Origin of the sequence: Chitinophaga sp. RAB17 (assembly GCF_052114225.1) — a bacterium.
GTDB lineage: Bacteria > Bacteroidota > Bacteroidia > Chitinophagales > Chitinophagaceae > Chitinophaga.
The window spans coordinates 115,343-230,685 of the sequence record NZ_JBFREI010000001.1 but is presented as its reverse complement, the minus strand read 5'-3'; the positions used below and the strand labels follow the sequence as shown (position 1 = coordinate 230,685).

General features: G+C 44.4%; 93 protein-coding genes and 2 tRNA genes (2 of these 95 running past the window's edge). 54 read left to right on the top strand and 41 right to left on the bottom strand.

The window, feature by feature from the left end:
* Window positions 1-358, top strand: partial view of a CYTH domain-containing protein gene (locus AB4Z08_RS00885; protein WP_441571873.1) — the 3' portion only. It extends 116 nt beyond the left edge of the window; the window shows 358 of its 474 coding nt (coding positions 117-474); the start codon falls outside the window, past its left edge; its stop codon occupies window positions 356-358.
* A gap of 46 nt (window positions 359-404) precedes the next feature.
* On the opposite strand, the gene AB4Z08_RS00880 is transcribed toward AB4Z08_RS00885, so the two are convergent.
* Entirely contained in the window at window positions 405-1,835 is a 1,431-nt protein-coding gene (locus tag AB4Z08_RS00880; RefSeq protein WP_441571872.1) for an amino acid permease, read from the bottom strand.
* A gap of 178 nt (window positions 1,836-2,013) precedes the next feature.
* On the opposite strand from AB4Z08_RS00880, the gene AB4Z08_RS00875 reads away from it, so the two are divergent.
* Window positions 2,014-2,943: a hypothetical protein gene (locus AB4Z08_RS00875; RefSeq protein WP_441571871.1), complete on the top strand. Its 930-nt coding sequence runs from the start codon at window positions 2,014-2,016 to the stop codon at window positions 2,941-2,943.
* A gap of 159 nt (window positions 2,944-3,102) precedes the next feature.
* On the opposite strand, the gene AB4Z08_RS00870 is transcribed toward AB4Z08_RS00875, so the two are convergent.
* Together AB4Z08_RS00870 and AB4Z08_RS00865 are read right to left on the bottom strand one after the other, a co-directional pair.
* Window positions 3,103-4,308 carry an FAD-dependent oxidoreductase gene (locus AB4Z08_RS00870; protein ID WP_441571870.1) on the bottom strand — a complete coding sequence of 402 codons (1,206 nt, stop codon included), beginning with the start codon at window positions 4,306-4,308 and terminating at the stop codon, window positions 3,103-3,105.
* 108 nt (window positions 4,309-4,416) lie between these two features.
* Window positions 4,417-5,151, bottom strand: a complete 735-nt coding sequence (locus tag AB4Z08_RS00865; protein ID WP_441571869.1) for an NADPH-dependent F420 reductase — start codon at window positions 5,149-5,151, stop codon at window positions 4,417-4,419.
* Between the two features lie 160 nt (window positions 5,152-5,311).
* Here AB4Z08_RS00865 and AB4Z08_RS00860 point away from each other — a divergent pair, with 160 nt between their 5' ends.
* From AB4Z08_RS00860 to AB4Z08_RS00830, 7 genes are all read left to right on the top strand, one after another.
* Window positions 5,312-6,220 carry a helix-turn-helix domain-containing protein gene (locus AB4Z08_RS00860; protein ID WP_441571868.1) on the top strand — a complete coding sequence of 303 codons (909 nt, stop codon included), beginning with the start codon at window positions 5,312-5,314 and terminating at the stop codon, window positions 6,218-6,220.
* A gap of 70 nt (window positions 6,221-6,290) precedes the next feature.
* Entirely contained in the window at window positions 6,291-7,199 is a 909-nt protein-coding gene (locus AB4Z08_RS00855) for a DUF6268 family outer membrane beta-barrel protein (protein WP_441571867.1), read from the top strand.
* 353 nt (window positions 7,200-7,552) lie between these two features.
* Complete coding sequence (locus AB4Z08_RS00850; RefSeq protein WP_441571866.1) at window positions 7,553-8,578, top strand: hypothetical protein; 1,026 nt, start codon at window positions 7,553-7,555, stop codon at window positions 8,576-8,578.
* A gap of 116 nt (window positions 8,579-8,694) precedes the next feature.
* Window positions 8,695-11,475: a type I restriction endonuclease subunit R gene (locus AB4Z08_RS00845; protein WP_441571865.1), complete on the top strand. Its 2,781-nt coding sequence runs from the start codon at window positions 8,695-8,697 to the stop codon at window positions 11,473-11,475.
* A gap of 60 nt (window positions 11,476-11,535) precedes the next feature.
* Entirely contained in the window at window positions 11,536-12,783 is a 1,248-nt protein-coding gene (locus AB4Z08_RS00840) for a restriction endonuclease subunit S (protein WP_441571864.1), read from the top strand.
* A 10-nt stretch (window positions 12,784-12,793) separates the two neighbouring features.
* On the top strand, window positions 12,794-14,338 hold the full coding sequence (locus AB4Z08_RS00835) for an N-6 DNA methylase (RefSeq protein WP_441571863.1): 1,545 nt from the start codon (window positions 12,794-12,796) through the stop codon (window positions 14,336-14,338).
* Between the two features lie 206 nt (window positions 14,339-14,544).
* Window positions 14,545-17,748 carry a TonB-dependent receptor gene (locus tag AB4Z08_RS00830; protein WP_441571862.1) on the top strand — a complete coding sequence of 1,068 codons (3,204 nt, stop codon included), beginning with the start codon at window positions 14,545-14,547 and terminating at the stop codon, window positions 17,746-17,748.
* Window positions 17,749-17,825: 77 nt separating this feature from the next.
* Here the strand turns inward: AB4Z08_RS00830 and AB4Z08_RS00825 are convergent, their stop codons facing one another.
* Window positions 17,826-18,203, bottom strand: coding sequence for a 5-carboxymethyl-2-hydroxymuconate Delta-isomerase (locus AB4Z08_RS00825; protein WP_441571861.1), 378 nt, complete (start codon window positions 18,201-18,203; stop codon window positions 17,826-17,828).
* A 129-nt stretch (window positions 18,204-18,332) separates the two neighbouring features.
* On the opposite strand from AB4Z08_RS00825, the gene AB4Z08_RS00820 reads away from it, so the two are divergent.
* The 3 genes from AB4Z08_RS00820 to AB4Z08_RS00810 all read left to right on the top strand — a co-directional run bounded on the left by AB4Z08_RS00820 (window position 18,333) and on the right by AB4Z08_RS00810 (window position 21,147).
* On the top strand, window positions 18,333-19,118 hold the full coding sequence (locus AB4Z08_RS00820; RefSeq protein ID WP_441571860.1) for a glycerophosphodiester phosphodiesterase: 786 nt from the start codon (window positions 18,333-18,335) through the stop codon (window positions 19,116-19,118).
* Window positions 19,119-19,311: 193 nt separating this feature from the next.
* Window positions 19,312-20,211, top strand: a complete 900-nt coding sequence (locus tag AB4Z08_RS00815) for an NmrA family NAD(P)-binding protein (RefSeq protein ID WP_441571859.1) — start codon at window positions 19,312-19,314, stop codon at window positions 20,209-20,211.
* Window positions 20,212-20,223: 12 nt separating this feature from the next.
* Entirely contained in the window at window positions 20,224-21,147 is a 924-nt protein-coding gene (locus tag AB4Z08_RS00810; RefSeq protein WP_441571858.1) for a helix-turn-helix domain-containing protein, read from the top strand.
* Between the two features lie 4 nt (window positions 21,148-21,151).
* On the opposite strand, the gene AB4Z08_RS00805 is transcribed toward AB4Z08_RS00810, so the two are convergent.
* The gene (locus AB4Z08_RS00805; RefSeq protein ID WP_441571857.1) at window positions 21,152-21,868 is read right to left on the bottom strand and encodes a LytR/AlgR family response regulator transcription factor; all 717 of its coding nucleotides are present in this window, start codon (window positions 21,866-21,868) and stop codon (window positions 21,152-21,154) included.
* Between the two features lies 1 nt (window position 21,869).
* Window positions 21,870-22,904 (bottom strand): sensor histidine kinase, encoded by a 1,035-nt coding sequence (locus tag AB4Z08_RS00800; RefSeq protein WP_441571856.1) that lies wholly within the window; start codon window positions 22,902-22,904, stop codon window positions 21,870-21,872.
* 219 nt (window positions 22,905-23,123) lie between these two features.
* Between AB4Z08_RS00800 and AB4Z08_RS00795 the strand changes: the two genes are divergently transcribed.
* On the top strand, window positions 23,124-25,571 hold the full coding sequence (locus AB4Z08_RS00795; RefSeq protein ID WP_441571855.1) for a TonB-dependent receptor domain-containing protein: 2,448 nt from the start codon (window positions 23,124-23,126) through the stop codon (window positions 25,569-25,571).
* Window positions 25,572-25,635: 64 nt separating this feature from the next.
* Here the strand turns inward: AB4Z08_RS00795 and AB4Z08_RS00790 are convergent, their stop codons facing one another.
* From AB4Z08_RS00790 to AB4Z08_RS00760, 7 genes are all read right to left on the bottom strand, one after another.
* Window positions 25,636-26,478: a glycoside hydrolase gene (locus AB4Z08_RS00790; protein WP_441571854.1), complete on the bottom strand. Its 843-nt coding sequence runs from the start codon at window positions 26,476-26,478 to the stop codon at window positions 25,636-25,638.
* A gap of 971 nt (window positions 26,479-27,449) precedes the next feature.
* Entirely contained in the window at window positions 27,450-27,956 is a 507-nt protein-coding gene (locus tag AB4Z08_RS00785) for a hypothetical protein (RefSeq protein ID WP_441571853.1), read from the bottom strand.
* A 46-nt stretch (window positions 27,957-28,002) separates the two neighbouring features.
* Window positions 28,003-28,581 (bottom strand): hypothetical protein, encoded by a 579-nt coding sequence (locus AB4Z08_RS00780; protein ID WP_441571852.1) that lies wholly within the window; start codon window positions 28,579-28,581, stop codon window positions 28,003-28,005.
* Entirely contained in the window at window positions 28,578-29,291 is a 714-nt protein-coding gene (locus AB4Z08_RS00775) for a hypothetical protein (protein WP_441571851.1), read from the bottom strand. The genes AB4Z08_RS00780 and AB4Z08_RS00775 overlap by 4 nt, the downstream gene beginning before the upstream one ends.
* Window positions 29,292-29,915: 624 nt before the next feature.
* A tRNA-Leu gene (locus AB4Z08_RS00770) sits at window positions 29,916-30,001 on the bottom strand.
* A 17-nt stretch (window positions 30,002-30,018) separates the two neighbouring features.
* Window positions 30,019-30,091: transfer RNA gene (locus AB4Z08_RS00765), tRNA-Gly, on the bottom strand.
* Window positions 30,092-30,232: 141 nt separating this feature from the next.
* Window positions 30,233-31,072, bottom strand: coding sequence for a hypothetical protein (locus AB4Z08_RS00760; RefSeq protein ID WP_441571850.1), 840 nt, complete (start codon window positions 31,070-31,072; stop codon window positions 30,233-30,235).
* 148 nt (window positions 31,073-31,220) lie between these two features.
* On the opposite strand from AB4Z08_RS00760, the gene AB4Z08_RS00755 reads away from it, so the two are divergent.
* From AB4Z08_RS00755 to AB4Z08_RS00745, 3 genes are all read left to right on the top strand, one after another.
* Window positions 31,221-32,225: a DUF3667 domain-containing protein gene (locus tag AB4Z08_RS00755; RefSeq protein ID WP_441571849.1), complete on the top strand. Its 1,005-nt coding sequence runs from the start codon at window positions 31,221-31,223 to the stop codon at window positions 32,223-32,225.
* 8 nt (window positions 32,226-32,233) lie between these two features.
* On the top strand, window positions 32,234-33,013 hold the full coding sequence (locus AB4Z08_RS00750) for an enoyl-CoA hydratase-related protein (RefSeq protein ID WP_441571848.1): 780 nt from the start codon (window positions 32,234-32,236) through the stop codon (window positions 33,011-33,013).
* A 148-nt stretch (window positions 33,014-33,161) separates the two neighbouring features.
* A complete protein-coding gene (locus tag AB4Z08_RS00745; RefSeq protein WP_441571847.1) occupies window positions 33,162-33,686 on the top strand; it encodes a hypothetical protein in 525 nt (174 codons plus the stop codon).
* Between the two features lie 81 nt (window positions 33,687-33,767).
* Here AB4Z08_RS00745 and AB4Z08_RS00740 read toward each other — a convergent pair whose 3' ends face one another.
* Window positions 33,768-36,044, bottom strand: a complete 2,277-nt coding sequence (locus tag AB4Z08_RS00740; protein WP_441571846.1) for a Tex family protein — start codon at window positions 36,042-36,044, stop codon at window positions 33,768-33,770.
* 320 nt (window positions 36,045-36,364) lie between these two features.
* Between AB4Z08_RS00740 and mazG the strand changes: the two genes are divergently transcribed.
* Together mazG and AB4Z08_RS00730 are read left to right on the top strand one after the other, a co-directional pair.
* Window positions 36,365-37,135: a nucleoside triphosphate pyrophosphohydrolase gene (gene mazG, locus AB4Z08_RS00735; RefSeq protein ID WP_441571845.1), complete on the top strand. Its 771-nt coding sequence runs from the start codon at window positions 36,365-36,367 to the stop codon at window positions 37,133-37,135.
* 21 nt (window positions 37,136-37,156) lie between these two features.
* Entirely contained in the window at window positions 37,157-40,966 is a 3,810-nt protein-coding gene (locus AB4Z08_RS00730) for an ATP-binding protein (protein WP_441571844.1), read from the top strand.
* Window positions 40,967-41,210: 244 nt separating this feature from the next.
* Here AB4Z08_RS00730 and plsX read toward each other — a convergent pair whose 3' ends face one another.
* From plsX to AB4Z08_RS00715, 3 genes are read right to left on the bottom strand one after another with little or no spacing between them, the layout of a single operon-like run.
* The gene (gene plsX / locus AB4Z08_RS00725; protein ID WP_441571843.1) at window positions 41,211-42,164 is read right to left on the bottom strand and encodes a phosphate acyltransferase PlsX; all 954 of its coding nucleotides are present in this window, start codon (window positions 42,162-42,164) and stop codon (window positions 41,211-41,213) included.
* 47 nt (window positions 42,165-42,211) lie between these two features.
* Window positions 42,212-42,406, bottom strand: coding sequence for a 50S ribosomal protein L32 (gene rpmF, locus AB4Z08_RS00720; RefSeq protein ID WP_073079237.1), 195 nt, complete (start codon window positions 42,404-42,406; stop codon window positions 42,212-42,214).
* A gap of 12 nt (window positions 42,407-42,418) precedes the next feature.
* Window positions 42,419-42,961, bottom strand: a complete 543-nt coding sequence (locus AB4Z08_RS00715; RefSeq protein WP_441571842.1) for a YceD family protein — start codon at window positions 42,959-42,961, stop codon at window positions 42,419-42,421.
* Between the two features lie 246 nt (window positions 42,962-43,207).
* Between AB4Z08_RS00715 and AB4Z08_RS00710 the strand changes: the two genes are divergently transcribed.
* Complete coding sequence (locus tag AB4Z08_RS00710; protein WP_441571841.1) at window positions 43,208-45,625, top strand: PAS domain S-box protein; 2,418 nt, start codon at window positions 43,208-43,210, stop codon at window positions 45,623-45,625.
* Here AB4Z08_RS00710 and AB4Z08_RS00705 read toward each other — a convergent pair whose 3' ends face one another.
* On the bottom strand, window positions 45,626-46,504 hold the full coding sequence (locus AB4Z08_RS00705; RefSeq protein WP_441571840.1) for a fructosamine kinase family protein: 879 nt from the start codon (window positions 46,502-46,504) through the stop codon (window positions 45,626-45,628).
* Window positions 46,505-46,519: 15 nt separating this feature from the next.
* Here AB4Z08_RS00705 and AB4Z08_RS00700 point away from each other — a divergent pair, with 15 nt between their 5' ends.
* Complete coding sequence (locus AB4Z08_RS00700; protein WP_441571839.1) at window positions 46,520-47,605, top strand: DUF3810 domain-containing protein; 1,086 nt, start codon at window positions 46,520-46,522, stop codon at window positions 47,603-47,605.
* Between the two features lie 124 nt (window positions 47,606-47,729).
* Here AB4Z08_RS00700 and AB4Z08_RS00695 read toward each other — a convergent pair whose 3' ends face one another.
* Window positions 47,730-48,677, bottom strand: coding sequence for an arginase (locus AB4Z08_RS00695; protein ID WP_331961799.1), 948 nt, complete (start codon window positions 48,675-48,677; stop codon window positions 47,730-47,732).
* 235 nt (window positions 48,678-48,912) lie between these two features.
* Here AB4Z08_RS00695 and AB4Z08_RS00690 point away from each other — a divergent pair, with 235 nt between their 5' ends.
* The 4 genes from AB4Z08_RS00690 to AB4Z08_RS00675 all read left to right on the top strand — a co-directional run bounded on the left by AB4Z08_RS00690 (window position 48,913) and on the right by AB4Z08_RS00675 (window position 52,948).
* Window positions 48,913-50,052 carry an acyl-CoA dehydrogenase gene (locus tag AB4Z08_RS00690; protein WP_441571838.1) on the top strand — a complete coding sequence of 380 codons (1,140 nt, stop codon included), beginning with the start codon at window positions 48,913-48,915 and terminating at the stop codon, window positions 50,050-50,052.
* Window positions 50,053-50,171: 119 nt separating this feature from the next.
* Window positions 50,172-50,861, top strand: coding sequence for a YggS family pyridoxal phosphate-dependent enzyme (locus AB4Z08_RS00685; protein ID WP_441571837.1), 690 nt, complete (start codon window positions 50,172-50,174; stop codon window positions 50,859-50,861).
* Between the two features lie 4 nt (window positions 50,862-50,865).
* Window positions 50,866-52,116, top strand: a complete 1,251-nt coding sequence (locus AB4Z08_RS00680) for a TlpA disulfide reductase family protein (RefSeq protein WP_441571836.1) — start codon at window positions 50,866-50,868, stop codon at window positions 52,114-52,116.
* Window positions 52,117-52,645: 529 nt separating this feature from the next.
* The gene (locus AB4Z08_RS00675) at window positions 52,646-52,948 is read left to right on the top strand and encodes a YtxH domain-containing protein (protein WP_441571835.1); all 303 of its coding nucleotides are present in this window, start codon (window positions 52,646-52,648) and stop codon (window positions 52,946-52,948) included.
* A gap of 132 nt (window positions 52,949-53,080) precedes the next feature.
* Here the strand turns inward: AB4Z08_RS00675 and AB4Z08_RS00670 are convergent, their stop codons facing one another.
* A complete protein-coding gene (locus AB4Z08_RS00670) occupies window positions 53,081-53,812 on the bottom strand; it encodes an SRPBCC family protein (RefSeq protein ID WP_441571834.1) in 732 nt (243 codons plus the stop codon).
* Window positions 53,813-54,063: 251 nt separating this feature from the next.
* Between AB4Z08_RS00670 and AB4Z08_RS00665 the strand changes: the two genes are divergently transcribed.
* Together AB4Z08_RS00665 and AB4Z08_RS00660 are read left to right on the top strand one after the other, a co-directional pair.
* Window positions 54,064-54,918 carry a 3-keto-disaccharide hydrolase gene (locus tag AB4Z08_RS00665; protein WP_441571833.1) on the top strand — a complete coding sequence of 285 codons (855 nt, stop codon included), beginning with the start codon at window positions 54,064-54,066 and terminating at the stop codon, window positions 54,916-54,918.
* A gap of 239 nt (window positions 54,919-55,157) precedes the next feature.
* Window positions 55,158-56,378, top strand: coding sequence for a DUF4272 domain-containing protein (locus AB4Z08_RS00660; RefSeq protein ID WP_441571832.1), 1,221 nt, complete (start codon window positions 55,158-55,160; stop codon window positions 56,376-56,378).
* A gap of 152 nt (window positions 56,379-56,530) precedes the next feature.
* On the opposite strand, the gene AB4Z08_RS00655 is transcribed toward AB4Z08_RS00660, so the two are convergent.
* The gene (locus AB4Z08_RS00655; RefSeq protein ID WP_441571831.1) at window positions 56,531-58,282 is read right to left on the bottom strand and encodes a DUF885 domain-containing protein; all 1,752 of its coding nucleotides are present in this window, start codon (window positions 58,280-58,282) and stop codon (window positions 56,531-56,533) included.
* Window positions 58,283-58,480: 198 nt separating this feature from the next.
* Here AB4Z08_RS00655 and AB4Z08_RS00650 point away from each other — a divergent pair, with 198 nt between their 5' ends.
* Together AB4Z08_RS00650 and AB4Z08_RS00645 are read left to right on the top strand one after the other, a co-directional pair.
* The gene (locus AB4Z08_RS00650) at window positions 58,481-59,191 is read left to right on the top strand and encodes an RNA ligase family protein (protein ID WP_441571830.1); all 711 of its coding nucleotides are present in this window, start codon (window positions 58,481-58,483) and stop codon (window positions 59,189-59,191) included.
* Window positions 59,160-60,278, top strand: a complete 1,119-nt coding sequence (locus AB4Z08_RS00645) for an AAA family ATPase (protein WP_441571829.1) — start codon at window positions 59,160-59,162, stop codon at window positions 60,276-60,278. The genes AB4Z08_RS00650 and AB4Z08_RS00645 overlap by 32 nt, the downstream gene beginning before the upstream one ends.
* 128 nt (window positions 60,279-60,406) lie before the next feature.
* Here the strand turns inward: AB4Z08_RS00645 and dcd are convergent, their stop codons facing one another.
* A complete protein-coding gene (gene dcd, locus AB4Z08_RS00640; protein ID WP_133812153.1) occupies window positions 60,407-60,943 on the bottom strand; it encodes a dCTP deaminase in 537 nt (178 codons plus the stop codon).
* Window positions 60,944-61,113: 170 nt separating this feature from the next.
* Here dcd and AB4Z08_RS00635 point away from each other — a divergent pair, with 170 nt between their 5' ends.
* The 7 genes from AB4Z08_RS00635 to lpdA all read left to right on the top strand — a co-directional run bounded on the left by AB4Z08_RS00635 (window position 61,114) and on the right by lpdA (window position 69,196).
* Window positions 61,114-61,734 carry a 4'-phosphopantetheinyl transferase family protein gene (locus tag AB4Z08_RS00635; RefSeq protein ID WP_441571828.1) on the top strand — a complete coding sequence of 207 codons (621 nt, stop codon included), beginning with the start codon at window positions 61,114-61,116 and terminating at the stop codon, window positions 61,732-61,734.
* A 33-nt stretch (window positions 61,735-61,767) separates the two neighbouring features.
* The gene (locus tag AB4Z08_RS00630; protein ID WP_441571827.1) at window positions 61,768-62,262 is read left to right on the top strand and encodes a shikimate kinase; all 495 of its coding nucleotides are present in this window, start codon (window positions 61,768-61,770) and stop codon (window positions 62,260-62,262) included.
* A 1-nt stretch (window position 62,263) separates the two neighbouring features.
* Entirely contained in the window at window positions 62,264-62,656 is a 393-nt protein-coding gene (locus AB4Z08_RS00625; RefSeq protein ID WP_441571826.1) for a DUF423 domain-containing protein, read from the top strand.
* Between the two features lie 14 nt (window positions 62,657-62,670).
* Entirely contained in the window at window positions 62,671-64,083 is a 1,413-nt protein-coding gene (locus AB4Z08_RS00620; protein WP_441571825.1) for an alpha/beta hydrolase family protein, read from the top strand.
* 104 nt (window positions 64,084-64,187) lie between these two features.
* Entirely contained in the window at window positions 64,188-66,833 is a 2,646-nt protein-coding gene (locus AB4Z08_RS00615; RefSeq protein ID WP_441571824.1) for a DNA translocase FtsK, read from the top strand.
* A gap of 133 nt (window positions 66,834-66,966) precedes the next feature.
* Window positions 66,967-67,626, top strand: a complete 660-nt coding sequence (locus tag AB4Z08_RS00610) for a LolA family protein (RefSeq protein WP_441571823.1) — start codon at window positions 66,967-66,969, stop codon at window positions 67,624-67,626.
* 163 nt (window positions 67,627-67,789) lie between these two features.
* The gene (lpdA, locus tag AB4Z08_RS00605) at window positions 67,790-69,196 is read left to right on the top strand and encodes a dihydrolipoyl dehydrogenase (RefSeq protein WP_441571822.1); all 1,407 of its coding nucleotides are present in this window, start codon (window positions 67,790-67,792) and stop codon (window positions 69,194-69,196) included.
* Window positions 69,197-69,279: 83 nt separating this feature from the next.
* Here lpdA and AB4Z08_RS00600 read toward each other — a convergent pair whose 3' ends face one another.
* Together AB4Z08_RS00600 and AB4Z08_RS00595 are read right to left on the bottom strand one after the other, a co-directional pair.
* Window positions 69,280-71,493: a DUF6055 domain-containing protein gene (locus AB4Z08_RS00600; RefSeq protein ID WP_441571821.1), complete on the bottom strand. Its 2,214-nt coding sequence runs from the start codon at window positions 71,491-71,493 to the stop codon at window positions 69,280-69,282.
* A 367-nt stretch (window positions 71,494-71,860) separates the two neighbouring features.
* On the bottom strand, window positions 71,861-74,665 hold the full coding sequence (locus AB4Z08_RS00595) for a S8 family serine peptidase (protein WP_441571820.1): 2,805 nt from the start codon (window positions 74,663-74,665) through the stop codon (window positions 71,861-71,863).
* Between the two features lie 567 nt (window positions 74,666-75,232).
* On the opposite strand from AB4Z08_RS00595, the gene AB4Z08_RS00590 reads away from it, so the two are divergent.
* The 3 genes from AB4Z08_RS00590 to AB4Z08_RS00580 all read left to right on the top strand — a co-directional run bounded on the left by AB4Z08_RS00590 (window position 75,233) and on the right by AB4Z08_RS00580 (window position 77,503).
* Window positions 75,233-76,060 (top strand): M57 family metalloprotease, encoded by an 828-nt coding sequence (locus AB4Z08_RS00590; protein WP_441571819.1) that lies wholly within the window; start codon window positions 75,233-75,235, stop codon window positions 76,058-76,060.
* Between the two features lie 239 nt (window positions 76,061-76,299).
* The gene (locus AB4Z08_RS00585) at window positions 76,300-77,010 is read left to right on the top strand and encodes a dioxygenase family protein (protein WP_441571818.1); all 711 of its coding nucleotides are present in this window, start codon (window positions 76,300-76,302) and stop codon (window positions 77,008-77,010) included.
* 1 nt (window position 77,011) lies between these two features.
* Complete coding sequence (locus AB4Z08_RS00580; RefSeq protein ID WP_441571817.1) at window positions 77,012-77,503, top strand: hypothetical protein; 492 nt, start codon at window positions 77,012-77,014, stop codon at window positions 77,501-77,503.
* A gap of 9 nt (window positions 77,504-77,512) precedes the next feature.
* Here AB4Z08_RS00580 and AB4Z08_RS00575 read toward each other — a convergent pair whose 3' ends face one another.
* Both AB4Z08_RS00575 and AB4Z08_RS00570 read right to left on the bottom strand, forming a co-directional pair.
* On the bottom strand, window positions 77,513-78,205 hold the full coding sequence (locus AB4Z08_RS00575; RefSeq protein ID WP_441571816.1) for a LytR/AlgR family response regulator transcription factor: 693 nt from the start codon (window positions 78,203-78,205) through the stop codon (window positions 77,513-77,515).
* 3 nt (window positions 78,206-78,208) lie between these two features.
* Window positions 78,209-79,288 (bottom strand): sensor histidine kinase, encoded by a 1,080-nt coding sequence (locus tag AB4Z08_RS00570; RefSeq protein WP_441571815.1) that lies wholly within the window; start codon window positions 79,286-79,288, stop codon window positions 78,209-78,211.
* Window positions 79,289-79,456: 168 nt separating this feature from the next.
* Here AB4Z08_RS00570 and AB4Z08_RS00565 point away from each other — a divergent pair, with 168 nt between their 5' ends.
* Window positions 79,457-81,619: a S46 family peptidase gene (locus AB4Z08_RS00565; protein ID WP_441571814.1), complete on the top strand. Its 2,163-nt coding sequence runs from the start codon at window positions 79,457-79,459 to the stop codon at window positions 81,617-81,619.
* Window positions 81,620-81,726: 107 nt separating this feature from the next.
* Here the strand turns inward: AB4Z08_RS00565 and AB4Z08_RS00560 are convergent, their stop codons facing one another.
* Both AB4Z08_RS00560 and AB4Z08_RS00555 read right to left on the bottom strand, forming a co-directional pair.
* The gene (locus AB4Z08_RS00560; RefSeq protein ID WP_441571813.1) at window positions 81,727-82,620 is read right to left on the bottom strand and encodes a class I SAM-dependent methyltransferase; all 894 of its coding nucleotides are present in this window, start codon (window positions 82,618-82,620) and stop codon (window positions 81,727-81,729) included.
* Between the two features lie 25 nt (window positions 82,621-82,645).
* Window positions 82,646-84,193 (bottom strand): acyl-CoA mutase large subunit family protein, encoded by a 1,548-nt coding sequence (locus tag AB4Z08_RS00555; protein ID WP_441571812.1) that lies wholly within the window; start codon window positions 84,191-84,193, stop codon window positions 82,646-82,648.
* A gap of 96 nt (window positions 84,194-84,289) precedes the next feature.
* Between AB4Z08_RS00555 and AB4Z08_RS00550 the strand changes: the two genes are divergently transcribed.
* Window positions 84,290-85,198, top strand: a complete 909-nt coding sequence (locus tag AB4Z08_RS00550; protein ID WP_441571811.1) for a M23 family metallopeptidase — start codon at window positions 84,290-84,292, stop codon at window positions 85,196-85,198.
* Here the strand turns inward: AB4Z08_RS00550 and AB4Z08_RS00545 are convergent, their stop codons facing one another.
* From AB4Z08_RS00545 to AB4Z08_RS00530, 4 genes are all read right to left on the bottom strand, one after another.
* On the bottom strand, window positions 85,199-85,729 hold the full coding sequence (locus tag AB4Z08_RS00545) for a DUF7935 family protein (protein ID WP_441571810.1): 531 nt from the start codon (window positions 85,727-85,729) through the stop codon (window positions 85,199-85,201). It lies immediately after the preceding gene.
* Window positions 85,730-85,870: 141 nt separating this feature from the next.
* A complete protein-coding gene (locus AB4Z08_RS00540) occupies window positions 85,871-87,010 on the bottom strand; it encodes a pyridoxal phosphate-dependent aminotransferase (RefSeq protein WP_441571809.1) in 1,140 nt (379 codons plus the stop codon).
* Between the two features lie 195 nt (window positions 87,011-87,205).
* Window positions 87,206-87,946, bottom strand: coding sequence for a DUF4397 domain-containing protein (locus tag AB4Z08_RS00535; protein ID WP_441571808.1), 741 nt, complete (start codon window positions 87,944-87,946; stop codon window positions 87,206-87,208).
* A 25-nt stretch (window positions 87,947-87,971) separates the two neighbouring features.
* Window positions 87,972-89,189, bottom strand: a complete 1,218-nt coding sequence (locus tag AB4Z08_RS00530) for a serine hydrolase (protein WP_441571807.1) — start codon at window positions 89,187-89,189, stop codon at window positions 87,972-87,974.
* Between the two features lie 214 nt (window positions 89,190-89,403).
* Between AB4Z08_RS00530 and secDF the strand changes: the two genes are divergently transcribed.
* Window positions 89,404-92,559 (top strand): protein translocase subunit SecDF, encoded by a 3,156-nt coding sequence (gene secDF / locus AB4Z08_RS00525; protein ID WP_441571806.1) that lies wholly within the window; start codon window positions 89,404-89,406, stop codon window positions 92,557-92,559.
* Window positions 92,560-92,934: 375 nt separating this feature from the next.
* On the opposite strand, the gene AB4Z08_RS00520 is transcribed toward secDF, so the two are convergent.
* From AB4Z08_RS00520 to nusB, 5 genes are all read right to left on the bottom strand, one after another.
* Window positions 92,935-93,231, bottom strand: a complete 297-nt coding sequence (locus tag AB4Z08_RS00520) for a HesB/IscA family protein (protein WP_441571805.1) — start codon at window positions 93,229-93,231, stop codon at window positions 92,935-92,937.
* Window positions 93,232-93,300: 69 nt separating this feature from the next.
* Window positions 93,301-93,897 carry a dephospho-CoA kinase gene (gene coaE / locus AB4Z08_RS00515; RefSeq protein WP_441571804.1) on the bottom strand — a complete coding sequence of 199 codons (597 nt, stop codon included), beginning with the start codon at window positions 93,895-93,897 and terminating at the stop codon, window positions 93,301-93,303.
* 131 nt (window positions 93,898-94,028) lie between these two features.
* Entirely contained in the window at window positions 94,029-94,373 is a 345-nt protein-coding gene (gene yajC, locus AB4Z08_RS00510) for a preprotein translocase subunit YajC (RefSeq protein WP_441571803.1), read from the bottom strand.
* A 29-nt stretch (window positions 94,374-94,402) separates the two neighbouring features.
* The gene (locus AB4Z08_RS00505; RefSeq protein ID WP_441571802.1) at window positions 94,403-94,846 is read right to left on the bottom strand and encodes a DUF1573 domain-containing protein; all 444 of its coding nucleotides are present in this window, start codon (window positions 94,844-94,846) and stop codon (window positions 94,403-94,405) included.
* Window positions 94,847-94,884: 38 nt separating this feature from the next.
* On the bottom strand, window positions 94,885-95,814 hold the full coding sequence (gene nusB / locus AB4Z08_RS00500) for a transcription antitermination factor NusB (protein WP_441571801.1): 930 nt from the start codon (window positions 95,812-95,814) through the stop codon (window positions 94,885-94,887).
* A 446-nt stretch (window positions 95,815-96,260) separates the two neighbouring features.
* Here nusB and AB4Z08_RS00495 point away from each other — a divergent pair, with 446 nt between their 5' ends.
* The 6 genes from AB4Z08_RS00495 (at window position 96,261) to AB4Z08_RS00470 (ending at window position 103,890) form a co-directional block, all read left to right on the top strand.
* Window positions 96,261-96,542, top strand: a complete 282-nt coding sequence (locus tag AB4Z08_RS00495) for a co-chaperone GroES (RefSeq protein WP_079473337.1) — start codon at window positions 96,261-96,263, stop codon at window positions 96,540-96,542.
* A 52-nt stretch (window positions 96,543-96,594) separates the two neighbouring features.
* Window positions 96,595-98,232: a chaperonin GroEL gene (gene groL, locus AB4Z08_RS00490; RefSeq protein ID WP_441571800.1), complete on the top strand. Its 1,638-nt coding sequence runs from the start codon at window positions 96,595-96,597 to the stop codon at window positions 98,230-98,232.
* 129 nt (window positions 98,233-98,361) lie between these two features.
* Entirely contained in the window at window positions 98,362-98,844 is a 483-nt protein-coding gene (locus AB4Z08_RS00485) for an FKBP-type peptidyl-prolyl cis-trans isomerase (RefSeq protein ID WP_441571799.1), read from the top strand.
* A gap of 68 nt (window positions 98,845-98,912) precedes the next feature.
* Window positions 98,913-99,392 (top strand): FKBP-type peptidyl-prolyl cis-trans isomerase, encoded by a 480-nt coding sequence (locus AB4Z08_RS00480; RefSeq protein ID WP_441571798.1) that lies wholly within the window; start codon window positions 98,913-98,915, stop codon window positions 99,390-99,392.
* 109 nt (window positions 99,393-99,501) lie between these two features.
* Complete coding sequence (locus AB4Z08_RS00475) at window positions 99,502-100,929, top strand: L-serine ammonia-lyase (RefSeq protein WP_441571797.1); 1,428 nt, start codon at window positions 99,502-99,504, stop codon at window positions 100,927-100,929.
* 156 nt (window positions 100,930-101,085) lie between these two features.
* The gene (locus AB4Z08_RS00470) at window positions 101,086-103,890 is read left to right on the top strand and encodes a hypothetical protein (protein WP_441571796.1); all 2,805 of its coding nucleotides are present in this window, start codon (window positions 101,086-101,088) and stop codon (window positions 103,888-103,890) included.
* A 1-nt stretch (window position 103,891) separates the two neighbouring features.
* Here AB4Z08_RS00470 and AB4Z08_RS00465 read toward each other — a convergent pair whose 3' ends face one another.
* Together AB4Z08_RS00465 and AB4Z08_RS00460 are read right to left on the bottom strand one after the other, a co-directional pair.
* Entirely contained in the window at window positions 103,892-104,368 is a 477-nt protein-coding gene (locus AB4Z08_RS00465) for a hypothetical protein (RefSeq protein ID WP_441571795.1), read from the bottom strand.
* Between the two features lie 59 nt (window positions 104,369-104,427).
* Complete coding sequence (locus AB4Z08_RS00460; RefSeq protein WP_441571794.1) at window positions 104,428-107,079, bottom strand: valine--tRNA ligase; 2,652 nt, start codon at window positions 107,077-107,079, stop codon at window positions 104,428-104,430.
* 89 nt (window positions 107,080-107,168) lie between these two features.
* Here AB4Z08_RS00460 and AB4Z08_RS00455 point away from each other — a divergent pair, with 89 nt between their 5' ends.
* The gene (locus AB4Z08_RS00455) at window positions 107,169-107,345 is read left to right on the top strand and encodes a hypothetical protein (RefSeq protein WP_441571793.1); all 177 of its coding nucleotides are present in this window, start codon (window positions 107,169-107,171) and stop codon (window positions 107,343-107,345) included.
* Window positions 107,346-107,404: 59 nt separating this feature from the next.
* Here the strand turns inward: AB4Z08_RS00455 and AB4Z08_RS00450 are convergent, their stop codons facing one another.
* Entirely contained in the window at window positions 107,405-108,421 is a 1,017-nt protein-coding gene (locus AB4Z08_RS00450) for a threonine aldolase family protein (RefSeq protein WP_441571792.1), read from the bottom strand.
* Window positions 108,422-108,749: 328 nt separating this feature from the next.
* Between AB4Z08_RS00450 and AB4Z08_RS00445 the strand changes: the two genes are divergently transcribed.
* The 5 genes from AB4Z08_RS00445 (at window position 108,750) to AB4Z08_RS00425 (ending at window position 112,926) form a co-directional block, all read left to right on the top strand.
* On the top strand, window positions 108,750-109,607 hold the full coding sequence (locus AB4Z08_RS00445; RefSeq protein ID WP_012793808.1) for a sigma-70 family RNA polymerase sigma factor: 858 nt from the start codon (window positions 108,750-108,752) through the stop codon (window positions 109,605-109,607).
* Between the two features lie 158 nt (window positions 109,608-109,765).
* Entirely contained in the window at window positions 109,766-110,644 is an 879-nt protein-coding gene (locus tag AB4Z08_RS00440) for a DUF4249 domain-containing protein (RefSeq protein WP_441571791.1), read from the top strand.
* Between the two features lie 18 nt (window positions 110,645-110,662).
* On the top strand, window positions 110,663-111,613 hold the full coding sequence (gene trxB, locus AB4Z08_RS00435; protein ID WP_441571790.1) for a thioredoxin-disulfide reductase: 951 nt from the start codon (window positions 110,663-110,665) through the stop codon (window positions 111,611-111,613).
* Between the two features lie 104 nt (window positions 111,614-111,717).
* The gene (locus tag AB4Z08_RS00430; RefSeq protein WP_441571789.1) at window positions 111,718-112,068 is read left to right on the top strand and encodes a dihydroneopterin aldolase; all 351 of its coding nucleotides are present in this window, start codon (window positions 111,718-111,720) and stop codon (window positions 112,066-112,068) included.
* A 102-nt stretch (window positions 112,069-112,170) separates the two neighbouring features.
* The gene (locus AB4Z08_RS00425; protein ID WP_441571788.1) at window positions 112,171-112,926 is read left to right on the top strand and encodes a hypothetical protein; all 756 of its coding nucleotides are present in this window, start codon (window positions 112,171-112,173) and stop codon (window positions 112,924-112,926) included.
* 102 nt (window positions 112,927-113,028) lie between these two features.
* On the opposite strand, the gene AB4Z08_RS00420 is transcribed toward AB4Z08_RS00425, so the two are convergent.
* The gene (locus tag AB4Z08_RS00420; RefSeq protein WP_441571787.1) at window positions 113,029-114,360 is read right to left on the bottom strand and encodes an MATE family efflux transporter; all 1,332 of its coding nucleotides are present in this window, start codon (window positions 114,358-114,360) and stop codon (window positions 113,029-113,031) included.
* 140 nt (window positions 114,361-114,500) lie between these two features.
* Here AB4Z08_RS00420 and AB4Z08_RS00415 point away from each other — a divergent pair, with 140 nt between their 5' ends.
* Window positions 114,501-115,343 carry the 5' portion of a DUF3822 family protein gene (locus tag AB4Z08_RS00415; protein ID WP_441571786.1) on the top strand. The gene runs 27 nt beyond the window's last position, so only the first 843 of its 870 coding nucleotides appear in the window; it begins with the start codon at window positions 114,501-114,503; its stop codon lies beyond the right edge, outside the window.

Below are 115,343 nucleotides of genomic sequence, written 5' to 3'. Positions count from 1 at the left end.
CATTCGCGTAAGGGCTACACCTTCCAGGGGTTTTATCACCATAAAAGGTATTACTGTAGGCGCCACAAGATCGGAGTATGAGTATGAAATACCGTTGTCGGAAGCTGGTGAATTATTAGATAATTTCGCCGCCGCAGTACTATCGAAAATCAGGTATAAGATAGCATATAAGGATAAAATATGGGAAGTGGATGAATTCCTGGAAGATAATGCCGGATTGATAGTAGCGGAAATTGAATTGGAAAGTGAAGAAGAGGCCTTTGAAATACCTGAATGGATAGGGAAAGAAGTAACAGGAGAGAAGAAATACTATAATGCCAATTTAACGATTACACCGTATAAGGATTGGCCGCAATAGATGGATAGTAAGTCGCCCACACCGAGGTGTGGGCGACGGATTGACTTTATTGTGCCTTCTTTCTTTTTACCAGCAAAAAACATAAGTATAAAAACACTACCCACACCGGGATCAGCGCCACAGGCACTATCATACCGGTAACCCACATCAGCACCAGTATCCCCACCAGGAATACTAGGCATATGTAATTTGACAACGGGTATAAAAAAGAAGGAAATTTCGTTTTTATCTGTGCCGCCTTTTTACTGTTTTTGAATTTAAAATGCACGACTGTAATCATCAGCCAGTTGATAATCAAACACGATACCACCAGCGACATCAATATTTCCAGTGCTTTCTCCGGTATCAGTTTATTTACTACAATACAAATTGCCGCAAACAACCCGGATACCAGGATCGCTTTTACCGGCACATGATTTTTATTGAGTTTTGATAAGAATGCCGGTGCATTTCCCTGGTCGGCCAAACCATACAGCATCCTGCTGTTACTATATACACAGCTGTTGTAAACAGAAAGCGCAGCTGTCAGCACAATCAGGTTCAATACATTCGCAATCAGGCTGGTGAAATAAATTGTTTTGCCCAAAAGCGTGAACTGAAATCCCTTTAAGCTTTCAAAAACCATTACAAAAGGACTGGTTGCTGTGGTAATACTTCTCCAGGGAGATAACGCAAATAGTATGATGAGCGCTCCTACATAAAAAATCAGGATCCGGTATATTACCTGGTTGGTGGCTTTGGGGATGGTTTTCTCCGGTTGATCTGCCTCTGCCGCTGTAATCCCGATGAGCTCCAGCCCTCCGAAAGAAAACATGATCATGGCAATGGCTGCAAATAAACCCTGGAATCCGCCTTTCCCATCGCTGTTCAGCAAGCCTTTGGGGAAAAATCCACCATCGTTCCAGAGGTTTTGTATACTCGCTTGTGTGCCGGCACTGCCGCTGACCAGCAAATAAGTACCAAAAACAATCATCGCAATAATGGCAACGACTTTTACTATTGAAAACCAGAATTCTGCTTCTCCATATACTTTAACAGAACTGAGATTGAGCGCATTAATAGCGATGAAGAAGAACAGGCTGGAACACCACAAAGGAATCTCCGGCCACCAGAAATGGACATACATGCCGATCGCTGTCAATTCAGACATGGCCACCAGGATATACAACACCCAGTAATTCCACCCGGAGGCAAAGCCGGCGAAGGTGCCCCAGTATTTATAGGCAAAGTGACTAAAACTACCGGATACCGGCTCTTCTACCACCATTTCGCCCAACTGCCGCATAATAAAAAAAGCGATGATGCCTGCAAAGGCATAGCCTAGAATAACCGATGGACCTGCCAATACTGCTGCCGGACCTATTCCCAGGAATAAGCCGGTGCCTATGGCTCCGCCAAGGGCTATCAGCTGGATATGCCTGTTTTGTAAGCCTCTCTTCAGCTTTTGTTCTTCCGTTTTTTCGATAGTTGCTTTCAATGTTTAATGCGCTGGATAAGCTTGCAATTTGAGTTAATTTCAGCAAAAATGTAAACATATATTTGTTTGGGGTATCTGACAGTCCCATACAATCCGCATTTGTAGCCTGGTTTCAATAGCCAGGAGTTGCGGTTGCACTTAAATATTCGTATATTTTCAGCCATATAACCCAACGCTGTTGAAAAACCCGAAACAAACCATTGGTACTGTATTCAGCCAGACTATATTTTCTGTGATCACCCGCCTGTTGCTGGGCGTGTGGCTGTTTTTTACGGACCCGGTTTCTGTTACATTCCGCTATCTGCTTGTCATTATATTTTGTATTCCTTTATTGCGGTATGTGCTGCACAAAGCCACCGGTACCACTATGGAAAATGCCTTATCCGGCAGTTTCCCGAAAGGAAATGTGGCGCGGGTGATACTGTGTGGAGCAATGTTTATTGTATACATCTTTGCAATGCCGTATATATTTTCTGTGTATACTTCCTCCTTCCCGGCTTTTTTATTGGCCCTTGTACTACCGGTTGTGGTGGCGTTCCTATTGATCAGCGAAATCATCAAAGGAGGTAATACCATCAATAATGAGCAGTCGTTGATGCTGACGATGGCCTTTTATATACTTCCCTTTCTGGCGGGTATTAACTTTGCATTTGATTTTTCCCGCCCTGAAGTGAAGCAATATTATGTGACCGGCAGAGAAGAATATACGGCAAGTGGTACCTCTGCTCCGGATGAAGGGCCATCCACTTTTTATTATTTGTACCTGCTACCCATGGATAGCGTGAAGGGGCCTCTTCACTGGATAGAAGTGAGTGACTCGCAGAATAAAAACATACTGATGTTCAATGGGAGCGGAGCGGCGACCATAAATTGTATTCGTTATATTGTAGTGAACACGGAAAGAAGATTGAATAGTGTACGGTCGGTCACACCAGGTGTGCCCAATAGTGTAGCCGCTTCTTATCACTGGCAGGTATTTCGCACCAACGACAAGGTGGTCAGGACCGGAATTAAGTACGGGTTATATCAACGTTATGTACCCGGTGACTACCTGTATATCGATGAATATCGTGGCTTGCTTGGGTTTCCGTGGCGCAATTACCGTTGAATGCTTGAAAAATACCTGAGGGAGCAGCTGTATCAGGAGGTTTGCTTTGTTGTTTGATTTGGGAAAGAAGGGAATAGCGATGACCTGTCATTAATGTATAAAATGAAAGGGCTTACCGGAAAGTAAGCCCTTTGTGTTGGCAGCATAATATGTTTCCCACTACTCCCAATCAATCTTATATTTATACACCCAATCAATCCCTTTAATCCCAAACAGCTTAAGGAAAATACTCATCATCATATTCCGTATCCTCGCCTGGAACGGGCTTACTTCCTGCTTGCCAACACCGCGTTTCCTTCCTTCTGCCACAATTTTTTCAACACGACCTTTCCGATCGCCTTCAAATTGAGTAAATACTTTAACATAATCGTCCTTTCCATCCCGGAGTAATTTAGCGAGGTACATGGCGTCTTCCAATGCCATGGAGGCACCTTGCCCCGCGTTGGGACTAACGGCATGTGCGGCATCGCCAATGAGTAATACGCGGCCTTTGTGCCAGGTAGGCAGGGATTGTATATCGCTGATGTTTTGTCTTAATGGACGCTCGGTATGCTTAATCAATGCGGCGGCAGGGCCATGGAAGTCTTTGTAGATAGCGAGCATTTCCTGTTGCAGTTTATCCATGGAAGTATCTCTCAGCGCCGCCTCACTCATGGGTTGGTTCGCATGCAGATTAGACCACCACATGGCGTAGCCCCGATCTACTGCACAATAACCGAAAAAGCCTTTGGCACCGAAGGTGTAGTTCAGACTGCTCAGGTCCTGTTGTGTGAGTTCAGGCACCTTTTCCAGTTTTACGAAACCGCCTACACCCACTACCCCCACAAAGGATGGTTCCAGACCCTGTGGTAAAATATGGCTGCGTGTTATAGAACGAATGCCATCTGCACCAATCAGGATATCCCCGCTGTCGCTGTCGCCGTCTTCGAAGTTAGCCTTTACGCCGATGCTATATTCATTGATGGAGAGGAGGCGTTTATTGTATTTTATCTCAATGCCTGATTTGTTGATTTCATTGGTCAACACTTCATATAAAGTAGCGCGTGACATGCTCACGCCAGGCTGACCATATTTGTTGATATCTCCATAAGGAATACGTGCCAGCACTTTCCCATTTTCACTTCTGAAGCAATGTTCCAGTGTGATGGCACCGCGGGCAGCCAGTTCATCTGCCAGGCCCAGTGCCGCCAGTACGTTCATACCGTTGGGGGCAATGTTCAATCCGCTACCGGCTTCCCCTTTGTAAGCGTATGCTTCGTAGATGGTGCAGGTGATGCCAGCCTTTTTCAGGAATAATGCCAGCGCAAGGCCGGCTACACCGCCACCAATAATAAGTACATGCAGCGATTTGGTATTGTTAATCATAGCAAGGAGTTTATGATGCAAAGCTATCTGTACCCGTGTGCTACAACAACAGGAGGAAGGTAAGTAAAGGGGGATTTGTCGGTGAATGAAAGGATTTTAGCGGTGAAGTTATTGCTGCAGACTTTTCAGGTAAGCCGGATAGTCTGTCCTCATGAGTACTTCATCGGTAGCCCGTTTTGCGAGGATCATATGTAGCATATTGGACGATGCCGTTTCCATGGCATCCACCCTTCTTTTTAATTCATCCAGCCGGAGGTCCCTGCAATAAATAGAGGAGCCAGGCTGCTGCTTCCATGATTGCGCAATATCACCCACGTCAAAAGGGTCAAAACCCAATGCATCTACCAGGGCAAACACCACTTTCTTTCCTGTAGTGCTATCACCTGAAACGGCTAAGGCGACGCGGTGCTTGTCACCTTTGGGTTTGGCCAGATCTGTCAGGCTTTCCACAACAATGGAGTTGAATACTTTCACCACCGGAATACCTAATAGCTCCTGCACCCATAAACTATCTATGCCATGCTGCTCAAGTGCAGGTATAGCACCGTCGCGGAGACTAGGGTAGTAATTCCCGGTATCAATGACTACTACATCATCTGCGAGCTGTTTAAACAGGTTGGGAGGGAGATCCGCTACAGCCTTTTGCGGAATGGTCACAATGATTACCTGCTTGTTTTTGGTGGCTTCTTCTACTGTGACGGCTGCTGCTCCAAGATCCGCCGCCAGCTGTTTTAACGATGCCGGTCCCCGGGAGTTAGCGATCGAAACGGTATGTCCCAGTTTCACCAGTTTTGATGCCAGACAGCTGCCGATAGCGCCTGCGCCGATAATGCCTATGTTCATAACTTAATTTTTTTCGGAAGTTGCTTCAATGAGTAACTTTAAAGTTACTCAAATATATAAGTAACTTTTGAGTTACGCAAATGTTTTTCAATATCTGCAGGCATAGGGGTAAAGACAGGGTAGGGTGTCTTATACTATACATCAACGCATAATGCCAACTATGAGTAACGGGAGCAAGAAAATCAACATCGTTAAGGCTATTGATTTTGAACGTCAATATATGTCGGCAGTACCGCCTGTTTTTAAATCATCCCGAATCCCTATTCAAATTTATGATATACAGGAAACGGCTCGTTTTATTCAAATACCAACGCCTCTCCACCGACCGGACTATAACTTTATTGTTCACCTGACTAACGGACATGCAAAGCAGCAGGTAGATGCAGCAATAAAGTCTATCAGTAAGCATGACATCCTGTTGGTAAAGCAGGGGAACATGACGGCTTTAAAAGAGGTAAGTGCAGATGCCACAGGCCATGTTATCCTATTTGAAGATAGCATCCTTCACCATCTTTTATCGAAGGAGAAATCCATCCACCTTTTTTCGGCAGATGCAGTAATCAGATTATCAGCCGCCACCAGCCAATGGCTGACGCCACTCTTCGGACTACTGTCAAATGAAATGTATAGTGAAAAACCGGACCTCGACATTAGTTACTCTTTGTTTCAGGCGGCGTTAATAAAAATTATTGCTGCAAATAAAACGCATCATCAAACCATCAACCGGAGCAGTGAGGTGGCATTTACTTTTAAGGAATTAGTATATAAATATCATATTGAACATAAATCAGTTTCCTTTTATGTAGATAAATTGTCGGTGTCTGTCAATTACTTAAATCGCTGTATCCAGCAGACAATGGGTACTGCGCCTAAAGAATGGATTAATAAAGTCAGTATCTCTCAAAGTCAGCTGTTGTTGCAAGACTTTACCAGGTGTATTTCCTCGGTAGCATTTGAATTGAATTACGATGATCCCAGCTATTTTGGCCGTCTTTTTAAAAAAGTAACCAGGTTAACACCTTCTGAATACAGAGCTTCACTCATGCAAAATTCGTCCGGGGAAATGTAGATTCTGTTCTAGAAAGAAGGCCTGTTTTCATGTCACCTTTGTGATATCAAATACAATTCAAAAGGAAAACATGAAACAGCTAACACGTCTTTTTTTATTGAGCATCTTATTTTCAAACAATGTTTATTCGCAGTTGATTAAAGACGTTGCAGGTATTGCGGTGACCACGCATGCGGAAACTAAATTTAATGACCTGCCCACCGAAAGTGGCTTCAGGACCAATAAGTTTAAATACAATACCTATGACGCCTGGCTGCCTATACCACCCCTGCATTTTGGTAAGACGTTGATACTCTCTAATATTAATTACCGCTTAATGGATTTTACTATTGATAAAGAAGCTTCACAAAATATTTATCAACTGGATAAAATTCATGAAATTAAAGCCGTGGTAATTGTCAAGCATCCCATCGCTGCAAGGTGGTCGCTTTTAGGTATCATCATCCCAACAGTGGCTACCGATTTTAAGAGCGGCCTTTCATCGCAGGACTTAATCCTGGATGGAATTTACGGAGTCTCCAAAAAGTTTGGCAAACATCAGAATCTGGAAATCGGTCTCGGCGTACATGCCATGTATTCCTTTCAGCAATTCTTAATTACACCAGGTGTATCCATAGACTATAAAAGCAATAATGGTAAATGGGCAGGCCAGTTTTATTGGCCGAGGCTAAATGTGGTGTATAATGTTTCTAAAAATACACAGGTGGGTATCGCCGGCTCCATAGACTGGACCAAATACAACTTAAAGGACTATACAGACTACCAGGGCAAGCAAATTGATTACGCACAGTTTTCATCTATCCATGCCGGCCTCCAATTTAACCAACGTATTTATAAGAATTTCTGGGTGCAACTACAGGGAGGGGTAGGACTGTTTAACAGCTACAAACTATTCAACGCTAACCACGATACCATCCGGAATTTTTCCATCGATAATATGGCTTACGGAAAAGCGATGATCACCTACAGAATTAAATAGACCATGGAGAATATTGATCACATACTGATTTTTAAAACCAACATAAGGCATGCATCAGATAAAAGGAAGCTACAGCCGATACTGGATGCCAACAAGTGCATTGAGCGCTGGAACGTAGACCTGGATGATGTAGACTGTGTGCTGAGGATTGTTTCGTATGAGCTGAAATGTCATCAAATTATCGAGATGATAATGTATCACGGATATGAATGTTGCGAATTAGAGTAAGGAACGGATAGTTTTTGTAAATTAGTTTTTTGATAATAACGTCAAATGAAAACTCCTAAGGAGATAAAATAAGAAAAATCATATACTTAGTAAAGTACTATTACCATTTCCTTTAAATAACCATTATGACATTGAATGACGCGATCATACAAAGCCTCGATGAAATCAAAGTACCTGCCAAATATTTACAGATCTATAATCATATAGTTGCTGCAAAGTATTATGATTTTAAAGATGCTAAAACACCCCCTCAAACAGTATCTGCGTTACTAGGTAATTTCATCCGGAATCGTGACTCGAGGGTAAAAAGAATACCGCTAAAAGGAGGTTCTTTTAGTTATTTTCTAACTAAACATGAATCAGAAATTAGCATAGATGCCCTGGAGGCAATAGAAAATGCTGAAGATGACAAAGGTGGTAAACATAAGATGATTGCTGAAGACCAGGCAACTTATTATAGACGCTTTGAGGAGAGAAGCCTGCACAAGCTGTTAAGTAGCTATCTTAATGGGGTTGGTATAAAGTCAAAAACTATTTTTCATGAGCAGTCAAATTCAAAAGACAGCCATCAGAAATGGATTCACCCTGATATGGTAGGCATTCGTTTTTTGAATTTGCATACGAAGACCAGCCAGGCTTTTTTTAAGGCTATTAATCGCTTAGGAACTTTTGAGTTAACAGCCTACGAGTTGAAAAAAGAAATAAAATCGGACTATGAGCTGAAGAAATGTTTTTTTCAGGCCGTATCTAATTCAAGCTGGGCCAACTTTGGATACCTGGTTGCATTTCAGATTAACGATATTCTCCTGGATGAAATTAAAAGATTGAACCAGTCTTTTGGAATTGGTATTATTCTTTTAAAAGCTAACCCCTTTGAAAGTGAAGTACTATTTCCCGCAAGATATAAGGACCTGGATTTTATCACCATTGATAAGCTTTGCCGGATTAATCCGGATTTTGAGCGATTTATAGAGCAAACAGAGAAGTTGCTTACTGCGAGTGAACGTTACGTTGAGGCACTGGAAAAGGAATTGGTAAGCTTTTGCGATGGCTTTTTTACAAGTGAAACGGATACTGAAAAGTATTGTAAAGAGCAGAATATACCTATTGAAAAGATAATGGAAGATGATCTTGGTGAAAAGGATAGTTAGATCTTTTTTTACGTTGTTCCTTATACCTGTTTTCCCTTTACGAGTAGGCCAGTTTATTGGCTCTTGTATTTTCATTTGGAGAATTTTCTTTATTTTGTAGATTAACTTTTCCCAAATTGAACCTGAACCCTGAACAATTAGCCCGAGAACGAATTGATTCTGAACTGGTTAGGAGTGGATGGGTCATTCAAAATAAATCACGCATCAATCTGAGTGAAGGCATAGGCATTGCCGTTCGTGAATATCAAACTGATGTTGGTCCTGCGGACTATGTACTTTTTGTGAACAAGAAGCCGGTTGGTATCATTGAAGCCAAACGGGCTGAAGAAGGCGTGCATATGTCAATACATGAAGATCAGAGTGAGGGCTACGCCAAAGCGAAATTAAAGTACTGTCAAAATGATCCTCTTCCCTTTGTATACGAAAGCACCGGCGAGGTAACCAAGTTTACCGACCACCGTGACCTAAAACCCCGCTCAAGATCTGTGTTTAGTTTCCATCGACCGGAAACTTTTGCAGAATGGCTCAGGATGGATAAATCCTTAAGAACCCGCTTGCATGATCTACCCGTATTACTGACCGATGGATTGCGGGATTGCCAGATCACAGCTATCAATAACCTGGAAAAATCTTTCAAAGATGCTCGCCCTAAAGCCCTGATACAAATGGCTACCGGCTCAGGGAAGACGTTCACGGCGATCACCTTTGTTTACCGCTTGTTGAAGTATGCCAAGGCTAAACGTATCTTGTTCCTTGTTGATACAAAAAACCTTGGTGAACAGGCAGAGCAGGAATTTATGTCCTATGTACCCAATGATGATAACCGGAAGTTTACGGAGCTATATGGGTTAACCAGGTTGAGAAGTAGCTTTATCCCTTCGGATAACCAGGTGTATATTAGTACCATTCAACGGATGTACTCCATTCTGAAAGGTACAGAACTGGATGAAAATGCGGAAGAACAGAATCCCAATGAAAGGTTTCAGCCCAAAGAGCCATTACCAGTTGTTTACAGTGAGAAAATACCCCCCGAATTTTTTGACTTCATCGTTATTGACGAGTGCCATCGCAGTATTTATAATCTTTGGAAACAGGTACTTGATTACTTTGATGTGTTCCAGGTAGGGTTAACAGCCACGCCGGATAACAGGACATTCGGCTACTTCAAACAAAACCTGGTGAGCGATTATGGGTATGAAAGGGCGGTAATAGATGGTGTGTTGGTACCTTATAATGTATTTACCATACAGACAAAAATCACGAAACAAGGCAGCAAGATCGAGATAGGTGAAAGTGTAGATAAACGGGAACGATTGACTCGGAAGAAATTCTGGGAAGCAGTGGATGAAGATATTGAATATAGTGGCAAGCAATTGGATCGGGATATTGTGAACCCCAGCACTATCCGGACTATTGTTCGTGCAATGAAGGAGAGCCTGCCTACCATATTTCCAGACAGATACGATAAAGAGAATAAATTTGAAGTACCGAAGACATTGATCTTCGCTAAGTCAGACTCTCACGCAGAAGATATCATTGAAATTGTGCGGGAGGAATTTGCAGAAGGGAATAAATTCTGTAAGAAAATAACTTACCGCAGCGAGGAGGATCCGAAAGATGTGCTTGCTCAGTTCCGCAATGGTTACGATCCACGTATTGCCGTTACTGTAGATATGATTGCCACCGGTACTGATATCCGCCCGTTGGAAGTATTGGTATTTATGAGGGATGTTAAAAGCCGGAGTTATTACGAGCAAATGAAAGGCCGTGGTACCCGTACCTGTTCTTTGGAGCAGCTGAAAGCCACTGGTACTCCTTCTGCCAGATATACCAAGGATCATTTCGTGATCATTGATGCCATTGGTGTGGAGCTCTCACAGAAAACGGATAGCCGCCCCCTGGAAAAAAGCCCGGGTGTGAGTTTAAAAGACGTGTTGCAAAATATTGCGATGGGTAACACCAGTGAAGATATGCTGACAACGCTTGCTAACCGCCTGCTCAGGTTGGAAAAGCAGATTAATGATAAAGAAAAAGCTACCTTCGCGGCCCAGGCAAATGGCCAGACGATTAACCAGGTGGTAAGGAAGTTGTTGAATGCTTATGATCCGGATATGATCTGCAGTATTGAGGAACGTACAAACGAAAAGCTGTTGGGAGCCGCCCCTGCAAAGATTGATGCCGCCATTGAAGAAGCGAAACAGCAGGCTATTGAGGAAGCGGTGGCCATCTTTAATAATCCTGATCTTCGGAATTATATTGTGGATGTTCGTAAGAAATATGATCAGGTGATCGATCATATTAACCAGGATGAGGTCACACAAATAGGGTGGGTAAAAGACCAGGATAAGGCAGCGGAATTAACGATTAGTAATTTTACCTCCTGGATAGAGGCACATAAGGAGGAGATTACAGCTTTGGAAATTTTTTATGATCAGCCTTATCGCCGAAGGGAACTGACCTATCAAATGATTAAAGATCTTAGCGAGAAACTGACCGTCGAGCAGCCCTTATTAGCTCCCCTCCATGTATGGCGCGCATTTGAGCAGTTAAAGCAAGCCAACGGAGAGCCGAAAAATGAGTTAATGGCGCTGGTGAGCCTGATCCGAAAAGTAAGTGGTGTTGATACTTCTCTTACCGGTTACGATAAAGTGGTAGATAAAAACTTCCAGACCTGGGTGTTTCAGAAACAGGCAGGTACCACTACCAAGTTTACTGAAGAACAAATGAAGTGGTTACGTATGATAAAGGATTATGTGGCCGCCAGCTTTCACCTGGATAAAGAGGATTTTGAACTGGATCCGTTTAATAAGAATGGTGGACTGGGGAAGATGTGGCAGTTGTTCGGGGAGAAGACGGATGAGATTATTGGGGAGTTGAATGAGGTGTTGGCGGCGTAGCGAATTTTTGATGTAATAGCTAGACTTTTTGTGTAATGCACTATTGATTAAATAGTATTTATGAAATTGAGAATGTATAAGGGTGAAAATATTGGAGAATTACCCGAAGGTTGGATTTCGGTTAAAGTTGGAGAATATGTAACTTCTGTAAAAGGAAAGAAGCCTAAATCCCTTTCCAGTGAAAAGACGAGTCAGAACTCAATACCATATGTAAACATAAAGGCATTTGAGAAAAATATTATTGAGGAATATACTGATGGTATGGGGTGTATTTTGTGTGACGATAAAGATTTTCTTATGGTTTGGGATGGCTCTCGATCTGGTTATGTCGGGAAGGGAGTTAAAGGTGCAGTAGGTAGTACATTGGTAAAGTTGAATTTTAAAGAGATAGAGAATAATTATGCATTCTATTTTCTTCAATCAAAATTTCTTGATTTAAATACAAAAGCAAAGGGTGTTGGTATTCCACATGTTGATCCGAATATTCTTTGGAACTATGATTTGTTACTTCCTCCCAAACCCATTCAGCAAGCTATCGTCTCCAAAATTGAAGAACTCTTCAGTGAGTTGGATAAAGGTGTTGAAAACCTACGTATCGCTCAGCAGCAACTAACAACTTATCGGCAAAGTGTTTTGAAATGGGCGTTTGAAGGAAGGTTGACAAATGATAATGTGAAGGCCGGCAAATTGCCTGAAGGGTGGGGCCATATTCAAATTAAAGATGTGGCAGAGACCTTTGGCGGCTACGCATTTAAAAGCACGGAATTTGAGACTACCGGCAGATACCAGGTAATACGAATGGGAAACGTAAAACAGGGAGTTGTACGCTACCAAGAGAATCCTGTTTTTGTGAATGATGTTGACAAAAATGTTTTAAATCGCACTTTGCTTAAGATAAACGATGTTGTTATCACATTAACAGGGACCAGAAAAAAAAGAGACTATGGATTTACCACTTTGATTCATAAAGATAATCTTCTATTGAATCAAAGAGTAGCCGCTTTGAGATTTGGCAAAACTATTTTGCCAAAATTCTTCCTTTATTTCTCGTGGACGCTCGTTTTTAGAGATCAGTTTTTTTTAAATGAAACTGGAAATGTTGGACAAGGGAATGTCGGAATGAAGGCGGTAACAGAAACATCAATGGTTTATCCTTCAGTCGATGACCAACATAAGGTGGTCCAGGCCATCGAGTCCCGTCTCAGCATCGCTGACAAACTCGAAGAAACCATTGCTAAAAGCCTGCAACAGGCAGAATCATTAAAACAATCCATTCTCAAAAAAGCATTCGAAGGAAAATTAGTTTAACGAGAAATTCATGGCAAAAAAAACAGCAACAATACAAGAAAATAATATAGTAATAGAGAACAAGTCCGTCAATACTTCCAGCATCGTAAGTAAAGTATGGGCGTTCTGCAATACCCTTCGTGATGATGGCGTAGGCTATGGCGACTACCTGGAGCAACTAACCTACCTGCTATTTCTGAAAATGGCAGATGAATACACCCAGCCTCCTCATAACCGGGCAATGCCTATCCCGGCCAAATACAATTGGAAAACATTAACCAACAAAACCGGCGATGACCTGGAAGTTCACTATAATCATCTATTGCGTGAACTGGCAAAAGAAAAAGGTATCCTTGGGCAAATCTTCACCAAAAGCCAGAATAAAATAACTGATCCTGCAAAACTCTACAAGCTTATTGCGCTGATAAACGCAGAGCAATGGGTATTGATGGGAGTGAAGGATAAAGGTGATATTTACGAAGGCCTGCTGGAAAAAAACGCAGAAGATACAAAGAGTGGCGCAGGACAATATTTCACCCCGAGGCCGTTGATTAAAGCTATGGTAGAATGTCTTCGCCCGGAACCAATGAAAACCATCGCGGATCCGGCTTGCGGAACAGGAGGGTTTTTCCTGGCAGCATACGACTGGATGACGGATAATTTGTCATTAGATAAAGGGCAGAAACAATTCCTGAAGTATAAAACTTTCTTCGGAAATGAAATTGTGGCAAGCACCAGGCGGTTAGCCTTAATGAACCTGTTCCTGCACAACATAGGCGACATTGATAGCGAACAAATAATGATTTCTCCAAATGATTCATTGATTGCCGCATCGGAAACCCGCTATGATTATATTCTAGCCAATCCTCCTTTCGGGAAGAAAAGCAGTATGACATTTACCAATGAGGACGGCGAACAGGAAAAAGAAGATCTTACTTACAATCGCCAGGACTTCTGGGTAACTACCAGCAATAAGCAATTGAACTTTGTACAGCATATTAAATCCATGCTGAAAACAACAGGCCTCGCTGCTGTCGTATTGCCGGATAATGTGTTGTTTGAAGGCGGCGCCGGAGAGACCGTCAGAAAAAGATTATTGGAAACGACTGAGCTGCATACTATCCTACGCTTACCGACAGGTATTTTTTATGCCAATGGTGTAAAAGCCAATGTGTTGTTCTTTGATGGTAAAGCTGCCAGCAGGGAAGCACACACAAAAGAAGTATGGGTGTATGATTACAGAACCAATGTCCACCATACGTTAAAAAAGAATCCGCTGAAGCTAGAAGACCTGAGAGATTTTATCACTTGCTATAATCCTCAAAACCGGCATAAGAGAAAGGAAACCTTTAGTGAATCCAATCCAGAGGGTAGATGGCGTAAGTTTTCTTATGAAGAAATTATAGCCAGAGATAAAACCAGCCTGGATATCACATGGTTAAAAGATAAGTCCCTGGCGGACTTGGACAATTTACCAGATCCGGATGAATTGGCAGAAGATATCATTGAGAACCTGGAAGCAGGTCTGGAGAGTTTTAGAGCAATTATCGCGAGTTTAAATGCTGTAAAAAAATAATTAGAAAACAGAAAAGCACTGGTAATAATAAACGGGGTTGAACCTTTGGGTTTAGCCCCGTTTCTCATTACTAAAAATGATCAGGACAAGGAACAACCTGCAAAATCCCCCCTCCATCCTCCCCACAACTACTCTTGCCCAAAATTTCTCCCCAAAACCAACAAAAAAAATGATATATTCATAGCCAACCAAAATCAACTGCTGCTATGAGAAATCCAGTCCTTATTGGATGCCTGACCTTATTCTGCCTGCTCACAAGTGTATTTGCTAACGCCCAGGTGACCACTGCCACGCTGAGCGGTACTATCCAAAGCAGGGAAGGCAAGCCACTCGCCGGAGCCACCGTAAAAATCGAATTTAGGGAAGCCGGTATCACTAAAATTATTATTACCCAAAACAATGGTTCGTTCCAGGTGCCTAATCTTCGCGTTGGAGGCCCTTACAAGGTGTCGGTGACTTTCGTGGGGTATGCGGAGAAGTCAGAGGATAATATTTTCCTCGAGCTGGGACAGAACCGGGCGGTAGACATACAGCTGGACGTCAGCACAGGTAGTTTGTCGGGGATCACTGTTACCGGGCAGTCGAAAATTTTCGACAACCAGCGCACGGGTGCTTCTTCCAATATCAGTTCACGCCAGTTACGGCAGTTGCCGACTATTTCCCGCTCCGCGGATGATTTCACCAGGCTGACACCCTCCGCTTCGTCTACCATCAACGGGACTTCCTTCGCCGGACGTAACGGGCAATACAACAACTATTCACTCGATGGTGCCGTATTCAATAACCCATTCGGACTGGATGCGCCTACACCTGGCGGACAAACGGGTGCACAGCCTATTTCCCTGGATGCTATCGATCAGATACAGGTGAACCTGGCACCTTATGATGTCACGCAGGCGGGATTTACCGGCGCCGGTGTTAATACCGTTACCAAGTCAGGTACCAATACATTTGGTGGTACCGTTTATGGTTTTTATCGCAATCAGGGCATGACCGGTAAAAAAGTAGATGGTAACAAAATCGCTGTGCCTGATCTGACCCAGCTTCAGGCTGGCTTTGCGGTAGGGGGAGCCATCGTCAAAAACAAACTTTTCTATTTCGCCAATTTTGAAACAGAACAAAGGGAAGATGCGGCCAGCAGTTATGTAGCACGTACGGCCACTAACGGCGACAACAATAATACTTCCCGCGTATTGCAATCAGACCTGGAAGATGTAAGTAATATCCTGCGGAGCAAGTTCGGCTATGAAACCGGTCCTTACCAGGGTTTTAATTTGAAACAAAAGAATTACAAATGGCTGGCAAAACTTGACTGGGTGATCAATGAAAATCACAGCCTGTCATTTACCTACAATGGCTTGCAGGCAACAAAAGAAAAACCTGCCCATCCCAATGCTATCCGCGATCGTGGCCCCGATTACCAAACTTTGCAATTTAGGAATTCCGGGTATGAGATCGAAAATAAGCTGCAGTCTTTCGGCGCGGAGTTGAAATCCAGTTTCGGCAACCGTTATGCCAACAAGCTTAGAGCAGTGTACACCACTTTCAAGGATAAAAGAACACCCTTCTCAGCGCCTTTCCCGGTACTGAATATCACCAAGTATGGTACTATGTACATTGTGGCAGGGCACGAACCATTTTCCATTAACAACCGGCTGAACCAGGATGCTTTCCAGGTAACGGACAACTTCAACATTATCCTTCCCAAACATACTATTACTGTGGGAGGATCTTATGAGTCGTTCAAATTCGGGAACTCGTTTAACCTGACGGGCTACGGCGCTACCCTCTTCAGTGATGCAGATATTCAGGTGTTCAAAGACAGCGTCCCGGTGAGCGGCAAATATGTTTTCGGTGCATACCCGCTGGATGTTGATGTGACGGCAGCCAGAGCGGCAGGTGCTGCTGATAAATGGAACTGGTACTATATCACCGTGGCACAGCTATCTACTTACCTGCAGGATGAATGGAAAGCCACCGATAACCTTCGCGTAACCTTCGGCCTCCGGATGGATATTCCGCTGTATATGAATTCTTCCTTCCAGTCACCTGATGGAAAAAAGACTTCTCCTACCATCCCAAATAATGATGACCTGGTACTCTTTGATGAACACGGCGAACCGGTTAAAAACGGACAAGGCAAACAACTGGATAATACCCGGCTGCCTTCTTCCAAGCCTTTGTTCTCCCCGAGGATCGGGTTCAACTGGGACGTAAAGGCAGATAAAAGCTTACAGCTCAGAGGTGGTTCCGGACTTTTTACCGGTCGTTTCCCATTTGTATGGATAGGTAACCAGATCGGCAATCCCACTTCCGGATTTTATTGCGCTACTGACCGCGATTTCAAATGGCCACAGATATGGCGTACCAATGTCGGTGCCGATATCAGGGCCGGAAGGGGAACCATTTTCAGCGTTGATGTAGCCTACTCGAAAGATGTGAACGCCATGATGGTAAGAAACTACAAACTGGGCACACCTACCGGATCGCTGAACAGCGGTATCGGTGATACCCGGAGTGTATACAAAGACACCGACAAGGGTGCTGTCAATGCATATGTTTTCACCAATACGAAAACAGGAGACCAGTTCAATACCAGCTTCACCGTGCAAAAAACCTTTGCCAATAACCTGTTCTTATACGGTGCCTATAATTACCTGGTATCACGCGATGCAAGCTCCATTTCAGCAGAGATCAGCGGCGATGCCTTTGACAGGAATCCCATTCTCAACAATGCCAACGAAGCAAGAAATACACCTTCCCTCTATGGGAATACCCATCGCTTCGTAGTGGCCGCCAGCAAGAAATTCAACTATGGAAAAGGCAAATATGGAACCACCATATCCCTTTTCGGTAACTGGAGCAGCGGTAACCGCTTTGCCTATGTATACGGAGGAGATATGAACAATGACGGCACCAGCAGCAACGATCTGTTGTATGTGCCTAAAAACAGCGAGATCGACAAGATGCAATTTGCGCCTCTTACAGACGTAAATGGCGTGGTGCAGAATGCAGCAGCGCAGAAAGCAGCCTACAAATCATTCATCGAACAAGACCATTACCTCCGGGGCAGGAGAGGAATGTATACAGAAAAATATGCGGGGGTAAGCCCCTGGTTCAGCCAGGTGGATATGCGGGTACTACAGGACTTCTATTTTAAAAGCGGAGAAAAAATCCGGACGGTGCAAATCAGTCTGGATGTAGTTAACCTCGGTAACCTGATCAACAGTAAATGGGGCGTCCGGAAATATGCCTCCAACTCAGGATATTTTCAGCCGATTTCTGTGACAAATGTTGCAAATGGAGTACCCACTTACCAGTTCGATCCTTCTCAGAAAGAAACCTTTATTGCCAGCCCGGACTTGTTAAGCCGCTGGCAAACACAGCTGGGCTTGCGTTTCATATTCTAGCCGTACAAACAGCAATACTATCATTCAGCCCGCAGGTGTGTTAACCTTGCGGGCTATTTTTTTAAGGTAAAATCTTTTTAGAAATGCCGGTTACCATCCGTATTGAGGGGATGGATCAATGATTTGTTGCAATACGTAGCAGGGTCAAATTCACTGACGTTCATCGACAGGAAAGAAATATCTGTGAATAGCGGCGCTAATTTTTGGATAACTACTTTGGAAAGAGCTGCTTTTTGTTCCGTGCTCCGGCCTCCCATAATGCTCGCGAAAATGTGCAGGAAACTATGCTTTCCTTCTCCTAATTTATAATGTTCATAACAGTTAATCCGCACCTTCACATCATTCACCGCAAATAATCCGGTAGATACGGCCGCATCATAAACAGTATCCATGATTACATCCGCCGGCTGTTGTTCTAAAAGGTTTTTTGAAAATTCTATTACAAAATGAGGCATATGTTTTATTTTTTAATGAAGGAGAAGAAGAGATACGTTTTATAACAAAAAATTACAAATTGATAATGAACCTTAAACTTTAAAGATCTTATTTTTATCTGGTTATCTACCGGGTAAATTACAAACAACATGATGAATTTTAAAGGAGCTATATTTTTGTTTACGATGCTCTTGCTGAGCTTTTCAGGGTACAGTCAGGGATATAAACTGATCGCACATCGTGGCGGTGTAGTAGACAGTCTGCGTGGGGAAAACAGTATGGAGGCGCTACAGGAGGCTATCAGGCGTGGATATGATATGATAGAGATTGATGTACGGCTGACCAGCGATGGTATCCTGGTGACACATCATGATGCCAGTCTTAAACGAACTTTTGGAATAGACAAACCCTTGTCGGCACTTACCTGGAAAGAGTTATTAGCTTTAAAGAATAAAAGCGGGTATCGTATCATGCCGTTGGAGGAAGTGCTGAAACAGGCCCAGGGCCATTTGCAGATCATGATTGATCTCAAAATTCCAGGATATAACCCTGATGCTTTTGATAAGATGATATTGCTGCTTAAAAAGTACGATCTCTATGATCATGCACTGATGATAGGAACAGACGAGTCCACTTCTTTTTTTACCGGGAAAATTAAGTTGAGTTGCACCCGGCAACAGCTGGAGGCAAATATGAAGCAACCAGGTTATGCTGCTGCTAATTATTACCTTTTTTCAGGAGATATCTCAGCCGCTGATGCTGCATGGGCAAAAGACAATAACATTTTAGCCATAGGCGTTGTCAATGCCTGGGCGTTTGAGAAGGCGGATGGTAGGAAGCTGGGCGCGGAGCAGGCTACACGTCTGAAGGACGCAGGGCTAACCTGGTTCCAGATAGATAGCATGTTTGAACCATTTTTTAGAAGCCACCAGTAGTTTTTAGATACCCATTTTGTATAGTTGCTGATGTGGTGCATCGTTTTTTGGATGAATAAAAAGAGAATATATGTGAAAGTGTAAGAATGCCTTTATGATTGAATAAACCTCATATTCGACTACAACAAGCGCAGATCCGGCTACACCTGTTTGTTTTTTGCGGCAGAACTTTGCAACATAAACAAACACGAAAATGAAAATTATAGTAACAGGTTCATTAGGACATATCAGCAAACCGCTCACTGCAGCGTTAGCACAAAAAGGACATGCAATTACGGTTATCAGCAGCAAGGCCGAAAAGCAAAAAGAAATTGAATCATTAGGAGCAACTGCCGCCATTGGTTCACTGGAAGACGTTGATTTCCTTACCACTACTTTTACAGGGGCAGACGCGGTGTATAGTATGGTTCCGCCAGTCAGTTACTTCGATCATAGCTTTGACCTGGTGTCGTATTATCAGGGACTTGGCCATAACTATGCCAGGGCCATTGAAACATCAGGTGTAAAAAGAGTCGTTAATCTTAGCACCATAGGCGCTCATTTAGAGAAGAAATCAGGGATATTGATCGGTGCGCATGATGTAGAGCATATCCTTAACGGATTGTCGCCGGAAGTCGCCATTACGCATATGCGCCCTACCTCTTTCTACTATAATCTGTACGGCTATGTAGATATGATAAAAAAAACAGGCGTTATCTCGGCGAACTATGGTGGAGACAATAAAGTGCCATGGGTTTCTCCGATAGATATTGCGGCTGCCGTAGCGGAGGAACTCGAAACACCATTTACCGGTAGAAAGGTACGCTATGTGGCCAGTGAAGACCTCTCAGGAAACGAAGTAGCCGCCATCTTGGGCGCAGCGATCGGGAAGCCGGATTTAAAATGGGTAGTGATTTCCGATGAAGAAACGAAAAGTGGTTTGGAAGCGATAGGCATGCAACCACGTATTGCGGCGGGTTTGGTTGAAATGTACGGAAGTATTCATAGCGGCTTGTTGGCAGAAGATTATAACCGCAACAAACCTGCGGTGATGGGTAAGGTAAAGATGACGGATTTTGCAAAGGAATTTGCGGCAGCCTTTAATCAAAAGTGATAAATTTGCGATATGGCCAGCACTGCACCACACCGGTTTAAAACGATCAGCGAATTTCACGACTTCAGGGGGCTCCCTAAGCCGGAACATCCATTGATCAGTGTGATCAACGTGGAGTCAATCAAACAGTTGAATCACAATGAACCATTCAATCTGCTATTGGATTTTTACTGCATTGCATTGAAAAGAAATTTCAATGGAAAAATGAAGTACGGACAGCAGGCCTATGATTTTGATGAAGGCATTATGACCTTTGTAGCACCTGGCCAGGTGTTTAGCATTGAAATCAACAAAGTAGAAGAAGAACTGAAACATTCGGGATGGATACTATACATCCATCCCGACTTCCTCTGGAATACCCCTTTAGCGAAGAAAATAAAGGAATATGAATACTTTGATTATTCCGTGCATGAAGCCTTATTTCTTTCCGAAAAAGAAGAAGCAACGCTGGTAGGCATCCTGCAAAATATCGAACAGGAGTATCGGGCTAACATCGACAAATTTAGCCAGGACCTTATTATTGCACAACTGGAAGTATTGCTTACTTACGCAGAACGATTTTATCATCGCCAGTTTTTGACCAGGAAAATAAGCAACCATAAAATACTGGATCGGTTGGAAGATATACTGACAGCCTGGTTTAACAGCGACGATTTAATTAAAAAAGGATTGCCTACGGTTACCTATGTCGCCGAAACATTGAATGTATCTCCCGGTTATTTAAGCGGATTGCTTAAAACCTTAACAGGTCAGAGTACCCAGCAACATATACATGAAAAACTGATTGAAAAAGCAAAGGAGAAGTTATCAACAACGGACTTGTCTGTAAGTGAAATCGCTTATGAATTAGGCTTTGAACATTCACAGTCTTTCAGCAAACTATTTAAAATGAAGACCAGCCTCTCTCCTTTGGAATTTAGAAATAGTTTTAACTGATCCGCTACCGGAAATATTCCATCAAATCCCTGCGATAAGTATTGCCAATCGGTAAGATGATGCCGTTGCCCAGGTGTAGTTCCCCATAGGTAACTTTTTGAATGTGGTTCAAGGCAACGATATATGATTTATGAATACGTTTAAATCCTATCTTTTCCAGCTTTTGTTCAATTTCAGTAGTGGTAACCGGACTTAAATAAACCTGGTCAGGGGTATGAACTTTTACATAATTGCCCCAGCTTTGTACATGTGTAATGCTGCTCATCTGCACTTTGATCACCTCTCCATCCACTTTCAGCATTAGAAACGGAGCCGGAAGATTTTCCACAGGTGTTTCCTGCCGTACAGGAGAAGCTGGTCTGTAGCGCTTAAATACTTTGTGGATAGCCGCCGTGAACTGTGGCAGATCAAATGGCTTAACCAGGTAATCTACTACCTGGTATTTGTAACTCTGCAGGGCATATTCGCTGTAAGCAGTGGTAAGTACCACCAGCGGTGGGTCAGACATCGCTTCCAGCATGTCCATGCCGGATACACCGGGCATATTGATATCAAGGAACACCAGGTCAACGGGTTTTTCATGGATATATTCCATCGCCTCAATCGCATTATAGAAGGAGGCGCTAAGATGTAAACTGCTAAAGGATTTCAGATAATGCCCCAATACCAGGTGTGCGCCCTCCTCATCATCTATGACGATACAGTTTAATGGTTTGGTCATCTCAGTAAGTGTTTAATTTCAGGGTGAGGGTGGTTTGATATTCCTGTGGTGTGGAAGCAGTTTCAAAATGATATCTTCCTTTATACAGCAATTCCATTCGCTCAATGATATTCTGCAAGCCAATACCCGATGAGTAGCTTTTAAGCGATTCATCCGCGATGGAATTTACAATATGCATCTTTAAAGTAGTGTTAACCACTTCTATATTAATACGCACAAACCATTTGTTTGCGATCGTAAGACTATGCTTAAAAGCGTTTTCAACCAACGTGATAAGAATCATTGGCGCAATCTGGTACAAACACATGGATTCAGGTAGGGTAGGGACATGAAAAGATATCTCGCATCGTTTGYCAATCCGCTCTTTTTCCATGATGATATAATTGTCAATAAAATTGATTTCCTCACATATGCTGACATTGGTTTTCTTTCCGTTTTCCAGCTGATAACGCATCAGGTTAGATAACTTAAGAATCAGCTCCGGAACGCGTTGGGGCTCAGTAAGACTCACCCCATACAAATTATTGAAGGTGTTGAAAAAAAAGTGAGGATTCATCTGCGCATGAAGGAACTTAATATTCACCTCACTAAGCAGCAACTGCGCATCATTCCTCTTTTTCAATTCCATAGAATACTGACGGATCAGGAAAAAAGACATGATAGTCATAGTACTGATAATACACAACGCAAAATTGTCAATGATCGCCAGAAGGTTATCACCATTCTGATAGTATTCAGGGTCTATCCAGTAATAATCGGGTAAAAACAGGATGATGGCGCCCAGTAGTGTGGAAAGTATACTTAGCAGCGCATACCGCAGATACTTTTTTTCCAGGAACAACGGGAATATAAAAAAGCGATGAAATTGTGCCTGGGCATAGAGGATCAGGAAAAAGACCAGCCCCTGGCTAAAAGCAAGCAAGGTATCTATCCGCATCATTTCATGCAACATGGTTAATACATACATGGATAGGAAAAATACCATTTCGATGAAAGTATTCTTATGGTACCACCTGTCTTTTTCAATGATGTTCATCACTATTTCATTTAAGGCCATTAAAGAAACGACTTTTCTATACGGTGGGCAAGAATTAATGACGAACGATGTTCATCACCCGATTTGCCCATTTGGAATGAATACGATGGACCAACGCGTTTGATCATTTAATCATAGCAGATGCTCATCTAAATTTTAATACGACGTCCTGCCGGCCTTTATTTGCGGATTGTTTATTCATCCAATTTATTAGCTGAAATGTCAATATTTAAAATCTTTCGGATCATATTCCTACCTATACTGCTGCTGATTGTAAACAACACCTATGGCCAGACTGATCTGAAAACAATCATCATCAGGGGGATATTGATAGACTCGTCAACAAGAGCACCCATAGAACTTGCTACGGTGGTGGTCACAAAAACGGATAACAGGGCGGTACAATCCGTCTTAACTGGTACGAACGGTAGTTTCTTATTGAAAGTACCCGAAAGCACCGACCTCATGCTGCACATTTCCTACATGGGATATCATGCCTGGTCTTCAAAAATTTCTCCGGCTGCAGGTCCTGTAAATTTGGGCCTTATTGGTTTAGTGGCGAAAACAGGTGTACTTAATGAGATAATAGTAAATGGAAAGAAGCCGCTGATACAGAGCAGGGGAGATAAGCTGATTTATAATGCTGCATTGGATATCAGTAACAAATCCGGTTCTGCTGCCGATGTACTGCGTAAAGCGCCCATGATCACCATCGGCGCTGATGGTGAAGTAAAGCTGAGAGGGAATGGAAATATCAAGGTATTGTTAAATGGTGTTCCTTCGGGGATACTTGCAAGGAACCTGAAAGAGGCACTAAAGATGATACCCGCCAGCTCCATTGAGTCTGTTGAGGTGATCACTTCACCTTCCGCAAAATATGAGGCCGAGGGAGCCGCGGGCGTGATTAATATTACCACTAAGAAGAAAATGAAAGGTACTGGTGGAAGCATCGATTTAAGTGCCGGAAATCTGGAGCAATCTGTTAACGGTAATCTGAATATGAACAGGGGTAAATTTAGTATTAACCTTAACCTGGAGGGAAGCCTGGAAAAATCACGTACTGTTTCCGAGTTGAATAGAGTAGGATTGGCAGATGGTGTGCCCATTGGAAGCCTGTTCCAGAGAAATGATGAAACACAAAAAGACAGGGGTGGTTTTGGAGAACTGGCGATAGAATATCGTTTGGATTCCTCGCAGAAAATGGGCGTCAGTATATCCCATTGGAAAGCTAAATGGCCTGCCGCAAGTGATGGGTATAATTCATACAGGGATAAGCAGGGCGTCAGTGAGTATAACCAGATCAGCCGTCAGAACACGAAAATCAACTTCACCGAATTTTCATTGAATTATCAGAAAAAATTTAAACATCCCGGGCAGGAACTTCAGCTGATAAGCCAGTATAGCCTGTCCTGTGAGTATTCAAATTATCTGACAGATCAGTCCAGTCTTGCCGGCAAAACTTATTTTCGGGAACAAAGTCCCAATACAGGGCACAGCAGGGATTTTAGTTTTCAGGCAGATTATGTGCAGCCACTGGATCATGCTGGCAGGAACCTGCTGGAAATGGGTGGTCGTTATAGTAAAAATAGTTCCAGCAGTAGCTTCATTGTCTTTAACAACCGGCATACGCCGGGAAGTGAACAGTTGGAGGAGGATCCTACCCGTGCCAACGCAATGTCTTACTATCAGGATATCGCCGCCGCTTATCTGAACCTCAGTATTAAAACCACGAAAAACTGGGCGTTCAGATTAGGTACACGCTATGAAAATACCCGGCAGGGTGGGGACTTCAGAAGTACACAGCCCTCTTTCAGAAGCGAGTTTAATAACGTTGTTACCAGCATCATGATCAACAAAAAAATCAATGAGGTACACGACTGGAAGCTGAGCTTTACCGAACGAATCCGCAGGCCGTTTATCTGGGACCTGAATCCCTACGTCAATGCGAGTGATCCCCGTAACCTGAGCGCCGGTAACCCGGAGTTAAAACCAGAAGTGAACCGGATGTTTGAACTGGCACATAACTATAATGCGCCATCAGGCTTTAGTGTAAATTCAAGTATCTATTTCCAGACCAACAGCAATGCTATTGAGTCGCTGAGAACGGTGGACAGCCTGGGAGTATCGCGAACGGCTCCGCAAAACATCGCCGCTAATAAGCGCTTAGGAGCCAACATCTATTCCAGCTTGCAGATAAATAATGATTGGACGCTGTCTGGAGATGCTGAATTTTACCATGTGTGGTATAAAAGCAAAGTGCTTAATATGGGAAATGAAGCGAATCTTTATGCGGTAAGCATAAACAGTTCCTATGAGCTGCCAAAAGATTTCACCATTCAATTTTCCGGTGACTACAGCAATGGATATGTAACGCTTCAGGGTAGCACTTCGGCAAATTATACTTATCACTTTTCAGCCCTTAAAGAATGTTATAATAAGAAAGTAAGTATCGCATTAAGTGTGAATAACCCTTTCCAGCATACATTTATACAGCGTAGCACTGCTATCGCACCTTCCTTCAGCAGTAATACCGCATCGTGGTATTATAACCGTTCTTTCTCCATATCCATCGGCTGGAAGTTTGGAAAAGTACGTTCAGATAATGAAGAGGAGAAGAAAGAAATGAATGTGAGTGAAAAGCCGATGCGCAGAGACAGAGCGAAATAATTAGCCGCTGAAAAAATAGAAAAGGCATCGTTTGCAAACGATGCCTTTTCTATTCGCACCTTTCTTACCAGGCCCTCGTGCGGCCTACATAAATATTTTTAGCGCTGTAATAGGTATCTCCTGAAGGGCCATTACCGCCGCTGGAGCCTTCCATCTGCAGGTTAATGATAATATACATGGGCTTACCTACAAAGTTGGCAACGTGCATGCCCGTCCAGTTGCCATCGATGTAATAGTGAATGTTCACGTCAGTAGCACTTACTTTCGTGATCCATACGCGATAGTTGTGCCAGTTGCCGGGGGAGGAAACATTCGTTAAGATACTGGAAACATCCTGCGGAGTTCTGAAGGTATTCTGCCAGTTGGTAGCATTGCCTTTGAACTCAAGGATATCGCTTTCGGGAGGCCAGCTGTTTACCGCAGTTAGCCAGAATGCAGGCCAGGAGCCACCTACCGATGGTGCCTGGAAGTCACCTTTTACTTCCCAGTTAGGAAACTGATCGTTTATCAGTACCTGTGCTTTGGCATGCACCGCGCCGCTGTGATAACGAATAGGAAGATAGGGATCACTGGAACTGTTACCTTCATTCCAGTTGATGCGGGCTGCTTTGATCGTGAGCGTGCCGCCATTCAGGTAAATGTGATTATGATCGGAAGTACTACCATACATACGTGCGGTGCCGTTATGGTCTGATCCCCAGGGATACAGGTAATTCCAGGCGCCTTCAAATGCAGTATAATTGTCAAAAGAACTGTTGTCCAGCACCGTTTCCCATGTCTCTGCTGCTTTAGCGGCCGATTGTGTTTTTACCAATGCTTCCTTTTTGGCGGCATTGAGTTGACCTGGAGCTACTTGTTTCTGGCAGGACAGGAGGATGGGGCTGGCCAGGGCGAATAAGATTTTCATACTAGTTTTCATAAAACGGAACTTTTAACGTGAATAATAGGATACTACGTGCGGGTATCATTTGGGTTTACATCGTGAATATCGTGCGAATCTGATTGGGGGAAGGGGGAGATATTCATTTAATTAGGGGGAGGAATTGGTAATTTCTCCTGGTACTCCCTGACAGAGGAGGTTACTGCAACCGTGCTTCGTTGTAAAAGAGTCTTTGAATAGTATATCTCCCTCCGCAGCTACAGCCTGGTATTGAAGAAGCCCTGCTATGGCCGGTTTTGACCTCTATTTGTCTTGTATCCTGGTTATACCTCCGGAAGTTCATCCCCGCATCAAGTCCACCTCAAGTCCACCTCTGCTGCGCTACATATGTATGTACATAGCCTGTTCCAGGCATAGGATCGGCGGAACCACTATAATGAAAATACGTGTTGCAGATAATGTTGACTATAATGATGGATTTTCTTAATGCACCAGATCTAAAAGAGTATTCAGAGACAACGAAGATAAAATTCCTCCCAAAATATCCGTGATGAAGGCTTTGGGCAGCTGGCGGGCTTAGATCTATAGCATTCGCCCTTCATAGATTGACTAAACTTTATGCTTAAAATTTACACTATCTCCCAGGAACTCAACCAGATCCCATTACTCCGGCAACTATAAACGGGGATGCTATTATATACAAACAAAAAAGGCACCGATTTTCATCGATGCCTTTTCTTGTTCCCCGGAACGGAGTTGAACCGTCACTCGCATTGCTGCGAAGGGGATTTTAAGCTACGCCGAATACTTTTCAGGAATGTCTTAATGGGAAGCGGAAGAGCCGTTGATGGCTGCATGAACCCTGTCACCTGCAGTACCATAAACTGGAAAGGCTACCTTTATGTGAAAAGGTAGCCTCAATATTAATGGCATTATTATTTGCTTTTCCTCAAAATCTCTGTGACACGGTAAAAAGCTGAATAACTAAAGGAGCTGACCTAACGGACGACTTGATAAGCTCTCAGTCGTATTGGTAGCAATTGAAACGTTGGCATTTTTACCGCATTCTTACCTATATCCTCTTTCAACATTTTCTTCATTTGCCTGTCAGGAATTGAATCCGGACAAGGTTTGATATAGTAATAGTAATAAACGAAGGGTTGGTAAACCTCGCAGTTGTGACCTGTGTCGGGAACTGCACGGTTCCAATCAGTTTCTTTGTAAAAAGGAATAACCCTACTAAATTCATCCCGGAAGCCTTGCGGCAAATCTCTCGAATAATCAATACTATCCAACATCTTCCCGTTCCGAATGTGAAATGTAATAGTTGAATAAACTGTACACTGTGTATCTTCCGGCATTGGCGGAAATAGCACTTGCCCTAATTTTTCGAATAGCATTTTAGTATGTGGGTTATCAATCAATTTTGTTTGAGAGAACGCCTCACAGCTAAATAAAGCAGTTAGCCCTATGATGAGGTATGTCTTCTTGATATTTGACTTCATATAAATCTATTTTATGATAAATGGCAGAGAAATTGATATCCCTGTTTTACGGACATTTTGTACCACTGATACCTAATTTATAATAACTATTTGTTGCTTCGATTTTGTTTCGATCATCTTGCGGTAATGTCTGATATACATCAGTGAGTTCAAGCCCTCCCCAGGATAAGGCAGTAGCTTCTTTATAATCCATATCCGGAAACATTTCGGTCAGGGCATCAGCGAGTATACAAACGTAATCATTAGCCATTCTTCTATGATCTCTAGTATCTCTATCCTCCTTTGTCGGATCCCACTTGGCTAATGCAAAATAAGCGTGCAGAATTTCGTGCATTATGGTAGCCACTATATATTGCTGAGAAGCATTCTGAAGGTTTGTATTACTAAGTATTATTCTTGAATAAGCATTGGGATAAGTTCCACCTGACAATGTTCTTGCATCATCGGTACCGGTGTTACCTGAGTAGAATTCCAGCGTGGACTTAGCCTGTGCTCCGAAAAATTGATAAAGCATTATACTATATCGTCCTGCAAAAATCTGTCCCTTTAGATTACTTAATGCTTTTTTTTGACATTTATTCTTTAAACTATCAATTACTTTTTTTAAAGTATATAACTGCGTCACCGGAACAACCGAGGTGTACCACTACTTGTTCCACCACCACCACCACCACTTCCACCTCCAGAAGGTGGAGGATCAGCGCACACCATTGTTGTTGATTTATATGTACAGTCCCAGTGGAGACCATCATCAACTGTCCGGCAATCGTACCAATCTGTTACTGTACACACTGTTGGTGCAGTGCTTTCTGTAGATGGTAATTGTTTAGAAGAGGTTGAAAATGTCGCAGGTGACGTTTTATTATTTTTGTTCACCCATGCACTTGCAAAATTACCTTTCCAATCTTCGATTTTCGTGACACCTTTAAATGGTAGCTGTCCTAAAATATAGTCTTTATCTGGTACTTGAGTTACAACTTCATAGTGTTTTACACCTTTGGGGTTAGTGTAAATCTTTAGAGAAGTCATCTCTGTGGCTGAAACATGGTTGCCATCTGCTAAAGTGATATATTTCGCTTTAGTAACAAAAACAGGGACTGTTACTATTGTACCAGTAACGTCCTGAGTGACCTTAGCTCCACTCCATAAGGGAAATTTGTCCGGACGTATATTTTTGTTGATATCCGGAATAACTTCAGCATTAAAGTAGTTATAAGCTGCGTCAATGATCTCGGACTCAGATGCAGCATTTACAGGTGGGACTGACTCCTTTTTGTTACACGCGAAAATTATCGCAACAAGGAAAACTACAGCAATAAATAGGATTTTTTTCATGAATTCTTAATTTGTTTGATTCATGCTTAAAACAGGAATTAACAACGATCAGGTTATTACAACTTGGGGATTAATTAATGCTTGAGGAATATTAACTATTCTATCTGAAGATAAGATGTTATTATGAATAAAATAACAGTGAATTTCTTTCTTTTAAGTCAAAAGGAACATACGTTTGCCCCGTTGACTGTAAAGAATCGATTGACGTTCGTTAGGTAGATGTAAAAAGATAAAAGCCTCCGATAGCCCTTCTGACCTCCATTTGTCAATGCGATCATACCATTGAAGAAGCCTTGAATCATCTGTAGGTGTACCACCCAATGAATACCGATAAATTGCCCCCTCTTCGCCATTTTAAATTAACCCCCTATAAGCCAATGTGTGATACCGATGGTTTGCGATTTTTTATAATTTGTATCGCTATCGGATAGGTGCCCTCGCTTATGGGTTTTTTATTTGTTCGGAGAATGATAGAAATAGTTGCCATTGAAAAAAAGATTTTCAAGGCGCCATTAAAGTTTTTAGAGAGTTTTTAGGTAGGATTGTTAGACCATTTGTTTGACCAAACAAAAAAGCCGATCATTTATGATCGGCTTTAATCGCTGGAAGTCTTTACCAGCTTAGTTCCCCGGAACGGAGTTGAACCGTCACTCGCATTGCTGCGAACGGGATTTTAAGTCCCGCGTGTCTACCAATTCCACCACCAGGGAGTGTAGGGAATAATCAGAGCGAAAGACCGGGCTCGAACCGGCCACCCCGACCTTGGCAAGGTCGTGCTCTACCAAATGAGCTACTTTCGCTTGAAATTAAGAACTTTACAACGTTTCAGCCTATGGGCTTTTTTTCGTTGGGATTGCAAAGATAGGAATCTTTTTGAAGTTGCAAAATTTTTTTCTCCCTGAATTAAAATATTTTACGAATCTCTTTTTTTTTAACTGTATCTAAGGATTCAGATCATAGCTGTATTTCACCATGCCTAACATCTCCCGCCCTTTGCCATAGCAGGTTTCCTTTAGTGGTAATCCATCGGCCTGATACTCATATGCCCAGATTGTATACGATGACGTTTGTGCGTTGACGGTAGTCATCTTTATCAGTTTTCCCTGTGCATTATATTCAAAAATATAATCGGGCAGCATACGTTTCTTCGCTGGCTGATAACGGTATACATCTGTCAGATGACCTGCTTTATCGTAATTATAATAGGTACGTTTACCCTGACGCTTATCCAGTTCCTCCGTAACATGCCCACTGCTGTCTGTCTTAAATGCAATAACGGTAGAATCACTGCCGTTCCCTTTCTTCTGTATCATCTGCTGCAGATGACCTGCCGCATCATAACTATAACTCCTTGTTTCATCAAAACGGATCTTGCTCTGCAGCGCGATAGAAGTACTGCTGATATATTGCAGCTGCCCGTCACTGGTGTAACGGTATAACGTGGTGGTCACGCTGGCAGAAGAGCTGTCTACCGTCTTTGTCAGCTGTCCTTTGCTGGAAAAAGAGGAGGTCATCGCAGAATAGCCGGTAGAACTGGACTGTGTCTGTGCCCTCATCTGGTGGTAAGTCGGACTTAAACTACGCTCGCAACGGAAGTCAGGGTCTGCTTCCAGGTTAGCATCCAGGGTTTGCACCTTCTGGGTCTTCACCTTGTTGTCTTTCAACAGCGCCATGGTAGCCACCGTCTGTTGCGTGTTGTAAATGTCCTGGAAGTAATATTGACTAAACCCCCTGCCTGCAAATGCCAGCATCCCAAGTGCCAGTAGAATCGTTTTCTTCATGAACGTAAAAATCGCTGATTTTTAATTGTGACAAAGGTAAAACGCAAAAATCATATTAAAATTTTTTAACTGAACGGTTCCGGGCGATAATTCGTAATTTCTTTTTTATCTTGTATTATTTTTTGCAACAACAACCCATCTAAATCGCTTGAAAACACAACCTTTACGTAAGGATAAACACTGTCTCAACTGTGGTACGGAAGTACCTGAGCGCTTTTGTACTCACTGCGGACAAGAGAATACAGTGCCACATGAAACCTTCAGCCATCTTGTCAAACACTTTGTGGCAGACGTTTTTCACTACGATTCCCAGTTCTTTACTACCCTTAAATATCTCCTGTTCCGGCCCGGATTCCTTTCCAGGGAATATATGGCCGGCAAAAGGGTGCGTTACGTCAACCCGATTAAGCTGTACGTATTCGTCTCTTTTGTATTCTTTTTCGGGGTATTTGCCCTGTATCATGGGGATAAAGGCGACCATAAGAAGAAAGGGAGTGCGCACACGGAAGCTGGGGAGAAAACCCACAACGACAGCCTCAGGACATTCACTGGTACTGAGGGGCTCAAAAAGATGCTGGAAGAGGACTCCTCTTCTGTAGGAAAGAGCGTCATTGAAATGGGCGATAACATGGATCATATCCATACGGTAGACCAGTTTGATTCCCTGCAACAGGCCCTGCCTGATTCCCTGCGATATCATGGTGCACAAAGACTGGCCTTCAGAAGGCTCGTCAGCATCAGAGAAAGGTACGGCAATGATACCAAAAAGGCCATAGTAGAGATGTTCACCCACAACATTCCCAAATTGATGTTTGTGCTGCTGCCACTCTTTGCCCTGTTCATGAGATGGATTTACGACAAAAAGAAATGGCTGTACGCAGACCATGCCATCTTTGCCATCCACCTCCATTCATTTGCCTTTATCGTTGGGCTCCTGGCCTTTATCCTGGACCTCATTTTTCATAGTGATACCTTCATGAGCACCGCCTGGTGGCTTTTTTTCGGCTACCTCGTACTGGCGCTTCGCAATAACTATAAACAGTCCATCGGTAAGTCCCTGTTTAAAGCCGTTTTCCTGTTCATAGCCTATTTTTTCGCCATTGCACTGGTATTCACCGGATATGTGTTATTGATGTTTATGATATTTCTTTAACTTTAATTATGCAGCCGGAATATATAATCATACACCAACAAGTGGCGCCCTATGTAGCCCACATCCAATTAAATCGCCCCAAAGAACTGAATGCACTCAACCTGCAACTCATGGGAGAGTTGAGAGATGCCCTGAAAATGCTGGATGCAGATGAAGAAGTGAGGGTCATCGTTCTCAGTGGCAACGAAAAAGCTTTCGCAGCAGGAGCCGATATTAAACAGATGGCCGATAAAACGGCCATAGATATGTATAATATCGACCAGTTCAGTACCTGGGATGCCATCAAAAAAACAAAGAAACCTATCATCGCCGCAGTGAGTGGATTTGCGCTCGGCGGCGGTTGTGAACTTATGATGCTGTGCGATATGATTGTGGCCAGTGAAACGGCCCGCTTCGGGCAACCGGAAATAAAACTGGGCGTCATGCCCGGTGCCGGCGGCACCCAACGACTTACCCGCGCAGTAGGGAAAGCCCTCGCTATGGAAATGGTGTTGACCGGCCGTTTTATTACAGCACAGGAAGCCCTGCAGGCTGGCTTGATAAATCGTATTGTGCCCGTAGAACTCTTTTTGCAGGAAGCAGTGAAGTTAGCCAGGGAAACTGCTGCAATGAGTCCTATGGCCCTTAAAATGGCAAAAGAAGCAGTTTTAAAAGCTTTTGATACCTCCCTGGAAGAAGGATTACATTTTGAACGTAAAAATTTTTATCTTCTCTTTGCATCTGAAGATCAGAAGGAAGGCATGCAGGCATTTATGGAAAAAAGAACACCCATGTTCAAAGGAAAATAGCACAGAATTTTATTGAAAACCATTAAACTTTTTTATTATCTGACTTGTTAACCTTCCACTGATAAATTCATAATGCTGTAGCTGCGGGAAAGTGGTGCCCGCCAGCTCTTGTGAGCCCCGTTACTATCAAAAAAATAAAAATTTAACCATGAGTGCGAAACGGATTCCTGTTGCATCACTATTATCATTCACGTTCTTTGTTATTGCCTGTAATGGCCCGGCACAAGAGGTAAGGGCGGTTGTATTGGCAGATCAAACTAATTTCCCCCCAACAGATACCATGATCGCCGGCGGCGATACCATTCAAACAGACCTGGTGGCATCCTGGAATGGCTTCCTCAGCTTTGATGGTAAATACGCCATGGAAAGCGGTCTTTTCGAAAAAGAACCATTGAAAAGCCGGTTCGAAGTCCTGGTCGGCAAAGCTAAAAAGTCTTTCTTCGAACGGTTTAAAGTCACACCTCCCATAGAAGTGGAAAACAAAATCCTCTTTAATGAAGGATATATGCCCGGTAAATCCGGTTATGATGAAGCTGTTATCGCTATAGACCTGGATCGGGATATTATCTATATAGGTTTTACCGTCAACAGAAGCCTTATGCTCTTCAGTGAAAAAGGAGATACCGATTACCCGGAAAAATTTCTGCAATGGATGCAGAAATTTGAACGATGACCTTTTTTAGATCTTACTATAAACAAAGCAGCCTACACATGTAATGTGTAGGCTGCTTTGTTTATAGTAAGTTATCAGTAATTAATTATCAAACTTATTCTTCAGCGCTGCCAGCTTAGCCTGGAAATCATTCAGTGGCGCTTCTTTCGCTGCTGGTTTATCCTTACGCACTTCCTTGCGAGGCTCGGCTTTGCGTGGACCCTGCTGTTGCTGCTGGCCACCGCTGCCGCCTTTCTCATTATCTTTCATGGATAAAGAAATACGCTTGCGGGCTACATCTATTTCCAACACCGTTACCTGTACCTTCTGATTCAGCTTTACTGCTTCATTCGGGTTGCTGATAAATTTATTGGAGAGATGGGAAATATGCACCAGCCCATCCTGCTTAACACCTATATCCACGAAGGCGCCAAATGCCGTAATGTTCGTTACCACACCCGGTAATACCATACCTGGTTTTACATCTTCCATTTTGTGGATGCCTTCCGCATATTCAAATATAGAAATCTCATCACGGGGATCACGACTGGGTTTGGCCAGCTCTTTCAGGATATCTTCCAGTGTAAGAATCCCCACTTCCGGACTCACATAGTCTTTGGCATTGATCAGCTTACGCAGCTCTTCTTTGCCGATCAGATCAGGTACCGTACAGTGTTGTTTCTCGGCCATTTCCTTAATCAGATCATAACGCTCCGGATGCACCGCAGAATTATCCAGTGGATTATCCCCATTTTCAATACGAAGGAAGCCCGCGCACTGTTCAAATGCTTTATCACCCAAACGATGCACTTTCTTCAACTGCATACGGTTGCTGAAAGCGCCGTTTTCTTTGCGGTATTTTACAATGTTTTCCGCCAGGGATGGACCCAGACCGGAAATATAGGCCAGCAAATGTTTGGAGGCAGTATTCAGGTTTACACCTACGTTGTTTACACAGCTTACCACTACACGGTCCAGGCTCTGCTTCAGGGAAGACTGGCTCACATCATGCTGGTATTGTCCTACGCCAATTGCCTTCGGATCTATTTTCACCAGCTCCGCCAGCGGATCTATCAAACGGCGTCCGATAGAGATCGCACCACGAACAGTGACATCATGATCAGGGAATTCTTCACGCGCCACTTCTGATGCGGAATAAACGGAGGCGCCGCTTTCATTCACCATGAACACATTGATCTTCCTGCCAAAGTCCAGCTTCTTCACAAACTCCTCTGTTTCACGACCCGCTGTACCATTACCTACGGCAATAGCTTCTGTTTCATATTTATCCGCCCACTTCTTCAGTAAAGCTTCTGCATCATCTCTCTTGTAATTCTTTTCCAGCGGATAAATAACATCATTGGCCAGCATATTACCCTGGTTATCCAATGCTACTATTTTACAACCGGTTCTGTATCCCGGGTCAATAGCAATCACGCCTTTAGGTCCCAGTGGTGCCGCCAGCAACAACTGACGCAGGTTTTCTGCAAATACCTCGATGGCTTCCGCATCCGCCTTTTCTTTCGCTACCGCCCTGAACTCATTCTCCAGAGAAGGACGCAGTAAACGCTTGTAAGCATCTGCTGCTGCCTTGGTTACCTGCTCAGCCGCTTTGCCTTTGCCTGTTACAAATTGCTTATTGATCAGCGTTGTAGCATCTTCTTCCACAGGCGCTATAGAACTGAATAAAATCCCTTCATGCTCTGCACGTAATATCGCCAGCACACGGTGAGAAGGTACCTCACGCAGGTCTTCGGAAAACTCGAAATAGTCTTTATATTTATCGCCTTCTGCTTCTTTTCCTTCTACTACTTTAGATGTAAGCTTGCCGGTATTGGTAAATAATTTACGCAACTTATCACGGCACTCCGCGTTTTCATTGATCCACTCTGCAATGATATCACGCGCACCTTTCAATGCTTCTTCTGATGTAGCTACCTGCTCATTGATAAATGTTTCCGCACTGGAAGTATCTGTATCCTGTTGTTCAAACAACAGCTTCGCCAGCGGTTCCAGACCTTTCTCAATAGCCACGGTAGCACGGGTTTTACGCTTAGGCTTGTAAGGAAGATAGATGTCTTCCAGTTCCGCCAGCACCCAGGTTTGCTCTATTTTGGCTAGCAACTCAGGCGTCATTTTTTCCTGCTCCGTAATCGTCTTGATAATAAATTCGCGGCGATCATCCACCTCCTTGTAACGCTTCTGCAAGTCTTCAATACGGCCTATCTGCACCTCATCTAAACTACCCGTTACCTCTTTACGGTAACGACTGATAAAAGGTACCGTAGATCCTTCAGATAACAGCGTCATGGTATTTTCTGCCTGCTTGCCGGAAATACCTAACTCCGATGAAATAAGCGCAATGTGTTTCGGATTCATAAATCAATACATTTTTGGGATCTTTTGATTTCAAGATTTTCCGGTTATATTATCGCAATGGATCCACTGCCACAACAAAATTCCGCTATCTCAAAACCATGAAATCACTACAATTTTATAGCTCGCAAATGTAACTAAAATGGGCTTTTTACCAAGAAAAAGAATTCCCCATTTAACAGGGAGCTTTTAGCCTTCAGCTTTAAGCCTTCAGCCATTAGCTTTTAGCTTTTAGCAAATGCAACGGATGGTCTTCGCTGCATTTGCTAAAAGCTAATGGCTAAAAGCTAAAAGCTTAAAAATGATCCCTATTTTTACAAAATATGGAAAAGACAGCTACATTTGATCGCCTCCTGCAGATCATGGACGATTTAAGGGAAAAATGCCCCTGGGACCGGAAGCAAACCATCCAAACGCTTCGGCAGCTCACCATTGAGGAAACATACGAGCTGGCAGATGCCATTACTGACGAAGACTGGAAGTCCATTAAGGAAGAACTGGGCGATATCCTCCTGCATATTGTGTTTTATGCCAAAATAGGGGCAGAACAACAAAAATTCGATATCAACGATGTTATCAATGGCGTGTGTGATAAGCTGATCCACCGTCACCCGCATATTTATGGAGATGTGAAAGCGGATACTGAAGAACAGGTAAAGCAAAACTGGGAGAAACTCAAGCTGAAAGAAGGCAAAACCTCCGTACTCAGCGGCGTTCCCCTGTCCCTCCCCGCCCTGGTAAAAGCCATGCGCCTCCAGGAAAAGGCCAAACAAACCGGTTTTGAATGGGATAATACCAGCCAGGTCTGGGATAAGGTAAAGGAAGAAGTCAATGAACTGGAGGATGCCGTCAACAGCGGTAATAAAGACGCCATGGAAGATGAATTCGGCGATGTCATGTTCTCCCTGGTCAACTACTCCCGGTTCCTGGACATAGATGCGGAAAATGCACTGGAACGCACCAATAAAAAATTTCAGCGTCGCTTTCAGGCCATGGAAGTACTGGCACTCCAACAAGGCCGCACACTCAATGATATGAACTTAACGGAAATGGATACACTCTGGAACCAGGTGAAAGCCACAGAGCAATTATAAATTTTTCATAACCACATCGCATTGATCGATACTAAAGAAATACGGCTTTTTTTCCTGCGGCATGGCTATCTACTGATCATCGCGGCCTGGTTATTTACCTTCGCCTTTCTGTTCAGCAACTATTGGTCTTACTACTCCTCGCCCCAGGGCGTGAAGCGAAGCATGGAAAAGAGTATCCAGCAACGGGAAAAGGATTTCCAGAAACTGGCAAAGGATACGGCCCTCTCGGCCTCCCTGTTTCAACGCAGCTATAGCCAGCAAACACTCGACCGGCTGACCAACCTGGAATACTACCTCTTTGCATATGATTCCAATAGCTCCGGCATCTGGCTTACTTTCTGGAATACCAGTCAGGTAAAGCCGGAAGAACTGCAGGCATCCCTTGAAAACGGCTCCCGCTTCATGAAACTCAAAAACGGGTATTATGAAGTGATCACCCGCAAAGTCAAGTCTGCTACCGGCCATAGGCAATACCTGCTGGGCGTGATTCCCATACGACTGGAATATGCGATCAAAAACAACTATCTCGTTAATCACTTCTATCACAAAGAAGAACTGGGAGAGGAGTACAGTATCTTAAGGGAACAACCGCTCTTAATGCAGCCGGAACATACCGTTTTCGCGGTGAATAACGGCAACGGAGAAACGCTGTTTTATCTCGATTATAACGGCGGCATGCACGTACACCCACCCAATAACCTGAGCGTATTACTCCGCGTTATGGGCTGCATCTGTGTGCTGATCTTTCTCAATCTCTTTGCTACATTGCTGGCCAAAACCACTAACCCACTATATGGCTTCCTGTTCCTGTTCCTCATTGTTTTCGGACTCCGCGTACTCAGTTACGTATATCCGTTTCCGTTTGATCTGAAAGAATTGAATATTTTTGATCCCAGGATATACGCAAAAGATGAAATCTTTTACTCCCTGGGCGACCTGCTGATTAACGTACTCCTCACTTTCTGGATGATCCTTTTTTTCAGGGAGCATGTAAAAACCATTAATCCGCCGGTACTCAAAAAAAGATGGGCACAGAGCGTGGTGATCATCATCGCCAGCCTGATCCTCTACATCGTGGAGCAATTCCTGGCAGACCTCATCCAGAGCCTGGTGATAGACTCCAAGATCTCCTTCGATGTCACCAATTCCTTCAGCATTACGGAGTACAGTGTCATCGGCTTTGTGGTCCTGGGCTTTATCTCGTTCAGCTTTTTATTCTTCTCCCAGATTATTAACTACCTGCTGAATGAACTCACCAATTTTCAATACCGCACCAAATACATCTGGCTGGGCGCTGTAGGGATCATCTGGCTGCTTTTCCGGGTACATAATCCGGAACTGCCGTTCTCCATTTCTATGGTCATCTGGCTGCTGGTATATATTGTGCTGCTCGACTTCCTGGCCGACCGCTTCGAAAGCAGCATGGCCACCGTACCATTCCTTTTCTGGCTATTCCTGCTCACCATTACCACCTCCGGTGCACTGGTGCATTACAATAATCACAAGGAACTACTGGCCCGCCAAAAGCTGGCCGAAGACCTCTCCCGGCAAAAAGATCCTTACCTGGAAATGCTGCTGAATGATATCGGGAAGAAGATTGAACACGATGAAGTGATTCAATATTTTTTCCAGGACAGCAGCATGAGAGAACAACGTAAAGCAAGGTTCGACAGCCTGCTCCTGCAGACGTATTTTCAGGGTTACCTCAGCCGCTTCCGTGTAAACATTTACGCATACGATGAAAACGGCACTTCCCTGTTTGCGTCAGATACAGTCAGTTTATCTACGCTGAATCGGCAGATGTTTGCAGAAACAGCCGCCACACCCTCACTGGTGCCGGGAAATGACCTCTATTATTACGAACGTAGTTTTAATGATTACGGTTATATCGCCAAGAAAGAATTTCATAAGACCAATAATGATGTCAGCGGCTGGCTAGTGTATACGCTGGAACCTAAGCCTATCAGTACGGAAAGACTCTATCCCGAACTGCTGGTGGAAGGAGACGTGACAGATCCCGGCCGCGAATATGCCGGCACCTATTCTTTTGCCGTATATGATAAAGGAATACTGGTGAGCAATAACAACGACTTCCCGTTTCCCATCCGTCTGTATCCGCATGATGTGCCGTTGTCTGATATGTCTGTGAAATCCATTAAAGGATACTCAGAATTACTTTACCGCGCCTCTGCGGATAAGGTAGTTGTGGTGGTAAAAGAGAACAGGATGTTTGTGGAGTTTATCACGCTCTTCGCTTACATGTTCTGCTTATTCCTGCTCATCGTAGCGGTCTATAAGGCTTTCGACCTGCTTATCAAAGCAAGGATGCGTATCAGCAATTTACGTACACTCATTAACGTGAGTATCCGCAAAAAGGTGCACGGTACCATCATCTTTGTAGTCATCTTCTCTTTCCTGATCCTGGCCATTACCACAATCAAATTCTTTATCTATCGCTCCGAAGCGCAGAACCGGGAACGACTGAGCAAAACGATGAGAGAAGTGGCCAAAGATGTGGAGAAAGCTTTCGAAAACCAGCGGGACCTGGATCAGGTAGGGGATATTTATGATTCAGAATTGTTAAAGAAGCTATCTACTTCTCTCGCGGATATTGCGGATGAACGCGCATTGGATATTAACGTATACGATCGCGATGGCAACCTGCAACTGACCACGCAGCCCATGATGACAGACAAAGGACTGATCTCTGCCAAAATGGATCCGCAGGCATATTACCGCTTGTTCCGGCTCGAACAGATACAGTTTATACATACGGAATATATTGGCATCATGCCTTTCCTTTCCGGGTATATGCCGCTGCGTAATCATGATACACATGAAGTCATCGCTTATCTGAATGTTCCTTACTTCGCTACACAAACAGAATTGAATGAGCAGATCTCGAACTTCCTGGTGGCGCTGATTAATTTTAACGCCTTCATTTTCCTCATTGCAGGGATGGTAGCGTTGTTGATTACCAACTCTATTACCCGTTCGTTTTCACTGGTAACGGAAAAACTGCGTCACGTAAACCTGGGGCAGCGTAACGATGAAATAGAATGGGATAAAGATGATGAAATTGGTGCGTTGGTAAAAGAGTACAATAAGATGGTGCGTAAGCTGGAAGTGAGTGCGGTGCGCTTAGCCAAGAGTGAGCGGGAGGGGGCATGGCGTGAAATGGCCCGGCAGGTAGCCCATGAAATCAAGAATCCGCTAACGCCGATGAAGCTTAGCATACAATACCTGCAACGTGCGATCGCCGGCGATTCGCCTAATGTAAAAGAGCTGTCGCGTAATGTGGCTGGTACGCTGGTAGAACAAATAGAACACCTGTCCAATATCGCTTCTGACTTCTCCGCGTTTGCCCGCATCGGAGAGCCCAATAATGAGGAAGTATTGATTAATGAAGTATTGCATTCTCTAACGTCATTGTACCAGGGACATGAAGATTGCGAGGTAACCTATATCCAGCCAACGCAGGATTTCTATGTATTTGCAGATAAAACACAGATGAACAGGCTGTTTACCAATCTGTTGCTCAACGCTATCCAGGCAATTCCGGATGACAGGAAAGGGCAGATTGTAGTGGCGTTGCGGGCTACTGCGGATCATTATGTGATAATCAGTGTGGCGGATAACGGAGAAGGTATTTCTACTGAAGTACAGTCCCGCATATTTGTGCCTAATTTCACCACCAAATCTTCCGGCACAGGTCTGGGACTTGCCATGTGTAAGAACATTGCAGAGCAGGCGCGTGGGGAAATATGGTTTGAAACCAAGCTGAATGAAGGCACAACTTTCTATGTAAAGCTGCCATTGGATATAAAGTAGCTCTGCGGATTTTGTCCCGGGACAGGATTATACTGATTTCCCGGATTAAAAAAGATGAGAGAAGATATAGGCGGATGAAATTCGCCCATATCTTCTCTCATCTTTTTTAATCTTTATAGTCAACCAGTAAAAATCCGGGAAATCATCAAAATCAGTATAATCCTGTCTCAGGACAAAAAAGCACACAAGTAAAAAAACCGCTCTGATGTTCAGAGCGGTTTTTTTAAATAATTTTCAGCAGTTACTACTGTGCATCTTTTGCTACAAAACTTTCTTTAATTTTCTCCAGCAGTTTGCTGTCGATCATTTGTTGTGCCAGTTGTATCATGTTTTTAAATGCTGTTTCCTGGGAAATACCATGACCAATAATAACTGGTTTGGAAACGCCTAAAACGGGAGTACCGCCGTATGATTCTGAATCAAATTTCTTCATGTAATCATCCTGAATATTGCGTCTTAACGCTATTTCATGGAATGATTCAGCCATCTTAAGAACGATGTTGCCGGTAAAGCCTTCACAAACGATTACATCGGCTTTTTCAGAGAGGATATCTCTACCTTCAATGTTACCAACGAAATTGATTTGTTTGCTTTCTTTTAACAGCGGATAGGTGGCTTGCGCAAGCAGATTTCCTTTGCCTTCTTCTTCACCGATATTCAGTAAGCCTACCTTGGGGTTGTTCACCTGGAGGATATGCTTGGAATATAGGGAACCCAGAATGGCAAATTGCGCGAGGTTTTCAGGTTTGCAGTCGGCGTTGATACCTACGTCAAGCAAGAGGCCGTACGATCCGTTTTCACGGGGTACCAGAGTAGATATAGTAGGACGTTGCACTCCTTCTATGGCTTTAATGGAATAATAGGTGCCCACCATCATGGCGCCGGTATTACCTGCGCTGATGAAAGCATCTATTTTTTCATTTTTCAATAAATGAAAACCGATAGAGATGGATGATTGTGGCTTCTCTTTCAGTGCCTTAGTAGGGTGTTCATCCATCCCGATTACCTGGGATGAATGAACAACTGAATATTTTGATTGGTCCAGCTGTACTTCTGCTAATAAAGGAGCTAACTGTTGCTCGTCCCCTATCAATACCAGATGCACATCAGATGCAACAGTGTCTAAATATAATTTTACTCCTTTTACTGCTTCTGTGGGCGCGAAGTCGCCACCCATCATATCAAGCCCGATTCTCATGTAACTCAAGTTTGTTCTTGTTAGCTCGGGTAAAAATAGTAAAATAATTATTTAGCTGCACTCTGTTTTTCCAACACTACTTTTCCTTTGTAGTACAGTTTGTTTTCCACCCAATGAGCACGGTGTCTCAGGTGCACTTCACCGGTTGCGCTGTCTGTGCTTAAAGTATCCGCTACCGCCTTATAATGCGTTCTTCTCTTTGCTGATCTTTGCTGAGAATGTCTGCGTTTAGGATTTGGCATTTTATTTAATTTTTAATTGTCCTTAAATTTATCCAATCCTTTCCAGATTGGGTTATCGTTTTCTTTTGCCTGCTGGTTCATTTGTTCCAGCATTTCAATAACTTTCGGATTACACCCGCTTTTGCCATCGGCATTGTCAGGATGTATACGTTGCATTGGAATGCTCAGATGAATGAATTCGTAAATAAAGTCCGCCACATTTAAATGACTCTCGGTCTTTAATAAATACGATACATCCGGATCTTCTTCGCTACTAGCCAGCTCTTCCGGATTTTCTACCAGCTTAACTATCTGGTTGAAATCATCCCATAACTGCATTTCGAAGGGTTCCCCGCAACGGTCACATGTAACCGTCGCCTTGCCGCCGATCTCAAATTTCAACAGGAAGAAATTACTCTTCTTGTCCAGGGTAAGATTCACACTTACCACACAGTTGCTGAAATCTTTCGGCTCTTCAAAATTCTCAAAGAAACTATCTCCGATTGCATACTGAAATGAATGCACCCCTGGATTTAGTCCTACAAAGGCAATATCAAATTCGCGGAGTGGTTTCATATCAATATCCTCACTTTTAGAGGGATGCAAAGGTAATTAAATATTTGCAATTGCAAAAATTTCATAAATTTGTTCACTAACGATATCTTATTTATATATATATTTATATCATAAAATATCAGCCATATTGATGTGTGACATCCAGGCGTGAGGCGCAAAGGTACATAATTCGCGTTTATCTTATACCTGTTTTTCACAATTCAACGATTAAATTGAAAAGCCGTATTCCCCATTCCATAGATAACAATGAAGGCCTTAGGAAGAAACAGTAAGAAAATAACTGCTACTGATAGTACCGGCATGCCGTCAAATGGCGCTCCGGGCATCTTTTCCTTGCCCATAACTGCCTGGCTCAACAGCACCAACGCAGGCATTCTGGTGACCGATGAAAAACACCGCTGCATTTGGGTAAATGATATTTTTGCACAATATATGACCGCCAGCCCGGTCAACCTTTCCTATACCCAACTAATCCGCTTTTTTAAACCAATGGTAACGGAACCGCTACCCCTGGAGAAAAAAATGAAATCCCTGCGCCGGGAGAAAAAACCCTGGTTCGGCTGGGAAGTACCCTTCGTTAACGGACAAATCTGGGAAATCACTTACCTGCCGGTGTTTAATGGCAACGGATTCAGCGGTAGCATCTGGCAGGCGATCGACATCACCCGCCGTCACAACGTACAGGAGGAAATAAGACGAAATGAGGAGAAATTCCGGGTGATCCTTAATAACCTCAACGCCGCCATGTGCGAAACAGATGTAAAAGGCAATATCACCCGCGTATACGAAAGCTTCTGCCGCCTCTCCGGATACCAGGAGGAAGAACTCATCGGCAGAAACATTACAGACGTTTTTGTGCCGGAAGGGAACCGCGCCTTCGCCCGCGCCCTCCGCAGAAAACGCCTGGAAGAAAATGTGCCTCTCGTATACGACATGGAAATAAAGCTGAAAGACGGCTCCTCCCGCTGGATACTGGCCAGTTCCGCCAATATCTACGATCGTAACGGCGCTATCACGGGTGGTGCAGGCATCCATATGGATATCACCCATCAGAAGAAACTGCAAACAGACCTGGAAGAAGCCCGCAAACAGGCAGAAGAAGCCCGCCATGCACAGAAAGACTTCCTCGCCAGCATGAGCCACGAAATCAGAACCCCGCTCAACGCAATTATAGGTATGGCACACCTGCTGGAAGAAACCCAGCTCGACGCCCAGCAAACAGAATACGTCAACATCCTGAAACACTCCTCCGGCATACTGCTGGGTATAGTCAGTGACATTCTCGATATTTCCCGGATTGAAGCGGGAGAAATACAAACTAATCAACGCGAATTTAACCTTCGTGAACTGATCCAGTCTTTGCGGCATACCTTTGAACTGAAACTTGGACGACGCCCTGTGAAAATAACCGCTGAGCTGGAGGCCAACCTCAATACCTGGTTGATTGGCGACGATGTGCTATTGAACCAAATACTAATCAATTTGTTAGGAAATGCAGAGAAGTTCACCAACGAAGGTGAAATTGCTATCAAAGCCACACAGGAAAGCTGGCAGGATAACAAGCTCTGGATACGTTTCCGGGTATGCGATACAGGCATAGGTATCAGGAAAGATAAACTGGAGCTCATCTTCCGGAATTATAAACAGGCAGAAGGCGATATCCGCGAAAAATACGGCGGCACAGGTCTCGGCCTGGCCATCGCTAAACAATTAGTGGAATTTCAGGGCGGTAACATCGCCGTGGAAGAATTGACAGGATACAACACCTGCTTTAGTTTCAATATCCCCTTCATGGATAGCCGCCGGCCGCTCACGGCCAATACCGGCAAACTAAGCAGAAAACTCCTGCAACGCTCATTTGAAGAGGCCAGAGTACTGGTTGTTGAAGATAACCCGATGAATCTCCGCTACATCATGAGCCTGCTGGAAAAGTATAAAATTAACTATCAGCTTGCCACCAACGGACCGGATGCAACCTATTTTCTCGAATCCCGGCAATACGACCTTATCCTCATGGATATCCGCATTCCCGGCATGAATGGACTGGAACTGGCTCAAAAAATCAGGGCAGATGAAGAACAACCCAACGTGGCTACCCCGGTGATAGCTACCACCGCAGTGGCTATGGAAGGTACCGCCACCATGGCCCGCGCAGCAGGAATAACAGACATACTCACAAAACCTTATACGCCAGATCAGCTATTACAGATTTTTAATAAATATCTAAACGAAGACGAAACAGAACTAATAATGGAAGAAGTGCAGAACCTAAGTGGATTCGAGTTCAACAACGATTTGGATGTAAAGTACCTCACAGACCTCTATGAGAGTAATATCTCCTATGCCGCAGACCTGTTTGAAATTTTTATCAGAACTATCCGGGATGAAGTCACCAAACTCAGTATCATGGTGGAACACCATGAATGGGAACAAATGAAATTCCAGGTACACAAACTCAAACCTAACTTTGCCATGGTAGGCCTTACCTGGATCAGCGCCAAAATGCAGGAACTGGAAAACTACCTACGCATCAATCAGGAGTTCTACAGCGAGGATATTGCCCGCCTTTTTAAGGAAATTCAGGAAGATGTGAACAAATTTTATCCACTCGTGGAAGAAGAATATCACAAGATGCGTGATTTCATAGACACACCCGGTGAATAATCAGTACGACTGCAACACTTCCCGGATGCTGTTGTAGTAATTCCCTCCAAATAATATCATATGCACCATCAAAGGATATAACTGGCAGATGCCTATCCGCTGTTGCCACCCTGGTAGCAATGGGTAGGCAGCCTGGTATGCGTAGTAAAACCGGGTGTCAAATCCGCCGAAAAGCCGCGTCATCGCCAGGTCCATTTCCCGGTGACCATAATATACCGCCGGATCAAAAACACAGGCCTTTCCATTAGCCCCCACCATAAAGTTCCCCGACCATAAATCCCCATGCAACAATGCCGGCACTTCTGCCGGGAATAACTGCGGCAACTGCCTGCATAACGATTCTACCTGCTGCACCATCTGTTTGTCCACAATCTGTTGGTCATAAGCCATCCTGATAAGCGGCAACAAACGGTTGAACGCATAAAATACCGGCCAGCTGCTGTAAGGTGTATTGTATTGCCTTAAAGTTCCCAGGTAATTGGACCCCGGATAACCATAATGAGGCTTCGTAACACGGTGCTGCTTTGCCAGGGAAACAGCGAAATCATCCCAGAAATCAGTAATCGCCTGCCCTTTGGTCAGAAATTCCTGTAACAGATAAGCACGGCCATTTACACTTCCGTAAGCCAGCGGTTTGGGCGTATTCAGCGCCCCGGCCGACTGCAATTCCAGTAAACCCGTATATTCCTGTGCAAACATATCCGGATAACGCTTCGCATCATTCAGCTTCACAAAAAAATATCCCTCGTTGGTGGCTATACGAAAAGATTCATTAATATCGCCCCCATGCACGCTTTTTGCATCATTTATATGTATTTTTACTTTCAATTGTTCGGAAAGCGCCGCACTTAACTGTTTTTGTAGAATTTCATCTATCATGTTCTGCCACATTATATGGAGACAAAAGCCCGTTTTAAAAAGATCATTGTCCGTATTGTACTAACACTTACGGCTATACTGTTGTTAAAAGGATTATTCGCCTGGAGTAACCGCTTCAGCGATTTCTACTTCCATAGGTGGTATGAGTGGAGTAGTTTGGCGTTCAGACAAGTAACAGGTATAGTTCCATTTAGTATTGGCGATGTAATATATACTGCCTGGATTATTGGAGGAATATTTTATTTGTTAAAACTATGTTATAAAGTCATTCGTCTCCATTGGGAAGAGGTAGGGTTACAACTCTTACGGGGCATACATTTTCTCTTATCAGTATACCTGGCCTTCCTGGTGTTATGGGGATATAACTATGAAAGAAACTCTCTGACCATAGATACCGGCCTTGTAACAGGCACTTACAATACACAGCAACTTTACCAGCTTTCCGATACTTTACTGCAACTGGTCAACAGGGAAAAAGCCAATACCGGCGATACTATCGGGGTGATGAAGGCGGATACCACCGGTCTCCCGATCTTTCAACGAGCCGTGATGGCATATGACGCCGCTGGCAAAACCTGGCCTGCCCTGCGCTACAAGGTACCCAGCGTGAAAAAAACAATGTATGGCCACTGGTTGAACTATATAGGTATTACCGGTTACCTGAATCCTTTTACCAATGAAGCACAGGTAAATACCACTACGCCGGCAGTTTTACAACCATATATTACCTGTCATGAAATAGCTCACCAGCTTGGATATGCACCGGAAGAAGAAGCAAATTTTGTAGGTTACTTGGCCGCCATCAGTATTCCGGATAGTCATTTCCGTTATGCGGCCAATTTTGATATGTTCATGTATAGCATAAGACAACTGGGACAACGTGATACCACCCTCGCTAAAAGCATCTGGAAAAGGGTAGTACCCGGCGTGAAAGCCGATCATAAGGCTATCATCGACTTTTATGAACCCTATACCGGTAAAGTAGATGAGTACTCCGCCATCCTCTACGACAGATACCTCAAAGCCAATAAACAGGATAAAGGTATCCGCAGCTACAGCGAAGTAACTACCTGGCTCATCGCCTATTTCAAAATAAAATAAAACGGGATCTATCCGCCAAAATCTCTCCACTCCATTCCCTCCGCTCTATTCCCTCGCTCTAATCCCTCCGCTCTAATCCCTACGCTTTAATCTAACTGCTAAAAGCTAACAGCTAACAGCTGCCTCAGTTCATCATCAGCACATTCACACTCCGCTGTAAAATATTGAATGCAATTTCTGCCATCAGGTTCTCACGATCCAGTGTGGGGTTCACTTCCGTGATCTCAAAGCAACAGATCTTACGATGTTGCATGAACTTGGCAATCAGATCTTCCGCCTCACGCTCCCTTAATCCATTACTGACAGGTGTACCGGTGCCTTTGGAAATAGAGGCATCCAGGCTGTCTACGTCAAAGGAAACGTAAATATATTCGCAGTCACTCAGGTAACGGAACACAGACCGGGAAATATTCTCAGGTCCCTTACGGCGTACCTCACTGGTGGTAATCACCTTCATGCCATATTGTTTGATCAGGTGTTCTTCCTCTTTCTCAAAATCCCGCAGGGAAATGAACACAATATCTTCCGGTAATACTTTTGGTGCTATTTTACCTATGTTTTTCAGGGAGTTCCACATTTTGGCAGTATTCTCATCCAGGTCATGCACCTTGCAGTCCATATTGTCTTCTGCAATAGCAGTTGCCAGGGGCATACCGTGCATATTACCGGATGGTGTAGTATAGGGAGTATGCAGATCAGCATGGGCATCAATCCAGATTACCCCCAGCTTTGCTTTGGGATGTGCCATTTTTAAACCGGCAATAGTAGCGCCGGCAGTGCTGTGATCGCCGGAAAGCAATACCGGGAACCAGTTGGCTTTCACCGTTTCACACACACTTTTGCTGATACGCTCATACATATTGAAGGTGCCTTTGATCCTTTTGGCATAAGGTGACTCAATAGGTTCAAATAACAGCTTATTTTCCGTTTCAATGGCTTCGGTGGGGAAGTGTACAAAAAAGTTACTCATGAAGTCCAGCGCCGCAATCTTAATTGCATCTACACCTAAACTGGCGCCACGGGTTCCTGCTCCTATTTCTGATTTAACTTCTATTATTTTAATATTCTTCATAAATACATCATTATAGGCAAGCTACAGGATTTTATGTGAATGCCCAAAGCAGTGAAACGTATAATGGTGAAAAATTGGCATATAATACCTGAACCAAATCCAATACAGTAGCCTTATTGTAGCGATTTGTTTAATATTTCCCCAATTCTGGTTGACAACGTTGAATTTTAACGGACCCATTTTTTTAGCTGCTGATTTATAAATAATTTGAGTGGATTATTTTAAAATTATAACCATGGATTTTCAATTGACGGAAGAGCATCTGATGATACAAAAGGCGGCACGTGATTTTGCTATCAACGAGCTGCTGCCAGGTGTAATAGAAAGGGATGAACACCAGAAATTTCCTGCGGAGCAGATCAAAAAACTCGGAGAACTCGGTTTTCTGGGCATGATGGTAAGCCCTAAGTACGGAGGAGCAGGCCTGGACGCTATCTCTTATGTACTGGCAATGGAAGAAATCTCTAAAATAGATGCTTCCGCCTCTGTGGTCATGAGTGTAAACAATTCACTGGTGTGCTGGGGGCTCGAAACCTTTGGTACAGAAGAACAAAAACAAAAATACCTGGTGCCGCTGGCATCCGGTCAGATCATAGGTGCTTTTATGCTCAGTGAGCCGGAAGCCGGTTCAGACGCCACTTCTCAACGAACCACTGCAGAAGACAAAGGTGATCATTACCTGCTCAATGGTACCAAAAACTGGATAACCAACGGGAACTCTGCCAGCGTATACCTGGTAATGGCCCAAACACATCCGGAGAAAGGCAGCAAAGGCATCAATGCCCTGATCGTGGAAAAGAGTATGCCCGGTGTTACCATCGGTGCTAAAGAAAATAAACTCGGTATCCGTGGCAGCGATACACACAGCGTCATGTTCCAGGATGTAGTGGTGCCTAAAGAGAACAGGATAGGAGAGGATGGCTTCGGATTTAAATTTGCCATGAAAACCCTCGCCGGTGGCCGTATTGGTATCGCCTCCCAGGCATTGGGCATCGCCAGCGGCGCGTATGAACTGGCACTGAAATATTCCAAGGAAAGAAAAGCCTTCGGTAAAGAAATATCCCAGCACCAGGCCATTCAGTTTAAACTGGCCGATATGGCCACCCGCATAGAAGCCTCCCGCTTATTATGCTTCAAAGCCGCATACGACAAAGATCAGCACAGAGATTATACCCTCAGCAGTTCTATGGCCAAAGTATTTGCCTCCGAAACAGCCATGTGGGTATCCACAGAAGCCGTTCAGGTACACGGCGGATACGGCTATGTGAAAGAATACCACGTAGAACGCCTCATGCGCGATGCCAAGATCACACAGATATATGAAGGTACCTCAGAGGTGCAACGTATCGTGATCAGCAGAGCCATACTTGGATAGAATTACGAATTAGGAATTACGAATTACGGATTTGAGCGGAGATGACGTAGAAGATATGCGCTATGGGCTCCGCTCAAATTCGTAATTCGTAATTCCTAATTCGTAATTATCTTCGCTTCATGGCAATTAACTTAGAAGCATACCAACAGGTTCTTTCCCGGCTGAAGCCTTTCAACGCGGAACTGGTAGCAGTTTCCAAAACAAAACCAGTAGCTGATATTGAAGCTTTATATGCAGCAGGACAAAGGATCTTCGGAGAAAATTACGTTCAGGAATTAACCGAAAAACAGGCTGTTTTACCAGCAGATATAGCATGGCATTTTATTGGTCACCTGCAGTCCAATAAAGTGAAGTTTATAGCACCCTTTGTACATACCATTCACGCAGTAGATAGCATAAAACTGCTGCAGGAAATCAGTAAACAGGCAGCTAAACATGAGCGGATCATTCATTGCCTGCTACAGGTACATATTGCAGCAGAAGAAACAAAATTTGGGATGGATGAGCAGGAGTTACAGCAACTGCTCCAAACATATACTTCCAATCCATTCGCATTTGCTTCTGTTCGTATTGCCGGTATGATGGGCATGGCCACCAATACTTCTGACGAAACACAGATCCATAAAGAGTTCCACCAGCTCCACCAATTATTCGGATCCGTGAAAACCACTTACTTTAACAACGAAGCGTACTTTAAAGAACTGTCCATTGGTATGAGCGCCGACTATTCCATAGCCCTGCAGGAAGGGAGTACTATGGTACGTATTGGCAGCCTGCTCTTTGGCGAAAGGAACTATTCACAAATGTAGACTTATGAAGAAATTATGGATCTATTGTCTGGCAGGTATCGGCATGGCCGCCTGCAACAATGGCAACGCCACAAAATTCCTCGCCAATGGTGTGTGGCAGGCAAAACTACACCGCAATGATGGCGCAGAAATCGTTTTCAATTTTGATGTAAAGGAAACCAACGGCAAAACAACACTGCACGTTATCAACGCCACAGATAAGCTGCTGGTAGATGATGTAAAAGTAAACGGTGATTCTGTTTTTATTAAGATGCCGTTCTTCGATTCTGAATTCAAAGCCAGATTAACAACCGATAGTGCGCTCGAAGGCCAGTGGATCAGACATCTGGCAGATAAAGATGTAAGTATTCCTTTCACTGCAGTTGCCGGCAAGGCAGACCGCTTTAAGGTGAATACACCCGCTGCCGGAGATGTGAGCGGCCGTTGGGTAACACAATTCGTGTCCGCAAAAGATAAAGACAAGACACCTTCTACAGCTATCGGTGAGTTTAAACAATCCGGCAACATCGTCCATGGTACTTTCCTTACCACCACAGGTGATTACCGCTTTCTGGATGGGGTAGTGGATGGCGATACCCTCCGCCTGTCTACCTTTGATGGCTCCCATGCTTACCTGTTCACCGCAGTAGTGGGGAAAGACAGTCTTACCAATGGCCGCTTTTACGCCGGCATCGGTGATGGCCTCGAAAACTGGTCAGCTGTGAAAAATGATACGGCTACTTTACCCGATGAACGAACCATTGCTACTATGAAACCCGGTCACCAGCAACTGGACTTCACTTTCCCTGACCTGGACGGCCGGAAAGTGAGCATCAAAGACGACCGTTTCAAAAATAAAGTGGTGATCATTACACTCATGGGTTCCTGGTGCCCTAACTGTATGGACGAAACAGGCTTTCTAAGCACCTGGCACGAGAAAAACAAGAACCGTGGTGTAGAAGTAATAGGACTGGCTTACGAACGCACCAGTGATTTTGAGAAATCAAAGAAAAGCCTTCAAGGTTTCCTGAAACGCTTTAATGTGCAGTATCCTGTGCTGGTTACCGGTGTAACGCCTGCAGATCCTGAAAAGGGCGAAAAAACCTTGCCACAGCTTACTGGTATTAAAGGTTTCCCTACCACGATCTTCATAAATAAGAAAGGAAACGTAGAGGAAGTACATACAGGTTTCTCCGGCCCTGGCACAGGAGAACACTATGAACAGTTCCAGGCCGATTTCAATCGCCTTGTTTCGGGGATGCTGGACGCAAAATAAACGCAGCAGGTACCCCAAAATGGGAATTTAGGGTGACTGATGTTATTCCCATATTTCGGCTAAAATGGTATCAGATCACTAATATTTAATAATTATATAATATTGTTGCGAAACAGGTAAATCCTCTCTGGTATTTCATTTCCGGGGAGGATTTACTTTTTAATAAAATTTATTATTTCATTTCTTTCAATAAAGTTTGAAAAATACCAGAATGTAATTATTTTACTGCTCCGTTTGACTTTTATAAATTCCATTATCTAATACGCTTATCTTATCCACCTGCCGGGGCAATATCAATTCTGATGTTGTCCTGGATAGCGTCTCCTCGATGTTTTACGTTATTGAAACTTATCTTTTGACTTCTTTTAATAGCAGGTGGTTTTCTTTCTCTCTTTCTGACAATAACATTTCTTTAAGATGCAATTGTGTTTTCAGGGTTTTACTGGCCTGATATTTGAAAATTTTGCTTGTAAGTGTGAATTAAACCATGCACCCGAATCATTTGTTAAACCATAAAAATCCAGTAATTATGTCTACAACGAAATTTTTAGCAGGCGCTATAGCCGGGTTAACTACCGGATTGGTAATCGGATTACTGACAGCACCGGACAGTGGCGATAGAACCCGCAAAAAAATCAAAAGCAAAGCCGATGACTGGCGCCATAAAATCAATGGTTTGGTAGGACAGGGAGGAGAAGATTTATCAGAACTGAAAGGGGTTTTCGAACATGAAATCAGCGGTTTACAGGATGATGTCCGCGAGCGCGTACTAAAACTGATTAACAAAAGCCAGGGTACCTATAATAGATTTAAAAGAGAAGCATTATCATAGGGTAGCTGTTAGCCATTAGCTTTTAGCTATTAGATTTAAGCGAAAAATGCAGAGAAGATGTACCAGGAATTTCCTTTCATCTCCTCTGCATTTTTCGCTTAAATCTAATAGCTAAAAGCTAATGGCTAACCGCTAGTTCACTATTTCCCCGGTTTCCATGTAGTTTTTGAAACGCCGGATATCTTTAACAATCATATTTTCAAATGCCGGATTCAGCAGCCAGGCGAGCCCTGAACCTACATACCCGGCTGGTGGCCGGTAAGTAATCATTACGTCTATTTCGGTGCCACCGTTATGTGTTTCGCGGAAAGTAACCCTTCCGGCTGTGGCGAGAGAGGAGCCTGGCAAAGAACGCCAACCGATAATTTCTCCCGGCACTTCTTTTACAATTTCCGCATCCCACTCTAATGTACCAATGCCACCGGGACCTTTCACCACCCAATGGGAATGAAACGGATCATTTTCTTCTACAGATTGAAGATGTTTCATGAAAACAGGCAGATTATTCAACTGACGCCAGAAATAATACACTTCTTCACGTGGGTTATCAATACTAATGGAAGTTCTGATATTGACGGAAGCAGTATGTCTGTCAGGTTTCCTTTTACCGATAAAACCATTAATCAGGTCATTACCGCTTATTCCCCTGTAAAGCAGATAACCCGCTCCCAGAAGCTTTAAAAGGCTCGACACGGGGCTTTTATCTACTTTGCTGATGGCATTGCCCACCAGCCATGCACCCGTAAAAATGGATACTATTCTTCCTTCAGGCGTTACATTGATGATGTTGGAACTTTCATATAATGGTCCTGCTTTAGGTTGTTCTGTGTTACGACCGTTTTGTTGTTGTGTTAAGGAATTCATATATACAGTTTGGGGAACTACCAGCGAAAACCCTGCACTTTTATGTAAAAGCAATTAAATAATTGATATTTAGACAGATAAATATATGTTTTATCTGTACACTCCTGTGGCGCATCCGATACGGTGCGTAATTTCTTACACACTTTCGGTAACAAAAATAATCCGGTACCCGGAGAATCAGATGCCAGCTGTTATTCAGCTTGCATTTCTCTGTACTATCCGTTATCTTAACCGGTCAAATAAAAGAACATATGAAAAAAGTATTGACCGCGTTATTAGTAATGGCTGCTCTCCACAGCTCCGCCCAAAAAGAAGTAGCCCCCAATAAGTGGCTGAAACTCTTTAATGGCAAAGATCTCACCGGTTGGGACGTAAAAATAACCGGACATGACCTCAACGATAACTTTGGCAATACCTTTCGGGTAGACAGCGGCATGATGAAAGTAAGCTATGATCATTATGACGAGTTCAAAGAACAATATGGTCACATCTTCTATAAAAAGAATTTCTCTGCTTACCTGATTGTAGTGGAATATAAATTCACCGGCGAACAGGTGAAAGGCGGTCCAGGCTGGGCTTACCGCAACAGTGGTATCATGCTTCACGGACAAACTGCCGCCAGCATGACCAAAGATCAGAACTTCCCGATTTCACTCGAAGACCAGTTACTCGGTGGTAATGGTAAAGATGACCGCTCTACTTCCAACCTCTGTACACCTGGTACCAACGTGGTAATGAATGGTAAACTGATTACAGATCATTGTATCAGCTCTACTTCCAAAACGTATCATGGTGATGTATGGGTACATGCGGAAGCCCTGGTACTGCGGGATTCTGTGATTAAACACATTGTGGATCAGGATACCGTTTTTGTATACAATAAGCCGCAGGTAGGTGGTGGTGCAGTATCACACGCTAACCCCGCTCTCCTGAAGGAAGGCCGGTTGTTAACAGAAGGATCTATCTCTTTGCAAAGTGAAAGCCATCCGGTAGCTTTTAGAAAGGTAGAACTGTTTGACCTGTCTCCCTACGTTAATGATCCCGTTAAGCTGAATAAAATCCTTTATCTGCTGCAGCATCGTGCGGATGCGAAAAAGGGGAAATAATACTGCCATGACGGTGGGGCCTTGGTGGTCTTGGAGGTCTGGGTGGCAAACAACTGGCCGCCAGCAATAACGCACAGATAGCCAGGACTGGCAAGGTTCTTCTTTTCATAATCAACTTTGTTTATGCTTCATGAAATGGGGCGTTTCCGCAAACGGTTTTCCTGATTTATGGAAATAAGGCAAATCCGATACCATTTTTGGCTGCTTTAGGCTACCTTTGGCCCCTCGAAAAAAACAGCATGGAAAATTGTACCCTCTATACGCACGAGATAGACATGGAGAAAGTGCTGACCCGCATGCGGGCGCACTTCGGAGAAAAGGCAGTAAAGGTAACAGGACCGGATCATCACTGGGAACAGTTAACCATCACATCTGGGAAAAAATTGTTGCGTAAAGGCAATACCCTTATCATCAGCTACCGCCAACGGGCGATACCCGGCTATCAGCTGGTACGGAACGATGACCCGGTAACCATCAACCTGCTTGGTATGCACGCTTTTGTACAACAATTGCCGGCAGATAACCCAGCATTGCAGGAACTATTACTTGCCAAAGTAGCTACCCTCAATACCGAAGTAGTCATCCTGGCAGAACCCTCCTTTAACGGCGACCTCAGAGCCGCCATCATGGAACTGGCGCACGAACTGGATGGTATCTTCTTCTGCGAAAATAACTTCATCTTCAAAACAGATGTACAGGGCTTCTGGGATAAAACCGGCGCACTGTTACTCGATGTAAACGGACATTCAACTGCCACTAATCTGACGGTTAATATCCAGTCCGTTTATTTCGATAGTCAGGAAACACCTTCTAACGCAGCTGTCAGCAGAAAACAACGTAACATACAGCTGCTGCAGGATATGAACGTAAAGACGTCTGCCAGCCTGCCGGTCATCACTGATGAAAACCAGGTAACACTCCGTTCAACAGCCGAAGTAGCACAACGTGTGGCCATACTCGCCGCCGTTAATACCGTAGCTTTCGGCTATCTCGAAGGCCCGGCTGTAATCAACTACCTGCAGCAACATCAGCTCTGGGATGATACCACGGACGCAGAAAAAGCGTTTCTGGATAATCCGACTGAAGCGTTGAAAACAAGTGAAACCTGGAAGTGTGAAGATATCTGGGTACTGCTGTGGGCATTGAAAAAAGTACCTTCACTGGGAGAGATGGATGCACTCTGCAACCTGGACATGGTACCGGAAGACGCTTTCCCATTCAAAGGATTAACTTCCAATCCAGCAGTATTTTTAGCTGCTGCCAACGAATTACGTACGGCTACCGAAATACTGGATGCCAACGATCTGTACTACCGCGCACACTGGAGCTGTGTAGATGCACGCCTGAAAGGAGAAAAAGAACCATTGCCTCCGGGAATTGTATACGAAAGACATTACGCCCTGAACTGGCTGATCAACTACAGAAATCAGCTGTGGGATGATGTAACCTGCGATACTTGAGCTTTTAGCAGTTAGCTTTTAGCTTTTAGCAAAATGCAGCGAAGACAAACATATATTATGTTCTTCGCTGCATTTTTCGCTTAAATCTTAAATCTAACAGCTAAAATCTATTCTTCGCTTAAATCTAATGGCTAAAAGCTAACAGCTAAAAGCTATTTCAGCATCAATTGCGATATATATTTCACCGGTGCGCTGCCATAGCTCAGGAATTTTTCATTGAATGTTTTCAGGCGATAGTCTTTACCTTGTTGCTTTTTATAGGCTTCGCGCAGATTTATAATTTCTTTATAGCCTGTAAAGTAACTGGTCAGCTGCACACTGCTCACACTTACCCTCTTCCATTTTCCTTCGGCTTCAGCTGCCTGCTGGAATGCTTCTCTGGTCAGCAAACGGATGGCATCTTCCTTACTCATGTCTTTTGTGTGCACGCTATAATCCAGGATAGTATTGCATACGGCGCGCAGATTCCATTTATACCACATCAGCCACATCTCAGGAGCATCATTGCCGTAGCCGTTTTCCAGCATCATTTGCTCCGTGTATACGGCCCATCCTTCAATCATAGCGCCATTGCTGAGCAGTGATTTAATCATGCTGGGTGATTGATTGGCGTATACCAGTTGTGTATAATGTCCGGGAATGGCTTCGTGGATATCCAGTATCTGCAGTATATACTGATTGTATTCACGCAGATAGCTTTCTGCTTTATCTTTTGGCCATCCTTCCAAACCACCAACGTTGTAATAGGTGTTACCGCCTTTGTCGTAGGGGCCGGGTGCACTGATAGAGGCGCCTGCCACACCAGCCATGTAGGCCGGTTCTTTGCGTACTACCAAAGGTTTGGTAGGATCAATATACAGCAGGTCTTTTTCTTTGATAAAAGCAATGAGTGCAGGTAATTGTTTTTCGATGGCAGATTGGAATTCTTCCGGTTTAACATGCTGCACCGAAAGGGTATCTATCATACGACCCACCAGTTCCAGTGAATCTGCTGGCATAGGGGTATTCCCAAAATATTTAGGCCACAGCTGCCGGCTGATTTTTATCATCTCGCCGTGAACAAAGTTCTTGCGGGCAATAGCAGAATCATAGATCTGTGAGGCTGAATAGGAAGATTGTATATCGAAGCCGAACTTCTGATCATATAATGCTTTACCTAAGCGGAAACTGCGCGGATGGGCAGGTTGCAGGGCTTTTAACCAGTCGGCATATTCCCGGATTGCTTTTGCCGCCAGCTTTGCACTGGTCACCATCACGGCCTGTTCTGCTGCCGGGATAGTGGTCTTCTTCAGGGAATCGGCAAAGTCTTTTTCAAAAACAGATAAGCCACCATTGTTCTGATCTATTGCCAGTAACCGCAGTTCCGGAACAGGATCTTTGATTTGTTTTTTAGCGGCTTCATAATAAGCTGGTACCTGTTGTAATCTGCTGGCAAAACTGCGTAGCCTGGATTCCAGTGGCGCATAATTTTCATTTAATATAAATGCAAAAGTGTTGCTCACATTAAAGGAAGAGGGATCCCACTCGTGGCCCTTTTGTTCATTAATAGCCCATTGTACCGACTGCAAATAGTTTTGTATCAGCTGGTAATCAATTTTGTTGGCATCATTCAATGCAGTGAGGTCAAATGCTTTCAGCGAATCCAGCTGTTGTTTTGCGAAGGCCAGTTTTGCCTGTGCAGCCGCACTGTCCGGCACAATCAATACGGAATCATAATTATGATAGCCTACACTGGTAGCCCAGTCTGGATCTGCTTTCCAGAGCGCCTCAATGAATTGTTTTTCATAATGACTAAATGCATTATTCAGTGTACTATCGGTACCACTGGTTTTACTACCGCTGCCGCTGTTGTTACAGGCAGCCATAGCTGCTAAGACGGTGGCGCAGAGGAAAAATTTTCTCATGGCTATAGATGGTTGTTGTTGTTTCAAAAGCCCTCGTAATATACTATTAAATTATTTTCTTTACTTTTGCAGCTCATTAATTAAAAACAGCAAACACTTTGCGCCATGTAATGTCACAGGCATATTAACATCATTCCTTTCGCCGTTCCTTCCCGGAACCGGCCTGTGATTTTATTGTTTAATTTAAACCCCGATAACATGGCAATTTCTCAGAAATATGGCCGTACCTGGCATTATCCGTTTTCGCCCGGGACCAGCAGCGATGACCGTATTCAATATGAATACTGGCAACAGCTGCAACAGATCCCTGTGTTGATTCATACGGAAAAGCTGGACGGTGAAAATAATTGTCTTTCCCGCCATGGTGTATTTGCGCGCTCACATGCAGCGCCCACAACATCCAGGTGGACAGAAAGCATCCGCCGGTACTGGCAAAGTATAAAGAATGACCTCGGCGACCTGGAAATTTTCCTGGAAAATCTGTACGCGGTGCACTCTATTGAATATAGCAACCTGGATCATCATTTCTATGTATTTGGTATCCGGGAAAGAGACCGGTGGCTTAGTTGGGAAGAAACACATTTTTATGCCGCCATGCTGGATCTGCCGGTAGTGCCGGAAATTAAACGTATAACGCCTCCGGCTACACGTAGTGAATTTGAACAGGATACTTTGTCGCTTGTCGGTGGCAGAGGAACTTTTGAACCACATGATGTGTATACCGGTTTCCCGGCCACCATCGAGGGAATTGTTTCCCGTAATGCCGCAGGTTATGCGGTCAGCGATTTTGCAGACAATGTGTTTAAATATGTCCGCAAAGGGCATGTAAAAACAGACCAGCACTGGACCCGTCACTGGCGCCGTGCAAGGTTAAATAATGAAGGAGGTAACTATGTGGCAGCTCAGTGAAAATAAATCGTGGGAGTGGTTGGAACAAACCTTTGAGTGGGTACGCGTGATGAAGGAAGTGCCGCAGGATGCACGCTATCATGCGGAAGGCAATGTGGCCATACATACGCAGATGGTACTGGAGGCCCTGGTGCAGTTGCCAGGCTATGCAGCATTGTCACCCGCCGATCGGGAACTGCTGTGGGCAGCAGCGTTGCTGCATGATGTGGAAAAGTATAGCACTACAGTAACAGAGCCGGATGGGCGTATCACCTCCGCGGGCCATGCCCGCAAAGGAGAGGGGCGTGCCCGGCAAATCCTTTACCGTGAGGTGCCGGCACCTTTTGCTGTGCGGGAACAGATCGCTAAACTGGTCAGATATCATGGCCTGCCACTGTGGGTGTTCGAAAAACCGGATCCGCAGAGAGCCTTGATCATCGCCAGTCTGGAGGTGAATACACAACTCCTGGCCATGCTGGCCCGTGCCGATGCATTAGGTCGAATCTGTGCCGATCAGGCCGACTTACTATACCGGGTAGATTGCTTTGAAGAGCTATGCCGGGAGCATCATTGCTGGGGAGAACCCCGTGCTTTTGCCACGCCGCAGGCGCGGATGTACTACCTGCAGAAGATGGATAGCGCACCGGATTATGTCCCCTTCGAACAGCCGCAAACGCCGGTGGTCATGATGAGTGGCCTGCCGGGAGCTGGCAAGGATACCTACGTGCAGCAACATTATCAGCAGTGGCCGGTCATCTCTCTGGATAATATCCGTAAGGAGATGAAAATAAGTCCGACGGACAAAAGTGGCAACGGCGTGGTGATTCAGGCAGCGAAGGAGCAAGCAAGGGTGCATTTGCGTAACAGGCGGCCCTTTGTATGGAATGCCACTAATATTACCCGTCAGATGAGAGAACAGCTGATCAGCCTTTTTACAACCTATGATGCAGCGGTAACGATTGTGTATGTGGAAGTGCCGGCGGAGAAACTGTTGCAACAGAACCGGCAACGGGAAGAGATTGTGCCACAGGCGGCGATGGAGCGCCTGATCAGTAAGCTGGAAGTCCCAACGCTCGCGGAAGCTCACTTTGTCGAGCTGAAAGCATAAAGCTATTGAAACAGTCATTCAGCGTTAAAAAATTAGCTTTTAGCATTTTAGTAAATGTTGCAAATGATGAACATAACATCAACTTCGCTGCATTTGCTAAAAGCTAAAAGCTAACGGCTAAAAGCTACTTAAAATTCATTGCGCCACATCATGCTCTCCACGGGCTTAATCGTGCGACCATTATATTTGGCATTACCTTTTTTATTGTAAAGTATTTCTACTTCGCCTTCTACCACAAAGTAGATCAGCTGGCCGATAGGCATGCCAGCGTATATGCGTACGGGTTGGGCACAGGAAATTTCCAGTGTCCAGGTATTGCAGAAACCAACATCCCCTTTACCGGCAGTAGCGTGAATATCTATTCCTAAACGGCCCGTGCTGGACTTGCCTTCCAGGAAAGGAACATGTGCATGTGTTTCGGTATATTCTTCCGTTACGCCCAGGTACAGGGTACCGGGTTGTAAAACAAATCCTTCTTCCGGTATTTCAAAATGTTCAATTTCATTGTGTTTGCGAGCATCCAGTACACGGTCTTTGTAGGTAGCGAGGTATTTACCCAGGTGTACATCGTAAGAATTGGTACCCAGGAATTTCCGGTCATAGGGAGCAATGACGATAGTGCCTTTTTCAATTTCCTCCAGTATCCGTTTGTCTGACAGAATCATGCTTAGGTTCGTTTAGTTTTAGTGAGCTGTATTTTGTATAAGGCAAAAAGCATAAAGCTGAAGGCAAAAAGCTTTCCGCCCGTTTCATGAGCAGTTTTTGCTTTCAGCTTTTTACTTTCAGCTTCTACAAAAGCTGTTTTTTCTGCTTTTTTGCTTTAATTTGGCAAGATATGCCATTAATACGAACGATACAAATAGATCCGGAAACGAGGCTGGGTGTATGGAAGATAACAGAGGACGAAGCTTTTTTCCGGGAGAAGGTAAACATTAGCCCGTCGATTCATCATCCGCATAAGCGCTTGCAGCACTTTGCGGGCAGATACCTGCTAGTGACACTTTTTCCGGACTTTCCAATCCATGAGATTACCGTGAACAATAGCCGGAAACCCGTGCTGGTATGTGGTAGCTACCATTTCTCCATCTCGCATTGCGGGGATTATGCGGCGGCTATTGTAAGCACTAAAGCAGCGGTAGGCATAGATATTGAAGAGGTGAGAGAAAAAATAGAACTGGTATCGCATAAATTCCTGTCGCTGGCCGAAAGGTCGTTTATAGATCCGGCACATGAACTGTCACATAAAACAATCTGCTGGAGCGCCAAAGAAGCCATGTTCAAGTGGTATGGACTGGGAAGTGTTGATTTTAAAGAGAATATGCGGTTACATCCCTTTGTTTATCAGCAGGCAGGTTTCATAACCGCCGATTTTAACAAACAGGATACAAATACGCGGTTATATTTGCAATATATTATGGAAAATGACCTATGCCTGGCATGGACTCATCCTGCGTGAGGAAAGAATTTATTAAGCACTGTTGCGTTATTTATGAAAATATATTTACTCGGTTTTATGGGTGCCGGAAAATCCTATTGGGGTAAACAACTGGCAGATCATCTGAACCTTCCCTACTATGATCTCGATGAGGTGATTGTAGAAGCTGAAGAAATGGCGATTGCCGATATTTTTTCATCCAAAGGAGAAGATTATTTCCGGGACAGGGAAAGTAAACTGCTCCGCGATTTATCTGAACAGGAAAACTTCCTGATCTCCTGCGGCGGCGGTACACCCTGTTTTCAGGAGAATATGGATTTCATGAATGAACATGGCACTACCATCTGGATTAATCCTTCGCTGGAAGCTATGGTGGAAAGACTGCAACGTAAAAAATTCAAACGTCCGCTGATTGCAGACCTGGAAGACGATGACCTGATCGGATTTGTGGAAAAGAAAATGGCGGAACGCCTGCCTTTTTACCAGCAATCCAGGCATATAATTTCATCGGATAATATTTCATTGGATACCTTTACGCAAAATTTATAGCATGCATAAAAGTTTTTTAGTTTGGGCGGCGATATTTGGTGCATTAGCAGTCATCTTAGGTGCATTTGGTGCGCATAAGCTGAAAGAACTGGTGCCGGCAGATACCGTATCTACTTTTCAGACAGGCGTTACTTATCAGTTCTATCACGTATTTGCTTTAATCGCTACTGGTATTCTTTTTGCCCAGATCCCCGGCGCTCAGCTGGAATGGGCAGGCAGGTGTTTTATTATCGGTATCATTTTGTTTTCCGGTTCCCTTTACGCCATGACTATGCTCAAAATGACAGGTAATGTGGGTTTAAGAGGAATTGGTATTGTTACACCTATTGGTGGTGTATTCTTCATAGCAGGCTGGGTGAGCCTTCTGCTGGGCGTTTTAAAATTAAAAGCATAAAGAAGAACTCGTATATGTATAAAGGTTTTTGGGTGTTGCTGCTGGGAGTGCTGGTGGGTTCAATGGCGATGGCACAGGATAATTCCGGTATTGCCGGCAAATGGTATGGTACCCTGAAACGTTACTATGGCGATAAATATCGTATGGTAGTGCAGCTGGAAAAAGACGGCGCCGGCGGATACAAAGGACGTATCGAATTACCCGATCTGGCGGATAACGAAACGTTTGAACTGGAAACGGTCGTTTACCGGAAAGATACCCTGCTCCTGCGCATAGATGAAGTCAGATTTGCATATACCGGGGTATGGGATCCTGCCACGCAACAGTTCAAAGGAATTTCCACCTTTGGTGGTGATGAAAATCCGGTAGATCTGGGCCGTAAGGAAATCACCAAAGCAGAACTGTATAAAAGGCCACAGGAACCTAAACCTCCTTACCCTTATTACACAGAAGAAGTCAGATTTAATAATATAAAAGACAGTGTTTCTCTTGCCGGCACCTTTACCCGTCCTGCCGCCAACGGCAGATACCCGGTAGTGGTAATGATCAGCGGATCCGGCCCCCAGAACAGGGATGAGGAAATAGCTGGTCATAAACTGTTCCTGGTGCTGGCAGATTATTTTGCCCGGAACGGCATTGCATCGCTGCGGTTTGATGACCGGGGCGTAGGTAAATCTACTGGTGATTACTATGCAGCCACTGTCAATGATTTTGCTCATGATGTGAGTACCAGTATGGCCTACCTGAAAAAGAGAAGAGATGTGGATCCGCTAACCGTTGGTTTGCTTGGACACAGTGAGGGAGGAATCGTAGCACAGATAGTAGCGGCAAACAATCCAGGGGTGGCTTTTGTAATATCCATGGCAGGCGTAGGATTAACCGGCCGTCAACTGATAGATCAGCAAATGGCGATCAAACAAAGCATGGCAGGTAAATCCGATAGCTTTATCCTGGCAGACCGGCAACGTATGAAGCCTTATTGGGACCTGCTGGCGAGCGATAGCAGTATGGCCGTCATCAAACCCAAAGCGGAAAAAATCATCAGAGAATTATATCGTAGCTCCGATGAATCCGTGAAAAAAGAAATGACGGAAGAAGATATGGTGAACAATGCCAGTCTGAGCCCGGAAGCAATTTCAATTTTGAAATATAATCCATTAACGTACCTTAAACAGATCAAATGTCCGTTTATGGCGATTAACGGAACACAAGATATACAGGTGGATGCTACCACAAATCTGAATGCTATTGAACGTGCATTAACGGAAAATGGAAATTTGCTGGTGACAATCCGTAAGTTTGATGGATTGAACCATTTGTTCCAACGTTGTAAAACATGTACAGCAAACGAATACGGAGAGCTGGAACAAACCATTGATCCCCTGGTACCCGAATTTATAGCACACTGGATTTTACAGTTGCCATAGTTCGCCAGGAAGTCCCAAATCTGAAGTTATATAGCTGTCATCTGTTGGTTTTTAGCGTTCCATGCTGAAAACTAAAGCTGGCAGCTAACAGCTAAAAGCTAATTATGTCCAGGAATAAACTGAAAACCGAAAAACCGGAAAGCAAGAAACCGAAAGGCCCCACACCAAACCCTGAAGTGTTGACGAAAGACAAGGAGCCTGAGGTAAAAGTAAAAGAGCTGGTGAAAGATGAACGTACCCATAAAGTAATGGGCGTGTTCTTTCTTTTGCTGTCTGTTTATTGTTTTATTGCTTTCACCTCCTATCTTTTTACCTGGGAAGATGACCAGGATAAAATATTCCATTATTCTACCCGGGAGCTTTTCTTCGGTGATGTAAAAGTAGATAACCTGCTTGGGCGCCTGGGAGCCTATGTGTCACACAACTTCTTTTTTTACGGTGTAGGTATTGCCGCTTACCTGTTCTGTTACTTCTTTTTTATTGTCGGTATTAACTTCATCGTAGGGCGCCGCGTTTTCCGCGTATGGCGTAACGTTAAATATATTTTATTCGGTCTGCTCTTTATCAGCATGTCCATGGCATTTGTAGCCGGCGGAGGAGATTTCCCCTGGGGAGGTGCTTTGGGTGATGCCCTGAATAAATGGACCTCTGGTTTTGTTGGTAAAACAGGTACAGCGCTTTTATTGCTGGTAGTGGGTTTCTCCTGGCTCATCTGGAAATTTAATTTCGATTTCAAATGGCCGGAAAAGAAAATCAAAGCCCCCAAACCAGTCCCCGCTGCAGTTCCTGTACCACCGGTAGCCAATGCGGCCGCGGCGCCTACTCCCACTCCAGTTAAAGAAGATCCCCGTAAAAACGGATTGAAAGGAGAGGGCGGTGTAATGGTGATTCCTCCTCATGAAGAAGTGGCCGAAGAAGAGGAAGAAGACCTGCCCCCCATGCACCTGGTAGAAAGAGAAGACATCACGGTGATCCCTTCTCATGCTGCCTACATGCCGCCGGTAGCAACCGTTGTTACGCCCGGATTGCCGGAAGCATCTGACGCAGCATTGTCTGAGGAAGAAGAGGAAGAAGAAGACCCCGGACCATTATTGTATATAGAAGAAATACCTGAACAAACGCCTCCACCAGCCAGAAAGAAAAACGAGCCGCAGGAAGTGGCATTTGAAATTAAGCCTACTTTCCGGGATGAAGAAGAAGAGGTAGAGGAAATCCAGCCGTCCAGACCCGTGGAGCCGGTAGATCCGTACGATCCTTCATTGGACCTGAGAGACTATAAATTTCCAACACTGGACCTGCTGGAAAACCATAACGCCGATAAAGTAATTGTACAGGACACCGCTGAACTGGAAAAGAATAAAAACCAGATCATTGATACCCTGAAGAATTATGACATCTCTATACAGAAAATAAGTGCTACGGTAGGACCAACAGTGACACTGTACGAAATTGTGCCGGCTGCCGGCGTTCGTATCTCCCGTATTAAAAACCTGGAAGATGACATCGCCCTGAGTCTGTCGGCGCTCGGTATCCGTATCATTGCCCCTATTCCGGGTAGAGGTACCATTGGTATTGAGGTACCTAACGTGAAGAAAACAATTGTATCACTTAAAAATATACTGGCCTCGGAAAAATTCCAGACCAGCACCATGGATTTGCCGATTGCTATTGGTAAAAAGATCGACAATGAAAACTTCATTGCAGATCTGGCTAAAATGCCCCACCTGCTTATGGCGGGTGCTACCGGTCAGGGTAAATCTGTGGGTATCAATACATTGCTGGTATCACTGTTGTATAAAAAGCATCCTTCCCAGCTGAAGTTTGTACTGGTAGATCCAAAAAAAGTGGAACTATCGCTCTACAAGCTCATTGAGAAGCACTTCCTGGCTAAGTTACCCGGCGAAGATGATGCGATTATTACTGATACCAAGAAAGTAATCCACACCCTCAATGCCTTATGTATTGAAATGGATCTGCGCTACGACCTGCTCAAAGAAGCAGGTACCCGTAATATCCGCGAGTACAATGGTAAGTTCACCCAACGTCGCCTGAATCCGTTGAAAGGACATCGTTACCTGCCTTTTATTGTGTTGGTGGTGGATGAGTTCGCGGATCTGATCATGACAGCCGGTAAGGAAGTGGAAATGCCGATTGCCCGTTTGGCCCAGCTGGCCCGAGCAGTGGGTATTCACCTCATCATTGCCACGCAACGCCCTTCTGTAAACATTATCACCGGTACTATTAAAGCGAACTTTCCGGCCCGCGTGGCCTTTAAGGTATCTTCCAAAATAGATTCCCGTACCATCCTGGATATAGGCGGTGCGGAACAGCTCATTGGTCAGGGGGATATGCTGGTTTCCTTTAACGGGGAGCTGGTACGTTTGCAATGTGCCTTTGTAGATACACCGGAAGTGGAAAATGTGGCCGAATTCATCGGAAATCAGAAAGGCTATCCGGACGCGTTCCTGCTGCCTGAGTATGTAGATGACAAGGATCCGGATGGTAAGGAACTCAGTATTGCTGACCGGGATCCGCTGTTTGAAGAGGCTGCCCAGGTGATCGTCACCACTCAGCAGGGGTCAACTTCTTTACTGCAACGCCGTATGAAGCTGGGCTATAACCGGGCAGGAAGACTCATGGATCAACTGGAAGCAGCCAATATAGTAGGCCCCAACATGGGCAGCAAGGCAAGAGAGGTACTGGTGAGATCGGAAAGCGAATTACAGGAAATCCTTAATAATTTGTTATAATATGTTAAGGTCTTTCGAAATTATTACCCTTTTTCAGGAAATATGCTGAATTTCGCACCCTGTAAAAGACCAACACAGCTATACCGGCATGGCATTTGTCTTTGGAGGTTAGCACAAACTAAAAAAAACTACGATGAAGAAATTTGTATTAACAGGAATGTTGTTGAGTGGGATCATTTTCAGCGGCATGGCACAATCTAAGGGCGGATCCGACCCCAAGGCTAAAACCGTTCTGGATGGTGTTAGTAATAAATTCAAATCATTAAAAACAGTAGTAGCTAATTTTATATTGAAAGTAGAAGGTGCCAACAACAGTGTAACAGATTCCAAAAAAGGAACAGTATACCTGAAAGGCGCTAAATATAAAGTAACGCTGCCCGGACAGGAAATAATCAGTGATAACAAAACATCCTGGACATATGCGAAGGATGTAAACGAGGTAACTGTTAACAACGTGGATCAAAGCAGTGGCGCTATGACACCCGCTAAGCTGTTCACCAACTTCTACGATAAGGATTATTTGTACAAACTGGAACCTGAAACGACTGAGAAAGGTAAAGTGTTGCAGAACATTGAGCTGACACCTACTGATAAATCCAAGAACGTTTTTAAAGTGATTGTTTCCGTAGATAAGAAAAACCAAAGTATCGCGAAAATGAAAGTTTTTGAGAAAAACGGTAATCACTACACGTACGAAATCACCAATTTTACACCAAATACCAACCTGAGCGATGCTACTTTTACTTTTGATGCCAAGAACTATCCTGGCGTGGAAGTGGTCGACCTGCGGTAGATTTTAGCTTTTAGCCGTTAGCTTTTAGCAAAATGCAGCGGAGATGGGATAATACCTGATCTTCGCTGCATTTTGCTAAAAGCTGACGGCTAAAAGCTAATAGCTGTTTGCGCTTTCTGCTTATTTATTTACCTTTGGCGAGTTCAATTTAAAATTAAACAATATGGCATACGACGTAATCGTAATTGGTAGTGGGCCCGGCGGATATGTGGCTGCTATCCGTGCTTCTCAGCTGGGATTTAAAACTGCAATCGTGGAAAGAGAGAGCCTGGGTGGTATCTGTTTAAACTGGGGCTGTATTCCAACCAAAGCTTTATTAAAAACTGCACAGGTTTTTGAATATACGCAGCATTCAAAAGACTATGGTATTACTGTAAGTGATGCACAGGTTGATTTTGAGGCGGTGATCAAACGTAGTCGCGGTGTTGCTGATAAAATGAGCAGGGGCGTTCAGTTCCTGATGAAGAAAAATAAGATTGATGTATTAATGGGCAATGGAAAGGTAAAATCCAAAGGCCAGGTAGAAGTTACTGATAAAGACGGTAAAGCTGCTGTACATGAAGCAAAACACATCATTCTGGCTACAGGTGCCCGTGCACGTGAACTGCCTAACCTGAAAATTGATGGTAAGAATGTAATTGGTTACCGTGAAGCAATGGTATTGCCTAAGCAGCCTAAATCCATGATTGTAGTGGGTTCTGGTGCGATCGGTGTTGAATTTGCTTATTTCTACGCAACCCTGGGTACTAAAGTAACCATCGTTGAATTCCTCCCACGCATTGTTCCGGTAGAAGACGAAGATATCTCCAAAGAACTGGAAAAAATATACAAAAAGAAAGGCATCGAAATCATGACCAACGCTTCTGTAGAAGCAGTGGAAGCAGCTGGTAACGGTGTGAAAGCTAAAGTGAAAACACAAACCGGCGAAATCACCCTGGAAGCAGACGTGGTACTGAGCGCGGTGGGTATTGCAGCTAATATCGAAAATATCGGTCTGGAAGGAATGGGTATTAAAACCGATAAAGGCCGCGTACTGGTAGATAAATACTACCAAACCAATGTTCCGGGCGTTTATGCTATCGGCGACATGGTTCCTGGTCAGGCACTGGCGCACGTAGCTTCCAAAGAAGCGATCGTTTGCGTGGAAGCCATCGCATATAACGAAAAGAAATATGCGCATAAACCAGCTACTATTGACTATATGAACATTCCAGGCTGTACTTATTGCGCACCTGAAATTGCTTCTGTTGGTTATACTGAAAAGGCAGCGAAAGAAGCCGGTTACGAAGTTAAAGTGGGTAAATTCCCATTCTCTGCTTCCGGTAAAGCTTCTGCAGCCGGTGCTACTGAAGGTTTCGTAAAAGTGATCTTTGACGCTAAATACGGCGAATGGTTAGGTACCCACATGATCGGTGCCAACGTTACTGAAATCATCGCAGAAACAGTAGTAGCGCGTAAACTGGAAACTACTTACCAGGAAGTGCTGGATTCTATCCACCCGCATCCAACTATGAGCGAATCTGTAAAAGACGCTATAGAAGTAGCTTACGGCGAAGCCATTCACCTGTAATCACATATCATTGTAAATACAGCAAACAGCCGTTCTGATCTGATCAGAACGGCTGTTTTGTTGTTAATGGGTACATAACTGCGTCAGTTCGTTACAATCAGCTTTTCCGTAGCTGCTTTATTTCCATCACTGGCCCTCAGGTAATAGATACCAGGAGCCGTACTCCAGTCTTTCACCTTTAAGGTAGCCGTTCTCGCTTTCTGCATCTCTTTCACATGTACTGGCAATCCCTGGTTGTTATAAATGATCAGCTGTACATTGCCGGTGTTCCGGAATCCCAGCAGGGTAACGGTAAACTGGTTAACAACCGGGTTGGGATACACCCGTATGGCGGATATGGTAGCTGCATTGTCGGTAGTTTTCAGCAGCAGGCTGCTATCCGTTATGGCGGCAGGAGTAATGATGCCACTGCAGGTAGGAGTGGTACTCCAGGCCATCTGCGCATCGGTGAACTGGGTCCAGGTGGTGTTTACATCTACGTTGGACGCATCGCCTGCACTTTTGCCATCACAGTCTGCCCGGCCATTATTAGGGTGTGGTATCTGCAGATAGGTGCCATTGGTGGCGCAGCTGCCTATTTCGGCATCGCCACCCACTACCACGGCATTGCCAAAGGTAACACCCCATTCAAGCGCATCGCCCTTTATATTGGCGCTGCCGGAAACCGTGCAATCGGTGAGCACGGCGTTATCTGTCACTACCGCGCTGCCGGTGTAATTGCCACCATACACGCTGGCATTACCGCTAATAGTCACGGTATTACCCACCGTGGCGTTTTCCACCCAGGCATTGCCCGTAATCTGTGCAGTGCCGGTGATAACGGAATTGCCCAGTACGATCGCTTTGGGACCTACATAGGCAGTAGAGGCAACAGTAGCGCTGTTGGCTACCCAGCCGCCGCCATTCGTATGGGTATGACCGTTAGTTTTGTACGCGGAGCGGAAAGTACTCTGATAACCTTCAGGTACGGCATTGGCTATACGTAGCTCATAAGGATAGCGTTTTATCTTAGGCCAGCCTGGCTCCCATACATAGCTGGTATGGGTGGTGGGAGCACCCATCACTACCAGGTACAACTGAGTTTCATTGCTGTTCATAGTAAAGCTGATTTCACTTTCATTAGCTGTAGCTGTAGTACCATAGCGGGATATATTACCATTCGCCAGTGTGGCCACAAACCCATAACGCCAGCCGGCAGTACTGTTAACTTCTGTATGTCCTTTAAATTTTACGGTTACGTTCCTGGCACTGCAGGTGGTGTATAACGGAATAATATTGTAGCCATAATCCTGCGGTGCGCTGGCATTATCTATTTTATATCTTCCGGTAGTAGCATTCACCTGCTGCAGCATTGTATATAGCCGCCAGATATAGTGCGGTTCCTGTACTTTTAAGCGATCGCGTTCTGTTTTATAAATAGCCCCAAACCCGTTTACGGTATAATCGCAGGCTACTTCCCTTTTAACATAGTCGTACATAAAAGTATTGAGCTGCGCCTGGGTCCAGCTTTTAAGACGTCTGTAAGTCATCAGCGGATGTTCTCCTGCGGTAGAACTGGTGCGGATAGACTCTTTCCACAACCTGTTCACCATTGTAATACCATCCACCTGTTGCATATACCACAGCATTTTAAAGGCATCGTAATGGTGCCGGGTAGAGCTAAAATGGAACATGCTGGTAGCCATCCATCTGGGAAGGTCATCATTGGCAAAACGGGGATACATTTGTGTGCGCATGAAGTTAGCATGTGTTTCCCAGAAGAAGCCCGCAGGGTCATAATCGTTAAAGCCACAGCTGGCATTTTCCTGGATGGCAATCATGCCCTGTAAGCTATGTGTGAGTTCATGGCTGGTAACACCACCGTCCCTGGTAGCATTGGGATGCACCCACATGGCCCCGATGGTATTGCCATAGGTACCGCCAAAGGCCCATCCGCTGGGGCCTCCCGCTCCCCAGGTGTCATTCATCACGATTATGAGTTTGTATTTGCCCAGGTTTTTGGTGGCAGCATCCGAACAGAAACCGATTTCCGTTATATATTTCGTGTAGATTTTTTCCAGCGTATCACATATCGCCTGAGGATTAAATGCCAGGTTAGGATCGCTGTAAGTTGCCGGATTAGTGCCTACTACCGACCCCCAGAATACTACGAAGTTGGCCGACTGATAACTGCGGCTGTATGACCAGGTAGATAAATAGGGGTCCGTACTGAATTCGGGTGGTATGTATACCGTTTTTTGCGCCCATACGAGTACGGTCATGAACAGAAAGACGAAAAGAGATAAAGCTTTTTTCATAAATAATTGATTTGTGTTGGTTGAAAATGTATGGTTCAGAGAAATCAGGCACACGTGGGATCCAGCCATGGCAAGGCGCCGCAGCTATCTGCATGAATGGAAAGGGATGCACGGGGACTATCAGCACAGGTGAATAAACCGGCCGGCATACTAAAAGACCAGCGTAAATAAATTAATAACAGGGCTGTCGGTTCTTTTTGCTATCGGATTTTCAGACATCGTATTATAAATACGGTGGAAAGTATCAGGTCTTAATAAGGAATATTTAATTGTCTTATTGACACTTAAAGTTAATGGTTCACTGGAATTATTTCCGCTACGATCTTAACCGGTTATTGATGAATTTTACCCTGTAGCCGGAGGAGAGCTAGTCCTGCTTTACAAACTGTTTCGCATAGATGCGTTTTCCATCCACATAAATACTGCAGTTAAAAACGCCGTTGGGTAGCTGCTGCACAGGGATGACTTCCTGGTTGTTTTCCAGGTCACGCTGCATCACTATCCGCCCGCTCATATCTGAAATCACCATTTTCCGGCTGCGCATTTGTGCATCCAGGATGTATAGCTGGGTACTTACAGGGTTGGGGAATAACAGGATGCTGTTGTTGAGGAATATACTTACAGTGGCAATATCTGAATAGATAACACGACCATCTGTTGTTTGGAGTCGCACACGATAATGAACGAACCCTTCTGTTGGTTGGTTATCTAGGAAATTAAAATTCATGGTCTCTCCAATTGTCAGCGAATCCAGGCTGATCCAGCCTTTGGGGGAAGATCGTTCCCAGTACAGGTTTGTAAGGTGCCAGGTACTGCCGAGTGAAAGCGAAAGCAATACTTTATTATCAGTTGTTTTATCTGCCAGCAGGTTTTGCACATAACAGCCCACGCCCTGCTGTGAGTAATCAGCGGCATAGCTGCGCATGCCCGTCCAGCCGGCTTTAGCAATGGGACTTACGGCAAAATACAGGGAAGATGCCATTGATTTGGGAATGAACGTAAACGTATCACGGGGTTGGCTATACGGAATTAAGGTGCTGCTGCCCATAGTATATAGTTGATAACCGGCGGCATCGGGTTGCGCATTCCAGTAAAGCATTACCGTATCAGTGCAGTTAAAACCAGTATGAATGGTCAGTTGAGGTGAGATATAGCAGGGCGCACTTATAAAGGAGGTATCCGTTAACGTTAGTTTCAGTAACACCTGTTGGAAAATATCAGGCGCCATCCAGTTATGTACACCCTGCGCTACCGGAACGTTTTGTGCTACCGGCAGCCAGGTGCGGCCACTGTCAGTACTATAGGAAATATCACCATTACCACTATACGTAGTTTGCCATTGCAGGGGTACATTTTGTGCCGCAGGCAGGATATTTTCCGGTGCAGGGTTTTGCCATTGAAAACGTTGCATCGGCGTAAATTCATAGGCAAGGTAAAATGATTGTGTAGCCGTGGATAACTGTATGCCTTTTACACTGAGATGCAGTTTGCCTGCAATGGGGCGGTCAATGCTGATTTGTTCTGTATTATTGATACTGTCCCTGCCCCGCTTAGCGGGGGCCTTCAGTGAATCTGCTGCCGGGTAGGCGTTGAGTACCCAGGGAAGCCAGGTGTTATTATCTGCCGTGGTAGCTGCCAGATCCAGGTCGTTTACAAGCGCTTTAACCGCGTTTACAGGCGCCGCCGGATCATTCCAGCACAGCGTAACTTTTACCTGCTGTATGCCTGCCGGTATGTTGATATCGAAGGTGGTAACTTTGCCATTGCTCACCTCTCCTGAGAGGACACGGTTTTCCTGTAATGTTTGCAGCGCGCCTAATGCCTGGAGGTAGCCATAGCCATGCTCATAGGAGGGAAGTATGCCAGCCGGACGAGTGGCGCTATTGAGGATGACTGCTTTGATCAGCGCAGAAGATACCGGACTGCTATGCTGTTGGCGCCACGCATCCTGCAGCAGGGCAGCTACTCCGGAGGTAAGTGCAGCTGCACCGGAAGTACCATCTTCTCCATAGGCAGCAATTTCCGGTTTGATACGGCCATCATAGGCAGGGCCTCTGGAACTCAGGGCAATTACCTGTGAAACACCATCAGTACCACCTACTGAAATGATATTTTTTGCCTGCTTGAAATTGCCAGATAGATTGGCGTAGTTAGCAATACCCTGGTACCGTCCGGAAGAGGACGTGTTGTTTCCTATATTGCCTGATGAATATACATGCACGATTGTATCGGCTTCCCGGATATGCTGATCATAGGCAACAGCTTCTGCTCCGTAATAATTTTCTATACCGGTGCCGTAGGAATGATTTTGAATCGTGATACCTGATTGTGTGTAATAATTATTATCGTCGGGAAATAAACTGCTGTTATAATCAGCAGAACTCAGTTTTACTTCCGATGCTACACCCTGCCCGTTCATACCGCTGTTAGCTGCACCGCCAATCAGTGTAGCCATAATCAATGCATGCGAACTACTCGATGCAGAAGCATAGGTAGAAGGGAGATACCGGCCCTGTAAATCAATATCGGTGGTATCAAAACGATCTTCTTTAACGGAAACGGCTACACGTTTTCCACGTACAAGTGGAAATTGTTGTTGTGCAATACGGATGCTATTGATTGTAAGATTGCTGGTATTAATGATGATTTCCGGTTTAGGATGCCGTACTATATCAGCGAAGAGTATAGCAGGCTGACTGATAAATTCCTGCCAGTGTTGCTTTTGAACCCGAACCACGGCGACGGAAAACCTGTCGGAATACATACGTATACTGGCATGTGCCAATTGTTCATCCCGCTTGAAAGATACCTGGAGCGTTATACTATCAGTGTTATTGGCCTTCTCGAGTTGTTGAAGTAAAGCAACACTTGCTTTGTAATTGGCGCTGGCATGATAAGCGTATAAAATACTACTGTCTTTGGGTAGCTGTTGTATTATATAGTGGTAGCGGGTAATAGGCTGTATTAATCCACATTGCCGTAGCACGGACGATGCGGGTACCTTTTTAAATTTTACAAGGAAAGGAGAGACAGGGGGTGCATCCGAAAATGTATCCGCCGCATACCGTTGACGAATGCTATCGGTTGAAATTTTTTGCTGTGCAGCAGTGCTATAACAGTAGCATAGCACCAAAGTTAGCAGGGTCCATATTTTCAGGGTATTTGACTTCATGCAGGATGATGACAACAGTTCAAGGATTTTGGTTTTGTGTTGCTACTTAAAGCTACTGTATTTACTTTTTCGACACAATTTTATAAGGATAAAAACAAAATATTTTTTTTAAGTAAAACGAAAGTTGTAATATTGAAAGGGAAATCCTGAGCGTAAATTTCAACAAAATCTGAACAAATCTAAACAACGAGCTGGAAAACCATTTTACTAGTAAGTTAAACAGTTGAGCAAGTCTTTGTAGCCGGAAAGAGCCGGTATTACTGAATCATCGCCAAGCCATTAAAAATGAAATGCCGTGTAAAACAGGCATTTAGCTATTGTATGCATCCAAAAACGAGAGCACACCTAAACCGTGGTTTTTTGGAAAGATAAACAAAGCTGGAGCAGCTGCATTTGAGGCAATAAGCCGATAGTGTTACAAGTGTATTTTATGCACTTGTAAATCTCTTTTCGCGCTTTATTCCGCCACAGATCACTGCATACATTTAGTATTGTTAACAGTTGCTTGTTTGCAGGAACAAGCGATCGGGATATCTTTTTTTTAAACCAAAACCAAAATTTGAATCTATGAGAAAACAAACAATTCCTGTTCTCTGCTGTGTGGCAGCCACTTTTCTGTTTGCATCCTGTTCGAAAAACGGTGCACAAAAAGAAGAAGTAAAGCCAGATCCTGTATCAGCAGAGGTGTTAGCCCAGATTAAAGACAACGGTTTCAGTACCGACAACGTGGTGAAAACAGAAGATGGTTACCTGGTAGAAGGCGACATCCTGTTGACCGCAGCACAACTGAAAGAAAAAGTAGTGAGCCCTGTTCTCAGGATCGCAAAAACAGAACAGTACCGCACTAATTATCTGGTAACCGCTTTGCCCCGCGTGATTACCATCAAAGTAAGTAATCTGGGTACCGCATTTATTGCAGGAACAGATACGGCAATTGCCCGGTATAACAGACTGGGTTTACGTTTTACTTTCCAACGTATTACAACAGGTACCCCCAACATTACCATCAAGGGATTCAACCAGGGACCAAGTGGTGGCTACATCACACTGGGATCTTCCGGCTTCCCTACCAGTGGCGGTAATCCTTATGGCACCATTAAAATGAACACTAATCAGTATGCCTATGGATCTAATCCTAACGTACTGTACGTGGGCTCTGTGATTCAGCATGAAATTGGTCACTGTATTGGTATGCGTCATACCGATTACATGGATCGTTCCTACAGMTGCGGTGGTAGTGCGGTAAACGAAGGTGATGGCGGAGTAGGTGCTATATGGATTCCAGGTACACCTACCGGACCAGATGCTAACTCCTGGATGCTGGCCTGCTCTAATGGTGGCAACCGTACATTCAACGCAAATGATATCATTGCACTGAACTATCTGTATCACTAATCGTTGCATGAGCTAATCTGTTAAAGTATTTCCGGCTCCTGGAATTTTTTGATGCTGGAGCAGCATTATTACGGGATCTCTCTCCCGGAATAAATACTGTTATCAAAAGATTTCAGGCCGGAAATACTGTTTTTATATCCCCTCTTATTTATTCTCCGGTACATCCCGCCTGTTCATCTATAATTTTTGTCTTTCCTCCGCATAATCGGAATCTTTAGGAAAGATCAAAAATTGATGCGATGGAAAACACCCGTAAAAAATTCCTGAAACAACTCTTCATCAGTGCCACTGCAGTGCCTGTGCTGATAGAAGCCTGTAAAAAAAGTAACACAGCAGATCCTGCCGGAAATAATGACGCCTGTACCGTGTCTCCGGAAGAAACCGATGGCCCTTATCCTTTGTACATCAGCCGTGGATCATCCATACAACGCGTGGATATCACCGATGGTAAGGATGGCATACCACTATCTATCGTTCTGGATGTGCTGAACACAAACGATAGCTGTAAACCATTGGCGAATGCAAGAGTAGATATCTGGCATTGTGATAAAGATGGCTATTACTCAGGTTATAGTAACAGGGGCTACCTGGGTAACCAGGATAATACTGCACTGGTGTTTTGCAGAGGACTGCAGTACACGGATGCTGCAGGGCAAGTGAAGTTTACATCTGTTTATCCCGGCTGGTATGAAGGCAGGGTCACGCACATTCATGCCCAGATATATGTGGATAATAAACTGAAGTGTACTACACAAATCGCCTTCCCGGATGATATCAATACTGCGGTGTATAAAACAACTTTATATGCGGCACACGGGCAAAATAGCAGCATCGCCAGAAACAGTGCGGACATGGTATTTAGCGATTCTTTATCCAGCGAGCTGGCCACTGTAACTGCCAACAGCAGCGGAGGATATGATCTCGTTCACCCTATTTATATAGCAGGATAATATGAGTAAAATAATGATCAGACTGGTCATCCGCCAGTTGATTGATGCTACAGGTACTACTCCATTTGCAAAGCAGGTATTCCATGATTCCTATGAGGAATTCCTGCTGCAATCACAGGTATATAATCAGGCCGCGCAATACCGGACTTTTGCTGAAATAGTGGCGCAGCAACCCAGGGCCAATTCCCTGCACTATAAAACAGGGTTTGCTGTGGGCCTGTATATTCAGTCACTGAACAAGCTGGTGCCAGATACCTGGGATACGTTAGGAAATATCCAGTTGTCTTTCGACCGCCACCAGTTTAAAATAATAGCGTCCGACACGCAGGACCGGCAGGCGCATAAAGTAGCAATCCTGTATTATACGGCACCACTGCTGCTCCACAGCATAATAGGAGATTACCTGCTGTTGGGATTTCAGGATACCACAGATACTTTTACACTTAAGTTAAGGGAGGATATTTCGATTTGTAATTACGAGGAGCTGGCTTAAACCAGCTATTTACTGTTGTTTCCAGTCACGGATAAAGTCGCTGTAACTGTCACTTACCGGTAGTTCCGCTGCGGAAGAAAGTTTCACTTTCCTGTTAATAACGGCGCGTACTTTATCTACCGCCACAATATAACTGCGGTGGATTCTCCGGAACCTGCCAGCTGGCAGCTTTTCCATCATTTTTTTCAATGTCATCAGGGTGAGAACCGGCGCCCGTTGGGTAAGATGTATCCGGATATAGTCCTCTATGCTTTCTATATATACAATTTCATGTAACAGTATTTTCACCGTGTGGTAGGAGGAATGCACCAGCAGGCTTTCTGTAGCAGGGGGCTGTTGCTGTTGCAGAAGATAGGTTTGTGCTTTTTGCACTGCTTTTTCAAAGCGTTGAAACGGAATAGGTTTCAGCAAATAATCGATGGCATCCAGCTCAAAACCTTCGTAAGCATACTGCCGGTAAGCGGTGGTGAAAATAATCATCGGGCTGCTGGTGAGGCCCCTGGCCAGATCCAGTCCGTTTACATCCGGCATGTGGATATCAAGAAAGATAAGATCTACCGGCACCTGGCGCAGGTATTCGGAAGCCGATATGGCATCTTCAAAAGTATGCAGCAACTTCAGCCAGGGAAACTTCTGTGCATAGGTCTTTATCACCTGCAAGGCGGGTGGTTCATCATCTATCACTATAAATTTTATCTCCATCAGTTATACCTGTAATTGTAATGTAATCGCATAAGCGCCATTGTCTTCACTGATCTGCAATTCATATTTGTCAGGATATAAATGATCCAGTCTTTGCCGGGTGTTGGAAATACCAATACCCGTACGGCTTTTATCCGGTGTAATTCTGAACAGTTTATTGCTGCAGAAGAAGTGAATATGATTTTCGGAGGTATTCAGCTGTATATTAATTTCCGAGGGCTCATGGTTACTCACCCCATATTTGAAAGCGTTTTCCAGGAAAGGGAGTAGCACCAGTGGTGCAATACATTTGATACCCGGACTACCGGTCACAGAGAAGTTGACCTTTGTTTTGGTGGTGAGGCGGAGTTTCTGAAGATCTATATAATCGCGTAAACAATCAATTTCGCTTTCCAGCAATACATAGTCGTGCCGGGTATCTTCTGTCACATAGCGGAGCATGTTGGATAGCTTCATAATGCTCATCGCCGTATTTTCATTACGGGTCATGGCAAGAGAATAAATATTATTAAGGGTGTTAAACAGGAAGTGTGGGTTGATCTGGGCTTTTAGAAAGGATAGTTCTGCCTGAGTTTTGCGGGTTTCTGCATATAGGGCTCTTTTCTCGGTTTGCCGCCAACGGCGCGTAGTTTCAGTGGCAATACTAAGTGAAATGGTGAGGAGGAAAAGAAAGTCGCTGACCATATCCACTCTCACCGGTGGTTTGCCGGGTGGTTGCATGTCGGCGTCCCCATGGTCGGGTGGCATAGGTGGATGCCAGCGCATTTCATGGGGAGGATGTGGTAACCGGGTAAACAGATGATCGAAGGGACGCATATAATTGACCATGATCAGCAGCAGGAAAACAGCCAGAAAGTATAATAGATATTGTTTCCGGAAGTACAGCCGGGGAAACAGGAAAGTGGTATGGAAGTAGAATAATGCAATATAGGTTACCAGGAAAACCAGGTAATCTGTTGAAAATAAAATGGAGAGTGCCTTACGGTCGCCCGTTTGCCCGCTGATAAACAGTAGGGGTAAACTCAGGCATATCAGCCACCCTGTAATGTGTGCTATTACTACCGAGGATTTTAACCGGAACATTTGCGACAGATAGATATATGGATGAAATTCTGGTAATCTGTTCAGATAATCTATGGGATCTCTGTAAATACCTGCTTTATGTCGATGAATGATAGGAAACACCGGGTTATCTTTTCCACCCTCCCCGAATTATAGTAAATTGCCTGTTTTATAAAAAGAATATCAGATATGTTGCAACGAATCGCGAAACCTGTGCTGTTATTAGTACTCCTCGTACTTGCGCGGCAAGCTTATGCTACAGAAGGAATGTGGCTGCCACAGCTGCTATCCGGTCTCAATGAGAAAGAGATGAAAGGAATGGGCATGAAAATCAATGCCTCGGATATTTATAGCATTAATAAAGGTAGCCTCAAAGATGCCATTGTCAGCTTTGGCGGCTTTTGTACAGCAGAAGTGATCTCGGAACAGGGATTATTGCTGACCAACCACCATTGTGGCTATGATGCTATTCAAAAGCATTCCTCCCTGCAGAATAACTTCCTGGAAAATGGCTTCTGGGCTAAAACTGCCGTGGAAGAACTACCTAATCCGGGCCTTTTTGCCACCTTTATTGTACGTATTGATGACGTTACCAAAGCCGCCCTGCAGGATGTAAAACCCGGCATGAGCGAAAGAGAACGTCAATCTGCGATAGACAAGCGTTTAAACGAGATTAAACAGGCTGCCCGCAAAGAAAGCTGGCAGGATGCGATGATAAAACCATTTTATGAAGGCAATCAGTATTTTCTGTTTGTAACAGAAACTTACCGGGACGTAAGATTGGTAGGAGCACCACCTTCTTCTATCGGTAAGTTTGGGTCAGATACAGATAATTGGGTATGGCCGCGTCATACAGGCGATTTCTCGATGTTTCGTATCTATGCGGGCAAAGATGGTCGCCCGGCTCCTTACTCAGCTGATAATGTGCCTTTAAAGCCTAAATATGCATTGACCATTTCCCTGAAAGGCGTAAAACAAAACGACTTTACTATGGTCATGGGTTTCCCGGGCCGTACCACGGAATACCTGCCTTCTGAAGCAGTAAAACAAACCGTGGAAGTGGTAGATGCTGCTAAAGTAGAGATGCGGGACGCTGCTCTCAAAATTATGGATAGCTACATGCGCAAAGATCAACAGATCAAAATTCAATATGCTGCCAAATATGCGGGTACGGCCAACTACTGGAAAAAATGGATGGGAGAAATGCAGGGCGTGAAACAAACCAATGGCATCGGTAAGAAACTACAGTATGAAGCCAGTTATCGTCAGCTGATGGAGGCCAACCCTGTATGGAAACAAAAATACAGCGGCGTACTGGATTCCCTGAATGCTTATTACCTGCAGATACAACCCTACGCACAAACCCGTGACTACTACAGTGAACTGGTGAAAAATGTGGAACTGTTTACTGTGGGGGATCGCCTGATCACTTTCCTGAATGATGTACATGAAAAAGGGGAGGGGCAATACGAAACCATGCGCGAACAATTCCTGGCAACGATGCAGCCGTTTTACCAGAACTACAATGCAAAAGTAGATCATGATATTTGTGCCAGCCTCACGAATCTCTACGCTAAAGGTGTACCGTCACAATATGCCGGCAGCGAATTTGCACAGATCTGGCAGGAGAATAATAAAGATGGCCGCGCAATGGCGGATAAACTGTATGCTTTATCCGGTTTAACATCTCTCGAAAAACTGAAAACATTTATGCAGCAACCCTATAATACGGTAGTGGCGCAAATGTGGAAAGATCCTGCCACCCGCCTGGTAATGGCAATGCGCAAGGGATTTGTAGATAATGTAAGCAGGCCGCTGGCCGATATTCAATCCAACATCAATAACCTGCAACGTACCTATATGCAGGCGCAGATGGATGTGATGGGCAGCAAAAAAAGTTTTTATCCGGATGCCAACAGCACCCTTCGCGTAACATATGGTAAGGTAGATGGCTATAATCCGCGTGATGCTATTCACTACGATTTTTATACCTACCTCGATGGGGTGATGGAGAAATATATTCCCGGTGATTATGAATTTGATGTACCGGCCCGACTGATTGAACTCTACAAGAAAAAAGATTATGGCCGCTATGGCGTAAATGGTAAAATGCCGGTTTGCTTCATTGCTTCCAATCATACTACCGGTGGTAACTCCGGCAGCCCTGCACTGGATGCTTACGGACATCTGATCGGTCTTAATTTTGACCGTACCTGGGAAGGTACTATGAGTGATATTAACTATGATCCTACTATTTGCCGTAATATCATGGTAGATATCCGTTATGTGCTGTTTATTATTGATAAATATGCCGGATGTACCAGGTTGGTAGAGGAGATGAAGTTGATGTAAGCTTTTTTAGCTTTTAGCCGTTAGCTTTTAGCTTTTAGTAAAAATGCAGCGAAGACAATCATCTGTTGATCTTCGCTGCATTTTTACTAAAAGCTAATGGCTAAAAGCTAAATTCTGCATTCGTACACAATAGAGCTACACTGATCTACTGTTTTTAATCCTTTTCTGTAAGAACGGAAACCATGGAAAAATCCCTGGAACAGGCGGCTTTTACCTGTTTTGTATTTTTCGCTGAGTAAGCTTACGTAGAAGCCATCAAACACCATCGGGTGTTTTTTTACCAGCTTTATCTTGTGTTGTGTTAATAATTGCTCCATAGATCCTGGTGAAAAATGATACAGATGTCTGGGGACATCATAGGCCGCCCAGTATTCTTTGTAATAACCAGCATCGGAAGACGTGTAGTTAGGAACCGCAATGAGCAGGGATCCACCGGGTTTCAGCAATGTGCGGATATGATCCAGGTAGCGGTGCAGTTCATGTACATGCTCCAGTACGTGCCACATGGTAATCGCATCAAATTGCTGCGCAGGTAAAGTATATAACTCTTCAATAGGGAGCGCTGTAATATTGTAAATTTCTTTGGCATTCCGGCGGGCATTTTCGTCCGGTTCCAAACCGGTTACTGTCCATCCGCCTACCTGCATATAATGCAGAAAGGCGCCGGTGCCGCTGCCTATATCCAGCAAAGTTCCCTGTTTGATACCAGCCGCATTGCGCACCCAGTTTTGCTTGGAGCGCAGCGTAATCTTTCTGACGCTGTGATATAAACGGTTAATGAGTCCCTGTTTCGTTTCAGAATGAGAAATATATTCCTGCGACTGGTAATAGCGACCTATGTGAGCGCTATCAGGTACGTTTTGTGTAAACCGGCCACCACAGCCTCCGCAATGGAAGATATTAAATGTTTCTTTTGATACAGTATAGTCTTTGGCAGTAAGCGCTTCATGTATTTGTGATGATCCACAAAGCGGGCAGTTGTTGTGATAGATTAAACTCATTTGATTGTTGAATACGCTTATATAATTATTTATACTCTCCCCATACTTCTCTCAGTACATCTGCTATTTCGCCTAATGTGGCTAAATGTTCCACTGCTTCCACTACCAGCGGCATCAGGTTTTCACTGGTGCCGGCAGCGTCTTTGATCCGTGTCAGGGAACTTTGTACTGCTGCATTGTCGCGGCGCGCCCGCAGTGACTGCAGACGTTCTGATTGCAATATACGGATGCTGTCATCGATGCGGAAAACTTCCGGCGCTATCTGGTCTGCTGCCGTAAATTTATTGACACCGATGATAATTTTTTCATTATTCTCAATTTCCTGTTGGTATCTGTAAGCGCTGCGGGCAATTTCATCCTGCACAAATCCTTGTTCAATGGCACTGACAGCGCCGCCCATGGCATCAATTTTATTAATCAGCTCCCAGGCCTTGCTTTCTACTTCATTGGTCAGCGCTTCTACATAAAAAGAGCCGGCCAGCGGATCTACCGTATCTGCTACACCACTTTCGTAGCCAACTATCTGCTGCGTGCGGAGGGCAATACGTGCAGCGGCTTCCGTAGGTAACGACAACGCCTCATCGTAGCCGTTGGTATGCAGTGATTGGGTTCCTCCCATCGTAGCCGCCAGTGTCTGGATGGCTACGCGCACAATATTATTCTGCGGCTGTTGTGCAGTCAGCGTGCTGCCGCCTGTTTGTGTATGGAAACGCAACATTTGTGCTTTGGGATCGGTAGCACCCAGTGATTGGGTGATATGCGCCCACATGCGCCTGGCTGCACGGAATTTGGCTACTTCTTCAAAAAGATGATTATGTGCATTGAAAAAGAAGGATAACCTTTTTGCAAAAACGTTGATGTCCAATCCTACTTCCAGGGCTGCTTTCAGATAGGCTTTACCGTTAGCCAGCGTAAAGGCCAGCTCCTGCACGGCGTTAGCGCCTGCTTCCCGGATATGATAACCGGAAATGGAGATGGTGTTCCACTTGGGAACTTCTTTGCTGCAATAGGCAAAAATATCCGTGATCAAACGCATAGAGGGTTTGGGCGGATAAATGAAAGTGCCTCTGGCCGCATATTCTTTCAGGATATCATTTTGTATGGTGCCGGAAATTTTTTTCAGATCCGCTCCCTGCCTTTTGGCCAGTGCAATATAAAAGGCCAGCAGTATAAACCCGGTGGCATTGATGGTCATGGAGGTAGATATCTGTTCAAGAGAAATATCTTTAAACAGTATTTCCATATCCTCCAGCGAATCTATGGCTACCCCTACTTTACCTACTTCTCCCTCAGACATGGGATGATCAGAATCATAGCCTATCTGTGTAGGCAGATCAAATGCCACACTCAGTCCCATTACACCCTGACTTAACAGGTAATGATAACGTTTATTCGATTCCTCCGCAGTACTGAATCCGGCATATTGGCGCATGGTCCACAGCTTATCGCGGTACATGGTAGCGTGTATGCCCCGGGTATAAGGAAAGCTGCCGGGTTGTTCTTCCATAGCCACCGGCTGGGTATACAGCGGTGCTATAACGATGCCCGAATCGGTTTGAATGGTCTTTTCCATAGTATCTAAAACTAGCGTTGCAATGTTACATAATTATTATGGTACTTCGCCGCTGAGAAAAATATTGATAATTTGTGTGAAAGTTGGCTGGCTATTATGATCATTTATTGTTTATTAGGCATTACCCTCGCGTTGGCGCTGTATAGTTTATACCTGGTATGGAAAGCTGGCAGCAGGCCGTTGTCAGCAACTTACACTTATTTGTTGCTGGGCCTTTCAATGGCAGTGTTTTTGTATTTGTATGGTACCTGGGTATACCTGTCCATTTATACCGGTTACGTTTTCGGCGGTTTATTACTGGCCTGTTGTGCAGCTTATGTGTTGCGTAAGCATGATCATGCTGCCAAACCTACACCCGGTTGGAAGAAGCGGAGCAACGTTGTACTATCCGCTGTATTCATCTTACTCAGTATACTTTACTTTACCGGCACTACCGGTAAACCGGATACTGTGAAATTGTCGCTGCCCTTTAAATCTGGCAAATACTATGTGTTACAGGGGGGTAAAGGATTGCCCACCAATGTATTTCACTTTAGTTTACGTGGTGCTGTATACGCGATGGATATTGTGAAACTGAACAGCACAGGTGGCCGTGGGAATAAAATATTTTCCCGCCATCTGGAAGATTATACCATCTTCGGTGATACGGTATATGCACCCTGCGATGGACTCGTTATAAGGGCTTACAGTAATAATCCCGACAATATTCCGCCCGCGATGGACCGGGGACCAAAGAATACCAACCAGGTATTACTGGAAACGCCCGGCTATTACGTGTTTATGGGCCATCTTAAAATGGGAAGTGTTACCGTAAAGGAAGGTCAGTATGTAAAACAGGGCGATCCACTGGGCTGCGTAGGTAATTCGGGCTTTAGTACCGAACCCCATCTGCACATACAGGTACATGCCAAAACAGCCGGCATTCCCTGGTACCAGGGAAAACCACTTTACATACTGTTTAACGGAAAAGGTTATTTGCTGGATGAAGTGATCCGGACAAAATGATTATCGCATCAGTCGTTTTGCTTCTGCATTGATGATCTGGGAGGTAAGCTCAGCAGGAGATTCGCCGGCTTGTAAAAAGACTTCCAGTATCTGTTTGTTCAACTCCATAGCCGGTGCATCCGGTGCTAATTGTACCGCTACCTGGTTGATGACGGAAATGGTTTGTTCCTTTAATGTTTTTACCGCTTCCCAGGTCATGGCAGATACATAGATCTGCTGCGTTACATTATGTTCGTATTCTGCTTTGATATTTTGCACCATCGCTATCTGCATGTCCACAGCCAGTAAGCCCGGCTGATAGATACGCCCGATCAGGCTTTGTGGTGTAATCCTGTCTACATACAATGCCATCCGCTCATATGCCTGCAACTGTAAAGGCAGTACTGCTGCATTTGTTGTGGGCTGTTTCTCTTCTGCAGCCGCATCTTCCGGCTTGTTTTTTTTGAAAAGATCTCTTACGGTCGGATATACGATAGCTACTGCACCTACTGCAAGGGCCACATACAGGAAATTAGTCAGATTCACATCCATCTTTATACTTTATGCGCACAAATATATAATAATATTATATATAATTACAAATTAAGAATTACGAATTACGGGAGTGGTGGATGCCCCGAAGATCATGCTATACTCCGTAATTCGTAATTCTTAATTCGTAATTCTTATTTCCTATGCCAGTTTCCCCAGCCAGGTTCTCATTCTTTCCACCCCTTTTTCCAGCTTATCCATGCCGGTGGCATAAGACAGGCGGATGCAGTTAGGCTGTTGGAACGCACCACCGGTAACGGTAGACACATGGGCTTTATGAAGAAGATACATGCAGAGGTCATCTGCATCTTTGATATATGAATCTTCAAATGATTTATTCAGGAATGCGCTTACATCAGGAAACATATAGAAGGCGCCTTCCGGATCATTCACTTTTAAGCCGGGAATGGTTTTCAGGGCTTCATGTATGTAAGCACGCCGTTTTTTGAATTCTGCCACCATTTCTACCGCAGTAGTCAACTCGCCGGTAAGGGCGGTAATAGCCGCCCGCTGCGTGATGGAGCAGGTAGCGGATGTAAACTGACTCTGGACTTTATCACATGCTTTGGCTATATCCAGCGGTGCCGCCATGTAGCCCAAACGCCAGCCTGTCATGGCAAAGCCTTTGCTCAATCCATTGATAATGATGGTGCGGTTGATCAGATCACCAAACTGCGCGATGCTTTCGTGGTTACCAACGTAATTGATATACTCATATATTTCATCAGAGATGATAAAGATCTGTGGATGTTTGGCAAATACAGCCGCCAGTCCTGCCAGCTCTTCTTTTGAATATACGGATCCGGTAGGATTGCAGGGAGAGGAAAACATAAACAGCCTGCTTTTAGGCGTGATGGCCGCTTCCAGCTGTTCCGGTGTAATTTTATAATTGTTTTCAATGCTGCAGGGAACAAATACGACTTCTCCCTGGCAAAGACTCACCTGTTCTGAATAGGTAACCCAGTAAGGAGTTGGTATGATGACTTCATCACCCGGGTTTACAATGCTCAGCACTGCATTGGCCAGGCACTGCTTTGCGCCGGTGGATACAACAATCTGTTCCGGCGTATAGTCAAGACCGTTATCTCTCTTAAGTTTGTGTACTACAGCCTGTCTTACGTCTGCATAGCCAGCCACGGGTGTATAGTGCGTAAACCCTTCGTCAATCGCCTTTTTGGCGGCTTCCCGGATATGTGCCGGGGTATCAAAATCCGGTTCTCCGATACTAAGGTCTACGATGTCTATACCCTGGGCTTTCAACTCGCGGCCGAGTTTAGCCATTTTAATTGTTTGAGGCTCGGAAATCCGTGACAGCCTTTCTGCTAGTTGATTCATATCTTAACATTGTACCGGAACAAACCTACAGAAAAAAAGTAGATAATACATGGAAAGATGATACCTGGCTGCTACCGCAATGCAGAAGGGGCCGTAATCACGGCCCCTTATGCATTTGTATGGATGATAATTTATTATTTATTAATAGTAGCTGGGAATAGCATCCGTTATCAGTTTATCTGTACCAGTGCTGCCTGGAGTACCTGCAAAGTACAGGGTATATACGAGACCGGTACTAAAAGCACTGATAGTTAGTTTGTTATTGGTTGCCAATGTTTCATTAGTACCTGCTTTCTTAATGGTAACAGTGTTATTCACACTGAAGTTGCTGAACTGCTTAAATGTAGTAGAAGAAGCCAATTCACCTATGGACATATACGCACGGTTACTGTCTACTTTCTCACTACCGATATAAAAATCTACTTTTTGGCCAGGATCAGCGGCTGGAGCCGGAGACAGGTTAAAGCAACGGATATTGATTTTTGTTTGACTCGCAGAGGCCAGGTCGTTCAGCACTGTGATAGACTTTACCGGGTTGTTAAATATAACATGTGTATAGTAAAGGTTGGAATCCAAAGTGGCATTGCTGGTGGCAATTACACTATCTCCCGTCAATTTCTTCAGTTCAAAGGTATGCGCACCGCCCAAAGCATTATATGGAGCTATGAAGTTGAAGCCAATACTAGCACCGTCTTTACTTATTTTCTGGCCATTATCGTAAAAACTGGCAGGAACGGCGCTGTTGGATACGTTAATAACGAGGACTTTGGCCGTTTGCCGCTGAGGGGTGACATTGTTATCATTTTTCAAACAGGATGTCATTCCGGTAACTACGGTCAACAGGGCTGCTGCGGCCCATACGCGATTTTTCTTGGTTAGCATTTTGCTCTCAGTTTTTTAATTTGTGTTATTGATCAGTTGTTTTTTCGCTGTTTGGTCTGAAGCGGGAAAGGTCTGGCAATACATGTTTATGACGTGCCAGCTCCGCTGTATAAATCACTTGTCCCAATGCCCTGAGAAAGGGCTTACCTGTTTCTTCAAAAGTCTGTTGGTCGTCTCCCAGTATCCCGCTTGTATTTACAAAGATGCTCGCCGATAATAAGAACTCGGTATTGTTGGCGAAATCCACAATATAAGCGGTATCGGTTAGAAATCCGTATGCCCATCCTGGTTTATTAAATATCCTGATATGTGGTGGTATCCGGCTATCTCTCTCTCCTCCGAAAAGCAAAAATCTTGTATATGCCTGGTAATATTGTTCCGGATCATATATTGGATCGGTTGATTCCTCCGGATATTGTGACATACTCTGATACAAAAAATGATAATCTTCTTCTGTTAAACGGAAACGTTGTTGATTTGTTACAGCTTCCGGAAAAATTATGCTGCGCAATATGTTGTGTAAGTGAGTGAGTGGGAGTTTGTTGCGATGGGAGAAGTTCATGGGCCGGCGTTCCAGCTTATCCAGGTGGTTATAATATGCTTTTCCGGCGAAGTCCTCCCGTTGTGGAAAGGTAAGTCCGCTATGCTGTGGCGGTTGCTGATAGTGGACCACATTCCCCGTTTGAAATACTACGCCATTGGTGTGTTTATTGGCGGCTTCATAGAGGGGAAGCCCCACCCGGTGGCGGATCTGGGCCTGATCATAGCCCATTTCCCATAGGCGCCGGTTAAAATGTTCCTGACCTATCAGTTCATATAACCGGTTAAAGGCATCGTTGTCACTGACCAGGAATATTTTTTTGATGTAATGCGCCACCGACGGCAATCCGGAAGCGGCGGAATGATCACGGCGAACTCCGGTATTAATATCCGGTAGCGGATCCGTAAATAAAGGCGTGTTCCGGTGAAGGCCCGGCAAACCCAGATCATTCAGCTTTTCCAGTGCCAGGGCTACTGCCGGTAATTTTACCGTGGAAGCAGGGTAGAAGTAGGTATCCGGGGGAACGCCATAGAAATAGTCTGTGAAATGCGGCAATTGCTGCTCATCCCGGTCTATCCGGGTGAAAATTACCTGTAATCGGTAGGAGGCAGGGTCGCTGAAAACGGCGCCTAACTGGCTTTTTTGACTTTTCAGCAAAGCATCCAGAAAATTATCTGTTGCCGGATAATGTTGGGTTTGCATATATTTGTCGTTGTTATTGATTGTAAAGCAAAGGAATATTATTAAAAAGACCAGAATCCAGGATCAGCAGATTTATAAAAAAGTATGCCAACTTACCTGCAAATGCAGGCGCATACTCATTTTGCGCGTCTTTTAACAAGGGCTTTAATATATCGATTTAAATTCTATCTTTGCAACTCTTAAAAATTTTTTTTATAAACCCGAAACAAACAGTATGCAACTTAAAGGACTGGTAAGATTTTTTGCCATCGCACTGATCCTTATCTCTTTGTACCAATTGTCCTTCACGTTTTTGGTGCGGAACTATGAGAAGAAGATAGAGCAGCAGGCCGAGAACGATGTGGCCAAACAATACCCTACACCTGAAAAGAAATATCCCGCCGACAGCCAGAAAGAACTGCGGGGCTTCTACTCAGATACGTTGGCTGGGGTTATTAAACAAAGGAGACAAGAGATCGTGGACAGTACCAGCAGCAAGCAAATTGCAGGTTTCCCATGGTATGTTACCTACACCAAGGCCAAAGAGAAAGAACTGAATCTCGGTCTGGACCTGGTAGGAGGTATGAACGTTGTACTGGAAGTAAACGTGGAAGATGTGATCCGCGCTTTATCCGGTCAATCCAAGGATGCTGCATTTAACAGCGCGCTGGTTAGGGCAAATGAGCTGAAAAAGACAAACCAGTCAGACTTTGTTACTTTGTTCGGTCAAGCATACGCCGAAGTAGCTCCTCAAGGTAAACTGGCGACTATCTTTGCGAACGCCTACCAAAAAGATATCACCTTCAATTCTTCCAATCAGCAGGTGCTGGACATGATCCGCAAGGAATCACGTGTTGCCATTAAAAATACCTATATCGTACTGCAAAAACGTATTGATAAATTCGGTGTGGCACAACCCAACATCAGCCTGGACGAAAACAAAGGCCTGATCTCTGTGGAACTCGCAGGCGTTGATAACGCTGCACGTGTACACAAATACCTGCAGGCTACTGCTAACCTCGAATTCAGAGAAGTGTACAAGAACAGTCCGGAATTTTTCCAGAATGTACTGCTTCCTGTAAATGAGGCCATCAAAAATTCACTGAATACCACCAGCACCCCTGCTGTTGCTGCTGCAGATACTGCAAACGCCGCAACTACTCCTGCTGCCGGCGATACCAGCAAGGATGCCAGTCTGACACAATACCTGTCAAAGAAAGACACCAGTAAAAATGCCAGCAAGGAACTGCAACTCAAAGAACAGCAGAAACAAAATCCGCTGTTCATGGTATTTATTCCCAACGCAGATCCTCAGTCCGGTACCATTTTCCCTGGCCCGTCTATCGGAAGAGTGTTTCCTAAAGATACCGCTACTTTCAACCGTTACCTTCGCCTGCCAGCTGTTCAGGCTGTTCTGCCTAAAGATGGCGTGATTGCATTCGGTCCTGAAAATAAAGAAGATAAACACGGCCCAATGGCTGTTTACCTCCTGAAAGTGAATCCTGCTAACCCTGCTCCCCGTGTTGGTGGTGAAAGGATCGTAGATGCACGTCAGGATATGGACCAGAACAACCAACCGGAAATCAGCATGACCATGGACAACGTAGGTGCCCATGAATGGAAAAAACTGACCGGCGAACTGGCTCCAACCAATCCAAAAGATCCTGCTACCTTAAACTATGTTGCAGTAGTACTGGATAATATCGTTTACTCTGCACCTTCTATACAGGGCGAAATTGCCGGTGGCCGTTCTTCTATCAGTGGTAGCTTTACCATCGAGGAAGCAAATGACCTCGCCAATATCCTGAAATCCGGTAAAATGCCGGCTCCTGCCCAGATCGTACAGGAACAGATTGTAGGACCTACCCTCGGCGCTGAATCCATCGCTGCTGGTGCCAAGTCTTTCATGATCTCCTTCGGAATCATTTTCGTACTCATGCTGGTGTATTACAACTCAGCCGGCTGGGTGGCTAACATTGCACTGGTACTCAACCTGCTGTTTACCTTCGGTATCCTGGCATCTATGGGGGCTACGTTAACAATGGCCGGTATTGCCGGTATGGTACTGACAATCGGTATGGCGGTAGATACCAACGTAATCATCTTCGAAAGAATCAAGGATGAACTTACCCATGGTAAGTCCTACCACGATGCTGTAGCAGACGGTTACAAACGTTCCTATGCTCCGGTACTGGATGGTCACGTTACCTCCCTCCTCACTGCATTCATCCTGTTTTACTTCGGTTTAGGTCCTGTACTGGGCTTCGCTACCACTCAGATCATAGGTTTGTTCCTGTCTCTGTTCTGCGGTATCCTGGTTTCCCGTATGGTAACTGACTTCTGGATGAAGAGAAAAAGACATTTCGAATACTTTACCCCTATTTCCCGTAAAGTATTTAAACACGCTGCCTTCGACTTCGTCGGTAAACGTAAATACGCTTATATCATCTCCGCATTTGTAATGGTGGCAGGTGTATCTTCCTTCTTCCATGGTTTCGACCACGGTATCGATTTCTCTGGTGGACGTAGCTATACTGTTCGCTTTGAACATCCGATGAACAGGGAGAAAGTGGCAGATGTACTGAAGAAAGAATTCGAATCAGAAGTATTCGTTAAAACAATCGGAAGTACTAACCAACTGAACATCACCACTGCATACAAAATTGAACAACAGAGCCTGGCAGTAGATAAAGAAGTAGCTGATAAATTATATGGTGGTCTGAAGCAGTTCTATGACGCTTCTGTAACACCTGAAGTATTTGCCAGCCGCTATATTGTTGGATCACAAACGGTATCACCTACCATTTCCGATGACTTACGCGCCGGTGCCGTAAAAGCCACTGTGTTGTCGCTCGTAGTGATCTTCCTGTACATCCTGTTACGTTTCAGTAAATGGCAGTACTCTATCGGTACTATATTCTCCCTGCTGCATGACGTACTGGTAACACTGGCAGTATTCTCCTGGTGCAGATCTTTTGTACCGTTCACACTCGAAATTGACCAGCACTTTATTGCTGCGATCCTGACAGTGATCGGGTTCTCCATGAACGATACCGTGATTGTATTTGACCGTATCCGTGAATACTTCAGAACAGGTAAACATGGCCGCGACAGAAATGTTGTTATCAACAAAGCGATTAACGATACCCTGAGCCGTACTATTATGACCTCCCTCACGGTGTTCCTGACCATCCTGATATTATTTATCTTCGGTGGTGAAGTAACCCGCGGTTTCGCCTTTGCGATGCTGATAGGTGTGATCACTGGTACTTACTCTTCTATCTTCGTAGCTGCTCCGGTACTGGTTGACTTTGACAAAAAGAACCAACTGGGGAATGAAAGTGAATCAGTAGAAGTAACTGCTCAGAAAGCAGCTCCTGCTACTAAATAAGTGAGATAACTGAAATAATGTTTGATAAATAAAAACCTCCTGGCTTGCCAGGAGGTTTTTTTATGTGTAAGTATTAAAGTAAAGAAGATAATAAGTTGGTTATCTGCGCCCTCATCATTAAAGTCAGCATAGCCTTTTCATTATGTTGGCTCCGCCTATGCTATGCTTAGCGCCCGCTAAGTACCTATAGTCGCACCGCAGGAGAGGTGGACTTGATGTGGACTTGATGTGGACTTGATGTGGACTTGATGCGGGGATGACTTCCGGATGTACAACCGAATCAGAAGATGGATGGGGAGCAAAACCGGCCATAGCAGCGCAGTTATAGCAAGCTGTAGCTTAGGAAAAAGAATTATTATTCAAAAGAAGCAGGTATCAGGGGCTTCTGAATACAAAACCTGTTGCAGCAGTGTCCTGTTGATAATCTATTTCCATGCCCATCAGGTATATGCCATGTGCTTTTTTCATGATCACCGGTATACCAGCAACATCAAATATGTCATCATCTTCCATTATGGCATCAAATCCTAACATATAAGCTACACCGGAGCAGCCACCGCCTTTCACACCTATCCGTAGATAAGGAGCTTCTGTAGCCCCCTGCAATAATTTTTTCACTTGGTCTACAGCACTGGCTGTCAGTTGTATGGGGGAGTTATTCACCTTGTCCATTTATCCATATTTTTATCAAAGTTAGGCAAAACAACAGGGGACACCTGCGCTGGTATACCCAAGGTAACCTTAATGCGTAGCAGCCAGCGCCAATAGTTCCTGATGCAATGCCAGTACCTGTGGAATCACCATATGCTGCTCATCGTTGTGTATGATATAATCGCTTAAGCGCATTTTGATGGTTTCATCAATTTGTTTGTAAATGCGTGCCAGCACTTCATTACGGGTAACATTGTCCCGTTTCATGACGCGATGTATCCGTAGTGGCTGGGGGGCAAAAACGGCGATTACTTTATCGAGGTGGTGGAAGGATTCCGTCTCAAAAAGGAGCGCAGCTTCCTTTAAAACATAGGGGGTATGCTGTTGCAGTGCCCATTGGTCGGAATCCCGGATGGTAGCTGGATGTACCAGGGAGTTGAGGATGGCCAGCTTGTCTTTGTCGTTGAATACAATATTGCCGAGGTGTTTTCGGTTGAGGCCGCCGTTGGCATCATATACTTCGGCGCCAAAGTGTTGTTTCACCTGCTCTACCAGCTCCGGATCACGTACAAGTATATCTTTTGCTCGTTCGTCCGCATAATATACGGGCACGCCTAATAATTCAAATATTTTGCTAATGGTGCTTTTGCCAGAGCCTATGCCTCCGGTGATTCCTATCTTTAACATAATCCCAATTTAAAAAAGAATTACGAATTTGGAATTACGAATTACGGAGTTGTATGTAGACAGAAGCGAATATTGGTCCGCTAATATCTATACACAACTCCGTAATTCGTAATTTCTAATTCGTAATTCCTTTATTTGGTTTCAGCCGCTTTCTGTTGCGCTGAAGTATATTCCATGCTGATAGCAGAACGCTCAATGGTAAAGCTGGTGCCAGGACTAACTTCCATTAATACGGTATTGTTATCGTTCATTTTTTTCACTTTACCGTGAATACCTGCGATGGTAACAATTTTATCGCCTTCTTTCAGGTTGTCGATAAATTGTTTCTGGAGTTTTGCTTTCTTAGTCTGAGGGCGAATCATAAAAAGCCACATAACGACAATCATACCGCCAAAAAACAGGAAAGAAACCCAGGAGTTACCGCCGCCTGAGGCACCGCCTTGAGGCGCCATTAATAAAATGTTCAGGATGTTCATCTATAATTGATTTAATAGTTTATTCGGGTCTATTTGGTAATAATATTACACTGGATTTTAGGTCCTACCACATAACCGTCTTTATTGTTGATTTTGACAGAAATCTCTTTTTCTGTATAACCGGATTTACCATGACTATCGAAGATAACTTTCATATAGCCGGATTGTCCGGGTTTGATCGGTTCTTTAGGCCATTCCGGTACTGTGCAACCACAGCTGGAGATAGCGTCTTCGATCAGTAGCGGGCTGGTACCCGTGTTGGTGAATTTAAAGGAGTACTCTACCTTTTCACCGGCTGCAATTTCTCCGAAATTATGCACCTTTTCTTCAAAAGTCAGTGCGGAGGATTGCCCATCTTCTTTTACCTGTCCGCTGCCGGCAGCACCTGCGGCAGTGGTGTTAGTTTTTGCACTATTGTTACAAGCCGCTATCAGCAGGCTTCCACAGGCGAATAAACAGAACAGCTTTTTCATGGTATTGCTATTTTTTAGGTAAAAATAACTTTTCCCACTTACTTTTTGGGACGGTCCTGTTTTTGAACCAATTGTTCTTTTTCCAGGTCTTTCAGGATATTATCCAGAATACCGTTGATAAACTGTCCGCTTTGTGGTGTGCTATATGCTTTTGCCAGATCGATATATTCGTTGATGGTTACTTTGGTAGGAATGGTAGGGAAGTAAAGGAACTCACATACACCCATTTCCATGAGTAACATATCTACCGCTGCTATACGCTCAGAATCCCAGTTTTGTAACTTGGGTTTGATCAGCTCCAGGCAGTATTCTTTCTTGTCAATTACTGTCAGCAACAGTTCTTTTGCATAATCCAGCTTTTCTTTGCTGATCAGCTGCAGGAAGTTGAAGAGATGTGGCTTGTTGAAGTAATTGTTGATCAGAATGCTCATCATTTCTTCATCATCGCCCCAGTGGAGGAAGGTATCTTCCATATGCTGTATAAACAGCTCACTTTTGCCCAGTACTTCTTTATAGATAAATTCGAGTATTTCCTTTTCACCGGCTTTGGTACGGGTGCCGTCTGCTATATAAGCTTTGTAGGTATCCGTAACGGCCATCTGGTTATAAAGCTTTCGGAGCAGATCGTCATCTGTTTGCAGCTTCATTTTCCATTGCTCCAGGTTTACCTGGAACCCCTTATCATTGGTTATCTGGAAAATAAATTCATTACCTGCAATCTTGGTATTTACCTGCAGATCCTCGGCTGAGGGTAAGTGTTTGGAGGCACGGGCCTGCGCATCAATTTCTGCGTATTGCGCCACCTGTACCACTGAATTAAGTAAGTAGGTAAAGATCTGACAGGTTTGGTCCAGCTTTTCGTTCAAAAGTCTGGTGGCCGTGCCTGGCTTAATACTGCTTTCATCCATCGTTTCCAGGGCGTAAAGTGTTTGCATTACTTTTACCCGGATGTTTCTTCTACTGATCATCGTATAAAAAAGAACTGGTATAAGGGCGCAAAACTAGAGAAAAAAATTCATATTTAAGGATATTTGGCAGGGAGAGCCCCTGGAGCGGATTTTGTCTTTAGCAGGATTATATTGATTTTGATGATTTTCCGGATATTTTTTTGTTTTATGGGATTAAAGAAGTTTGGGGAGACAGCAGCAAAGATATCTCTTGCGATTTCCCAAAACCTCATTGGTCTTGGATAAAACATCCGAAAAATCATCAAAAATCAATATAATCCTGCTAAAAGACAAACTTCATTTCCTGTCATTTCTGTCATTTTTTCGGGTTGCCTGTCATGATTTGTCAGTATGGAATCTAGTCAATACCTTCGTGAACTGCAAATTTGACCCGAAAACCGCCTTGGCACAATTCTCGTGGACGGGAAGGAACAAAATATAAACATCTTTTTTAAATAAAATCTACTATGGCTAAACAATTAAGTATTAAACCTTTAGCTGACAGGGTAATTGTGAAACCTGCAGCAGCAGAAGAGAAAACAGCTGGCGGTATCATTATCCCGGATACTGCAAAAGAAAAACCTGTGAGAGGCACCGTAGTGGCTGCTGGTCCTGGTAAAAAAGATGAACCAATCACTGTGAAAGTAGGTGATACTGTTCTGTATGGTAAATACTCTGGTCAGGAACTTCCTATCGAAGGCGAAGATTACTTAATCATGCGTGAATCTGATATCCTGGCTATCGTTTAAGATAGCAGCACGGATATGTTTTAATTCCTAATAGAAAAATCTACAAAGTATTATGGCAAAACAAATTTTCTTCAATATAGACGCCCGCAACAAAATGAAGAAAGGCGTTGACACTCTGGCTGATGCCGTTAAAGTAACCCTCGGCCCTAAAGGTCGTAACGTAGTTATCGAAAAGAAATTCGGTGCTCCGGGTGTAACTAAAGATGGTGTTACCGTTGCAAAAGAAATTGAACTCGAAGACGCTATCGAAAATATGGGTGCGCAAATGGTGAAAGAAGTAGCTTCCAAAACTGCTGACCTGGCAGGTGATGGTACTACCACTGCAACCGTTCTGGCACAGGCTATCATCGGCGACGGCTTGAAAAACGTAGCTGCCGGTGCTAACCCAATGGATCTGAAACGTGGTATCGACAAAGCGGTTAAAGCAGTAGTTGAAAACCTGAGAAAACAGTCTGAAAGTGTTGGAAACGACAACCAGAAAATTGAACAGGTAGCATCTATCTCCGCTAATAACGACAACGAAATTGGTAAACTGATTGCCCAGGCAATGCAGAAAGTAACCAAAGACGGCGTTATCACTGTAGAAGAAGCTAAAGGTACTGACACTACTGTTGAAGTAGTAGAAGGTATGCAGTTTGACCGCGGTTACCTGTCTCCTTACTTCATCACCAACAGTGAAAAAATGCAGGCTGAACTGGCTAACCCTTATATCCTGATCTACGATAAAAAGATCAGCACTATGAAGGATATCCTGCACATCCTGGAAAAAGTAGCTCAACAAGGCGCTCCACTGGTGATCATCTCCGAAGATCTGGAAGGTGAAGCACTGGCTACCCTGGTGGTAAACAAACTGCGTGGTACCCTGAAAGTTGCTGCTGTTAAAGCTCCTGGCTTTGGCGACAGAAGAAAGGATATGCTGCAGGATCTGGCTACCCTCACAGGTGGTATCGTGATCAGCGAAGAACAAGGTTACAAACTGGAAAATGCTGACCTGACTTACCTCGGTAAAGCAGAATCTATCACTATCGATAAAGATAACACTACCATCGTAGGTGGTAAAGGTGAAAAAGATGCGATCACAGGCCGTATCGGACAGATCAAAGCGCAGATCGAAGTAACTACTTCTGACTACGACCGCGAAAAATTACAGGAACGTCTCGCTAAATTAAGCGGTGGTGTGGCTGTACTTTACGTTGGTGCTGCTACTGAGGTAGAAATGAAAGAAAAGAAAGATCGCGTAGACGATGCTTTACACGCTACCCGCGCTGCCGTTGAAGAAGGTATCGTTCCTGGTGGTGGTGTGGCTTATATCCGCGCTATCGAAGCATTGGCTGAACTGAAAGGTGAAAACAATGACGAACAAACCGGTATCTCTATCGTTAAACGTGCTATTGAAGAGCCATTACGTCAGATCACTGCTAACGCAGGTATCGAAGGTTCTATCGTTGTACAGAAAGTGAAAGAAGGTAAAGGTGATTTCGGTTTCAACGCCCGTACAGAAGTTTTCGAAAACTTACTGGCTGCCGGTGTAATCGATCCAACTAAAGTAACCCGTATTGCACTGGAAAATGCTGCATCAATTGCTTCTATGCTGTTGACTACAGAATGTGTAATCGCTGATAAACCAGAACCTAAGTCTTCTGCTCCTGCAATGGGCGGCGGTGGCCACGGTATGGGTATGGATTACTAATCTATATTATTACTATAAAAAGAACTCCTGCAGGCTTAGGCTGGCAGGAGTTTTTTATGTCAGTAACGGAATAATTGTAACTTTCGCGGCGAATATCCGTTAAACAACCAGGATCGTAAACAGAAGCGGATGAATACAGCTGTTAAACTATTAAGTGCCTGCCTGATTATATTACTGGCGGCATGTACAAAAAACGAAGGGCCCCTGGAAATGAGTACGGGAGATGTGCGGATGGAAAATGTAATCCTCAGCTATCTCAGCGCCCATAACGAAACTGCCATCAAAGATGCCTCAGGTCTTTATTATAAGATCCTGCAGCCAGGCGACAGCATTCACTTTGTGAAAGCGACCTCCATTCCCACCGTCATTTATTCTACCCAACTACTCTCCGGAGAAATAGTAGGTACTTCATTTGGTCCCACTGACTTTGATCAGCGGGAACTGAAAAATCATATCCCAGGCTGGCAGATAGGACTACAGAAAATTTCCAAGGGAGGGAAAATCAGGTTATATATTCCTCCAGCCCTGGCCTATGGCCCTGTCGGTATACCTGGTGTCATTCCACCCAATGCCGTCCTGATTTCTGACCTGGAATTAATAAATTTCAGGTAAAAAATCCTTACTATTATCTACCGTATTGTCAACTTTTAATTTCATAATAAAATCGAAACTGTAATTGTATGAAGAAAGTTTTTCTGTTGGGAGGATTATTTCTATTAGTGCTCGCTGCCTGTTCCAAAAAAGATGATACCCCTCCTTATGATGCGAAAGCGCAGTACAGCATTGACTCCGCTAAAATTGTTGCGTATGCGGCAGCTAATAATATCACTGACTTAAAACATGATTCACTGGGTATTTTTTACCAGATTATAAAAAGAGGTACAGCAACAGATGTAATCAACGCTGCGGCTTACGTAAACGTAGCCTATGTTGGTACTTTCCTGGATAAAACGGTGTTCGATAGCAGCTATAATGCCAGTTTTGATCTGAACCGGGTGATTACCGGCTGGACAATAGGTATTCCCAAAATAGGAAGAGGTGGAGAAATTAATTTGTTGCTGCCTTCTTTTTTCGCTTACGGGCCTCAGGGGCGAAGCCAGATTCCGGGCAACACTGTATTGGTTTTTAATGTAAAACTGAAAGATTTTCAGAATAAATAATTGTTGACAAGATAAAAGAAAAGCGGTGCCGGCTGAGCCAGCACCGCTTTTTTATGTTATTGTTTTATTCGCCCGCTTTCCATTAATTTTACAGATAAACTATAAAATAGTGGCACACGAATGTATTTCAGTATTTGATATTTTTAAGATAGGCGTTGGTCCCTCCAGTTCCCATACATTGGGCCCCTGGCGGGCGGCACTCCGCTTCCTGGCAGAATTGGAACAGGCTGGCAGATTACCCGCTGTCAGCAAAGTACAGGTGTTATTATATGGCTCCCTTGCTAAAACAGGCCATGGGCACGGTACTGATATTGCTGTACAGCTGGGATTGTGTGGAGATGATCCTGTCACCTTTGATGTAAACCAGATCACCCCTAAAATGGACGATATCCGCCGCAGCCGTAAAATGTTGCTGGCAGGTAAATATGAAATAGACTTTGATCCCGTTGAAGATATTGACTTCCTCTTTGAAGAATCTCTGCCTTTTCACCCGAATGCCCTTACATTCCTGGTATCATTCCTGGATGGAGAACAAATCGCTTCTACCTGGTATTCTATCGGTGGTGGCTTTGTAGTGCAGGAAGGACAGAAGGGTAGCGGTGCACAACAGGTAGACCTGCCTTTTCCTATTGATACCGCCCGCCAGCTCCTGCAATGGTGTATCAAAACAGGCTACAGCATTTCTGAACTGGTAATGGAGAATGAACATGCCTGGCGTCCGGAGGAAGAAACCCGGAAAGGAATACTCAATACCTGGCGTGTGATGCAGGAATGTACTTTCCGTGGATGCCATACCAGCGGCGAATTGCCGGGCGGACTGAGAGTGGGCCGTCGTGCTGCTGCACTCAATAAAAAATTATTGAAAGGACGTACCTATACAGATTATGCCTCCTGGATTACAGCTATCAGGGCAGGTGGAGAGCATTTCAGCTATACACTTGACTGGGTAAGCTGCTTTGCGCTGGCAGTAAATGAAGAAAATGCTTCGTTTGGCCGCGTAGTTACTGCACCCACCAATGGCGCCGCTGGCGTAATACCCGCAGTATTGCAGTATTTCATCGCCTTCTGCGATGGTTTCCATGATGATAAAATACAACAGTTTATCCTCACCGCATCTGAAATTGGCAGCATCTTTAAAAAACGCTCCACTATCTCCGCTGCTATGGGCGGTTGCCAGGCCGAAATCGGCGTGTCCTCTGCGATGGCTGCTGCAGCCCTCACGGAATGTATGGGCGGTTCCCAGCGCCAGGTGTTGATGGCAGCAGAAATAGCGATGGAACATCACCTTGGCCTTACCTGTGACCCAATCGGCGGACTGGTGCAGATTCCCTGCATTGAAAGAAATACGATGGGTGCCATTAAAGCTATCACGGCTTCTCAGCTGGCACTGCAAAGTAATCCGGAACTGGCAAAAGTTTCGCTGGATGCTGTGGTGAAAACCATGTGGGAAACAGCCCAGGACATGAATTCCAAATACAAGGAAACTTCTGATGGAGGCCTGGCAGTAAATATTCCGATCAGCTTACCGGAATGTTAATGAAAAGGAACTACAAATAATGAATTACGAATTACGGATAAAAAGGAAGATATCAGCGATTTGATGTGATAATATAAGGAAAGAAACATATTTTCGTTTATACGGTATTATCATCCGCTTATCCGTAATTCGTAATTTGAAATTCGTAATTCTCTTATGCGTATCCTTGCCACTATTTCTCTATTTGCCCTTTCTCTTTCTTTATCAGCACAGCAATTCGGGGGCAACCCACCCTCGCTGAAATGGCAGCAAATAAATACGGATACCGTACGGGTAATTTTTCCCAAAGGCATGACACCACAGGGAGAACGTGTAGCCAACATCGTACATTACCTGAACCGCTATACCCGCACCTCGATCGGTCCCCTGGAAAGAAAAGTCAATATGGTATTGCAGAACCAAACCATGCAATCCAACGGATATGTGCAGCTGGGGCCCTTTCGCTCGGAATTTTATCTGACACCTTCCCCTTCCTCACTGGACCTGGGCTCACTCAACTGGATAGAGCAACTGTCTGTACATGAATACAGACACGTGTTACAGAACATGAACTTCCGGCAGGGTTTATCTAAAGTGTTTTCTATTCTCGGTGGTCAGCTGGGACAAGCCGCCATCACTAATATTGCCGTACCTAACTGGTTTTGGGAAGGAGATGCCGTGGTGATGGAAACAGCATTGACGCCGCAGGGCAGAGGCAGACTGCCAGGCTTCTTCGATGGTTTCCGCGGACTTTCACTGGCAGGTAAACAATACGCCTATATGAAAATCCGGAATGGCTCTTATGTTGACTATGTGCCGGATCATTATCCACTGGGGTACCTGATGGCAACCTATGGTCGCACACATTACGGGCAAACATTCTGGAAAGACGTTACTACCGATGCAGTACGTTTCCGTGGTCTCTTTTATCCTATGTCACATAGCCTGAAAAAGAGAACAGGTAAAAATGTAACTGGTTTTTATCACGCAATGTTAGCCGAATACCAGCCACTATGGAATAACTATGCTGCCCGCCCGGACACTACTCCTGCGGTAGCCATGCTGCCGGTAGCTAAACCTGTGACTAACTATAAATATGTGTATAGCGCCGGTGATAATGAATGGATTGTATTAAAGAATGCCTGGAACAAAGTGCCGGGTATCTATCAGCTGAATGCAGCTGGTGAAGAACATTTACTGGTAAGACCCGGTATTGTTTACGATGATTTTTTCAGCTATCGCAATGGCCGCATAGTATGGGCTGCCGCCCGCTTTGATGCACGCTGGGGCTGGAAAGATTTTTCAGTGATCCGTATTTGGGATAACGCTACCGGACGTACGAAAACCATATCTCCCAGAGGGAAATTCTTCTCCCCGGATATTAGTGCAAACGGTCAGCAGGTTATCGCAGTCGCTACCACCCCGGCTATGCAGTACCACCTGCAATTGATCAATGCGCAAACAGGTACCATTGAAAAAGAATTGCCTAACCCGGAAAACTGGTACTATACCTATCCGCGTTTTGCATCCAATGATCAGGCGGTGATCAGCGCAGTACGTAATACGAAAGGTGAAATGGCGCTGGTGCAACAGTCGCTCACTACCGGCGAAAGCACAGTACTGACACCTTTCAGCTTCACCGTCATTGGCACACCTGCCGTAAGTGGGGATACTGTTTATTTCACCAGCGGATATAAAGATGTAAACAACGTATATGCCATTACGTTAGCAGATAAAAAAACATACGAAGTAACTGATAGAGGCAACAGTGCATTGCACATGGCCATAGATGCGCAGAAAGACAGTCTCATTTTCAGTGAGTTCACTATAAAAGGGTATAAGCTGTATCATGCTGCACTGAACACATCCTCCTGGAAGGAAGTGCCCGCGAGTGGTGATGGTCGCAGTGCCTGGCTGCAACCGCACTTTAAAGAAGGGGGGGATATCCTGGATGTTGTGCCCCATGATTCCTTACCGGTAAAGAAATACCGGCAGTTAACACATCCATTTAATTTCCATAGCTGGGTACCTTCTTTTAATGATCCGGATTACGGTATTTCCCTGATAGGAGAGAACATATTGAGTACTACTTCTACCAGTATCGGCTATACGTACAACCGGAATGAAGGCTACTCCGACATTGCAGCCGGTTTCACTTTCGGTGGCTGGTTTCCTGTATTGTCTGTAGGTGCCGATTATGCCATCAACCGAAACGGACTGGATCAGAACCGGCAACGGGTATACTGGAATGAAGCGACCGCTCATGTGGGCATTAGTGTTCCTCTCAATTTCTCAGGTGGTCTCTATAGCCGCAGTCTTTCAGTGGGTAGTAACTACAATATCCGTCACCGTTACCTCGACAGTAAGTACAAAGGGAACGATTTACAATTCCTAAGCAATACGCTTATTTTCAGCAATCAGCGGATGAAGGCTACACAAAATATATTCACGCATTTCGGGCAATACCTGGCCGTGCAGTATAATACTTCCGTAAATGGCTTGTATGCCGAGCAGCTGTATGCGCGACTGGACCAGTATCTGCCAGGTTTATGGCAAAATCATAACCTGGTATTACAGGCCGCTTATCAGCAGCGTGATAAATCTTTTAATTATTCATTCTCAGATAACTTCGTGTATGCGAGAGGGTATAATACACCGTTCTATACCCGTATCTATAAGCTGGGCGCCAATTATCACCTGCCATTGGCATATCCGGACTGGGGCTTTGCGCAGATACTTTATTTTAACAGGATCAGGGCCAACCTGTTCTATGATTATAGTATGGCCAATTATGCGCCGCAAAATATTAATACCCGTTACACCTCTGCCGGTACAGAATTATACTTCGACACCCGCATAGGCAATGCGCTGCCATTCACATTTGGTGTGCGTTTCAGCCACCTGTTCGATCAGGATCCGGTGGATAATGCGCAGAACAGGGTAGACTTTATTATCCCGATTCAGCAGCTGTTTAATTACTAAATTATTTTACGCTTATTTTAAGAGAAGGCGCTTTGTAGAATTTTTCTTCTGCATATTTGATGATGATCTCATCGAAATATAATACATCGCCGGTTTGTAGGGATTCTTTCAAACCTTTGCTCCACACGGGGGAGAGAGCGGCTGCTTTGAAGTTATCACCGGTGAAATCTTTATAAAGTGCTGGTTGGCCGGTGGTATCGTTCAGATAAGGTTCATGCCTTTCATACGTAAAGGCAAATGATAGAACAGGGTATTTGATGTTTTTTTCGTCACGTACTATTAATGCAGAGTCCAGTAGTTTTATTACTTCATTTTTTGGCAGTGTATCACTCAGGTAAATGCCCCAGCTGCTACGCAATTTCATTGGTCTTTTATTGGTAACAACAGCAGGTTTTGCAGCCGTCTTTTTAGGAGACTGTGCAAATGCTGGCGAAACTGCAGCGGCAAACAGGAAACTAAGTAACAGGTGTTTTTGCATGGTAGTACGGGGATATAAAAAAATCGCCCGGTATAGTAACGACCGGGCGATCATAAAAATTATAAGGTCTTTAAACTTTCCTCTATTACTGCAATCTTTGCTTCTGCATCTGCTTTTTTCTGACGCTCTGCGTCTACCGCTTCTGGTTTTGCTTTCTGTACAAAACCTTCGTTGGAGAGCTTCTTTTCAACAGATACCAGGAATCCTTTCAGGTATTCCAGGTCTTTCAGCAATGTAGCTTTTTGTGCAGTAGTATCCAGTACAGTTTCTGTACCCAGGTAGAATTTATCTTTCTGGATCACTACTGTAATACAACCTGCAACAGGTGCCTGCACATAATGAACAGCAGAGGCATTTACCTGTTTAGCCAGCGTACTTTCAATTCGTTTGAATGCATTTTCATGCCTGGTTTCTATATGCAGTACAACCGGTTCTTTAGGTTTGATCTGGTTTTTGACACGTGCATCACGGATGCTGCTGATTACTTCTTTCGCCAGTGAACCTTCCAGTAGTGTAGCATGTACAGGTGCTTCCGGTGTGATAAACTGTTTGATCATCAATGAATCATCTTCGGCACGCACGGTCAGCTGCTGATAAATTTCTTCTGTAATAAACGGCATATATGGATGTAACAACTGCATGAGTTGTTCAAAGAAATATACAGTTTTACGGTATACAGACGCAGGAATTGGTTGTTCGAAACCAGGTTTGGCCCATTCAAGATACCAGCTGCAGAAGTCATCCCACACCAGGCTGTAGATAGCTTTGAGCCCTTCGCTGAGACGGAAATCTTTGTGCAAGGCAGCTACTTCTGCCTGTACTTCATTCAGTCTGCTTTCAAACCATTTCACGGCAAATTGGTCTGCGGCTGCATTGGTAGCGCCGTCATCTTCCTGACGTTGTTCCCACATTTTTATCAGCTTCAGGGCATTCCATATTTTATTACAGAAGTTACGTCCCTGTTCACAACTGGAATCATCGTAGAGCAGGTCGTTACCAGCAGGTGAAGAGATCATGATCCCAAAGCGTACTGCATCTGCGCCAAAGGAGTGGATGAGTTCCAGCAGATCCGGAGAATTCCCCAGCTGTTTACTCATCTTGCGTCCCAGTTTGTCACGTACCATCCCGGTGAAGTATACATCGCTGAACGGCTTCACTTCTTTGAATTCCAGTCCGGCCATAATCATACGGGCTACCCAGAAGAAGATAATATCCTGACCTGTTACCAGTACGGAAGTAGGGTAGTAGTAGTTGATGTCTTCGTTGTCTGGCTGGGAGATGCCATTGAATACTTCCATTGGCCATAACCAGGAGCTGAACCAGGTATCAAGGCAATCCTCATCCTGTGTCAGTTCAGCGGCGGTGATGGTGATGTTGCGTGCAGCAAACTGTTGTACCGCTTCGGCGGCGGTGGAAGCTACTTCAAAAGTACCATCCGGTGCATACCAGGCTGGTATTTGTTGTCCCCACCAGAGTTGGCGGGAAATACACCAGTCTTTTACATTTTCCATCCAGTATTTGTAGGTCGCCAGGAAACGGTCGCCGGGATGTATTTTCACATCTCCGTTTACAACAGCATCCAGCGCCGGTTTGGCCATTTCGGCCATTTTCACAAACCACTGGGTGGAGATACGCGGTTCAACTACGGTGTCGGGGTTACGTTGGCTGTAACCAAGACGGGTAGTATATTCCTGTTCTTTTTCCAGTAAGCCTTCTCCTGCGAGCGCAGCGACTACTTTTTTACGGGCAACAAAGCGGTCTTCACCCACAAATACAACAGCGGCAGCACTGAGTGTACCGTCATCATTCAGGGTGTCTACTATTTCCAGGTTATGTTTAAGCCCCAGGTTATAGTCATTGATATCGTGTGCAGGCGTTACTTTCAGCGCACCGGTACCAAATTCTTTATCTACATAAGTATCAAAGATTACAGGAACGCGGCGGTTTACCAGCGGTACAGTAGCGAAATGACCTTTCAGGTGCGCGTATCTTTCATCTTCAGGGTTTACGCAAATGGCGGTGTCACCCATGATGGTTTCGGGGCGCTGGGTGGCGATGGTGATGAATTCACCGGTTGGTGTACCGGTAGCATCCGTAATCGCATATTTAACATGGTACAGCTTACCCTGCAGGTCTTTGTATTCTACTTCTTCATCACTCAAAGCTGTTTTGGCTTTGGGATCCCAGTTAATCATGCGGGCGCCGCGATAGATCACGCCTTTTTTGTAGAGGTCAATAAAAACAGCGATGACTGCTTTGTAATAGTGATCATCCATAGTAAAGGTAACCCGGTCCCAGTCGCAGCTGCAGCCGAGTTTCTTTATCTGGTGGTAGATGATATCACCGTATTTATCTTTCCATTCAAAGGCATATTTGAGGAACTCTTCGCGGGTAAGTTGAGATTTTTCAATCCCTTTTTCCTGTTTGAGCATATTAACCACTTTGGCTTCAGTAGCAATGGAAGCGTGGTCGGAACCTGGTACCCAGCAGGCGTTAAACCCACTCATACGGGCACGGCGCACCAGGATGTCCTGGACGGTTTCATTGAGGGTATGGCCAAGATGTAAGACCCCGGTCACATTGGGAGGGGGAATAACTACAGTAAAGGGCGGACGGCCATCCGGCTTAGAGCGGAAATAACCTTTGTCCATCCATTGTTGGTACCATTTTTCTTCAACCGTTGCAGGCAGGTAATTTTTCGAAAGTTCCATGCTATTCATAATATAAGGTTGCAAAAATAACGGAGATTAGGGAGAGATGGAAATTTAAAGGACAATAATAGTAATCATACCGTTACAGCATGCGATTATCCCGTGAAATATACCAGATAATAAGTATTTCTAGCCGGCAGCGATTTTATACTACCTGGCAGCGGTATGCCGTATTATTTTGGAGAACTGCCGCTGCAAGGGCGGGCAGCGGTGTTGATCTGAGTGATTATCAGGCGGTCGCCAAATATTACAACCTGAAAGATTAGCGTGAAAGATATACGATCAGGTGGGGACAGCCCTGATCGTATATTTGGAATATCTGTAGTTATGCCATTGCAGCAATCACTTCGCAGGTAGTATTAATCATCTCCGGGGTTACATCCAGGTGTGTTACTATTCTTACCTGTGTGGGAGAGATAGCCATTACAAGGATGCCTTCTCTTTTCAGATAGTCAGCAAAGTGTTGCGGTGTCCAGTCGTTCTTTACTTCAAAGATGACGATATTGGTTTCTACCGGCAGCATATGACCTACGAAAGATTTTTCCAGCAAAGCCTGTGCAAGTTGCTTGGCATGCTGATGATCTTCTGCCAGTCGTGCTATATTGTTTTCCATGGCGTAAATGCCGGTGGCTGCCATAAAGCCAGCCTGCCGGAGGCCACCACCCAGTTTTTTGCGGATACGTCTGGCAGATTTGATAAAGGCTTCACTGCCAACTAATACAGAACCCATGGGACAGCCCATTCCTTTATTAAGGCAAACGGAGATGCTGTCAAATAGTTGTCCGTAGGAGGTTGGATCCTGGCCGGTGGCTACCAGTGCGTTGAAGAGGCGGGCGCCGTCGAGGTGCAGTGCGAGTCCGTGTTCTTTACATACGTCGCCGATTTTTACCATTTCTTCCCAATCGTAGCAGCATCCGCCACCACGGTTGGAAGTATTTTCAATACATACGAGACTGGTACGTGCTTTATGTACATCATCCGGATTGATGGCTGCTTCTACCTGTGCAGCGCGGATCATGCCCCGGTCGCCGATAAGGGCATGTACCTGTGCGCCTGAATTGAATGCGATGCCGCCGCCTTCATAAATATATACGTGAGCAAGATTACTGCAAACCACTTCATCCCCTGGCAACGTATGTACTTTAATGGCAATCTGGTTACTCATTGTGCCGGAAGGGCAGTACAAGGCTGCCTCTTTGCCAAAATAAGCTGCCATCATGGCTTCCAATTTGTTGATACTGGGATCTTCACCGAAAACGTCATCACCGGTTTCTGCCTGTAGCATGGCCTGTAACATGCCAGGACCGGGACGTGTAAAAGTGTCGCTTCTAAAGTCAATCATTTTATTGAAAATTTTGCAACGGCTTAACAATTAAATTAGTTAAGATGTTAATTTAAATATGATTCTTTATCAATTGTTAAAATTTGTATAAACCATGGCAGTACAGGGACTAAAGCACTATAAAATTCCGTTATAAAACTGTACTTTGTTATATGGCTGGTAAATATAAGAAGGATTTGGTAGAGTGATTGGTTAGCACGATCTTTGCAGACTTATTTTGAATCAAAAGGATAAAGCGCGGGAAACTTTGTAAGTTAATAATTTTAAAAATTCGAACAAAAAATTTCTTTCGCTGTTATTTTATTTATAAACCAATACAATTTTTCATATGAGGCAACTTAAAATTGCCACCCAGATCACCAATCGTGATTCGCAGGCGGTAGAAAAGTACCTGCAGGAAATCTCGAAGATCCCTTTGTTAACACCCGAGGAGGAGACCGTTTTGGCGCAACGCATTAAAATGGGCGATCAAAAGGCTCTTGAAAGATTGACTACAGGAAACTTACGTTTCGTTGTTTCTGTTGCAAAGCAGTATCAGCACCAGGGGCTTAGCCTCAGTGACCTTATTAACGAGGGTAATCTTGGCTTGATCAAGGCGGCACAACGTTTCGATGAAACAAAAGGTTTCAAATTCATTTCTTATGCAGTTTGGTGGATTCGCCAATCCATACTGCAGGCGTTAGCAGAACAGGGTCGTCTTGTTCGTCTTCCGCAAAACAAAATTGGCACCTATAATAAAGCTAACAAAGCTTACATGGCATTTGAGCAGGAAAACGAGCGTGAGCCTTCTACCGAGGAACTCGCAGAAATCCTGGAGATGTCTGAATCAGAAATAAACAATATTTTCCAAAGCAATACCCGCCACATGTCATTGGATGCACCCGTGCACGAGGCAGAAGACGTAGCAATGGGCGATTTGCTGGAAGGTGGAGATATTACTGATGATGACGTTATGAGAGATTCACTCCGCGAGGAAATACGTAGGGTCCTGAAATCCCTGAGTCCACGCGAAGCTGAAATTGTGAATGCTTATTTTGGTCTGGATGGTGAAAACGGCGCAACAATCGAACAAATCGGTCAGAAATATGATCTGACTAAAGAAAGAATCAGGCAGATTAAAGAACGTGCTATCAAAAGGCTCCAGAAAGCCCGCTATAGTGGCGCATTGAAATCTTACCTGGGATAATCCTTTTACTCCGTTGACTATTTTGATATTTAAATAGGTAAATAACAAAATAACCAATTGAATAAATCTACTAATCCTCTTTATTCTATAAGAACACCGGCCTTGTAAATACATGGCCGGTGTTTTTATTTAGCTCACACCCCTTATTTTTGCATATTATGCGCAATACGCTCTTTCTTATATTGGTCACACTGATCTTTTCCGCCTGCGAAAAAGATATCTCTGTGAACCTGCCAGGGAAGGAGCCGCAACTGGTGGTGGAAGGCCGGTTCGAGAATGGTAATTATCCCATAGTGATACTTACACACAGCCTGAATTATTTTGCCGCAATAGATCAGGCCACTTTACAGAACTCCTTTGTACATAACGCAGTGGTAACAGTTACTGATGGTACTAAAACCATGAATCTGGTCGAACAATCGATAGATACCGGAGGAATGAAGCTCTTTGCATATATACCGGATGTCAGCCAGCCAGCCAATAACTTTACTGGAAAAGTGGCAGGTACTTACACCCTGAATATTAATGCTGACAATAAGGCATATAAGTCCGTGACAACCATACCAACACCAGGACTGAAACTGGACTCGATCTGGTGGTCGCTGGTGAAGCTGGATAATGATAGTTCAATGGCCCGCTTATGGGTGCGGGTAACAGATTCGCCCATATTTGGTAACTATGGCCGTTACTTTACCAGCCGTAATAACGAGCCGTTTTTACCCGGACTGACCTCCATTGTAAATGATCAGCTGGTGAACGGCACAACATTTGAAATTCCTGTGGACGCAGGCGTTAATAAGAATGAAAGGCTGGATCTGGCAACATATGCCTTCTTCAACCTGGGAGATACAGTAACCATGAAGTTTTGTAATATAGACAAAGCAACCTGGGATTTCTGGCGAACAGTCGATTTTGCATACAACAGTAATGGCAATCCATTCTCATCACCTACAAAAATACTAGGAAATGTACCCGGCGCATTAGGCTACTGGGGAGGTTACACAGTAACCTATAAAACGATTATTATTAGCAAGTAATTATACAGCAAAAAAAGTATGGAAAACAAGCAACAAGAGCATGTGCATTTACTGATCATCGGTTCCGGACCTGCCGGTTACACCGCTGCTATTTATGCCGCAAGAGCCAACCTTAAACCAGTATTATATCAGGGTATTCAACCCGGCGGACAATTAACCATCACCACAGAAGTTGAAAACTATCCTGGTTACCCGGAAGGTATTCAAGGTCCTGAAATGATGGTGGATTTTGAGAAACAGGCCACCCGCATGGGGGCTGATATCCGTTACGGAATGGCTACATCTGTGGATTTCAGCAAACAACCTTATAAAGTTATTATTGATGAAGAGAAGGAAATCACTGCGGATGCGATCATCATCGCTACAGGTGCTTCCGCCAAATGGCTGGGTCTTCCTTCAGAACAACGTCTGAACGGTAGCGGTGTTTCTGCCTGCGCCGTGTGCGATGGATTCTTTTTCCGTGGTAAGGAAGTTGCGATTGTAGGCGCCGGTGATACCGCCGCTGAAGAAGCACTCTACCTCTCTAAAATGTGCAGTACCGTGCATATGCTGGTACGCCGTCATGAAATGCGCGCTTCCAAAGTAATGCAGGACCGTGTACTGAAAACATCCAATATCATCGTTTACTGGAACTCAGAAACTGATGAAGTATTGGGAGATAAGAAAGTAGAAGGCATCCGGATACTGAACAATAAAACACAGGAAAAGAAAGATGTACCGGTAAGCGCATTTTTCGTAGCTATCGGGCATCAGCCTAATTCCAGCATCTTCAAAGATTACCTGGAACTGGATGAACAGGATTATATCGTAACTGTACCCGGCTCCAGCCGTACCACGATAGAAGGCGTATTTGCCTGCGGTGACGTACAGGATAAAATTTACCGTCAGGCGGTAACTGCTGCCGGTAGCGGATGTATGGCTGCCCTGGACGCAGAAAGATACTTATCAGCAAAAGAACACCACCAATAATAGAACAATTACGATTTACGAATTACGAATTTGCGGGAAAACAACTTTAAGTAGGTCCCCACAAATTTGTAATTCGTAATTTCGTAATTCGTAATTTCTCTTTTATGCTTACTATTGCCCTCGAACAGGCTACTTTCTATGCCTATCACGGCTTATACCCGGAAGAAACGATTATTGGTAATCACTTCATACTGGATGTAGCCGTTCGTATACCCGGTACCGTGCCGGTAGACGATTTGTCTGAAACCGTGAATTATCAGGGCATTTATGAAGTCGCTAAAACGGTCATGGCAATACCCCGGCCCTTATTGGAAGAAGTGGTATATGAATTATCCGATGCACTGAAGCAACGATATCCCGATATCCAACACAGCATTGTTAGTCTCCGTAAAATGAACCCACCTATGGGCGCTGCTATCCGCAACTCACTTGTTTCCCTGGAGAAAGATTACTGAGTCCCCGTTTTTTGGAATAGGAATGATGTATCTCATTTGTAATTTTCGTAAATTTATAGCCACTAGTTAATCAACAAATTTTCACGCTGTAAAACCTGTCCTATGTTGAAACGGATCATGGCAGTTTGCTTTTTGTTATCTGCAGCCTTGTTTGCAAAGGCGCAGAGTGTCAGTGAAATGGTGGAAGAAGCCAGGCAGCTGGAAAGACAAATGAAAGAGAACGAAGCATTCGAGAAAGACAAAGACATCCTGAAAATACAACCTGCCGAATTGGATGCCCTGAATCAGGCCAGCCAGTTATGCGCACGCATAGGTAACCGGCAAAAGACCAAAGATGAAAAGATCAACTACTTCAATCAGGCTAAAAGCTATGCACAGCAAGCCCTGAAAGTGAATCCAAACAGCCCGGATGCTAATCTGTCTATGGCCATCGCCATGGGCCGCATGGCACTGATCTCGGGCGCAAAAGATAAAGTCGCTGCTTCTAAAGATGTAAAGAAATATGCAGAACTGGCCATTAAATTCAATCCTTCCCTGGCACAGGCTTATCACGTGCTAGGCAAATGGAATTTTGAAGTGGCTAATCTGAATGCTTTTGAAAGAGGCGCCGCCAAAATGCTCTTCGGTGGCTTACCCGACGGCTCTCTCCAAAACGCTATCAACAATTATGAGAAATGCCGGCAACTGGATCCGGCTTTCCTGCTCAACTATTATGAACTCGCCCGCGCCTATAAAGAAAATGATCAGCAGGAAAAAGCAATTGAAATACTCAAAAAAGCATTAACACTCCGTAATATCGTTTATGATGATGCCAGTACCAAAGCAGATTGCAAGAAAATGCTGGATGATCTACAGTAGAAATAGCTTTTAGCGGTTAGCTTTTAGCTTTTAGGAAATGCAGCGATTGATTAACATAACATTATCTAAAAGCTAAAAGCTAACGGCTAAAAGCTTTTGACACTATATCTCTTTTCCTTTCCATTTACCGCTGCGGAGATACCAGTAACTCATCCCGAAAATGATGGTCCAGTAAATGAAATCTGCTCCCCAGGCCCATTGCAGCTCACTGCGCATTCTTTCAATAACAATATCACAATAGAGCAGGTAGCCTATCACTGCTGCGATTTCTGTTATCAGGTTCATACGTGTATTGCCGGTACCTATCACACCACTCATCACCACTGCTGCCACTGCCATTAAAATAGTACTCAGTGTAATGATACGTATAGAAGGAATGGAGGCTGTAATCAGGTCGGCATTGTTGGTATAAATATGGAGTAAAGTGTAGGGAAACAGATTAACGAGTATGCACACCGTAGCAGCACAGCCCAGACTAATTACCACAATTTTCCGGATAATGGTAAATACCAGCTCCGGCCGGCCCTGACCAATAATATTACTCACCATGGTATTACAGGCGGCGGCCAGCGCCCAGGTAAATATGCCGAAGAACCCGAAAATACTACGGAGCATATTGGATACAGCCAGTGGCCTTTCCCCCAGATGTTCTATAAATATGAAGAAAACAAACCAGCTGCCTATGCTGAAAAGAAACTGCACAATCAATGGAGCCGATACATTCAGGATGTTCTTAACAATGCTCCAGTTCAACCGTAGATAGCTGAACAAACTGTATTCCAGGTGGTAACGCCGGATAAACAAAATACTGAAAGCCACACCGCACCCCGTCACTTCTGCTATCACCGAAGCGGTAGCAGCACCATTCAACCCCATTGCCACGAAGCCCAGCTTACCAAAAATGAGGGTGTAATCAAAGAATATGTTTACCATCTCCTGGAAAAGCGATGTAACAGCCAATACTTTAGAATGTCCGCTGCCAATATAAAATGCATTGGCCATGTTCAGCGCCATCAGAAAAGGAAGCCCCCAGATACGGATACGTATAAACGAAACTGCTGCTTCATATATATGGTGGTCATGCAAACTTTTGGAAAAGAACCAGGGCGCAGCCAGGAGGGTTAGTAAAATAGCTAATAGAGAGAAGAAAACACCTACCTGTATCCCATTGGAAAAAAGTTGCCCGATGCCTGCATACTGGCCTTGCCCGGCTCTGCGGGCAATCAACACCTGCATCCCATTGTTAAGGCCATAGGCAATCATGTACATGACCAGGTAGTAGATCCCGGCAATGCCATTGGCTGCCAGTTCAAACTCCCCCAGGCGGCCCAGGAATGCAGTATTGGTGATGTGATTGATCTGCGGGATAATGAGTGCCAGGCATATGGGGCCAGCTATTTTAATAATCTGCCGCGTGGTAACTTCCAGTTGCATGAATCTTTTGCTGATTGAGGGTGTAAAAACAAAGATATAGCTATATGTTGATCATCTGCCCCATATAAAACAACAAAACGCCCTCACCAATTAACTAAAAAGATTATTATTGTAATTCATTTGAAAGGTAAAATATGCCCGTGGCTTATAACATCCATCCTGCATTTACAGTAGACGATGAAACCCTGCTGGAAACTGACCTCACTGCCTGTTATCTATTAGTACTGGTAGGAAGCGGAACATTTAGTTATGTAGTGTATGATCCGGTTGCTAAGAAATTTCTGGCATTGAAGTCCTATCATTTTACTCCCCGGAAGATGGCCCTGGCTGATCTGGAAATGATAGAGAACGTGTTTGATACAGACAAACTGCTGTTTACCGCCTTTAAATCAATACTGCTGGCCTTTAATACAGGCAATGGCGTATTGGTGCCTCATCTGTATTATATGCCATCCATGAAAAAGGATTACCTGCACCTGGCTATGCCCGAAAAGGTCCAGGAAGCCATCCTGTCGGATTTGATGCCGGGATTACCCATGGTAAATATTTACAGCGTGGATAAGGATCTGCTTGGATTTTTGCGGAAAGAGTTTTCAACAGACCTGGTGATACATGCCAATTCAGCCCTGTTGCAATCCTATCCGATGGACCTGGATTTCAATGTATCAACAGGGGTGGCCTTTGTAGAAGTGGAACAACACACCTTTACGGTGACGGTATATGCTGGTGGTAAACTCCTGATACAACAGGAGTCCGACTACCAGACAGGACTGGATGTAGTATATAATGTAGTGAATATCCTGCGTCAGCTGGGTCTGAATGAACAGTTGGTAAAGGTAAAGCTGGGAGGAGCCGTAGTTACAGATGCGGGCGTATACCAGGAAATGTACAAATTCATTCCACACCTGGAATGGATGCAACGATTACCGGGTTTCAGCTACATTACTAAAATGCAGGAAATACCGGGTTATTATTTTCATAAT

What these genes read in the sequence shown, in the direction of transcription:
- lpdA (WP_441571822.1), top strand. Translation starts at nt 67,790, where the DNA reads ATGGCATACGACGTAATCGTAATTGGTAGTGGGCCCGGCGGATATGTG.
- AB4Z08_RS00580 (WP_441571817.1), top strand. Translation starts at nt 77,012, where the DNA reads ATGAGTAAAATAATGATCAGACTGGTCATCCGCCAGTTGATTGATGCT.
- AB4Z08_RS00505 (WP_441571802.1), bottom strand. Translation starts at nt 94,846, where the DNA reads ATGAAAAAGCTGTTCTGTTTATTCGCCTGTGGAAGCCTGCTGATAGCG.
- AB4Z08_RS00835 (WP_441571863.1), top strand. Translation starts at nt 12,794, where the DNA reads ATGGCAAAAAAAACAGCAACAATACAAGAAAATAATATAGTAATAGAG.
- AB4Z08_RS00535 (WP_441571808.1), bottom strand. Translation starts at nt 87,946, where the DNA reads ATGCTAACCAAGAAAAATCGCGTATGGGCCGCAGCAGCCCTGTTGACC.
- AB4Z08_RS00710 (WP_441571841.1), top strand. Translation starts at nt 43,208, where the DNA reads ATGAAGGCCTTAGGAAGAAACAGTAAGAAAATAACTGCTACTGATAGT.
- AB4Z08_RS00545 (WP_441571810.1), bottom strand. Translation starts at nt 85,729, where the DNA reads ATGGATGTGAATCTGACTAATTTCCTGTATGTGGCCCTTGCAGTAGGT.
- AB4Z08_RS00760 (WP_441571850.1), bottom strand. Translation starts at nt 31,072, where the DNA reads ATGAAGAAAACGATTCTACTGGCACTTGGGATGCTGGCATTTGCAGGC.
- AB4Z08_RS00750 (WP_441571848.1), top strand. Translation starts at nt 32,234, where the DNA reads ATGCAGCCGGAATATATAATCATACACCAACAAGTGGCGCCCTATGTA.
- AB4Z08_RS00665 (WP_441571833.1), top strand. Translation starts at nt 54,064, where the DNA reads ATGAAAAAAGTATTGACCGCGTTATTAGTAATGGCTGCTCTCCACAGC.
- AB4Z08_RS00570 (WP_441571815.1), bottom strand. Translation starts at nt 79,288, where the DNA reads ATGTTCCGGTTAAAATCCTCGGTAGTAATAGCACACATTACAGGGTGG.
- AB4Z08_RS00625 (WP_441571826.1), top strand. Translation starts at nt 62,264, where the DNA reads ATGCATAAAAGTTTTTTAGTTTGGGCGGCGATATTTGGTGCATTAGCA.
- yajC (WP_441571803.1), bottom strand. Translation starts at nt 94,373, where the DNA reads ATGAACATCCTGAACATTTTATTAATGGCGCCTCAAGGCGGTGCCTCA.
- AB4Z08_RS00550 (WP_441571811.1), top strand. Translation starts at nt 84,290, where the DNA reads ATGATCATTTATTGTTTATTAGGCATTACCCTCGCGTTGGCGCTGTAT.
- AB4Z08_RS00850 (WP_441571866.1), top strand. Translation starts at nt 7,553, where the DNA reads ATGACATTGAATGACGCGATCATACAAAGCCTCGATGAAATCAAAGTA.
- AB4Z08_RS00655 (WP_441571831.1), bottom strand. Translation starts at nt 58,282, where the DNA reads ATGAGAAAATTTTTCCTCTGCGCCACCGTCTTAGCAGCTATGGCTGCC.
- AB4Z08_RS00630 (WP_441571827.1), top strand. Translation starts at nt 61,768, where the DNA reads ATGAAAATATATTTACTCGGTTTTATGGGTGCCGGAAAATCCTATTGG.
- AB4Z08_RS00795 (WP_441571855.1), top strand. Translation starts at nt 23,124, where the DNA reads ATGTCAATATTTAAAATCTTTCGGATCATATTCCTACCTATACTGCTG.
- AB4Z08_RS00840 (WP_441571864.1), top strand. Translation starts at nt 11,536, where the DNA reads ATGAAATTGAGAATGTATAAGGGTGAAAATATTGGAGAATTACCCGAA.
- AB4Z08_RS00700 (WP_441571839.1), top strand. Translation starts at nt 46,520, where the DNA reads ATGGAGACAAAAGCCCGTTTTAAAAAGATCATTGTCCGTATTGTACTA.
- nusB (WP_441571801.1), bottom strand. Translation starts at nt 95,814, where the DNA reads ATGATCAGTAGAAGAAACATCCGGGTAAAAGTAATGCAAACACTTTAC.
- AB4Z08_RS00645 (WP_441571829.1), top strand. Translation starts at nt 59,160, where the DNA reads ATGAAGGAGGTAACTATGTGGCAGCTCAGTGAAAATAAATCGTGGGAG.
- AB4Z08_RS00450 (WP_441571792.1), bottom strand. Translation starts at nt 108,421, where the DNA reads ATGATTGACTTTAGAAGCGACACTTTTACACGTCCCGGTCCTGGCATG.
- AB4Z08_RS00635 (WP_441571828.1), top strand. Translation starts at nt 61,114, where the DNA reads ATGCCATTAATACGAACGATACAAATAGATCCGGAAACGAGGCTGGGT.
- AB4Z08_RS00680 (WP_441571836.1), top strand. Translation starts at nt 50,866, where the DNA reads ATGAAGAAATTATGGATCTATTGTCTGGCAGGTATCGGCATGGCCGCC.
- AB4Z08_RS00600 (WP_441571821.1), bottom strand. Translation starts at nt 71,493, where the DNA reads ATGAAAAAAGCTTTATCTCTTTTCGTCTTTCTGTTCATGACCGTACTC.
- AB4Z08_RS00740 (WP_441571846.1), bottom strand. Translation starts at nt 36,044, where the DNA reads ATGAATCCGAAACACATTGCGCTTATTTCATCGGAGTTAGGTATTTCC.
- AB4Z08_RS00825 (WP_441571861.1), bottom strand. Translation starts at nt 18,203, where the DNA reads ATGCCTCATTTTGTAATAGAATTTTCAAAAAACCTTTTAGAACAACAG.
- AB4Z08_RS00470 (WP_441571796.1), top strand. Translation starts at nt 101,086, where the DNA reads ATGCGTATCCTTGCCACTATTTCTCTATTTGCCCTTTCTCTTTCTTTA.
- AB4Z08_RS00465 (WP_441571795.1), bottom strand. Translation starts at nt 104,368, where the DNA reads ATGCAAAAACACCTGTTACTTAGTTTCCTGTTTGCCGCTGCAGTTTCG.
- AB4Z08_RS00805 (WP_441571857.1), bottom strand. Translation starts at nt 21,868, where the DNA reads ATGACCAAACCATTAAACTGTATCGTCATAGATGATGAGGAGGGCGCA.
- groL (WP_441571800.1), top strand. Translation starts at nt 96,595, where the DNA reads ATGGCAAAACAAATTTTCTTCAATATAGACGCCCGCAACAAAATGAAG.
- AB4Z08_RS00675 (WP_441571835.1), top strand. Translation starts at nt 52,646, where the DNA reads ATGTCTACAACGAAATTTTTAGCAGGCGCTATAGCCGGGTTAACTACC.
- AB4Z08_RS00585 (WP_441571818.1), top strand. Translation starts at nt 76,300, where the DNA reads ATGGAAAACACCCGTAAAAAATTCCTGAAACAACTCTTCATCAGTGCC.
- secDF (WP_441571806.1), top strand. Translation starts at nt 89,404, where the DNA reads ATGCAACTTAAAGGACTGGTAAGATTTTTTGCCATCGCACTGATCCTT.
- AB4Z08_RS00790 (WP_441571854.1), bottom strand. Translation starts at nt 26,478, where the DNA reads ATGAAAATCTTATTCGCCCTGGCCAGCCCCATCCTCCTGTCCTGCCAG.
- AB4Z08_RS00425 (WP_441571788.1), top strand. Translation starts at nt 112,171, where the DNA reads ATGTTGAAACGGATCATGGCAGTTTGCTTTTTGTTATCTGCAGCCTTG.
- AB4Z08_RS00785 (WP_441571853.1), bottom strand. Translation starts at nt 27,956, where the DNA reads ATGAAGTCAAATATCAAGAAGACATACCTCATCATAGGGCTAACTGCT.
- AB4Z08_RS00870 (WP_441571870.1), bottom strand. Translation starts at nt 4,308, where the DNA reads ATGATTAACAATACCAAATCGCTGCATGTACTTATTATTGGTGGCGGT.
- trxB (WP_441571790.1), top strand. Translation starts at nt 110,663, where the DNA reads ATGGAAAACAAGCAACAAGAGCATGTGCATTTACTGATCATCGGTTCC.
- AB4Z08_RS00610 (WP_441571823.1), top strand. Translation starts at nt 66,967, where the DNA reads ATGAAGAAATTTGTATTAACAGGAATGTTGTTGAGTGGGATCATTTTC.
- AB4Z08_RS00485 (WP_441571799.1), top strand. Translation starts at nt 98,362, where the DNA reads ATGAATACAGCTGTTAAACTATTAAGTGCCTGCCTGATTATATTACTG.
- AB4Z08_RS00455 (WP_441571793.1), top strand. Translation starts at nt 107,169, where the DNA reads ATGCGATTATCCCGTGAAATATACCAGATAATAAGTATTTCTAGCCGG.
- AB4Z08_RS00445 (WP_012793808.1), top strand. Translation starts at nt 108,750, where the DNA reads ATGAGGCAACTTAAAATTGCCACCCAGATCACCAATCGTGATTCGCAG.
- AB4Z08_RS00530 (WP_441571807.1), bottom strand. Translation starts at nt 89,189, where the DNA reads ATGCAAACCCAACATTATCCGGCAACAGATAATTTTCTGGATGCTTTG.
- AB4Z08_RS00695 (WP_331961799.1), bottom strand. Translation starts at nt 48,677, where the DNA reads ATGAAGAATATTAAAATAATAGAAGTTAAATCAGAAATAGGAGCAGGA.
- AB4Z08_RS00440 (WP_441571791.1), top strand. Translation starts at nt 109,766, where the DNA reads ATGCGCAATACGCTCTTTCTTATATTGGTCACACTGATCTTTTCCGCC.
- AB4Z08_RS00650 (WP_441571830.1), top strand. Translation starts at nt 58,481, where the DNA reads ATGGCAATTTCTCAGAAATATGGCCGTACCTGGCATTATCCGTTTTCG.
- AB4Z08_RS00685 (WP_441571837.1), top strand. Translation starts at nt 50,172, where the DNA reads ATGGCAATTAACTTAGAAGCATACCAACAGGTTCTTTCCCGGCTGAAG.
- AB4Z08_RS00810 (WP_441571858.1), top strand. Translation starts at nt 20,224, where the DNA reads ATGGCCAGCACTGCACCACACCGGTTTAAAACGATCAGCGAATTTCAC.
- AB4Z08_RS00865 (WP_441571869.1), bottom strand. Translation starts at nt 5,151, where the DNA reads ATGAACATAGGCATTATCGGCGCAGGCGCTATCGGCAGCTGTCTGGCA.
- AB4Z08_RS00560 (WP_441571813.1), bottom strand. Translation starts at nt 82,620, where the DNA reads ATGAGTTTAATCTATCACAACAACTGCCCGCTTTGTGGATCATCACAA.
- AB4Z08_RS00480 (WP_441571798.1), top strand. Translation starts at nt 98,913, where the DNA reads ATGAAGAAAGTTTTTCTGTTGGGAGGATTATTTCTATTAGTGCTCGCT.
- AB4Z08_RS00520 (WP_441571805.1), bottom strand. Translation starts at nt 93,231, where the DNA reads ATGGACAAGGTGAATAACTCCCCCATACAACTGACAGCCAGTGCTGTA.
- mazG (WP_441571845.1), top strand. Translation starts at nt 36,365, where the DNA reads ATGGAAAAGACAGCTACATTTGATCGCCTCCTGCAGATCATGGACGAT.
- AB4Z08_RS00745 (WP_441571847.1), top strand. Translation starts at nt 33,162, where the DNA reads ATGAGTGCGAAACGGATTCCTGTTGCATCACTATTATCATTCACGTTC.
- AB4Z08_RS00565 (WP_441571814.1), top strand. Translation starts at nt 79,457, where the DNA reads ATGTTGCAACGAATCGCGAAACCTGTGCTGTTATTAGTACTCCTCGTA.
- AB4Z08_RS00460 (WP_441571794.1), bottom strand. Translation starts at nt 107,079, where the DNA reads ATGGAACTTTCGAAAAATTACCTGCCTGCAACGGTTGAAGAAAAATGG.
- AB4Z08_RS00690 (WP_441571838.1), top strand. Translation starts at nt 48,913, where the DNA reads ATGGATTTTCAATTGACGGAAGAGCATCTGATGATACAAAAGGCGGCA.
- AB4Z08_RS00830 (WP_441571862.1), top strand. Translation starts at nt 14,545, where the DNA reads ATGAGAAATCCAGTCCTTATTGGATGCCTGACCTTATTCTGCCTGCTC.
- AB4Z08_RS00555 (WP_441571812.1), bottom strand. Translation starts at nt 84,193, where the DNA reads ATGGAAAAGACCATTCAAACCGATTCGGGCATCGTTATAGCACCGCTG.
- dcd (WP_133812153.1), bottom strand. Translation starts at nt 60,943, where the DNA reads ATGATTCTGTCAGACAAACGGATACTGGAGGAAATTGAAAAAGGCACT.
- AB4Z08_RS00420 (WP_441571787.1), bottom strand. Translation starts at nt 114,360, where the DNA reads ATGCAACTGGAAGTTACCACGCGGCAGATTATTAAAATAGCTGGCCCC.
- AB4Z08_RS00715 (WP_441571842.1), bottom strand. Translation starts at nt 42,961, where the DNA reads ATGAAACCACTCCGCGAATTTGATATTGCCTTTGTAGGACTAAATCCA.
- AB4Z08_RS00615 (WP_441571824.1), top strand. Translation starts at nt 64,188, where the DNA reads ATGTCCAGGAATAAACTGAAAACCGAAAAACCGGAAAGCAAGAAACCG.
- AB4Z08_RS00860 (WP_441571868.1), top strand. Translation starts at nt 5,312, where the DNA reads ATGAGTAACGGGAGCAAGAAAATCAACATCGTTAAGGCTATTGATTTT.
- AB4Z08_RS00595 (WP_441571820.1), bottom strand. Translation starts at nt 74,665, where the DNA reads ATGAAGTCAAATACCCTGAAAATATGGACCCTGCTAACTTTGGTGCTA.
- coaE (WP_441571804.1), bottom strand. Translation starts at nt 93,897, where the DNA reads ATGTTAAAGATAGGAATCACCGGAGGCATAGGCTCTGGCAAAAGCACC.
- AB4Z08_RS00705 (WP_441571840.1), bottom strand. Translation starts at nt 46,504, where the DNA reads ATGATAGATGAAATTCTACAAAAACAGTTAAGTGCGGCGCTTTCCGAA.
- AB4Z08_RS00430 (WP_441571789.1), top strand. Translation starts at nt 111,718, where the DNA reads ATGCTTACTATTGCCCTCGAACAGGCTACTTTCTATGCCTATCACGGC.
- AB4Z08_RS00775 (WP_441571851.1), bottom strand. Translation starts at nt 29,291, where the DNA reads ATGAAAAAAATCCTATTTATTGCTGTAGTTTTCCTTGTTGCGATAATT.
- AB4Z08_RS00815 (WP_441571859.1), top strand. Translation starts at nt 19,312, where the DNA reads ATGAAAATTATAGTAACAGGTTCATTAGGACATATCAGCAAACCGCTC.
- AB4Z08_RS00620 (WP_441571825.1), top strand. Translation starts at nt 62,671, where the DNA reads ATGTATAAAGGTTTTTGGGTGTTGCTGCTGGGAGTGCTGGTGGGTTCA.
- AB4Z08_RS00495 (WP_079473337.1), top strand. Translation starts at nt 96,261, where the DNA reads ATGGCTAAACAATTAAGTATTAAACCTTTAGCTGACAGGGTAATTGTG.
- AB4Z08_RS00670 (WP_441571834.1), bottom strand. Translation starts at nt 53,812, where the DNA reads ATGAATTCCTTAACACAACAACAAAACGGTCGTAACACAGAACAACCT.
- AB4Z08_RS00575 (WP_441571816.1), bottom strand. Translation starts at nt 78,205, where the DNA reads ATGGAGATAAAATTTATAGTGATAGATGATGAACCACCCGCCTTGCAG.
- AB4Z08_RS00820 (WP_441571860.1), top strand. Translation starts at nt 18,333, where the DNA reads ATGATGAATTTTAAAGGAGCTATATTTTTGTTTACGATGCTCTTGCTG.
- rpmF (WP_073079237.1), bottom strand. Translation starts at nt 42,406, where the DNA reads ATGCCAAATCCTAAACGCAGACATTCTCAGCAAAGATCAGCAAAGAGA.
- AB4Z08_RS00660 (WP_441571832.1), top strand. Translation starts at nt 55,158, where the DNA reads ATGGAAAATTGTACCCTCTATACGCACGAGATAGACATGGAGAAAGTG.
- plsX (WP_441571843.1), bottom strand. Translation starts at nt 42,164, where the DNA reads ATGAGAATCGGGCTTGATATGATGGGTGGCGACTTCGCGCCCACAGAA.
- AB4Z08_RS00855 (WP_441571867.1), top strand. Translation starts at nt 6,291, where the DNA reads ATGAAACAGCTAACACGTCTTTTTTTATTGAGCATCTTATTTTCAAAC.
- AB4Z08_RS00540 (WP_441571809.1), bottom strand. Translation starts at nt 87,010, where the DNA reads ATGGCTAAACTCGGCCGCGAGTTGAAAGCCCAGGGTATAGACATCGTA.